At 58.0% G+C, this 110,563-nt stretch carries 114 protein-coding genes, 1 tRNA gene and 1 other RNA gene (1 of these 116 running past the window's edge); 67 read left to right on the forward strand and 49 right to left on the reverse strand.

Going from position 1 to position 110,563, the window contains the following annotated elements; translation table 11 throughout:
- The 4 genes from SA339_10570 to SA339_10585 form a co-directional block, all read right to left on the reverse strand.
- Positions 1-724: the 5' portion of a 2,3-bisphosphoglycerate-independent phosphoglycerate mutase gene (locus tag SA339_10570; protein MDW5563659.1), read on the reverse strand. 509 nt of this gene lie to the left of the window's left edge; 724 of the gene's 1,233 nt are visible here — the first part of the coding sequence; it begins with the start codon at positions 722-724; the stop codon falls past the left edge of the window.
- Positions 725-777: 53 nt separating this feature from the next.
- Positions 778-1,155 carry a DUF6015 family protein gene (locus SA339_10575; GenBank protein ID MDW5563660.1) on the reverse strand — a complete coding sequence of 126 codons (378 nt, stop codon included), beginning with the start codon at positions 1,153-1,155 and terminating at the stop codon, positions 778-780.
- A 123-nt stretch (positions 1,156-1,278) separates the two neighbouring features.
- The gene (locus SA339_10580) at positions 1,279-2,331 is read right to left on the reverse strand and encodes an aminopeptidase (protein MDW5563661.1); all 1,053 of its coding nucleotides are present in this window, start codon (positions 2,329-2,331) and stop codon (positions 1,279-1,281) included.
- Between the two features lie 162 nt (positions 2,332-2,493).
- Entirely contained in the window at positions 2,494-2,697 is a 204-nt protein-coding gene (locus SA339_10585; protein MDW5563662.1) for a CxxC-x17-CxxC domain-containing protein, read from the reverse strand.
- A gap of 192 nt (positions 2,698-2,889) precedes the next feature.
- Between SA339_10585 and SA339_10590 the strand changes: the two genes are divergently transcribed.
- Positions 2,890-3,135, forward strand: coding sequence for a hypothetical protein (locus SA339_10590; protein MDW5563663.1), 246 nt, complete (start codon positions 2,890-2,892; stop codon positions 3,133-3,135).
- Between the two features lie 140 nt (positions 3,136-3,275).
- Here the strand turns inward: SA339_10590 and SA339_10595 are convergent, their stop codons facing one another.
- Complete coding sequence (locus SA339_10595; GenBank protein ID MDW5563664.1) at positions 3,276-3,458, reverse strand: hypothetical protein; 183 nt, start codon at positions 3,456-3,458, stop codon at positions 3,276-3,278.
- A gap of 494 nt (positions 3,459-3,952) precedes the next feature.
- Here SA339_10595 and SA339_10600 point away from each other — a divergent pair, with 494 nt between their 5' ends.
- From SA339_10600 to SA339_10615, 4 genes are all read left to right on the forward strand, one after another.
- Complete coding sequence (locus SA339_10600) at positions 3,953-4,591, forward strand: hypothetical protein (protein ID MDW5563665.1); 639 nt, start codon at positions 3,953-3,955, stop codon at positions 4,589-4,591.
- Positions 4,592-5,011: 420 nt separating this feature from the next.
- The gene (locus tag SA339_10605) at positions 5,012-5,470 is read left to right on the forward strand and encodes a hypothetical protein (protein ID MDW5563666.1); all 459 of its coding nucleotides are present in this window, start codon (positions 5,012-5,014) and stop codon (positions 5,468-5,470) included.
- 50 nt (positions 5,471-5,520) lie between these two features.
- Complete coding sequence (locus SA339_10610) at positions 5,521-6,024, forward strand: hypothetical protein (protein ID MDW5563667.1); 504 nt, start codon at positions 5,521-5,523, stop codon at positions 6,022-6,024.
- Positions 6,025-6,230: 206 nt separating this feature from the next.
- Positions 6,231-6,614 (forward strand): DUF1801 domain-containing protein, encoded by a 384-nt coding sequence (locus SA339_10615; GenBank protein ID MDW5563668.1) that lies wholly within the window; start codon positions 6,231-6,233, stop codon positions 6,612-6,614.
- A 136-nt stretch (positions 6,615-6,750) separates the two neighbouring features.
- On the opposite strand, the gene SA339_10620 is transcribed toward SA339_10615, so the two are convergent.
- From SA339_10620 to SA339_10635, 4 genes are all read right to left on the reverse strand, one after another.
- Positions 6,751-7,125, reverse strand: a complete 375-nt coding sequence (locus SA339_10620) for a hypothetical protein (protein ID MDW5563669.1) — start codon at positions 7,123-7,125, stop codon at positions 6,751-6,753.
- A gap of 190 nt (positions 7,126-7,315) precedes the next feature.
- Complete coding sequence (locus SA339_10625) at positions 7,316-8,173, reverse strand: alpha/beta hydrolase (GenBank protein MDW5563670.1); 858 nt, start codon at positions 8,171-8,173, stop codon at positions 7,316-7,318.
- A gap of 332 nt (positions 8,174-8,505) precedes the next feature.
- Complete coding sequence (locus SA339_10630; protein MDW5563671.1) at positions 8,506-8,871, reverse strand: VOC family protein; 366 nt, start codon at positions 8,869-8,871, stop codon at positions 8,506-8,508.
- 178 nt (positions 8,872-9,049) lie between these two features.
- A complete protein-coding gene (locus SA339_10635; GenBank protein MDW5563672.1) occupies positions 9,050-10,210 on the reverse strand; it encodes an ABC transporter permease in 1,161 nt (386 codons plus the stop codon).
- Positions 10,211-10,288: 78 nt separating this feature from the next.
- Here SA339_10635 and SA339_10640 point away from each other — a divergent pair, with 78 nt between their 5' ends.
- On the forward strand, positions 10,289-11,116 hold the full coding sequence (locus SA339_10640) for a helix-turn-helix domain-containing protein (GenBank protein MDW5563673.1): 828 nt from the start codon (positions 10,289-10,291) through the stop codon (positions 11,114-11,116).
- Between the two features lie 164 nt (positions 11,117-11,280).
- Here SA339_10640 and aqpZ read toward each other — a convergent pair whose 3' ends face one another.
- Positions 11,281-11,988 carry an aquaporin Z gene (gene aqpZ, locus SA339_10645; GenBank protein MDW5563674.1) on the reverse strand — a complete coding sequence of 236 codons (708 nt, stop codon included), beginning with the start codon at positions 11,986-11,988 and terminating at the stop codon, positions 11,281-11,283.
- Positions 11,989-12,436: 448 nt separating this feature from the next.
- On the reverse strand, positions 12,437-13,492 hold the full coding sequence (locus SA339_10650) for a hypothetical protein (GenBank protein MDW5563675.1): 1,056 nt from the start codon (positions 13,490-13,492) through the stop codon (positions 12,437-12,439).
- A gap of 1,112 nt (positions 13,493-14,604) precedes the next feature.
- Here SA339_10650 and SA339_10655 point away from each other — a divergent pair.
- Complete coding sequence (locus tag SA339_10655; GenBank protein MDW5563676.1) at positions 14,605-15,114, forward strand: hypothetical protein; 510 nt, start codon at positions 14,605-14,607, stop codon at positions 15,112-15,114.
- A 29-nt stretch (positions 15,115-15,143) separates the two neighbouring features.
- Here SA339_10655 and SA339_10660 read toward each other — a convergent pair.
- Positions 15,144-15,227, reverse strand: a tRNA-Leu gene (locus SA339_10660).
- 289 nt (positions 15,228-15,516) lie between these two features.
- On the opposite strand from SA339_10660, the gene SA339_10665 reads away from it, so the two are divergent.
- Entirely contained in the window at positions 15,517-16,416 is a 900-nt protein-coding gene (locus SA339_10665; GenBank protein MDW5563677.1) for a methyltransferase domain-containing protein, read from the forward strand.
- Positions 16,417-16,638: 222 nt separating this feature from the next.
- On the opposite strand, the gene SA339_10670 is transcribed toward SA339_10665, so the two are convergent.
- From SA339_10670 to SA339_10680, 3 genes are all read right to left on the reverse strand, one after another.
- Entirely contained in the window at positions 16,639-16,977 is a 339-nt protein-coding gene (locus tag SA339_10670) for a hypothetical protein (protein MDW5563678.1), read from the reverse strand.
- A 482-nt stretch (positions 16,978-17,459) separates the two neighbouring features.
- Positions 17,460-17,864 (reverse strand): hypothetical protein, encoded by a 405-nt coding sequence (locus tag SA339_10675; GenBank protein MDW5563679.1) that lies wholly within the window; start codon positions 17,862-17,864, stop codon positions 17,460-17,462.
- Between the two features lie 171 nt (positions 17,865-18,035).
- A complete protein-coding gene (locus SA339_10680) occupies positions 18,036-18,491 on the reverse strand; it encodes an RNA-binding domain-containing protein (protein MDW5563680.1) in 456 nt (151 codons plus the stop codon).
- A 132-nt stretch (positions 18,492-18,623) separates the two neighbouring features.
- Between SA339_10680 and SA339_10685 the strand changes: the two genes are divergently transcribed.
- From SA339_10685 to iorB, 6 genes are read left to right on the forward strand one after another with little or no spacing between them, the layout of a single operon-like run.
- Complete coding sequence (locus tag SA339_10685) at positions 18,624-19,175, forward strand: 2-oxoacid:acceptor oxidoreductase family protein (protein ID MDW5563681.1); 552 nt, start codon at positions 18,624-18,626, stop codon at positions 19,173-19,175.
- Positions 19,175-19,450: a 4Fe-4S binding protein gene (locus tag SA339_10690; GenBank protein MDW5563682.1), complete on the forward strand. Its 276-nt coding sequence runs from the start codon at positions 19,175-19,177 to the stop codon at positions 19,448-19,450. The genes SA339_10685 and SA339_10690 overlap by 1 nt, the downstream gene beginning before the upstream one ends.
- Positions 19,447-20,628: a pyruvate ferredoxin oxidoreductase gene (porA, locus tag SA339_10695; protein ID MDW5563683.1), complete on the forward strand. Its 1,182-nt coding sequence runs from the start codon at positions 19,447-19,449 to the stop codon at positions 20,626-20,628. Before SA339_10690 ends, porA begins: the two co-directional genes overlap by 4 nt.
- A gap of 1 nt (position 20,629) precedes the next feature.
- On the forward strand, positions 20,630-21,547 hold the full coding sequence (locus SA339_10700; GenBank protein MDW5563684.1) for a 3-methyl-2-oxobutanoate dehydrogenase subunit beta: 918 nt from the start codon (positions 20,630-20,632) through the stop codon (positions 21,545-21,547).
- A 4-nt stretch (positions 21,548-21,551) separates the two neighbouring features.
- Positions 21,552-23,366: an indolepyruvate ferredoxin oxidoreductase subunit alpha gene (gene iorA, locus SA339_10705; protein MDW5563685.1), complete on the forward strand. Its 1,815-nt coding sequence runs from the start codon at positions 21,552-21,554 to the stop codon at positions 23,364-23,366.
- Positions 23,363-23,956 (forward strand): indolepyruvate ferredoxin oxidoreductase subunit beta, encoded by a 594-nt coding sequence (iorB, locus tag SA339_10710; protein MDW5563686.1) that lies wholly within the window; start codon positions 23,363-23,365, stop codon positions 23,954-23,956. The genes iorA and iorB overlap by 4 nt, the downstream gene beginning before the upstream one ends.
- A 60-nt stretch (positions 23,957-24,016) precedes the next feature.
- On the opposite strand, the gene SA339_10715 is transcribed toward iorB, so the two are convergent.
- The 3 genes from SA339_10715 to SA339_10725 all read right to left on the reverse strand — a co-directional run bounded on the left by SA339_10715 (position 24,017) and on the right by SA339_10725 (position 26,498).
- Entirely contained in the window at positions 24,017-25,117 is a 1,101-nt protein-coding gene (locus tag SA339_10715; protein MDW5563687.1) for an ATP-NAD kinase family protein, read from the reverse strand.
- Between the two features lie 90 nt (positions 25,118-25,207).
- Positions 25,208-26,005, reverse strand: coding sequence for a hypothetical protein (locus tag SA339_10720; GenBank protein ID MDW5563688.1), 798 nt, complete (start codon positions 26,003-26,005; stop codon positions 25,208-25,210).
- Positions 26,006-26,117: 112 nt separating this feature from the next.
- Positions 26,118-26,498, reverse strand: a complete 381-nt coding sequence (locus tag SA339_10725; GenBank protein MDW5563689.1) for a ribbon-helix-helix domain-containing protein — start codon at positions 26,496-26,498, stop codon at positions 26,118-26,120.
- 607 nt (positions 26,499-27,105) lie between these two features.
- Here SA339_10725 and leuS point away from each other — a divergent pair.
- Together leuS and SA339_10735 are read left to right on the forward strand one after the other, a co-directional pair.
- Positions 27,106-29,985 carry a leucine--tRNA ligase gene (gene leuS, locus SA339_10730; protein ID MDW5563690.1) on the forward strand — a complete coding sequence of 960 codons (2,880 nt, stop codon included), beginning with the start codon at positions 27,106-27,108 and terminating at the stop codon, positions 29,983-29,985.
- Positions 29,986-30,133: 148 nt separating this feature from the next.
- Positions 30,134-33,442: an MMPL family transporter gene (locus SA339_10735; protein ID MDW5563691.1), complete on the forward strand. Its 3,309-nt coding sequence runs from the start codon at positions 30,134-30,136 to the stop codon at positions 33,440-33,442.
- An 18-nt stretch (positions 33,443-33,460) separates the two neighbouring features.
- Here SA339_10735 and SA339_10740 read toward each other — a convergent pair whose 3' ends face one another.
- A complete protein-coding gene (locus tag SA339_10740; GenBank protein MDW5563692.1) occupies positions 33,461-34,021 on the reverse strand; it encodes a UbiX family flavin prenyltransferase in 561 nt (186 codons plus the stop codon).
- A gap of 268 nt (positions 34,022-34,289) precedes the next feature.
- Here SA339_10740 and SA339_10745 point away from each other — a divergent pair, with 268 nt between their 5' ends.
- From SA339_10745 to SA339_10770, 6 genes are all read left to right on the forward strand, one after another.
- Positions 34,290-34,715, forward strand: coding sequence for a 30S ribosomal protein S19e (locus SA339_10745; protein MDW5563693.1), 426 nt, complete (start codon positions 34,290-34,292; stop codon positions 34,713-34,715).
- Between the two features lie 20 nt (positions 34,716-34,735).
- Positions 34,736-35,077, forward strand: coding sequence for a DNA-binding protein (locus SA339_10750; GenBank protein MDW5563694.1), 342 nt, complete (start codon positions 34,736-34,738; stop codon positions 35,075-35,077).
- A 4-nt stretch (positions 35,078-35,081) separates the two neighbouring features.
- The gene (locus SA339_10755) at positions 35,082-35,237 is read left to right on the forward strand and encodes a 50S ribosomal protein L39e (protein ID MDW5563695.1); all 156 of its coding nucleotides are present in this window, start codon (positions 35,082-35,084) and stop codon (positions 35,235-35,237) included.
- Positions 35,238-35,242: 5 nt separating this feature from the next.
- Entirely contained in the window at positions 35,243-35,515 is a 273-nt protein-coding gene (locus SA339_10760; protein ID MDW5563696.1) for a 50S ribosomal protein L31e, read from the forward strand.
- 16 nt (positions 35,516-35,531) lie between these two features.
- Positions 35,532-36,185: a translation initiation factor IF-6 gene (locus tag SA339_10765; GenBank protein MDW5563697.1), complete on the forward strand. Its 654-nt coding sequence runs from the start codon at positions 35,532-35,534 to the stop codon at positions 36,183-36,185.
- 71 nt (positions 36,186-36,256) lie between these two features.
- Positions 36,257-36,835: a hydrolase gene (locus SA339_10770; protein MDW5563698.1), complete on the forward strand. Its 579-nt coding sequence runs from the start codon at positions 36,257-36,259 to the stop codon at positions 36,833-36,835.
- A gap of 3 nt (positions 36,836-36,838) precedes the next feature.
- Here SA339_10770 and SA339_10775 read toward each other — a convergent pair whose 3' ends face one another.
- Both SA339_10775 and SA339_10780 read right to left on the reverse strand, forming a co-directional pair.
- The gene (locus tag SA339_10775) at positions 36,839-37,474 is read right to left on the reverse strand and encodes an MBL fold metallo-hydrolase (GenBank protein MDW5563699.1); all 636 of its coding nucleotides are present in this window, start codon (positions 37,472-37,474) and stop codon (positions 36,839-36,841) included.
- 4 nt (positions 37,475-37,478) lie between these two features.
- Complete coding sequence (locus tag SA339_10780; protein ID MDW5563700.1) at positions 37,479-38,270, reverse strand: hypothetical protein; 792 nt, start codon at positions 38,268-38,270, stop codon at positions 37,479-37,481.
- A 1,189-nt stretch (positions 38,271-39,459) separates the two neighbouring features.
- On the opposite strand from SA339_10780, the gene SA339_10785 reads away from it, so the two are divergent.
- The 10 genes from SA339_10785 to SA339_10830 all read left to right on the forward strand — a co-directional run bounded on the left by SA339_10785 (position 39,460) and on the right by SA339_10830 (position 50,848).
- Positions 39,460-40,605, forward strand: a complete 1,146-nt coding sequence (locus SA339_10785; GenBank protein ID MDW5563701.1) for a DUF373 family protein — start codon at positions 39,460-39,462, stop codon at positions 40,603-40,605.
- A gap of 7 nt (positions 40,606-40,612) precedes the next feature.
- Positions 40,613-41,302 carry a 6-hydroxymethylpterin diphosphokinase MptE-like protein gene (locus tag SA339_10790; GenBank protein MDW5563702.1) on the forward strand — a complete coding sequence of 230 codons (690 nt, stop codon included), beginning with the start codon at positions 40,613-40,615 and terminating at the stop codon, positions 41,300-41,302.
- Positions 41,303-41,547: 245 nt separating this feature from the next.
- Positions 41,548-43,347, forward strand: coding sequence for an ABC transporter substrate-binding protein (locus tag SA339_10795; protein ID MDW5563703.1), 1,800 nt, complete (start codon positions 41,548-41,550; stop codon positions 43,345-43,347).
- Positions 43,348-43,647: 300 nt separating this feature from the next.
- The gene (locus SA339_10800) at positions 43,648-44,682 is read left to right on the forward strand and encodes an ABC transporter permease (GenBank protein ID MDW5563704.1); all 1,035 of its coding nucleotides are present in this window, start codon (positions 43,648-43,650) and stop codon (positions 44,680-44,682) included.
- Between the two features lie 5 nt (positions 44,683-44,687).
- Positions 44,688-45,680, forward strand: a complete 993-nt coding sequence (locus SA339_10805) for an ABC transporter permease (GenBank protein MDW5563705.1) — start codon at positions 44,688-44,690, stop codon at positions 45,678-45,680.
- 3 nt (positions 45,681-45,683) lie between these two features.
- Positions 45,684-47,234: an ATP-binding cassette domain-containing protein gene (locus tag SA339_10810; GenBank protein ID MDW5563706.1), complete on the forward strand. Its 1,551-nt coding sequence runs from the start codon at positions 45,684-45,686 to the stop codon at positions 47,232-47,234.
- Entirely contained in the window at positions 47,213-48,346 is a 1,134-nt protein-coding gene (locus tag SA339_10815; GenBank protein MDW5563707.1) for an ATP-binding cassette domain-containing protein, read from the forward strand. Before SA339_10810 ends, SA339_10815 begins: the two co-directional genes overlap by 22 nt.
- A gap of 1 nt (position 48,347) precedes the next feature.
- The gene (locus SA339_10820; GenBank protein ID MDW5563708.1) at positions 48,348-48,641 is read left to right on the forward strand and encodes a hypothetical protein; all 294 of its coding nucleotides are present in this window, start codon (positions 48,348-48,350) and stop codon (positions 48,639-48,641) included.
- 164 nt (positions 48,642-48,805) lie between these two features.
- Positions 48,806-49,201 (forward strand): DUF6015 family protein, encoded by a 396-nt coding sequence (locus tag SA339_10825; protein ID MDW5563709.1) that lies wholly within the window; start codon positions 48,806-48,808, stop codon positions 49,199-49,201.
- Positions 49,202-49,258: 57 nt separating this feature from the next.
- The gene (locus SA339_10830) at positions 49,259-50,848 is read left to right on the forward strand and encodes a site-2 protease family protein (protein ID MDW5563710.1); all 1,590 of its coding nucleotides are present in this window, start codon (positions 49,259-49,261) and stop codon (positions 50,846-50,848) included.
- Here SA339_10830 and SA339_10835 read toward each other — a convergent pair whose 3' ends face one another.
- Entirely contained in the window at positions 50,849-51,109 is a 261-nt protein-coding gene (locus tag SA339_10835) for a hypothetical protein (protein ID MDW5563711.1), read from the reverse strand.
- 118 nt (positions 51,110-51,227) lie between these two features.
- The gene (nrdD, locus tag SA339_10840; protein ID MDW5563712.1) at positions 51,228-53,309 is read right to left on the reverse strand and encodes an anaerobic ribonucleoside-triphosphate reductase; all 2,082 of its coding nucleotides are present in this window, start codon (positions 53,307-53,309) and stop codon (positions 51,228-51,230) included.
- A gap of 580 nt (positions 53,310-53,889) precedes the next feature.
- Between nrdD and SA339_10845 the strand changes: the two genes are divergently transcribed.
- Both SA339_10845 and SA339_10850 read left to right on the forward strand, forming a co-directional pair.
- Positions 53,890-54,486, forward strand: coding sequence for a hypothetical protein (locus SA339_10845; GenBank protein ID MDW5563713.1), 597 nt, complete (start codon positions 53,890-53,892; stop codon positions 54,484-54,486).
- A 53-nt stretch (positions 54,487-54,539) separates the two neighbouring features.
- Positions 54,540-55,538 carry a methanogenesis marker 2 protein gene (locus SA339_10850; protein ID MDW5563714.1) on the forward strand — a complete coding sequence of 333 codons (999 nt, stop codon included), beginning with the start codon at positions 54,540-54,542 and terminating at the stop codon, positions 55,536-55,538.
- Here the strand turns inward: SA339_10850 and ffs are convergent.
- The 3 genes from ffs to SA339_10865 all read right to left on the reverse strand — a co-directional run bounded on the left by ffs (position 55,533) and on the right by SA339_10865 (position 57,214).
- Positions 55,533-55,843, reverse strand: an RNA gene (gene ffs, locus SA339_10855) — signal recognition particle sRNA. The genes SA339_10850 and ffs overlap by 6 nt on opposite strands.
- Before the next feature lie 788 nt (positions 55,844-56,631).
- Positions 56,632-56,913 carry a DUF2769 domain-containing protein gene (locus SA339_10860; protein MDW5563715.1) on the reverse strand — a complete coding sequence of 94 codons (282 nt, stop codon included), beginning with the start codon at positions 56,911-56,913 and terminating at the stop codon, positions 56,632-56,634.
- Positions 56,897-57,214 carry a DUF2769 domain-containing protein gene (locus SA339_10865; GenBank protein ID MDW5563716.1) on the reverse strand — a complete coding sequence of 106 codons (318 nt, stop codon included), beginning with the start codon at positions 57,212-57,214 and terminating at the stop codon, positions 56,897-56,899. The genes SA339_10860 and SA339_10865 overlap by 17 nt, the downstream gene beginning before the upstream one ends.
- Positions 57,215-57,314: 100 nt before the next feature.
- Between SA339_10865 and lipA the strand changes: the two genes are divergently transcribed.
- The 4 genes from lipA to SA339_10885 are packed head-to-tail and all read left to right on the forward strand — an operon-like array spanning position 57,315 to position 61,486.
- Positions 57,315-58,193 (forward strand): lipoyl synthase, encoded by an 879-nt coding sequence (gene lipA, locus SA339_10870; GenBank protein MDW5563717.1) that lies wholly within the window; start codon positions 57,315-57,317, stop codon positions 58,191-58,193.
- The gene (gene pdhA / locus SA339_10875; protein ID MDW5563718.1) at positions 58,180-59,265 is read left to right on the forward strand and encodes a pyruvate dehydrogenase (acetyl-transferring) E1 component subunit alpha; all 1,086 of its coding nucleotides are present in this window, start codon (positions 58,180-58,182) and stop codon (positions 59,263-59,265) included. The genes lipA and pdhA overlap by 14 nt, the downstream gene beginning before the upstream one ends.
- Complete coding sequence (locus SA339_10880; GenBank protein MDW5563719.1) at positions 59,265-60,242, forward strand: alpha-ketoacid dehydrogenase subunit beta; 978 nt, start codon at positions 59,265-59,267, stop codon at positions 60,240-60,242. The genes pdhA and SA339_10880 overlap by 1 nt, the downstream gene beginning before the upstream one ends.
- Positions 60,243-60,253: 11 nt before the next feature.
- Positions 60,254-61,486 (forward strand): dihydrolipoamide acetyltransferase family protein, encoded by a 1,233-nt coding sequence (locus SA339_10885; protein ID MDW5563720.1) that lies wholly within the window; start codon positions 60,254-60,256, stop codon positions 61,484-61,486.
- Here the strand turns inward: SA339_10885 and SA339_10890 are convergent.
- The 4 genes from SA339_10890 to SA339_10905 are packed head-to-tail and all read right to left on the reverse strand — an operon-like array spanning position 61,483 to position 63,246.
- Positions 61,483-62,226 carry a biotin/lipoate A/B protein ligase family protein gene (locus tag SA339_10890; GenBank protein MDW5563721.1) on the reverse strand — a complete coding sequence of 248 codons (744 nt, stop codon included), beginning with the start codon at positions 62,224-62,226 and terminating at the stop codon, positions 61,483-61,485. The two genes, SA339_10885 and SA339_10890, sit on opposite strands and share 4 nt — an antisense overlap.
- On the reverse strand, positions 62,223-62,510 hold the full coding sequence (locus tag SA339_10895) for a lipoate protein ligase C-terminal domain-containing protein (protein ID MDW5563722.1): 288 nt from the start codon (positions 62,508-62,510) through the stop codon (positions 62,223-62,225). Before SA339_10895 ends, SA339_10890 begins: the two co-directional genes overlap by 4 nt.
- A complete protein-coding gene (locus SA339_10900) occupies positions 62,511-62,816 on the reverse strand; it encodes a hypothetical protein (protein MDW5563723.1) in 306 nt (101 codons plus the stop codon).
- Between the two features lies 1 nt (position 62,817).
- Positions 62,818-63,246 (reverse strand): ferredoxin-thioredoxin reductase catalytic domain-containing protein, encoded by a 429-nt coding sequence (locus tag SA339_10905; GenBank protein MDW5563724.1) that lies wholly within the window; start codon positions 63,244-63,246, stop codon positions 62,818-62,820.
- Between the two features lie 104 nt (positions 63,247-63,350).
- Here SA339_10905 and SA339_10910 point away from each other — a divergent pair, with 104 nt between their 5' ends.
- Positions 63,351-63,719, forward strand: coding sequence for a hypothetical protein (locus tag SA339_10910; protein ID MDW5563725.1), 369 nt, complete (start codon positions 63,351-63,353; stop codon positions 63,717-63,719).
- Here SA339_10910 and SA339_10915 read toward each other — a convergent pair whose 3' ends face one another.
- Positions 63,720-64,256 (reverse strand): flavin reductase family protein, encoded by a 537-nt coding sequence (locus SA339_10915; protein MDW5563726.1) that lies wholly within the window; start codon positions 64,254-64,256, stop codon positions 63,720-63,722. It lies immediately after the preceding gene.
- Positions 64,257-64,387: 131 nt separating this feature from the next.
- Complete coding sequence (locus tag SA339_10920; protein ID MDW5563727.1) at positions 64,388-64,810, reverse strand: hypothetical protein; 423 nt, start codon at positions 64,808-64,810, stop codon at positions 64,388-64,390.
- A gap of 41 nt (positions 64,811-64,851) precedes the next feature.
- Between SA339_10920 and SA339_10925 the strand changes: the two genes are divergently transcribed.
- Positions 64,852-65,292, forward strand: a complete 441-nt coding sequence (locus SA339_10925) for a hypothetical protein (GenBank protein ID MDW5563728.1) — start codon at positions 64,852-64,854, stop codon at positions 65,290-65,292.
- Between the two features lie 29 nt (positions 65,293-65,321).
- Here the strand turns inward: SA339_10925 and SA339_10930 are convergent, their stop codons facing one another.
- A complete protein-coding gene (locus SA339_10930; GenBank protein ID MDW5563729.1) occupies positions 65,322-65,603 on the reverse strand; it encodes a peptidylprolyl isomerase in 282 nt (93 codons plus the stop codon).
- A gap of 49 nt (positions 65,604-65,652) precedes the next feature.
- Entirely contained in the window at positions 65,653-65,922 is a 270-nt protein-coding gene (locus SA339_10935) for a thioredoxin family protein (protein ID MDW5563730.1), read from the reverse strand.
- Between the two features lie 82 nt (positions 65,923-66,004).
- Between SA339_10935 and SA339_10940 the strand changes: the two genes are divergently transcribed.
- The 5 genes from SA339_10940 (at position 66,005) to SA339_10960 (ending at position 69,988) form a co-directional block, all read left to right on the forward strand.
- Positions 66,005-66,673: a hypothetical protein gene (locus SA339_10940; protein ID MDW5563731.1), complete on the forward strand. Its 669-nt coding sequence runs from the start codon at positions 66,005-66,007 to the stop codon at positions 66,671-66,673.
- A gap of 41 nt (positions 66,674-66,714) precedes the next feature.
- Positions 66,715-67,971 carry a histidinol dehydrogenase gene (gene hisD, locus SA339_10945; GenBank protein ID MDW5563732.1) on the forward strand — a complete coding sequence of 419 codons (1,257 nt, stop codon included), beginning with the start codon at positions 66,715-66,717 and terminating at the stop codon, positions 67,969-67,971.
- 66 nt (positions 67,972-68,037) lie between these two features.
- Positions 68,038-68,571 carry a hypothetical protein gene (locus tag SA339_10950; protein MDW5563733.1) on the forward strand — a complete coding sequence of 178 codons (534 nt, stop codon included), beginning with the start codon at positions 68,038-68,040 and terminating at the stop codon, positions 68,569-68,571.
- Complete coding sequence (locus SA339_10955; protein MDW5563734.1) at positions 68,568-69,041, forward strand: hypothetical protein; 474 nt, start codon at positions 68,568-68,570, stop codon at positions 69,039-69,041. Before SA339_10950 ends, SA339_10955 begins: the two co-directional genes overlap by 4 nt.
- Positions 69,042-69,301: 260 nt before the next feature.
- Positions 69,302-69,988 (forward strand): class I SAM-dependent methyltransferase, encoded by a 687-nt coding sequence (locus SA339_10960; GenBank protein ID MDW5563735.1) that lies wholly within the window; start codon positions 69,302-69,304, stop codon positions 69,986-69,988.
- A gap of 167 nt (positions 69,989-70,155) precedes the next feature.
- Here the strand turns inward: SA339_10960 and SA339_10965 are convergent, their stop codons facing one another.
- Complete coding sequence (locus tag SA339_10965; GenBank protein MDW5563736.1) at positions 70,156-71,958, reverse strand: ABC-F family ATP-binding cassette domain-containing protein; 1,803 nt, start codon at positions 71,956-71,958, stop codon at positions 70,156-70,158.
- 259 nt (positions 71,959-72,217) lie between these two features.
- Between SA339_10965 and SA339_10970 the strand changes: the two genes are divergently transcribed.
- On the forward strand, positions 72,218-72,436 hold the full coding sequence (locus SA339_10970; GenBank protein MDW5563737.1) for a hypothetical protein: 219 nt from the start codon (positions 72,218-72,220) through the stop codon (positions 72,434-72,436).
- Positions 72,437-72,443: 7 nt separating this feature from the next.
- Here the strand turns inward: SA339_10970 and SA339_10975 are convergent, their stop codons facing one another.
- Positions 72,444-72,755, reverse strand: coding sequence for a hypothetical protein (locus SA339_10975; GenBank protein ID MDW5563738.1), 312 nt, complete (start codon positions 72,753-72,755; stop codon positions 72,444-72,446).
- 121 nt (positions 72,756-72,876) lie between these two features.
- Between SA339_10975 and SA339_10980 the strand changes: the two genes are divergently transcribed.
- The 3 genes from SA339_10980 to SA339_10990 all read left to right on the forward strand — a co-directional run bounded on the left by SA339_10980 (position 72,877) and on the right by SA339_10990 (position 73,909).
- Positions 72,877-73,194 carry a hypothetical protein gene (locus SA339_10980; GenBank protein MDW5563739.1) on the forward strand — a complete coding sequence of 106 codons (318 nt, stop codon included), beginning with the start codon at positions 72,877-72,879 and terminating at the stop codon, positions 73,192-73,194.
- 99 nt (positions 73,195-73,293) lie between these two features.
- Positions 73,294-73,707 (forward strand): hotdog fold thioesterase, encoded by a 414-nt coding sequence (locus SA339_10985; GenBank protein MDW5563740.1) that lies wholly within the window; start codon positions 73,294-73,296, stop codon positions 73,705-73,707.
- Between the two features lie 40 nt (positions 73,708-73,747).
- Entirely contained in the window at positions 73,748-73,909 is a 162-nt protein-coding gene (locus SA339_10990; protein ID MDW5563741.1) for a hypothetical protein, read from the forward strand.
- A 24-nt stretch (positions 73,910-73,933) separates the two neighbouring features.
- Here SA339_10990 and SA339_10995 read toward each other — a convergent pair whose 3' ends face one another.
- The gene (locus tag SA339_10995; protein ID MDW5563742.1) at positions 73,934-75,277 is read right to left on the reverse strand and encodes a hypothetical protein; all 1,344 of its coding nucleotides are present in this window, start codon (positions 75,275-75,277) and stop codon (positions 73,934-73,936) included.
- Between the two features lie 220 nt (positions 75,278-75,497).
- On the opposite strand from SA339_10995, the gene SA339_11000 reads away from it, so the two are divergent.
- Positions 75,498-76,814 carry a hypothetical protein gene (locus SA339_11000; GenBank protein MDW5563743.1) on the forward strand — a complete coding sequence of 439 codons (1,317 nt, stop codon included), beginning with the start codon at positions 75,498-75,500 and terminating at the stop codon, positions 76,812-76,814.
- A gap of 20 nt (positions 76,815-76,834) precedes the next feature.
- Here SA339_11000 and SA339_11005 read toward each other — a convergent pair whose 3' ends face one another.
- On the reverse strand, positions 76,835-78,805 hold the full coding sequence (locus SA339_11005; protein MDW5563744.1) for an ATP-binding protein: 1,971 nt from the start codon (positions 78,803-78,805) through the stop codon (positions 76,835-76,837).
- A 210-nt stretch (positions 78,806-79,015) separates the two neighbouring features.
- Between SA339_11005 and SA339_11010 the strand changes: the two genes are divergently transcribed.
- The 4 genes from SA339_11010 (at position 79,016) to SA339_11025 (ending at position 82,057) form a co-directional block, all read left to right on the forward strand.
- The gene (locus SA339_11010) at positions 79,016-80,812 is read left to right on the forward strand and encodes a M3 family oligoendopeptidase (GenBank protein ID MDW5563745.1); all 1,797 of its coding nucleotides are present in this window, start codon (positions 79,016-79,018) and stop codon (positions 80,810-80,812) included.
- Between the two features lie 24 nt (positions 80,813-80,836).
- Positions 80,837-81,004: a DUF1028 domain-containing protein gene (locus tag SA339_11015; GenBank protein MDW5563746.1), complete on the forward strand. Its 168-nt coding sequence runs from the start codon at positions 80,837-80,839 to the stop codon at positions 81,002-81,004.
- Between the two features lie 234 nt (positions 81,005-81,238).
- A complete protein-coding gene (locus SA339_11020) occupies positions 81,239-81,565 on the forward strand; it encodes an NUMOD3 domain-containing DNA-binding protein (protein ID MDW5563747.1) in 327 nt (108 codons plus the stop codon).
- 99 nt (positions 81,566-81,664) lie between these two features.
- Complete coding sequence (locus SA339_11025; GenBank protein MDW5563748.1) at positions 81,665-82,057, forward strand: YbaN family protein; 393 nt, start codon at positions 81,665-81,667, stop codon at positions 82,055-82,057.
- Positions 82,058-82,117: 60 nt separating this feature from the next.
- On the opposite strand, the gene SA339_11030 is transcribed toward SA339_11025, so the two are convergent.
- Entirely contained in the window at positions 82,118-82,483 is a 366-nt protein-coding gene (locus SA339_11030) for a 4Fe-4S binding protein (protein ID MDW5563749.1), read from the reverse strand.
- Positions 82,484-82,841: 358 nt separating this feature from the next.
- On the opposite strand from SA339_11030, the gene SA339_11035 reads away from it, so the two are divergent.
- From SA339_11035 to SA339_11045, 3 genes are all read left to right on the forward strand, one after another.
- Entirely contained in the window at positions 82,842-83,318 is a 477-nt protein-coding gene (locus tag SA339_11035) for a response regulator (protein ID MDW5563750.1), read from the forward strand.
- An 87-nt stretch (positions 83,319-83,405) separates the two neighbouring features.
- A complete protein-coding gene (locus tag SA339_11040; protein MDW5563751.1) occupies positions 83,406-83,855 on the forward strand; it encodes a response regulator in 450 nt (149 codons plus the stop codon).
- Positions 83,856-84,073: 218 nt separating this feature from the next.
- Positions 84,074-84,721 carry a hypothetical protein gene (locus SA339_11045; GenBank protein MDW5563752.1) on the forward strand — a complete coding sequence of 216 codons (648 nt, stop codon included), beginning with the start codon at positions 84,074-84,076 and terminating at the stop codon, positions 84,719-84,721.
- A 173-nt stretch (positions 84,722-84,894) separates the two neighbouring features.
- On the opposite strand, the gene SA339_11050 is transcribed toward SA339_11045, so the two are convergent.
- The 3 genes from SA339_11050 to SA339_11060 form a co-directional block, all read right to left on the reverse strand.
- The gene (locus tag SA339_11050) at positions 84,895-85,284 is read right to left on the reverse strand and encodes a hypothetical protein (protein ID MDW5563753.1); all 390 of its coding nucleotides are present in this window, start codon (positions 85,282-85,284) and stop codon (positions 84,895-84,897) included.
- Between the two features lie 72 nt (positions 85,285-85,356).
- Positions 85,357-86,409 carry a uroporphyrinogen decarboxylase family protein gene (locus SA339_11055; protein MDW5563754.1) on the reverse strand — a complete coding sequence of 351 codons (1,053 nt, stop codon included), beginning with the start codon at positions 86,407-86,409 and terminating at the stop codon, positions 85,357-85,359.
- A gap of 149 nt (positions 86,410-86,558) precedes the next feature.
- Positions 86,559-88,490 (reverse strand): PQQ-binding-like beta-propeller repeat protein, encoded by a 1,932-nt coding sequence (locus SA339_11060; GenBank protein ID MDW5563755.1) that lies wholly within the window; start codon positions 88,488-88,490, stop codon positions 86,559-86,561.
- Positions 88,491-88,848: 358 nt separating this feature from the next.
- On the opposite strand from SA339_11060, the gene SA339_11065 reads away from it, so the two are divergent.
- From SA339_11065 to ccsA, 3 genes are read left to right on the forward strand one after another with little or no spacing between them, the layout of a single operon-like run.
- Positions 88,849-89,739 (forward strand): choice-of-anchor V domain-containing protein, encoded by an 891-nt coding sequence (locus SA339_11065; protein MDW5563756.1) that lies wholly within the window; start codon positions 88,849-88,851, stop codon positions 89,737-89,739.
- Complete coding sequence (locus SA339_11070) at positions 89,730-90,950, forward strand: 4Fe-4S binding protein (GenBank protein ID MDW5563757.1); 1,221 nt, start codon at positions 89,730-89,732, stop codon at positions 90,948-90,950. The genes SA339_11065 and SA339_11070 overlap by 10 nt, the downstream gene beginning before the upstream one ends.
- Positions 90,951-90,980: 30 nt before the next feature.
- Entirely contained in the window at positions 90,981-92,924 is a 1,944-nt protein-coding gene (ccsA, locus tag SA339_11075) for a cytochrome c biogenesis protein CcsA (protein MDW5563758.1), read from the forward strand.
- 75 nt (positions 92,925-92,999) lie between these two features.
- On the opposite strand, the gene SA339_11080 is transcribed toward ccsA, so the two are convergent.
- The 6 genes from SA339_11080 to SA339_11105 all read right to left on the reverse strand — a co-directional run bounded on the left by SA339_11080 (position 93,000) and on the right by SA339_11105 (position 97,746).
- Positions 93,000-93,446 carry a tellurite resistance TerB family protein gene (locus tag SA339_11080; protein MDW5563759.1) on the reverse strand — a complete coding sequence of 149 codons (447 nt, stop codon included), beginning with the start codon at positions 93,444-93,446 and terminating at the stop codon, positions 93,000-93,002.
- A 221-nt stretch (positions 93,447-93,667) separates the two neighbouring features.
- Positions 93,668-94,411 (reverse strand): hypothetical protein, encoded by a 744-nt coding sequence (locus SA339_11085; GenBank protein MDW5563760.1) that lies wholly within the window; start codon positions 94,409-94,411, stop codon positions 93,668-93,670.
- A gap of 639 nt (positions 94,412-95,050) precedes the next feature.
- Positions 95,051-95,770, reverse strand: coding sequence for a type 1 glutamine amidotransferase (locus tag SA339_11090; GenBank protein ID MDW5563761.1), 720 nt, complete (start codon positions 95,768-95,770; stop codon positions 95,051-95,053).
- 125 nt (positions 95,771-95,895) lie between these two features.
- Positions 95,896-96,435: a hypothetical protein gene (locus tag SA339_11095; GenBank protein MDW5563762.1), complete on the reverse strand. Its 540-nt coding sequence runs from the start codon at positions 96,433-96,435 to the stop codon at positions 95,896-95,898.
- A gap of 305 nt (positions 96,436-96,740) precedes the next feature.
- Entirely contained in the window at positions 96,741-97,172 is a 432-nt protein-coding gene (locus SA339_11100; protein MDW5563763.1) for a hypothetical protein, read from the reverse strand.
- Position 97,173: 1 nt separating this feature from the next.
- Positions 97,174-97,746, reverse strand: a complete 573-nt coding sequence (locus SA339_11105) for a hypothetical protein (protein ID MDW5563764.1) — start codon at positions 97,744-97,746, stop codon at positions 97,174-97,176.
- 420 nt (positions 97,747-98,166) lie between these two features.
- On the opposite strand from SA339_11105, the gene SA339_11110 reads away from it, so the two are divergent.
- From SA339_11110 to SA339_11130, 5 genes are all read left to right on the forward strand, one after another.
- Positions 98,167-99,720 (forward strand): ATP-binding protein, encoded by a 1,554-nt coding sequence (locus tag SA339_11110; GenBank protein MDW5563765.1) that lies wholly within the window; start codon positions 98,167-98,169, stop codon positions 99,718-99,720.
- An 81-nt stretch (positions 99,721-99,801) separates the two neighbouring features.
- A complete protein-coding gene (locus SA339_11115) occupies positions 99,802-101,301 on the forward strand; it encodes an MFS transporter (GenBank protein MDW5563766.1) in 1,500 nt (499 codons plus the stop codon).
- A 158-nt stretch (positions 101,302-101,459) separates the two neighbouring features.
- Complete coding sequence (locus SA339_11120; GenBank protein ID MDW5563767.1) at positions 101,460-103,379, forward strand: glycoside hydrolase family 15 protein; 1,920 nt, start codon at positions 101,460-101,462, stop codon at positions 103,377-103,379.
- A 111-nt stretch (positions 103,380-103,490) separates the two neighbouring features.
- Entirely contained in the window at positions 103,491-103,970 is a 480-nt protein-coding gene (locus SA339_11125; protein MDW5563768.1) for a hypothetical protein, read from the forward strand.
- Positions 103,971-104,569: 599 nt separating this feature from the next.
- On the forward strand, positions 104,570-105,676 hold the full coding sequence (locus SA339_11130) for a DUF362 domain-containing protein (GenBank protein MDW5563769.1): 1,107 nt from the start codon (positions 104,570-104,572) through the stop codon (positions 105,674-105,676).
- 605 nt (positions 105,677-106,281) lie between these two features.
- Here SA339_11130 and SA339_11135 read toward each other — a convergent pair.
- Entirely contained in the window at positions 106,282-106,707 is a 426-nt protein-coding gene (locus SA339_11135; GenBank protein MDW5563770.1) for a hypothetical protein, read from the reverse strand.
- A 339-nt stretch (positions 106,708-107,046) separates the two neighbouring features.
- On the opposite strand from SA339_11135, the gene SA339_11140 reads away from it, so the two are divergent.
- On the forward strand, positions 107,047-107,580 hold the full coding sequence (locus tag SA339_11140) for a TATA-box-binding protein (GenBank protein MDW5563771.1): 534 nt from the start codon (positions 107,047-107,049) through the stop codon (positions 107,578-107,580).
- Positions 107,581-108,014: 434 nt separating this feature from the next.
- Positions 108,015-109,928, forward strand: a complete 1,914-nt coding sequence (locus SA339_11145) for a PAS domain-containing protein (GenBank protein ID MDW5563772.1) — start codon at positions 108,015-108,017, stop codon at positions 109,926-109,928.
- The last annotated feature ends 635 nt before the right edge of the window (positions 109,929-110,563 follow it).

Here is a 110,563-nt window from a genome sequence, read left to right on the forward strand (position 1 = left end):
CATACTTCCTCTCGAACGGCTCGATGTGGGGGAAGACGCCGCCCCCTCTGGGCAGCAGGGCGTTGGCCGGGGGGAGTCCTTCCTCCCGCCTCCTCGCGTTCACCGGATGGTCGTCCAGAATCTCGTAAGTCCTGCGGACGAAGGCGTTGACCGCATCCGCCGTCCGTTCCGCTCCGGGAACCAGCGGGCGGGACAGCTGGACCCTGGCGACGGCGTGGGGGTCGGCATCGGTGACCCGTGGGTCCAAATCATCGCCCTGAAACAACAGGACGGCCCGGTGTTCGGTTCCCTCCCTGACCAGGACCTTAATGCCGTCAACCTCCACACCCTCGAGGGCCTTGACCAGCTCGACAGTGTCTGGTTCCCTTACCCGACCGGCCCGTCGGTCCAGGACGTCCATGCTGGCATCGACGGTGGCAAAGTTGCACCGGAACGCGACATCCCCCTCCCTGCCCACGAGCCCGACCCCGGCCGCCTCGAACGGTCCCCGGCCAGTGTACACCTGGCGCGGATCGTAACCCAACAGGGCGAGGTGGGAGGTATCCGAGCCTGGCCTGATGCCCGGCCCGATGACATCCATGCATCCCGAGGTGCCGTTCTGGGCGAACCAGTCCAGGTTGGGCTTGGAGGCCGCCTGGAGCGGCGTGCGGTGACCCAGCTCCTTGACCGCCCGGTCCCCCAGACCGTCCATTACTAAGATAATGATCTTTCCGGCGGTATCCATCCGATCGATCGCGTTATGGACAAAGAATATAAAAAAGGCGTTTGGCCCGCCGTTCAGGCCGTGGACCGGGACCAGATCCCTTCAGGCAGGGAATCGTAGAGCCCCATCTCCATCTCCTCGGCCTCGATCGTGGGAGCGGCGTACTTCTCAATCTTCTCTACGTTCAGTCCCCAGTAGAACACCCGCCAGGTCCGGCCGTTAGGCAGAACAACCTCTTCCCAGTGGGTGGTCAGGAGCTGTACGTCCTGCAGGAAATAGAACATTCTCCGGTCATCCTGATCGAGGGCGTTATCGATGATCTCGTCGCCAAACCCGAAATAGTTCAGCACCCTGATCGAGATATCATCGGCCACATCCTCGGTGACCTCCATCTTGTTCTTTACAGCCTTGGCCAAGGTTTCGTACGTTACGATGTCTCTTATGTTACTCATCCCTTCTCTCCTCATAGGTATCTGTATGCACTACTATATAAAGATGATGAATCATTCATCCAATGTGGCTGTCGATTCCTGTCTGGCTGAAAAATGAGAATAAAAATGATCGGGTGGAGGGTTTCAGATGATTATGTCGCCGTCCTTGAGGATCTGCGTATCGTCGACCCATATCGAAGGAAGCTTGACCAGGCAGTCCTGGTGAATCATCGCCGGGCCGTCGTTATCGTAGTTGAACCCAATGGCGAAGTGGCATGTCTTGCCCACCTTCTCGTCCTCTAGCATATTGTTGACCATCTTGGCCCTGTAGTTGAGCCCGATCCCCAGCTCGCCAATGTTGCGGGCATTGCGTTCCTCCGCGACCATGCCGTTCTCTCTAGCCCGACGCTCCCCACTCCTAATGACCTCCAGCAGGGCCTCTGCGTCCCGCCCCCCGCTGACCTTCTTGATGAACCCGTTCTCAAAGTCCAACCGGACGGGCTCCTCTGGCTGCACGCAGTGGGGTATGAGGTCCAGGGTGCCGTCATAGACGATGGTCCCCTTGGTCGAGCCGACAACCGGAGAAATGTATACTTCCCCGCATGGCACGTTGCCGCCGCTCCCCGGAGTGCGGAAGTCCCCATCATCGGCATAGGCCAACCGGTCCTCGATGGATATGGTGACGTCGGTGCCTGCCGGCGAGGTCACGTGCACCCTCCTACCGCCGTCGATGACCCTCTTGAGCTTGGCGGCGTTGGCCCGCATTTCCTGGTAGTCCACCACCACGCAGCGCTCGAAGGTATCTCTGGTCAAAGAGGGGGACCAGAACGAGCGGATCCTGCGCTCACCCATCATATAGTATTGGATGTGGTCGTACTTCTTGCCGTTATGCCCGATGTAGCCGATCTTCTGACCGAATGGGTCCTTGCCGGTCTTGTAGAACGGAACGGAGATGAAGATGTCAGGGTTCTCCCTGATCGCCGCCAGCACCGTATGCTCGGCGAACTGCAGGATGGTCTTCGGCTCCTGGACGATCATCACTGGCTTGCCGCCGAGGGCCTTGGTCTGATCGAACAGCGCCCGGGATATGTCGAAGGCGTCCCCCTCGAAATTGGTCGCAATCACCACTTCCTCGCCGGGCCGGAGCCCGAGAACGTCGCGCATGGCCACCAGGGCCGCTTCTTCAAGCTTGGACATTAACACCCTCCGCGTCTGCTGTGCAGATTGGCACTAAGCTCGTGCGTATAAGACACTTGCATGGAGAGGTCAAGATATGAATGTAATGGAGCCTGCCACCATAGGGCCGAAAACACTGGATGGAAAAAGAGGGAAGTAGTTTCTGAGTTCAGGTTCTATTGCTTAGAACCTTCTCTCGCTGCGTGCCGGCTTATGCTTCTGGTAGCATTCCCTGCAGTACACCGGCCTTCCCTCAGTCGGCTTGAATGGGACCTGGGTCTCTGCTCCACAGTCGGAGCACTTGGCTGGATGCATCTCACGGGGCTCGTCGCGCCTATAACCGCCTCTTCTGTCGTTCATACTATTACCTGTTGCTACTTTCCACATGTGGTTCAGACATGTGTATGTCTCTCCAATTCATAATCTGGTATAAAATAACACCTATTGCACCCATCGTTAAACGAAATTAACGTCGTTCAACCCAGTAACTCGCTGTTTCTGAGCGACTATGGCTCGGACCTCGTAGCCAGTATCATCTTAGACAAGGTTTATATGCGAAACTGCTCATCCATCCCCCCCATGAACAAGAACGTTCTGTTGGTCCTCGTCATCATTCTCACCCCTATCGTCATAATGGGCGTTCTGGCAGTAGGTGGAGCGGAGAAGTTCGAGGAGAAGAAGCAGGCGGCCGAGCAAGAGGAAAGCGGCACTAATAACACCGAGGCGGCGACCATCCTGCTCCCCGTGGAGGGTGCAATCTCCACCTTCCCGTCATACTCCCTGTCCCCTCTGGCATATCAGGGGTTAGCGGTCAGGGCAACATAAACCCCTTCGTTGTTCTTTCTCCTGGCTCTTGATCATATGGACTCTTCATTTATCGAGAGCGAAAGATGCCGTACTTAGGTTGGAACGATTTTGCTGGGCGGCCTTGAGGTGATCGCGAAATCTCAAGGCGCCTAGCGATCTCAGTCGCTGGGCCGGGAGGCCTTGCCCTCTGAGGTCATGACTATCCTCACCCGTTTGCCTGGCGGAACCTCGATGACGACCTCGTCCCTAATACTCCGCTCAGAGACCTCCTTCTCCTTCCTCACGCTCTTGTTCATCTTGAGCATCTTTTCGCTCGGCTCATCGAGCAACACTATGTTCATCCGCCGGACCTCATCCGATGCCGCCAATATCAGCTCGCCCACTGTATCACCCTTGATCCACTGGAAATCCAGGACGGGTCCTGTTTACGGGACGACGACTGCCGCTGCGGTCGCCGGTCCGTGAGCCCATCTCTTCGTTAACCATCCCTAACGCGCACCTTAGGATATCGTTTTCTATCGCCCCCTAACTTCGGGGACGCTCCTTCAGGGCATCGACAGCCATTAAGCATTTCTTCAGAAAAGGGAGCCGAGCTATGGGATGAGGTCATGGAATGGCTCGATCCTGCGATTATGGCCTGTCAGCATGATCCTTCGTCTTATCATAAAAAACGAATGTCGTATGTGGCTTCTGGAAAAATTGGAATACATCAATTAAGGAATAAAACCTACATAATTCAGTTAGGAATGATTATAAATGTTTGTTTCAAATTATCTTGATTGATACAATGACTGCAAACATACCAACAGGAGCCTCAAAACCGGGCGTACCGAAGATGTTCATCGCCGCGATCGTCGTGATCGTCGTTGCGGTGGCAGCGGCTGGGGCCTTCGTCCTGATGAACGACTCAGGAGCTTCGGACCAGAACAACAATGCCAGCAACTCGAACAGCAACGATAACAACAATGGAACGAAGGATAACACCAGCAGCAACGCTTACTCTTACTCTCCGAAAGATGGAGATTTCATGGAGTTCAAGACGACCACTGTATCTTCGGCCATGTCGTTCGATATGACCATGAGATGGGCCGTCTCCAACGTCACCTCCACAGGTTATGACATCACCCTCAACCACACAAATACCTTATTCGGATACAGCTACAGCAACACGATCCACGCCAATCTGACCGATGATGTGGGCTCAGGAGCGGTGGACGAAAACTACACAAAGGGCACACTAGTTGGGACCGAGACCCTATCCACTTCTTTCGGGACCAAGCAGGTCGAGCACTGGCGTCTACAGGAGACCGATGGCTCGAAGACCACGGTGACCGATTATTACATCGGTAAGGATACCAAGATGACCTATAAGATGGTGGTCACCGAGACTGACTCCAGCGACTCGAATGGCAACGCGACGATCACGACCGTGCTCACGGACACCAACATAGTCTCCCTGACGGCCCGTAATTAAGTCCCATTCCCAAACCTCTTTTCTTTTTTCGATGTAGACTTCCCCAACTTCACATCAGGTAGGGTTAATTCCCCAGCTTATCAAGAGTTATCTGATCAAGCCAATACGGCAGCTCATGGGAGAGATCACATACTCTCTCACTCCGGATCATTGACCCAAATCCGAGAAGCGAAGAAGCCTCACTTCTGAAATTACGAGCAACGAGGAGAGAGAAGCATCCTGCCAAGGCGGCCTCCATTAGCTGTGCTGGATCCCATGGCTATCCCATTTGTTATTTATTTTTATTCTCAAGAAGGAATTGTTAAACAGATTCCTTTATCTTATATTTAAAAATCACAAAAGTAAATCAAATGTAACATTTTACAAATACAGAAAGGTGTTTATATGGGCTTCAAGGCAACTAAGATCGGAGGGGTGAGCGTGCTCACCATCCTCGGTGTGGTATGTTTGGGATCGTTTTTGATCGCTGCGTTCACTTGGTCAAGCCAGGTCACTGCATCGAAGGGGCCACAAGAGGTATCACTGGCTAGCCCGAGCAACAATGAGTGGGATGATGCCAGCTTCTTTCAGGCAAACGTCGCCTATGACATAACAACAACAGCAACGTACAATTTCCACAGTGGGACCCAGATAACTTACTCCTTAAGTGTTATAGCAACAGCTAATCAAGGGACAATTGAGCTATCCGATTTCACGATAATAATCTCTGGAGTAACAGTAACACTTACCGAGACCTCGGCTGGTACATGGTCATCGAGCCAGATAACAATTAGTAGCGACAATCCAAGCGATGAAATCAATGTACGAATTGTCCCAACGAACAATGCGCTCGACCTTGGCCAGGTGCACTTTGCAATATCCGCCCAATCATCGGCCTAGGCAAACCCCTTTAATTTCTTTTCAAATAATATTGAAAACGGGGAAATTATATGGGCTTGAATCAGCAAAAATTCCTCGACCTGTTCATCGTCATTTCGGGGGTCGTAATTCTGCTTCAGTTCATACCGATGATCAATACAATCACATCGATCACGGTCATCGGACTCGATACATTTTCCGGAGAAACAGTCTTTACACTTCAAGCTCTGGTGATCGCATGCAGTGCATTCCTGACGACCGATGCCCTGTTGTCCCTGCTCCCTGTTCAAGAGGGTAGATCTGAAAGGAGCATACTTCGTCCCCTTCCGTTCGTATCCGGTTCCGTGCTCGTAACATTGGGATTGGCATCCATTTGCCTATCGCGCGCGGTGGTCGGTGGGACAGGCAATTCGCTTCTTCTCGCAGGCGTTGAGCTGTTCTCTCTTGGCACGCTCTCCCTGGCGCTGTTCGTTGAAAGAGAAGGAAGGGCGTCATTGATCGACGGCATTCCCAACTACGCATACCTCTTGTTCTTTCTCGCGATGCTGCCCACAGCTGCCCTTATGCGCCTCTGAGCATAACCTCGTACATCCGTGTCTCATACGGAGGCACTTGTCATTCTGCGTGATCAGGACAGAAGTGCTTCGTACGTCAGCTGCTTTTTTCTCTGCCATCACTTTTTATTGATGATTTTGAAATGAATCAGGCGGCCCAATGGGCCGTTCATACCATGATGTCTATTTTAATTCGAACCTCCATCGCAATATGGAGGATAATGCCAATGGCTGAAGCGCGCTCAAGGGCAAAGCCCAAGGATATCGACGAGTACATCGCCGCCTTTCCGCCCGAGATCCAGGAGAGATTAGTCATGATCCGTCAGGCCGTAAAGGCAACGGTTCCTGAGGCTCAGGAAACGATCAGCTATGGGATGCCCGCGTTCCAGCTCAACGGCCCCTTGGCCTACTTCGCCGCGTTCAAGAGCCACATTGGCTTCTATCCAACCCCTTCTGGCGTCAGCGAGTTCAGTGAGGAGCTCTCTCACTACAAGCAGGGCAAGGGGTCGGTACAATTCCCGAATGACGCCCCGATCCCCCTAGACCTGGTGAGAAGGATAGTAAAATTCAAGGCGAAAGAGAACGCCAAAAGGGCGAAGAAGCAAGAATGATCGCTCTCCGAAGAGGAGTGAGTCAGGATAAACTCCCGTCGTGGGCAGAGAGGATCTTAGCTTTCTTCTTCGCAGCGACGTTTCAATGCTTCGTTCATTTCTTCGAACCCCTTGTTGGGATGGCCAACAGCATCCGTCATCGCATCTTGACAAAACGTTCTGTATCTTCCGGCGGAATGTCTCGGATCATACCGAGGTATGCTTCAAGATCGGCTTCCAGCACACGCCGGTCCGTTCCCTGAAGGAGTGTCCAACGCTCACCATTCCACTGGACGATCGTCACTTCATGATCATACCGATCAGCCCCCTGTTCCCATGCCTTGAGATTAAACCTGACGACGCTTGCCCCTAAGCCGTTGGGGAAGCGATAGAGCCACTGCCAGCTGTTCTTACCAAAGGCTGGAGCTTCCTTCCCATAGGTCTTCGATATCTGTTCCTGAGAGATCAGCATTGGATATGGCTGAGAGGAGATCAAGAACTCCTCCAGCACAATCTCGTTTTCCTTAGCCACGCATCCTTATCAGGCATAGAGGTATTTTCGCCTTCCTCTCGATGCAGGGCGAGAAAACATAGAGACCCTTGTTGAACATAGGACGGGCCTCTCGCTCGACACCGACCGAGCATCGGGGAGTCCAGCCAAGGGATCTTGGAGGGGCGATGTAAGAATATGGAATGTGTTTTGTAGGAGTCCAGCAGAAGACTCATCGAACTCTGACCGGCATCTCCTCCTTTACCAATCTTCCCTCAATGAACGCCAACAGATCCTCGTTCACCTGATGCTTGTGCGTTGTGCACATCCCATGAGGGGCTCCGTCATAGATCTTGAGGGTCGCGTCCTTGACCAGCTTGGACGCAAGCATCGCTGAGGCTCTGATGGGCACGATCTGATCGTCGTCACCATGGAGGATTAGGGTAGGCACATCGATCTTCTTGAGGTCATCAGTGAGGTCCGTTTCGGAGAACGCTTTCACACAGTAGTACGCTGCCGGAAAACCGCACATCATGCTTTGCAGCCAGAACGTATCCCTAACACCTTCTGACTCTCTTGCGCCGGGGCGGTTGTAGCCGTAGAACGGCATGCTGAGGTCCTTGAAGAACTGCCCCCGGTCTGCGACGATTCCGGAGCGCATCGTATCGAACGCTTCCTTCGGTGTTCCGTTCGGGTTCGAAGGGGTCTTGAGCATGAGGGGTGTGATGGAACCGATCAGCACGGCCTTGGATACACGGCCCGTGCCGTGACGGCCGATGTATCTCGCCACCTCGCCACCCCCCGTGGAATGGCCAACGAGCACCGCGTCCTCCAAGTTGAGCAGTTCGATGAGTTCGGATAAATCGTCGCCATAGGTGTCCATATCGTTACCTTCCCAAGGTTGGTCTGAGCGCCCATGGCCACGGCGATCATAGGCCACGCACCGATATCCGTTGGAAGCCAGATAGAACATCTGATCTTCGAACGCATCTGAGCTCAATGGCCAACCGTGGCTGAAGACCACAGGCTGTCCGCTCCCCCAGTCCTTGTAATAAATGCTCGTTCCATCTCTTGTCTCAAATCTGGGCATCAAATCCCTCGGAACGGGCTGCTAGAACGCACTATAATTAGTTTGCACGCCGAAGGGGGTTAACTTCTTCATGAATCTTAGGAGGATATTGCACTCCAAGCCGGCTCATCGTGGGGTCTTCAGGCCGGAAAGGCGATCCGGTCTTATCAAGAGGCGGTTCCTTCTTTTCTCTCCTGAATATAAGATGACGATCGCCAGTCCGGTGGCGACAGCGACTGCGGTGATCACCGTGACAAGGATTCCAGCTAATACAGTATATCGCCGCAAATGACAATCTACCCACGCTCGCTCTTGGGCGATCATGCCGGTCTTGAATTCTCCGACGTTCCAAGTTATCTGACGGAGGGATCGCTTTGCAGCATCCCGAACGCGTTTCCCTCTGTGTCCTCCGCGAAGGCAACATATCCTAGCCCCGGTACGGCCCCTTTTGGTATCAGAACCTTACCTCCTGCCTGCTGGACCTTTTGCAGGCACTCATCGATGGAATCCACGGCGACGGTGTTGACGACGGTTTTAAAATGTGTGTTCTCATGTATCGCGCCGTCAATGCCTGGCTCTCCGCTCTCACCTGTTGTCACAAGCCAATAGTCGATGGGGCCGGCCCACTTCTCGATCTTCCAGTCGAATACTCTCTTGTAAAACTCCACGGCCCGTTCCGGCCTCTCTGCAGGAATCTCAAAATGAATGACCCTCGGCATTTACACCACTCTTGAAACCTTAGGTCTGTACTGCCCATATAGATTGTCCAGGCAGAATCCAAGCATCATGAAGTGGAGCAAGAGGCAACAGGTATCGGTCGCATGCTCAAATCGCCGACAAGATGAGAGCCATTGATCGAGACATGAGAAATGAAAATGAAAAGGGTTTGTCGAATGTTCAAGCGCTCTCGTGCGGTTCACGAAGATCTCGTGAGGACCTTTGCCCTATCAGCAGGGAAAGGCCTATACATATGGCCGAGAACACGAAGAGCGCCGATAGCTGCATCCAGCACCCGTCCCACCCGAACCCATTCAGCATGACCAAGCGGGAACCTTCGATGCCATAGGTCAGGGGAAGGAGGTAGGATATGGGCAACAAGTAGTCCGGCAGGGCTGAGATCGGAAGGATGATCCCACCCAGCAGAATTGCTGGATAGAGCAAGAGCGGCAAGACGACCATATTGGCGGCGGATCTACCGTTCAGGAGCTCAGCAAGCAATTGGCCCAGAGAGGCGCTCGCAACTGCTAGTAAGGACAAGATGGTGAACGCCGCCGTCATATCCCCCGCCATCCGTATGCCGAAGAGAGCGAGGACCGTCAAAACTGTCGCGGCCAGGACCATCCCGGTGATCGACCACATCAGCACCATCATTCCCCTACTTTTTAAGGTCGATGCAGGATCACGCTCTTTCTCCACCTTCTTCCCGAACAGGAGGGCCGGCATCAGAGTCAGGATGAAGATGAGCAAACCAGCGATGGCCGGCGCCATGAAGTCACGCATATTGGTGCCTTCACCATAGACAATGTCCGGGACCAACTTGATCGGTTGAGAAATGTGATACGAAGATACAAGGGCGGCTTGGGTCGACCGCTGCACCTCTGCCAGTACAGAGGCGGCGGCTATGGGGTTGGAGTTATCGGAATAGATAGTAAGGTCGGAAGGCGGGACCGTCGTACCGTTACGTGCGGAGGACATCCACGACACGATGTCGGCAGTAAAGCCGTGGCCGAAAACGATGACCGCCTCAACGCTCCCCCCCTTCAGATCATCCAGAGATTGGTTCAATGGATCATTGTCCTCCGGACCCCATGAGTTTTGGATATGGAGAGTTGTGCCTTCTGTCATAATGCTCGTGATCAAAGCGGCTGTCGATGAGTTGCCTTGAGCTTCATCCAAGTTGACGATATCAACACGGATGTCCTGTGTTGGCCCCTTTTCGAAGGCCAATCCGAACAAGGATATCACGATCGTGGTGATGATCACCAGCACGGCAAGCTGCTTGATGTAGAATGTGTCTAGATCAGCCCTCAGGGATTTCCCATCCTTTTTTTGTCGCATGTTATCTCTCCTTTTAATCCACGAACTAGGTCCGGCACCTTTCAGGCGCGTACCTTAAAAAATGGTAGGGCCCGAAAGATGGATTTAGTTGTTGTAACTTTCATAGTTACAATGATGGGACGAGCCGTTGCTGAACTGATCAGGCTTGGCATGGGGGAGTATGAAGCCCGCACATACATCGGTCTGGTGGGCCTGGGGGAAGGCACCGCGAGGCAGATACACGAGGCTAGCGGCGTCCCTCGGCCCCGCATCTATGATATCCTCGAATCGTTGGAACAAAAGGGCTTCGTAGAGGTATGGCAGGGCAAACCTAAGCATTACCGTGCGGTCTCGCCCGATCGGCTGATGCGTATCCTGCGCATGGGCTTGGAGGAATCCATGGATGTGGCGTCCGAAGAGCTGAACGACCTCAGCCTGGAAGCGCGGAACAAGACGTTCCCGGTGTGGCATGTCAAAGGTGAATTGAGCATCACGGACCAGATCCGGACCATGTTCGACGACGTTAAAACGGAGTTAGTCGTCCTATGTACAAAAACCTCTGCATTTCGATCCTTGATCAACGATCTCAAAACTGTCAGTGAGAAGGCCAAGGTCATATGCATGGTCCCCGAGGGCGGCAGCACTTTCAAAAAAGTGTTGCCTGGCGTTTTGATCGTAGAGCCTCATCTGGGTGCAACGGACTTCTCCGAGAACTATACAAGGCTATTCACTAGTAAGCTCCAAACCACCGACGATATCTACCGCGTAGAGATATTCATCGTCATAGATGGGGTGCGGTCTCTTCTTCTTTACGAGGTAAATGGCGAAAAGACAGCTATCGTATTTGAGCTTCCCATTATCACGATTCTCCAAAGAAGCGCCATTATCAGCTTGATCAAGGAGGCTGAAACTATTGGGCGAAGTTGATCGATCCCTCGATAGGTGGCCGGCCCAATTCAACTGCTTCCATCTCTCAGCAAGATCGTCCTGGTGCCTGACCAAGCATGCTGCTGCATCACCACCTCGCTGTCGCGATATCTTTTCATGGTCTGATGCCTACTCGGCGGTTGGCGTTCGTTTCCCGTCGACCTTCAGGTAATTTCCTTTCTTGCAGGCCTGCCTCCCATCAGCCTGTAGATGCCTGCAGCCAATATGGCCCCTACTATCGGCATGATAATGAAAAGCCACAGTTGCTCAATAGCCCATCCTCCGACCAGGAGAGCTGGTCCAAAACTCCTGGCAGGGTTGACCGAGCAATTGGTTATAGGAATCCCGACCATGTTGACCAGAGCGAGTCCAAGGCCGATGGGAACTCCGGCCAGGTCCTTGGGGGCCAGGCGATCGGTCACGGCCAGGATGGTCAGTATGAACACGAAGGATAGGACCAGCTCGGTCACGGCACAGGCCATTAGGTCGTAACCCTCGGGTGAGTGATCGCCGTAGCCGTTTGCGCCAAGACCTTGCGAGAGATCGTAACCTCCCGGTGCTCCCTGGGCGATGACGAGTATGATCGCAGCGGCGACCGTAGCTCCGATCAATTGAGCGATTATGTATCCGGCCATGTCCTTCAGGCCCATCCCTCGGGCGATGGCGATGCCGACCGTCACCGCCGGGTTCACATGGCAACCGGATATGTAGCCTATCGAAAACACCATGATCAGCAGGGCGAGGCCAAAGGCTGCGGCAATCCCTAAGACTCCCAAGGATTGACCGGCCAAAACAGCGGCGCCAACTCCACCAAGCACAAGAACGAAAGTCCCCACACCTTCGGCCAAATACTTCCTAATTCCATCACCCATACCGAAGGTCGAGCCATTAGTATATATTATTTCAGGGTTAGAAAAATTGAAAATTGGTTCTGTTACTTGTTCGAAAGCTGAAAATAATGTTGTTGGTTCGCTCACTGGGTTGAAATTAGGTGCAGGGGTTGTGCTTTGAACGCGCGTGCCACTGAAGAAAAGTTCCCTTGTCGAAATGCACCCGAAGCCGGGCATTACACATCGCAACGTCTTACGGCCAACGCCTGCCCGTTTCATCGTGCATAATGTGCTGGGCGGTCGAACGTCCTAGCCATCTACCCATGTATGATGGCGCATCTTAGGCGACAAATTGCCATTGTTGTTGGCACTTTTACTCCGCAATTAGCATACCTCACTCCTACGGATTGAACACGGCATTATGCAATTAATCTGCCAGGGTGATGGCTTTGGGGTCCGAAAGATCACCTGGCAAGCCCCATGTGAGGGATCAATCGCTGCTTTTATGGTCCAGGCCGAGGACCAGCGTGGGAGATGAGGCACCGGCAGGCACGTAAATGGCGGTGGTGGTCACATCCCCGTTGCGGATGATATACCTCACTGGTTCGGTACTATTATCCCTCCAGGCCTTAAGGTCGTCCCTGATGTTGGTCCCGGCCACCGTATCGTTGGCCATGCCCACCGGTATGAACGAGTTCAGGTGGCCGATGGAGCCTTGATCCAGGTGGACGAAAAGGATGGAGTGGGCTGGGACCCCGACTTCCAGGTCAGAGATGTTCACCTTGTCCGAGGCCAGGGACAGTGACCCGGGCTGGAACTGGACCAGATCGTAGATGGCCGAGGTGTTGGAGGTCAAGGCCCAAAGTTCCGAACTGATGGCCCCGCGGATCAGGTAGTCCATGGTCAGCCACTGGCCGCCGTGGCTGATGCGGGTGTAATCCGCGTAGGCCCGGAAGAACAGCTGGCCGCCCTTGGAGATGTTGACCGTCAAATTGCCTTGGTCCGGGGAGATGTCGATCGAGCCGTGGATCACCGCTAGGGTGCCGGCAATGTCGGAAAGGGTAACGTTCACCGCGGTCCGGTCGGTGCCCCAGACGTCGGGGTGGTTGATAGCCATTACATCAGCTCCCTGGGCCAGGCTGAAAGTAACAGTGGTCTCGTTGGCAGCGACCAAGTGGATTGTCCCCCAGGGGTTGTTGTGCACCATAAGCTGCACCGACGGGGAACTGACCGAGAACATGGACAGGTTGAGAGCTCCGTTCGCCCCAGCCAGACCAGACACCCGCATCGCTTCGAACACGGTAGCCTGGCCCTGATTGTTATAGACCTTGTAGGAGGTGATTGAACCAGTGCTATGGTCATAGTCGAACGCCACGAACTTCCCCGAGACCTCGCTCCCGGACTGGGAGAACGCCCCGAGCATTTCCAGGTCCTCGGCCCTTTGTAGAAGTGAATCCCGGTCGGCCGACCCAGCCGTGGTCACGAACCCGGCACTATCGGCCAAAGAGAACGTTCCGTTTTTGGTCTGGTTGAAATCGTCGACCATGCTCCCCCCCTGTGGCATTTTCTCAGATCGGGGAAGAGAGAGTAATGCGAACGTTCCAACCAACAATATAGCGGCGACCAAAAAGGGCACCAGATACTTTACTTTTTTACTAGCCACGCTGGGATAAGGCGAGCTGCGCCTTAAAAACAGTTACGATAGTTTACCTATCCGGGATATCGGACGTTCTTGGGGGCTTACCGACACGGGCAGTGCTTGCCCCGCTTGTAAGACCAGTTCTCCGGGCCCATACTGGCGGATCATCTGGTGATTGTGTCCCAATATCTTCCGTGGAACCGCTTGAGTGGCGCGAGCGTGTTGCAGTTCTTGTTCTCCTTGCACTCCCAGCAGCCCCGGTAGCCTTTCTTCCGGACGCTCTCATGGATCAGGCATACCTTCGCCCCTGTCCATGGTGCAGGGCCTCTTTCAGTCGATATGTCCTATCTCGCCAGAACGCGGACGGATGTGGGGAAGACCATCAGGGTGCTGTTGGCCTGGGTGCGCAGGTGGGCGTAGCGGTTGAACTCGACCTTGTCAATGGCGCTCTTCAGCTCCCTCACCGCATCGAACAGCCTCTTGCCCAGGTGGATACATTAGCCGCAGTAGCACTTTGTATCAGATACTTGGCATATACTAACAATGTTAATCGTTGAGACAGATTATTCAGAAGCGGTGCAGGGAGTGCGATTTGAACGCACGAACCCCTAAGGATAGGGTCCTAAGTCCTGATAATAAATATATGGATACATCTATGAATATATTTCTTGATCCCGGCCGAAAATACACCAGCATAGGTTTCTGAGAAATTTGCCAGAAAAATAGGGAAGGTGGTGGCTGCTTTCAATATGAAACCAATTTATCCTCTGATTAGATATGGCCTTGTGGCTGACGGGTTGACAAGTACTTGGGAAGATTTCAGGGCAAAGGCATCGGGTTCCTGCGGAGGCTGCCCAAGAAACAAAGACAAAATGCTAGTCCTCTTTTCCCGACGTGGTCCGAACCACCAAGTGAAGTATGTAATCATATCGCAAGAACCAGGATTCTGGCTTCGTTCGCTTTCAACCAATGAGGCAGCGGAGGCAAGATTGGCCAAGGTGGCGAAAGAAGGTGGACCCTTGGACGATCTCAAACGCTCGAACCCACTTTCCAAGGTTGTTCAGATATTTTCCAAGTTCGATCCGGCCGATGGGCAGATATATTGGACCCACGCACTGAAATGCGTCCCCTCCAAGAGCGACCGAGATATCAACAAGGAATGGCGGAAGGCAGCGACTCGGTGTGAAGAGCACTTCCTCGAGGAACTTAAGATGCTTGGAAAAACAGAGTTAAACATCCTGGCCTTCGGCAAATATGCTCTGGAGCTCTGTCTACATGCCTTCGATGGACAGGACATCGACCAGGAGCTAAGCATCAGCGAATTCATGCAATCATCACGGCTGCCTATCACCTACAAGCACAGGTTCAGAGACGGTTCGTCCAAGACTTTGAACTTATTTGTGTTCACCAATCCTTCCAGTGAGGTCGTGAAGGTCATGAAGAGTGGCGGAAAGATGACCGTGGAAGAGATTCAAGACCTCGAGATCAAGCGCATCCAGGATACGCTGCGTAAGCCTCGCTCTGGCTAATTTCTAAATCGGAGAATTTAGAAAATGAGTGCAGGGGGTGCGATTTGAACGCACGGACCACTAAGGATAGGATCCTAAGTCCTACGCCGTTGGCCAAGCTTGGCTACCCCTGCGTGCTGGATGGGATGAGGAACGGGGTAATAAAATCATTGCTGACGATGAACGATATGGGACCAAAGAAGCAAAGGCCGGAGCAGGATACAATGGTAATGGCGCTCGTTTGATTGGTGGATTGCTCATAGGGCCGTAAGAAAATGTGTAAGGCATGCTCGATCTCAACTAGGGCGCAGGGTCCTCGCGTCTGCAATGTATCTCAATGTGTCGGGGCAGAATCAACATTCTCGGAACGAGATTAGATCTGCACATCAACAATATCTGATGAAATAGAAAAGCAAGACGAGGATGGCGGTAACAGCTAGCGACGTATCTGCCGAGGGGGTCCCCTATAATTATTTGAACGGCCTTCCTTTTTCCAACTTGGAGCCTGGTCTCTCAATGACAGAAGAATATGTTCATGGCTATTCACAGAGGGAAGCGCAAAGGCTAAGGGATCAAGCGACGACACTTACCGACCTATTGCATTATGATACGCATTATCCAGAGAAGAGCATGGTCCTGGAGGCAGGATGCGGCATTGGTGCTCAGACGGTCTCCCTTGCCCGGAACAGCCCTGGCGCCAAAATCACATCGATGGACATCTCAGTAAGCTCGATTGAGAGAGCCAAGTGTTGGGTGAAAGGCGAAGGAATTACGAACGTCGAATTTATGGTCGCAGATATCTTCGATTTACCATTTAGCGATGGATCGTTCGACCACATATTCATCTGCTTTGTTCTCGAACATCTTCGCAATCCGATCGATGCCTTGAAGCAACTGAAAAGGGTCCTCCGCGATGGCGGCACGATCACCATCATCGAGGGAGATCACGGATCGGCTTACTTCCACCCGGAGAGCAAGGAGGCATGCAAGGCGATAGACTGCCTGGTACGGTTGCAAGAGATGTCCGGAGGAAATCCCAAGATCGGAAGGCAGCTCTTCCCATTGCTGGCCGAGGCGGGTTTTGATCATATCGAGATATCGCCCAGAATGGTCTATGTGGATGACAGTAAGCCAACATGGGTGGAAGGATTTACAAAGCTGACCTTCACGAGCATGGTCGAGGGCGTTGAGGAGGAGGCGCTATCGAACGGGATGATCGGAAGGGATGAGTGGAAAAAGGGAATCTCGGACCTATATCGGACCGCAAAGCCCGGCGGTACGTTCTGCTACACATTCTTCAAGGGAGTGGCCAGAAAGGGATGATGCATCATCTTTACTCCGTTCATGAAACCGAGGTGGGGTTTGGGATAATAGAACACTCCTCGGCGTCTCTAAAAAAGGACGTAAAAAATGCCGTCTAGCGCAACGAGCTCCCTCGATCTCGACGCCCAGGAAGGCGAACTGGCTGACGCCAGGATAAATTCGCCCCGTTGGGATGGAGGGAAGAGGGGATCGACCTTCACACGTTCCCTCTTATTACATCCTTCAGGCTAGTTGCTCTAGGTTGTCGGCACATCGCCTAGCGCTGCGGGCGCAAGTGCTGAAATATTCATCCCCCGGGATAGTGTCGCACATCGAAGCACAGGCCCTGCATATCTTAACCACCGTGGAAGCAAATTGCCTTAGGTAGGGAGAGCCTCGAAGCATCATCTTCTCGCTCAGATTGCAGCTTCCAGCACAGTCCATGAGCACGCCTAACACATCCATCTGTGCGGTCTCCCCCCCGTTCCTAATCGCGTGGAATACAGTCTCCTCGCAAATATCGCGGCAGTCCCTGCAGGCCACGATCGTCTTCTCCACATAGCTGATTTGCTCTTTGGTCATTGTAGCCATATCTGAAACTCTCCCATTTTCCGATTCGACCATTGCCGATTGAAGTAGACATCACCACCGGGATGTCCCACGCTCCTATTTCTGGTTGGGCTGTGACGGCGTACCGAGACAATTCCAAGCACAGAGTTGCCAGCTCTTTCGCCATTGTTCGTAACTGGCTAGTCTGGGGATTTTTCCGAACCTACGAGTATTTTTTATTTGCTGCCTGATAAGTGATAGAGATCTGCCGTTCGGTGATATTATCGCAGAACAATAGGTAAGCCATTCACTCTTTCGATCCTTATATCTGCAGGGCATCTATGCAATCTTTCTGTTGATCGACCATGACACGTCCGCCGTTCAAGAGTACAAGGTGTGACAGGAGGAGAGCTGAACGGTGTCACGCGATAATGAATCAAGCTCTTCGTGTCACTTAAAGCTACAACAATTGTTAAAAATAGAAAATGATCGCCCTTTGTTGACTGATTTTTTATTTAGACTGTTCCTCCGAACTCCTGCACCAGCCTCTTGGTGAGACCTTTGAAATACTCGCCTGAATCCTCCGACCTGACCACGGCATCGAAGGATTGCTGCACATGTTCCTTCAGGAGGTTGCATATCTCTTGGTTCCTCTTCGTGATGAAGAAGTAGCCGAAGAAGATCTCATCGATGACACCATAGGTCGAGGGATGTTCCTCCAGAATCCTGATGAACTCCTCCCGCCCCATGACCGGCACGAACCGCTTTCCAAGGAGGGCCTGGCTGAGAACGTCCCCCATACAGGCGTACAACGCTCTCAGGTCGTCGTCCGGGATGCGCCCCCTGTCCATGCTCTTCCTGAACAATTCCTCTGCGATCCTATCAATATACCGATGGGCCTTCTCAGCAGGTATGCTCAAGGAAGAAATCGAATGAATCCCCTCTGCTTATGAATGCAAAGCTAGTGATTAAATGCTTTTTGTTTTATCTGGGAATGTAATGCTAAAGAAATCCGAATAGAGTCTCCGACCTTTGTCGTCGTCCCCGGTGCTCTCGTCGTCCCCTGAGGTTCGCACCACCATCGACCTGTTTCAAGTGTTTCCAGCGTCAACTCGGGCGGCGCGCGCCAGCTCGACCTCGAGGACGTGCCGCATCGAGGCCATGGCGTTATCGCGGTTCTGGGGGTAGGACTTCACCTTGCCCCGCACAGCTATGACATCATCACCGTCAGTGAGCACAAATTTCTCCAGGAACGCCTCCTGCTTGTCCAGGCGGAAATAGAAGAATGACTCGTCATCGAGCCTGCGGTCCAGGCTGTCGAGCAGGGACCTCAGCGCCTCCGGGCCGAGGGATCGCAGCAGCGCCTTGATGTGCTTGGAGTCGGTGACCTTGGCCTCCAAAACGAGAATCGGGTTGCCGTGATAGCCAGTGCTCGAACTTCTGGTGACGTCCTCGACCCCCGAGACGAACTTCAGCGCCCTCTCCACCCGCTCGGGGTCTTCGGTCGCGTGGGCAAACGTCCGGAAGGACAGGTTGGCGATGTCCATGCTTGCCCATGCCCTCCAAGGCTATTTCTGGTTTCCGCCTCGGACTTGTATATCATTTAGAACAATTGCGCCGTAAGATTAAAGTGGAATCCTATATACTCGTTCCCTGGCTAGCAGCCGAGGTATATCAACATGTTAGAAGTACGTTTTCACGGGCGGGGCGGCCAGGGAGCCGTCATCGCCTCCGAGATACTGGCCAGGGCGGCGATGAAAGAAGGTAAGTACGCTTCGGCCTTCCCGTTCTTCGGTGTTGAGAGGAGGGGGGCCCCGGTGATGGCGTTCTGTCGCATCGACGACCGCCCCATTCGCATTCATGCCGGCATCTACGGGCCGGACCATGTGGTCGTCCTGGACCACGGGCTGATGAAGATGGTCAACGTCCAGGAGGGACAGAAGGAGGGTGGTTCGCTGGTAGTGAACACCTCGATGACCCTGGATGAGCTCGGCCTACCCGCCGATCGCCGGACCCTGCTCATCGATGCGACCACCATAGCTCTGCGTCGGGGGCTGGGCAGCGCCACTGCGCCCATCGTCAACACTGCCATCCTGGGTGCCTTCGCCCGGGCCTGCGACATAGTGTCCATCGACTCCATCCTGGAGAGCATCAAGGAATCGGTGCCGGCCAAGAGGGACCAGAACGTGGCCGCCGCCCAGGATGCCTATCGTTCACTGGAGGGGATGTGATGTACAAGACCTACAAGGACCTCCCGGCCGAGCCGGTCGCGTCCCAGCACACCGAAGATATCATGACCGGGACCTGGAGGACCATCCGCCCGGTCCTCAATGAGGACAAGTGCATTCGCTGCTACATGTGCTGGAAGTTCTGCCCAGACATGAGCATGATAGTGGAGAAGGAGGGCGACTACCCGCACGTGGACCTTGATCACTGCAAGGGCTGCGGGATCTGCTCCAACGAGTGCCCCCGGGGGGCCATCAGGATGGAGAGGGAGACCCTATGATCGAGATGATGAACGCTAACTACGCGGCGGCCCGGGCGGCCAAGCTGGCTCGGGTCGATGTGACCGCCGTATACCCGATCACCCCGCAGACCTCCATCTCGGAGAAGCTGGCGGAGATGGTGCAGAAGGGAGAGATGGACGCCAAGTTCATGATGATGGAGAGCGAGCACTCCGCGATGTCCGCCCTCATCGGTGCCTCGTACGTCGGGGCCCGTACCTTCACCGCCACTTCCTCCCACGGCTTGGCGCTGATGCACGAGATGCTAATGTGGGCCGTCGGCGCCCGACGACCGATCGTCATGCCCGTAGCTGCACGTACCATCGGCGGCCCGTGGAACATCTGGGGCGAGCATCACGACGTCATCACCGAGCGCGACACCGGCTGGCTGCAGATCTTCTGCGAGAATAACCAGGAGGTGTTGGACACCGTGCTCATGGCCTATCGCGTGGCGGAGGACCCTGAGGTCATGCTGCCGATCATGGTCATCGAGGACGGGTTCATACTCTCCCACACCGTCGATATCGTGGACGTCCCGGAGCAGGAGAAGGTCGACCGCTACCTTCCACCGTTCAAGCCGGAGTACCCCGTGGACGTGAAGAACCCCATGCGACACGGTGGTCTGATGATGCCGGACTGGTGGACGGAGTTCCGGTACCTCATCTACCAGAGCCAGGAGGTCGCTAGGACCAAGCTGCTGGAGGCAGAGAAGGAGTTCGAAGCCATCTTCGGCCGCAGCTACGGCGGGATGATGGAGTACTACAAGTGTGACGATGCCGACGCCGTTCTGGTGGTGGCCGGTTCGGCCGCCGGTACGGCGAAGGAGGTTGCTGACCGCTACCGTGCGGAGGGCAAGAAGGTCGGAGTAGCCAAGCTCCGGGTCTTCCGTCCCTTCCCGGCGGAGGAGGTCCGCCGCCTGGCGGACATGACCACCACGATCGGAGTGTTCGACCGCTCCTACACCTATGGCGACGGGGGTGCCATGTTCAACGAGGTCCGCTCCGCGCTGCAGTCGACGGGTTCGGTCATGAAGGACTACGTCGGCGGTCTCGGCGGACGGGACGTGACGGTCAAGTTCATCGAGTGGATCTTCGACGATCTGCTGAGGATCGCCGAGGCTGGCAAGGCCGACCGTACGGTCGAGTGGGTCGGCCTCAAGGATGGAACGGGGAGGTGGTAAATTGGAGAGCACCGAATCGACGAAGAGATACAAGTTCACCATACCTCAGGAGGAATACATCACTCCCGGGCACAGCGCCTGCCCCGGATGCGGGGAGCCGTTGGCGATGCGTTATCTGCTCAAGGCTCTCGGACCCAACACAGTCATCAACGTGCCTGCGGGGTGCTGCGCCGTCATTCCTGGCGTGTGGCCTCGCTACGCGGTCAAGGTCCCCTTCGTGGACCATGCTTTCGAGTGCACCGCCGCGGTGTCCTCGGGCATCAAGGCCGCGCTGGAGAAGAAGGGAATGGACGACGTGACCGTGGTCGGCTGGGCCGGCGACGGCGGAACGGTGGACATCGGGCTGCAGGCGCTCTCAGGCGCGGTGGACCGGGACACTGATTTCCTTTACGTGATGTATGATAACGAGGCGTACATGAACACCGGCATCCAATGCTCCGGTGCGACCCCCTGCGGGGCGTGGACCACCACGACGCCAGGCGGCAAGCACATCCAGCAGCGCAGGGACAAGAAGAAGATCCTCGATATGATGATCGCCAACGGCATAGTCTACGGCGCGACGGTCTCGGTCGCCTACCCCGACGACTTCATCAGGACCATCCAGAAGGCCAAGGGCATCAAGGGACCCAAGTTCATACATGCTTACTCCCCCTGCCCCTCGGGTTGGCGCATGGACCCCCGCAAGGCGATCGAGGTCTCCCGGCTGGCGGTGCGCACGGGGGCGTTTCCCCTGTACGAATTCCATAACGGGAAGTACTCGTTCACCAAAGAGATTAAGAAGAGGAAGCCGGTTGAAGAATATCTTCGCCTCCAGGGGAGGTTCAAGCACCTGACCCCCGCTGATGTGGCCGAGGTCCAAGCTCTCGTCGACAGGGAGTACGAGGCGCTGGTGGCCAAGGTGGGGGCGAGCGGACGGTGACCGGTTGGACAAGTTATTGGGGAACGGTGGGAGGCTCCTCCTGCTCGGGAACGAGGCTATCGCTAGAGGTCTGATAGAAGCCGGGGTGGGGGTCGCCACCACCTACCCCGGAACACCATCCTCGGAGGTCGGCGGGATTCTGGAGAACATCGCCTCCGAGGCCGGGATGTACTTTGAGTACTCCGTCAACGAGAAGGTCGCCATGGAGGTCGCCGGCGCTGCCGCGGCATCTGGTGTACGCTCCTTTGCCTTCATGAAGCATGTCGGCCTCAACGTCGCCAGCGACGCGTTCATGACCCTGTCCTACACCGGAGTCCGGGCGGGCATGGTGGTCATGTCCGCCGACGATCCCTCCTGTCACTCGTCCCAGAGCGAGCAGGACAACCGCTTCTATGCCAAGCTCGGTCTCTATCCCATGCTGGAGCCCTCCACCCCGGCGGAGGCGAGGGATATGGTGGTCGAGGCCTTCCGCATCTCTGAGCTCATCGGCGCTCCGGTCCTGCTGCGGACCACCACCCGGGTCAACCATGCCCGGGGGGCGGTAGATCTCAGGGAGAAAATGGCGCCGGTGCGCAGAGGACGGTTCGAGAAGGACCCTCAGAAGTTCGTTACTGTTCCGGCCAACGCTCGATTGGGACGTCTGGAGCAGCTCAAGCGGATGGAGGCAGCGCTGAAGCTGTCCGAGGCTTCGGACCTCAACTTCAGTGTGGGGAGCTCCCGTGTCGGGGTCATCACCAGCGGGGTCACCTATACCTATGCCAGAGAGTGGCTGGAGGGCGTCGAGGTCTTTAAGCTCGGGTTCACCAACCCCGTCCCCGAGGACAGGATCGCCAAATTCTTGAGGGGAAAGGAAAGGGTCGTGGTCCTCGAGGAGCTGGAGCCTTACTTGGAGGACGAGGTTCGGCGCATCGCCCAGCAGGCTGGCATCGAGGTCGAGGTTCTGGGCAAGCGCACCGGGCATCTGCCCCGGGCGTACGAGTACTCGCCCGATCTCGTCCTGTCGCTCGGTTCGATCCTCGGGGTGAAGGGGGAGAAGGAAGCCCTCCCGCCAGTGGAGCTGAAGCTGCCTCCCCGGCCGCCGGTGCTGTGCGCCGGATGCCCCCACCGCTCAACCTACTATGCGGTCAAGAAGGCGGTGGGCAAGGACGGCGCGATCTACTCCACGGACATCGGATGCTATACCCTCGGAGTTCAACCGCCGATGCAGTGCGCCGACTTCGTGTTGTGCATGGGTTCCTCGGTGGGAGCGGCCGGCGGGTTCGCTGCGGCCACTGACCAGAAAGTGGTGGCGTTCATCGGTGACTCCACCTTCTTCCACGCTGGCCTGCCCGGTCTGATCAACGCCGTGTACAATCGCCACGACCTCACGCTGGTCATCCTGGACAACCGGACAACGGCCATGACCGGCCATCAGCCCAACCCGGGTGTGGGCCGGGAGTACGGCGGGGTGGAATCGATCGGCCTGCCCATCGAGCCCCTTGTCCGAGCTTGCGGGGTGGAGCACGTCCGCACCGTCGACCCCTACGATGTGACGGCGACGATCGAGGTCATGAAGGAGGCGATCGCGTTCGAGGGCCTCTCGGTGGTCATCTCTGAGCACCCATGCCCTCTGGCGAAGAGAAAGGAGGGGAAGCTGGCCCCGGTCAAGTACGCCATTGATCAGGAGAAGTGTGTGAAGTGTTACACCTGCGTGTCCCGCTTCTCCTGCCCTGCCCTAAGCAAGGAGGACGGGGTGGTCAAGGTGGACCTTTCGCTGTGCATCGGCTGTGGGTGCTGTGCCCAGGTATGCCCGAAGAAGGCGATCGAGGTGGTACAGTGAAGTACAACATTCAACTGGTAGGGGTCGGAGGACAGGGTGTGCTTCTGGCATCCACGGTCCTGGGCAACGCGGCGGTGGCCGAGGGGCTGGAGGTGGCGATGTCCGAGGTCCATGGCATGGCCCAGAGGGGAGGCAGCGTGCTGTGCTCGGTACGCATGGGGCAGGACATCCTAAGTCCGCTCATCCCGATGGGAGCAGCAGACCTCTTGCTGGGCTTCGAACCGGTGGAGACCTGCCGGTCCCTCAGCACCGTCAACCGGGACAGCCACATCGTCACCAGCATCACGCCCGTGGTCCCCATAAGTGTGTCGGCCGGGAAGGATGCCTATCCCAAGGTGGACGACATGCTCGAGGCCATCCGTTCGGTGAACAAGAACCTCATCGCCCTCGACGCAACGGCTCTGGCGATGCAGGCGGGGAGGGCGATCACCGCCAATTCGGTGCTCATCGGCGCCATCTCCGCGGTAAAAGGCTTCCCGCTGTCCAAGGAGCGCATGCTGGGTTCGCTGCTCGAGGTCGTCCCGACCAAGGCCCGGGACATCAACGTGAAGGCGTTCGAACTCGGCTTCGCCAGGGTGCGTTCGGTCTGACCACAGCTCTCTGAACGCTCGGCGGACCTGCACGGCCGATCGGCCGAGGTCCGCCATTTTTTAATTCACCGGAGCGACCTGCTGCAGCCCCCACCCGATGATCACTTTACCGTATCCTCTCAGCTCCTCGTCCAGCTCGGCGTCCCCGGTATCGACCCGTAGGGTCTTGGTCTCCTTCATCTTGATGGGGGTAGCCAGGATGATAACGTTGCGTACTCCCACTTTCTCGATGACACGGTGCGATATCTGCTGGTTACCGCGGCCGAATATGAACCCCTGGGCCCCGATGGGCGAAACCACTATGCGAGCCTCAGGGTACACCTCCAGGGTCTTGAGGATGGTATCCTCATCGACATCCTTGGCCAGGAGACGGCGGTCGGCCACCAGGTCGACTCCCAGCAAGGTCTTGCCTACTTCCAGCCTCCGGCCCACCGCTTCCAATGTCGTCCCTGGACCGAGGATGTAGAGGACACCATCTTTCATCGTGTCCACGAAGTACTTGGCGATGGCCTCCTTGTGCTGGTCCTCGGTCGCCCCCCCGAGAGCGAGCTTATATGGCTGCATCAGGGTCGGCTCCTCGGGTGTCAGCATGTATCCGTACAGGGAGGCGCTCACGCTGCCCAGACGGACCTCGGCTTCATCGATGTCCATAACCTCGGACCGGTGGGCGGGGAGGTTCTCTACCCTAGTGCGGCGCAGCAGGACCCCGGCGTCGTGAGGGGTATTGGCGAACACCCCCGAGTGCATCTTGACTCCGGACGGGATGCCGATGGCCGGCACCCTCTCATCGACGACGTCCATGACGTCCCGGGCGGTGCCGTCGCCGCCGGTGAAGAGCAGCAGGTCCACTCCTGCCTCAAGGATGGCCTCGCAAGCAGACCCAGTATCCTTGTCAGTGGTGATGCCGGAGGGCGAGCACACGACCGTCACACTCGTGGTATGACGGCGGAGGACGTCCTCTCCCATCAGTCCTCCGGCGGTGATGAAATCATAGGCGAAGAGATCGCCGGCGGCGCGCAGCGCCTCATCAGTCCGATCTTGGGCAATGGGACGGGCTCCCCGTCTGATCGCTTCCTCCAGGACCTCAGGGGTGTCCGTCCCCTTGAGCCCAACCGCTCCCCCCATCCCAGCTATCGGGTTGATGACGAGTCCAACGCGCACGTCACATTAAGGTAGTAGCGATGATAAAATAGCTCGGAAAAACAGAGAGGGGCGGGGAGGCCGGGGGGACGTACCTCCACGCTTTATCTCTCATCTGGATAAGATTTCGGGGCTCACCGTTGCCGTGAAGGACATCTCCACGGCCTTAGGCTCGGCGCTGGCTGTGACCAGCTGGGCCACCGGCGTTACAGCCGGGTTGACGATGGTGTACTCAGAACCCTCCTGGATGTAGGCCTCCACTTCCTCGCGGATGGGGGAGATCACGTCCTCGGTGAGCCTCTGAGTCATAGAGTCGATCATACTGTTGATTGACCGCTCCATTATGGCGAAGCTCTCGTTGACCGGTATATCGCCGGCGAGGTCCAGGAGCCGATCGTTCTCCAGGACGATGGTGTTCTCGGCCACGTTGCGGAGCTTCCTGATGCCCTCCTTGGCGGTGGCCAGACGACCCTTCTCATATGAGAAGGGATTGATAGCGATAGCGAATGTGACAGCATTCATGCCCTTGGCGACATCGACCACGATAGGGGCCGCGCCGGTGCCGGTGCCGCCGCCCATACCAGCGATCACTATGACTATGTCGCTTCCCTTGAGGACGCTTTCCAGAGCGGACCTGGCCTGATCTGCGCAGTGCTCTCCCACCTCGGGGAATCCCCTGGCACCCTGCCCGTGGGTGACATCCTTCCCAATGAGGATCTTCTTGTTGGCGTTGACCCTCTCGAGCTTGGTCTCATCGGTGTTGACCGCCACGGTCTCGACCTTCTTGTTGCTCCAGTAGATGCTGTTGACGACGTTGTTACCGGCGCCGCCGCATCCCACGATGGAGATCTTCGGTTCCAGGAGGCCCTTGCTTAGCGTGGCCACTAATTGTTCGCTGTTGGTGTGCATCATCCCCACTCCCTCTCTGCCCTAACTGAAGGTGAGCTGACCAGCCCTGTTATCAGGGCCGTGCATCCCATCCCTCTACAGACCACATCCCTTCTAGATCTGTCGAGCTGCCCTAATCTGGTACCATCTGCACCGTGCCTTTGAGATTTTCCAGTTTTTCCCGTTTTATGTTCTCAATGGCCTCTTCGATGTTGATGTACCGCTTCCTGACGCACTCAACTATCGCTTCCTCGGGGGAATTGTATATCCCTGCCCGAACCGAGGACATGATGGTCTCGTGCGCGAATCGGGGGACCTCGATCGTGATCACGTTGCTCTTGACGTTCTTGGTGATCTCATTGGTCTTGGTCCCCTCGAACTGTTCTATGAACGAACGAATGGCCACCCTGGCAAAGTTGGAACGGTTCGAGTATTCCGGATGCTTCTCGATGAAGGCATCAAGGAGCTCGAGATCCTCGGGTTCCAACCGCAGTGAGATCCTTTCTCCGTCCAAGTCAGCTCACCTTTGTGTTAGAGACAATTGGGAAATGTCCTACTAAGTATATAAAAATATGTCAATTGTCATAATTTGTCATACTCAGTTTTGATAATCACTTGGACCTCGAGCCAGACATTGATTTTGTATTTTATAATAATTTCGTTTAAAACCAGCGAGGACCGCCCGGTATGACGCCGTGATGGATAAATCTGATGGTAGGTGTCAACCGTTCTGATAAAGGTAGCTAATTATATATAGTCGAATATGAGCCAGACAGCCGACCCCCACGATCGGTTTTTTGCCTGCAAATCCTCCTATCGAGAGCTAGCGGATAAATGTGCGCTTGCAACCTCGTAGCCAATAATCGGGTTAGGCGAGGGATACATAGTACAACGTAATAATATACGTTAAGGGAACGTCACGGGGTGGTATGCCGAAGCACCGACCGCGGCATACTCGATGATGACACGTCCGATGGTCGCTGCAACCGGTCCGCGATGGGCTCTCGTTCCCCGAGCTGAGATACGGGGAAAACAATAAGCTGGATGCGAGGGAAGGGTCGGGTCTCCGGAAGCATCCTATTTATAACAATAGAGTATTCCTGGCCACATAAGGTGTAGCGATGTCGAGCTGGACCGCGGAGATTGAAGCCAAGTGGCAGGCGCGTTGGTCAGATGCTAGGCTATTCGAGGCGAACCGTGACTCGAGGCCTAAGTTCATGATAATCTTCGCTTACCCTGGTTTGACCGGCTACCTGCACGTCGGCCACATGCGCGGGTACACCTATGTCGACGCCATCGCCAGGTACAAGCGTATGACCGGGTTCAACGTCCTCTTTCCGGTCGGCACGCATGCCACCGGCAACGGAGCGATATCCCTGGCCAAGAGGATCAAGGAGCAGGACAAGAAGACCGTCGACTACCTCCTGGCCAACGGCTGCCCGGAGGAGATGCTGCCGAAACTGGTGGAGCCTCATCAGGTGGTCGGCTTTTTCAACCAGGTATATGTGAACCAGTATTGGAAGCGCTTCGGCTTTCTCGCCGACTGGCGCCGCTTCACCTCGACCACCAATCCCGACTATGGTAAGTTCATTCAATGGCAGTTCCGCAAACTTAACGAGTCCGGACTGCTGATCCAAAAACCATACTTCGCCCCGGCTTGTGTGGAGTGCGGACCGGTAGCGGTAGACGCGTCGGAGACCGACCTATCCAAGGGAGGGAACGCGGAGACGACCGAGTACACCCTTCTCAAGTTCAGATGCGGAGACATGTTCCTGGTGGCAGCGACCCTGAGGCCAGAGACAGTCTACGGTCAGACCAACTTCTGGGTCAACCCGGAGGTCGAGTACGTCAAAGTTCGGAGGAATGGCGAGACCTGGGTCATCAGCCGCCCATCGTATGACAAGATGCGCTTCCAGAAGGACGACCTGGAGCTCATCGGAACGGTACCGGGTAAGGAGCTCATTGGCCGCATGGCCGTGGCACCGGTCATCCACCGTGAGGTCCCTGTGCTCCCGGCCACGTTCTGCAAGCCCGAGGTAGGCACCGGGCTGGTTACCAGCGTGCCCTCGGATGCACCGGACGACTGGATTTCTCTGCGTCTGCTGCAGGAAGACGATGAGGCCATGGCCAGATACGGTCTGGACCAGGCAATGGTACGGGCCATCAAGCCCATCCCCATCATCGAGACTAAGGGCTATGGTCCGATGCCAGCCGTGGAAATGATCGACAAGATGGGTATTACCCAGGCCGGCGATCCCCGACTGGATGAGGCGAAAAAGGCCATCTACAAGGACGGATTCCACACCGGCCGAATGATCTCCACCTGCGGCGAGTTCGCCGGGATGAAGGTCGAGGAGGCGAAGGAGCTCATCAAGCAGATGATGATCAAGAGCGGAGAAGCCGAGCTGTTCTATGACCTCTCCGAGGAAGTGGTTTGCCGTTGCGGCCGGCCCGTGGTCATCAAGAAGGTCGACGACCAGTGGTTCATCGACTACGCGAACGCCGTGCTCACCGAGGACAGCAAGCGCCATGCCAAGAGCATGCACATACTCCCCCAGGACTATTACGTCAACGTCCAAGGGGTCCTGGACTGGTTCAGGGAGAGAGCCTGCGTGCGCCAGGGTAACTGGCTGGGGACCCGCTTCCCCTTCGATCCCAAATGGATCATCGAGGCTATATCCGACTCCACCCTATACCCGATCTACTACATCGTCGCCCCCTACTACAACTCCGGGCAGCTCAAGATTGAGTCTCTCAACGAGGCGTTCTTCGACTATGTCTTCCTGGGCAAGGGAGATGTCGCCGAAGTCTCCACCTCCACCGGTGTAGCCCCGGAGCTGCTGAACCGGATCCGGGAAGATGTGTTCTACTGGTATCCCCTGGACATCAACCTGGGAGGGAAGGAGCACATGACCGTGCACTTCCCTGCCTTCCTCATGAACCATGTCGCCATTCTTCCAGAGCAACTGTGGCCCCGCGGCATTTTCGTCAACTGGTACGTGACCGGGAAGCTGGGCAAGATCTCGAAGTCCAAGGGCGGGGCCGAACCGATCCCCGACGCGGCGGAGCGCTTCGGGGTGGACGCGATGCGGCTGTACTACGCACACATCGCTGCCCCCTTCGCCGACGTGGCCTGGGATGAGGACGCCATTGTCAACTACTCCTCGAGGATCGAGCGGGTCATGAGAACCCTGGAGGAGATGAAGGCGCTGAATGGATCAGATGTGCAGAAGGTCGACCACTGGCTGCTGTCCCGCCTCTCCAATAGGGCCCAAGTCATCCATTCATCTATGGACGAGTTCGACCTCCGTCGTATGGCCAACGAGGCCTACTTTGAGACCCTGGCGGATATGCGATGGTACCTCCGGCGGGGAGGCAACAATGCTGATACGGTGACCAAGGCGGTCAAGGCATGGGTACGCATGATGGCCCCCATCACTCCGCATGTGGCCGAGGAGATGTGGGCCGGCCTGGGAGAGAAGGGTTTCGTTTCCATTGCTCCGTATCCAGAAGCGGAGGAGCTCCCATCGGACCCCCTGGCCGAGGCAGCCGAGAACTACCTGGAGGAGGTCATGACCGACATCAATGAGATCCTCAAGGTCACCGGGATCGCTCCGAAGCGGATATTCATCTACACCACTCCGCAGTGGAAGCGGGACATCCTCGCTATCGGCCTGGAGCTGGCGAGGTCAAAACAGCTGACCGTCCCCACCCTGACCAAGGCAGTCATGGGTCGCGACGACCTCAAGCGCCGGGGGAAGGAGTCGGCTGATTTCGCCCGGAAGACAGCCGAAGACCTGATGAAGCGCTCCGAAATTGAGATGCGGCAACTGGCTATGGAGATCGATGAGTTCGCTTACCTCAGCGATGCTTCAAGCTTCCTTGCCAGGGAGCTCGGCTGCGAGGTGGCGGTGTATCAGGCGGATGACGCCAAGGCCCCGGACCCCCAGAAGAAGGCTCGGGCGGCCCAGCCCCATCGGCCCGCCATCTACGTCGAGTGAGCGACACCGTCGGCGACGGGCCCCGCGCTCGAGTGGGAGGTGCCCCTCGCTCCCTCGAACCAGATGACACTTTTTTAATAGCCAGTCACTGGTCTAACCGAGGAAGCTCCGGCCGGTCGTGTGGCCGGGCACCAGGGGTCCACAGATTATGTTCGCGGGTCTGGCCGATCTGATCACCAGGCGGTTCAAGCTGATAATCATCGCCTGGATCATAGCTCTGCTCTTTGCCCTCCCCCTGGTCCCGCTGGCGAGTCATGTGGTCCAGTATGAGGAAACGGAGATGGCTCCGGCGACCCTGCCCTCATCCGTCGCCAACGAGTATATCTCCGCCAGCTTCGGGAGCTTCGCCCACCAGCCCACCACTCTCATCGTCCTCACCTCCCCCGATGTCACCGATAACGAGACCAGGCGGGTGGCCTTGGAGATCGAGGACGCCCTCGGGGACGCCTCTCTGTTTGGAGACATCAATAAGGTCGAGGTCACCTCCGTATACTCGCTCTCCGAGAGTTACACTCTCAACGTAGTAAAGGCTCTTAATTACGCATACTACAGCGCCAACTTATCCGCCTACCTATTTTTTGGCATACCCCAGGAGTACCGGGATCTGTGGGCGCGGACCAACGAGTCGGCCACCGCGCTGTACGGCGTGTCCGAAGGGTACGCCCAGGCCTGGGAGCAGGCTGCCGCAGACGATCCCTCCCGAACGGTACAGCAGGTGGACGACGCAACGTATTCGGCGTTCCACGGGCAGCTCGAGACCGAGGCCCAGGGCATGAACGCCTCGGAACGAGCCCTCCTCCTCGGATGGTATCATGCGTTCTCCGCCGGCTGGAACTCCACCGCGTCGCTATCCTCCCAGCCTCAGCAAAGGGCCGTAGCCGCCCACTCCGCTGCCTTCCAGCCGTTCCTAGACAGCCTCGACCTGCCGAGCACAGACAAGGACTTCCTGACGCGGGTCAACGACTCCTTCGCCAACAGGCCGGCCGACTTCGCCAACGTAAGCGAGTTCGCCCGGCAGGTCGTCGACGAGAACATCGAAGCCACCATCGCCGAGGTGTCCTCGGGGCAGATATCCTACGGCAACGTCTCGACCGGGCAGGTCGCCCTGGTCCGTGACTACATGGATGCAGTGTACTCGTGGTGGTCCACCCTCGGTTCGCAGCCGTCGGATGAGACCTTCGATGCTGCCCTTCAGGAACTGTCCCTAAACTTCAGCCAGGCAGTCGCCGACGGCGAGACCCGGGAGGTTCTTCTGGGCTCCCGGGCGGCCGTGGGCAACCTGACCAATTATAATGATCTCGCTCTCCGGTCATCCCTTATCACCGGCTACGTCGCCTCCATGCCCGCGGTGGCTGAACGGTTGGCCCCTCAGAAATGGCTGGTAGCGGCGGCCGGAGAGATGGGCTCATTCGACCTCAACACCGCCGTCGCGCTCAGCCAGGCCATTGTGGCCAACTCATCGTTGGACAGCTATCCCTACAGGTTCCCCTCAGTTATCATTAGCCAGCTGGTGTCGGCGGACAACTCCACCATGGTCCTGGGCCTGACCTACGCTGACGTCGATGGGGACCTCCATCCGGGAAGGGAGTGCGTCGACGCCGTTCGCTCCATCGTCGCCGGGGTCGTTGACGGCACCAACGTCCGATACCATGTGACCGGGACGGACGCATTGAACACCGATATGGAGGAGAGCACATTCGAGGACCTGAGGATCATCGAGCCCATCACCATCGTCCTCGTCCTCGTCCTCATCGGCCTGTTCTTCCGCTCCTTTGTTGCCTCCTCCATTCCTCCCTTGGCGGTAGGCGTGGCGCTGGGGATCAGCTACGCGGCGGTGTACCTCATAGGCGCGTACGTGTTCTCGGTCCATTACGCGGTCCTGACGCTCCTCCTCACGGCGATGATCGGGGCGGGCTGCGACTACTGTATCTTCATCCTATCTCGCTACCGGGAGGAGAGGGGGCGGGGAAGGGACAAGGTCGCCAGCGTTCGCCAGGCCGTCATCTGGGCGGGGGAGAGCATTCTCACTTCGGGAGCAACGGTCATCATCGGTTTCGGGGTGCTGGCCATCGGCGAGTTCTCGCTGTTCAAATCCCTGGGCGTGATCCTGGCATTGGGCATCACTGTCGCCCTGCTGGTCGCGTTGACCTTGTTGCCCTCGATCCTCATGCTGCTGGGAGACAGGACCTTCTGGCCGTCGAGAGTAGGCCGTCCGGCTAAACCGCGTACGCGACCCGGTTACTTCACCCGCAGCGCCAGGTTCTCGATAAAGCATGCCAAGGTACTGCTTGTGGCGGCAATCCTTGTCTCCATCCCCGCCACCTGCCTCACGATGTCCGTGAACACCAGCTACGACTACATCGGTTCGATGGCGGACATGGAGAGCAAGCAGGGCCTGATGATAATCCAGGACGGCTTTGGGGGCGGTAAGATCACTCCTACCCAGATCGCGGTGGAGATGGACTCCCCGGTGATGAAGGACGACGCTTTCGATCCGACCATGCTATCGCCGATCGAGAACCTTTCGGCGACCATCGCCAGCCTTGACAACGTCAAGATGGTCATCGGCCCCACCAGGCCGTACGGAAGCCCCGTCGACATCACAAACTCATCGCTGATGGAGAGCCTAAGCGCCATCACTGGCCGGATGGTCAGCGAGGACCGACGGGCGGTGCTGCTCACCGTCACCTTCCAGGCCGAACCGTTCGACATGCGTTCCATCGACAGCATCCAGGAGCTGAGGGATGTCGCCAGCGAGGTCCAGGGCGCGGACCATGTGGAGAATATGCTGGTGGGAGGGTCGACCGCCTCCATGTTCGACATCGCGGTGATGACTCAGGGCGACTTCGGCCGGATGGCGGTGCTGGCGATTGCATGCATCTACATCGTGCTGATGGCGGTCATGGGTTCGGTCGTCAGCCCCCTGCGCTCTATCCTAACCATATTGCTGAGCATCTCTTGGACCATGGCGGTGGCTCTCGTGCTGTTCCAGGACGTCCTGGGGCAGCCGATTCTGTATCTGGCCCCGATGATCCTGCTGCTGGTGTGTCTGGGCTTGGGGATGGACTATGACATTCTTCTCACGACCAGAGTCAGGGAGGAGGTGGCCAAAGGAAGAAGCAACAACGACGCCATCGTGCACGCGGTGGAGCAGACCGGAGGCATAATCACCGCTTGCGGCATCATCATGGCCGCGGCCTTCGGTTCGATGATGCTCTCCAACGGCTACCTGCTCCGAGAGTTCGGCTTCGTCCTCATGTTCGCCATCCTTCTCGATGCCACAATCGTCCGCATCTACCTGGTACCGGCCATCATGTCCTTGTTGGGTGATTGGAACTGGTGGGCCCCTTCGGTCCTGAGGAAGATGAACGAGCGGCGCAACAAGGGCCGGCTAGCGACGCTGGCCGAGGCAGGAGCAGCCGAACACGCGCTCGACGACGAAAGGGGCGTGTCCTGAGGTCGGTTACCACGCCGTCTAGTGGAGCAGCCTTTCCTCATCCCACCGCTTGAACAGGTCGTGCTCCTGCTCTAGCTGGTCGAGTATCTTGCCCACGACAAAGTCGACCATCATATCGAGGTTTCTCGGCTGATGATAGAAGGCCGGGGAGGCCGGAAGGATGATGGCCCCGGAGCGGGCCAGCCTAAGCTCGTTCTCCAGCATGATAGTGTTGAGCGGGGTCTCCCGGGGCACGAGGACGAGCTTGCGATGCTCCTTCATGGTCACCGAGGCGGACCGGGTCAGCAGGCTGTCGGAGACCCCCGAGGCGAGCTTGGCGATGGTGGACTGGGAGCAGGGACAGACGATCATGGCATCGATGACGTGAGTGCCCGAAGCTGGCGGAGCGAATAGGTCATGGTCGTCGTAGACCTCATCGGCCATCGCGCACAGGTCCTCGTAGCTGATGTTCGTCTCGTGCTCCAGGACCTTCCTTCCCATTTCGGAGACGATGAGCTCCTTCTCCCCCTCGAGCTCCTCGAGCAGCCTGATGCCGTATCGTATCCCCGAGCAGCCGGTGATGGCCACGACGTAACGCATGACCGCGACAACAGCCTGGGGCTATTAATTAGCTACCGGCGACCGGGGAGTTGTTTCTAGCATCACAATAATATAGATGTAACCTTGTGGGAGGCCTGCGGTTCTGCGGCCTGTTCCGCGGCGACCATCCAGCATCGGTTCCCGAGAACGGCGGTTGACGCTCTCCAGCGCTATCGAGGCCAGGAAACGCTTTTATACGACCTCCATATTAATGCCGTAGGCATTATCCACACTTGGATAGAATTGATGTCATTTCGAGGTAGATCAGATGGTCACAGTCTATGATGTCCCACCGGAGAAGCTTATTGCCAAGGCCGCGGCCCAGCTCAAGCAGATCGATACGATAAAGGTCCCGGACTGGGCAGAGTTCGCGAAGACCGGAAGGCATACCGAGAAAGCCCCCGTCCAGGAAGACTGGTGGTTCACTCGGTCCGCTTCCGTTCTCAGGAAGGTATACCTTAAGGGCCCCATCGGAGCCTCCCGACTCGCTGCCGAGTACGGCGGCTTCGCCGACCGGGGTTCCAAGCCCAACAAGGCCGTCAAGGGCAGCAGGGCCATCGCCCGGCGCTGCTTGATCCAGCTAGAGCAGTCTGGCCTCATTGCCAAGCACAAGAGGGATGGCAGGGTCATCACTCCCAAGGGCCAGGCCATGCTCGACAATGCCGCAAAAGCGGTATATGACGAGACCCACTGATAAGGGCAGCGAGTGATCAAATGCAGGATGCTGAACTCGAGGAACTACGCCGCCGCAAGATGGCGCAGATGCAGCAGTCTCAAGACGCCCAGCTCCAGCAGCAGGCCATGGTGGCCGAGCGGCAGAAGCAGATGGAGCAGGCGCGCCTGGAGGTCATGAGAAGGATCCTATCCCCCGACGCCCGGGAAAGGTTGGCCAAGGTCCGAATGGCATACCCGGACGTGGCCGCCGCGGTGGAGGACCAGCTCATACAGTTGCTCCAGATGGGCAGGATCCAGGACCAGATCGATGACAACACTCTGAAGGCCATCCTCAGAAAGGTATCGCCTCAGAAGAGAGACATTAAGATAGAAAGGGTGTAATCCAATGACCAGGAACAAGCCGTTAGCAATGAAGACCCGCCTCATGAGGGCGGAAAAGTCCAACCGCAGGGTACCTGCTTGGGTCATGATAAGGACCAACAGGACCGTTCTCCGCCATCCTAAGAGGAGAAGCTGGAGACAGAGCAAGCTCAAGGAGTGATCTGCATGGACGAGAAGGTAATGAACATCACGCTCAAGAAGACCAAGGCCGCCCCCCGCTCCAAGAAGGCAAAGAGGGCTATCAACGAGATCCGGGAGCATGTCATCCGGCACATGAAGGCCGAAGAGGACAAGATCTGGATCGACCACCGCCTCAACGAGGCCATCTGGGCCAACGGTATCCACCGGCCCCCCATGCACATCACCGTGAAGGCGGTCAAGTTCGAGGACGGCCTGGTAGAGGTCTCCCTCCCGGAAGACTCGACCGTAGAAGAGTAAGCACGGTGCCAGCATGATGAAGCTCTCCAGCTACAATGGGAACCCGTTCATCGGAGTGTACTGCGTGGCCAATGAGAGCCTTTCCCTGGTACCAATGGACGCACCCCCGAGCCTGGTCTCGGACATCGAGGAGGGGATGGGGACCAAGGTATTGATCACCTCCCTGGCCTCCTCCTCCATCCTCGGCACCCTGACGGCGATGAACTCCTATGGGGGCATCACCACCGGCATGGCGGCCCTGGCTGAGGTGCGCCCGATTCGTAAGCACCTGCAGTTCAAGCGGATAAAGGACCGTCTGAACGCCTGCGGGAACAACATCCTGGTCAACGACAACGCTGCCCTGGTCAACCCGGACCTCGGGCGCACGGCGATCAAGCAGATCGAGGATACCCTCCAGGTGGAGGTCGTTCAGGGCATGGTTGCGGGCCACAAAACGGTCGGTTCGGTCTGCGTGGCTACCAACAAGGGCGTTCTGTGTCATCCATCCACCAGTAAGGCCGAGCTGGAAATGCTCCGCTCGCTGTTCAAGGTGCCCACCGGCATCGGGACACTGAACTACGGCGCTCCCCTGGTGGGGGCGAGCATGGTCGCCAATTCCAAGGGCGCGGCGATAGGCTTCCGCTCCACGCCCATCGAGATGGGTAGGGTCGAGGACGTCCTGTTCCCGTGAGCCGTCAATCTGTTCTGCTCTTAGTCCCAAGCGGGCGAAATTAACTTCTATGGGCTCCCGGTTCGATGTTCGTGACTGCCCTCGAACCCGGGTCCGACATAGGGAAGTATAAGCTCAGGAAGGACGACATTCAAATTCTGATCATCGACGTCCAGGAACGCCTGGTGGCGGCGATGCCGGAGCGTGAGAGAGTGGTAGCCAACGTCAGCCATCTTCTTGCCCTGTCCACGCTTTTCTCCGTCCCGGTGGTGGTGACCGAGCAGTATCCCCGTGGCCTGGGACCAACAATCCCCGAGGTGGCCAGCGCAATTTCCCCCATGGATCCGCTGGAGAAGCTCACCTTCAGCTGCCTGGACCACTGCGAGGTGCCTCAGCGGCTTACTGCCTCCGGCCGCCGAACGGTCGTGGTGGTGGGCATGGAGGCCCATGTATGCGTCCTGCAGACCTGCCTGGACCTGCTGACGGCCGGTTACAACGTCCACGTGGTCCGGGATGCAGTTTGCTCGCGGTCCGCGGAAGACAAGGCCAACGCCCTGGACCTCCTGAGGGATGCCGGGGCGGTGGTGACCACCACCGAAACGGTGCTCTTCCAGGTGCTTGGCAAGGCTGGTACAGACGAGTTCAAGGCCATATCCAGAAGGGTGAAGTGAGGTTTACGGGGAGAACACCCAGAACTCAGTCGCCGGAGGCAGGTCCTCCCGGCTGAAGTCCACCTCGTTGCCGACCCTGACCACCGAGTCCTCGGATATGCCGTCCAAGAACGGCTCGATGGTGTGCACCGAGATGGATAGCCCTCCCCAGCGGAAATGCATCGGTACCGCCACCCGAGGGCGGAGCTTGGCTACCAGTTTGCGGGCCTGCTCCCCGTCGATGGTGAAAACTCCTCCCACCGGTATGAAAAGAACGTCGATGGGGCCGATGGCCCTTACCTGTTCCTCGGAGAGGTCATGCCCCAGGTCCCCGCAGTGACAGAACCTGATGCCGTCCATGTCGAAGCGGTAGACGATGTTGCGGCCCCTTCGGTTTCCCCCCTCCGGGTCATGGAAGGTAGGAATGCCGTTGATTTTGACCCCTTTGAGCATCCTCTCCCCGGGGTCTCGGACCACGGCGGGGTCGCCTCGGACGATGCGGACGCAGTTATGGTCGAAGTGGTCGTGGGTCACCAGAACGATGTCCGCTCTGACCAGGGGAGTCTTGATGCCAATGGACTTGCCGTCGTGAGGATCCGTGACCACGGTCACCGTGTCCCTGACCTCAAAACAAGAATGGCCGTGCCAGATGATCCTCATGGGTTCACTCCCTGGAGGGGGTATCTCGGAAACGAACCCCGCAGGAAGGGCACTTGCTGTCGTGATCTGAGACCATCTCGTGGCATACCGGGCAGAGGATCGCTTCGTCCTCGTTCTTCCGCTTCCCTTTGGTTATCATGGGCAGGTACCGGATGACCGCATATACCATTAAAATTGAGGCTAGAGCCGATACCCCCCACGCCAACCCTCCGGTCAGAATGCCGGCGGATATGACGTAGATGTCCAATGCATAGACCCCTAGGCCCATGGTCAAAAGGCCTCCGGGTACGAACTGAGGCATGCTGGTGACCCGGCGCTGGGGCATCGGGGTGACGATGCTCTCCTCTCTTACCACCGCCGAGGCGGTAGGTTCGGTAGCGGACTCTGGCGAAGCGACGTCCTCAGGAAGAGGGACAGAAACGATCTCCTGGATGGCCGGTGGGGCGGTCGATTCGGCCCCCGTTTCCACCATGACCTCAGTGGTTGGCTGGGCCATGACGTCCCCGCCATCCTCGAGCGACAAGTGGGGAGGGACCTCGAGGCCGGCCTCGGGCTTCCTCTCTGTCACCGGCATATCGGACGGCTTCTTCATGGTCAGCTCGATCCTGGAACGCAGGGACGAGTCGATGTTGGAAACTTCGACATCCCGACCTATGCGCTCTAGATCGTTGACCTGGCCCATCCAGTCATCTGATGCGGCCTTGAAGTCCCAGCCGCAGAAATCGCATTGGTAGGCCCCGTGACGATTTCTCAGTCCGCAACGGGGGCATTCCTTTAGACCAGATGATCTGTCCATTGAGCTGCCTTCGCGTTGCATTATCATCCATTATTATAATCGTTTTGCTAGAAAACTCACCTGTTGAGACATTGCCACGTCCCCCGCGGTGGAGGCGGTCCTCGCGAGCGCGGAAGCGGTAACGCTGGCCCGAAAGAATCGAGGAAAAATCGAGGCATGATCGTCGCTATCGCATTCATGCCGAAATGTGATAATAACCGACCATTCAGACCATCCTTCACGCTCTGGTATCCCCCGATCAGGAACGCAGCGTTCATGCCGCGAACATGAGATTGCACAACGGAGCAAGACCGCCAAATGAGGATATTAAAAAATTAAACCTCGAGAAAACTGTATTTTAATAAATAAATATATAATGGGTGCTCGGCTGTCGATAGGAAGGTGTAGGATGTCTTACTACTTGACAATGGAGAAGCAAGACAGGCATCCTGCACCAAGCGGATGTAGTAATTCTATCTTTTTATAAGACGTGTTGTAATAGTATGCTATTATTCTAGATAAACCTGCTTCGGAGATCCTCGCGCACCCCTTCATCTGATCCGTCCGGCGAGAATGACAACGATCGAGATAGGGCCGCATCATCTATTGGCCACCGCCTCCCGTCTACGTAGCGTTCTCTCGGGAGCCTTCTCGTTCGAGACTGGATGCCGACCTAGCTTCCTGCCCTCTGATTTCGCCAGGTGCCTCAAGGAGAAGGTAAGCTTCGGCGTAACATGAGGTGTCGTTTATGCTAACATCTACTGCCGCGAATGCCTCGGACGGTGAAGTCCATTCTCGGACCTCGGCCGCACCTTCCTAAGCGACTGGCCGTCAACGAATCCGATAGAAGCGGTAAAACATTTGCAGGGCGGGTAGGAGCCGCTGTGGATCGCCCCTGCCCGCTTCGTCATGTCCCGGAAAGCTCCGACCTCCTTGCCGTCGCTGTCGATGAACCGGCGGCCCTCACAACAGTCTTCTAAAGAAATGTCGGCCATTGTCTACACTTCCTGTCGAAGTGGATGGGGCCGGCTACAGCAAGGCCCGTCATGGGCAATCCGCTAATTCCGCACTCTGGCTCCGTAATTATTGCCGCTTCCTCGGCCAATTCATAAGTAGTGAGTCTGTCGATGTGAGACCTGCACTCCTCCCGAACATCCAGTAAACTTCGGGGGCGAAATTTAATTAGAATGTAACTGGATAGGCAACTAGGATGAAGACCCTCGTTCTCTGCGTGGACCGGGACGACGACTTTGGAGTCAAGGCAGGCCTCAACAGCCCATTCGTCGGTCGGGAGGAAAACCTCAAGGCAGCGATAAGCCTAGGCTTAAAGGACGCTGAGGATTCCGACACCAATACCCTGTTGGCGGCCATCAGTCTGTACGATGAGATGGTCAAGAAGGGCATGGACGTGGAGATCGCCACCCTGTGCGGAGACATGCATGTGGGCTATGAGAGCGACCTGGTCCTCTCCACCCAGCTGGAGACGGTATTGGGAACCGTCAAACCTGACCGCGTGGTGCTGGTTTCCGATGGGGCCGAAGATGAGTACATCTACCCAGTCATATCGTCACGGGTCAAGGTCGACTCGGTGCGCAAGGTCTTCGTCAAGCAGGCTCCCACGGTCGAGGGCACGTACTATATCCTGATAAAAATGCTCAACGACGAGAAGATCCGGAAGCGTATCGTCGTGCCCATCGGCCTGGCGTTGATCGTCTTCGGAATCTTCGCCCTCCTCGACCCTCTCATCAAGTTGTTCCAGGGCTCGGCCGAGGTATCCTTCACCAACATGGGCCTGGCTATGATCTATGCGGTCGTCGGCTTCTACCTCATCATGTTCGCGTACAAGGCCGGCGATAGGGCGAGGGAGTGGTGGAGGGATACGCGGACGGCTGTCCAAGAAGGAAGCACCATGATACCGTTCGCGGTCCTGTCGGTCATGATCTTCCTGCTCGGGATACTGTATGGCTTGGACGCCGCCTTTGCCGACCCGGAGACCGAGTTCCTGGAGATGATGGTGCTGTTCATCGGCGGCTTCATGTGGATGTGCGTCTTCGCCTACTTCACCTTCCAGGTAGGGCTGTTCATCAACGACTACCTCTCCAAGGGCGTCCTGCAATACTCGTACCTCGTGGCCTCGGTGACCATCTTCGCCCTGGGCTTCATCCTGCAGGGGGCGCTGGATGCGACTCAGGTCTTCTTTGGCTTCCGGGATTATGATCAGGCCGTCATCTTCATGGAGATCATGGCGGGTTTCCTTCTGGCGGTGTTCGGTGCCCTGCTGAACACCTCCCTCAAGGGCATGAACGGCAACAAGAAGGGCGCGGAGAGCGGCGAGAAGGTCGAGAGCGCCGAATAGGTGGGACATGGACTTCCCGGAGTGGGAACCTCATTACCTTCGGATAGTGAGGGAGTTCGGATTTTCCGTCACGGAGGACGAGCAGGCCGCTCACAGGCTGGCGTCACTCGGAGCGAACAAGACGATGTGCGGGCCTGACTGCCTCCGTCGGCGGATCGGCAAGGAGGTGACCGTGGTCGGGCACGGACCTGCGCTGGAGGCGGAGCTGAGGACCGGGCCCCTGCAGGGGACGGTCATCGCCGCGGACGGGGCCACCTCAACCCTCGTCCACTCCATAGGCAAGGTGCCGGATATCATCGTCACCGATCTGGACGGGGACATCGCCGATCAGCTCTCCGCCAGTGCCCAGGGGGCTGTCGCAGTCATCCTGGCCCACGGCGACAACGTCGAGGCGCTGGAGAGGTATGTCCCCTGGTTTACCGGCCCCCTGACGCTGACGACCCAGGCCCGCCCCTTCGACCGCGTCTACAACTTCGGGGGGTTCACCGACGGGGACCGCGCGGTAATGCTCGCTAGGCACTTCGGGGCACGAAAGGTCCATCTTGTGGGCTTTGATATGTTCACTCCAAGGCCGAAGATGGGACGGGACCCCGAGATCAAGAAACGAAAGCTCGAAGAGGCCCGCAAGCTGATCTGGGACCTCAACCCCTCCGACGTCGAGCTTATCCCCAGATCGTCCACCTCTTTATGGGCATAGGGCCATCAAATTTCGGCGCGCGGGACCCGAGCTTCCAGTATTTACGCGTTATTTCTTTTTTTGATAAATCGGGGTCTTTTTTTAATATTTTGCATAATAATATAATTGACGAAAATAATAGATGCTGGCTATTCCAGTCATTTTAAGAAAAGTCCGAATATTTTTATATATCATTGCCGTGTTATCAAGATGTAATGTCTATCCCTTTTTTCATAACGGGGAGACGTGATTAAGGAGGAAATTGAATGGATGGAAGCGCTGGTGCACCTGCTGCAAAGAAACGCGGCATTAGCAAGAAGCTCATCGTCATCGTGCTGGTGGCAGTCTTGGCTATCGCTGCGATAGGTGCCGCACTGGTATTATCGGGAGGGTCGACCAAAGGTAGCGGCTCCACCGTGTTCAGGTACGGTACCATTACTGGCAATTATGACAGCCTGGATCCCGCTGTGGATTATGAAACGTTTGGCGGCGAGATCCTGCAGAACGTCTACGAGACCCTTGTCTGGTACAATGGGAGCTCCTCTTCGGAGCTCATCCCGCTCCTGGCGACCGAGGTCCCGACAGTTGCCAACGGGGGCATCTCCGCCGACGGACTGACCTACATCTTCACCATTAGGGATGGCGTCACGTTCAGCGATGGGACCGTTCTGAAGGCCAGCGATGTCGAGTACTCATTCGACCGCGCGTTCTTGCTGAACGACCCCGCTAGCCCAATACCGATGTACGGTCAGATGCTCATCCCCGACTATGCCAATGAGACCACCTACCCAGCATCGTCCTTTGGCTCCGATGGCAAGATCGTGCCCAGCATCGGTCAGGATGTACTCGATCAGCATATTTGGGCCCACGATAATAAGGTCCAGTTCAATCTGACCCAGCCATACTCAGCATTCCTGTCAGCCCTTGCCTTCAACACCGCCTCGATTGTTTCCGAGAAGTATGTCGAGGATCACGGCGGATTGACCAAGGATGGCTACGACTTCATGTCCTCCAACGCCATGGGCACCGGCCCATACATGGTCGGGGAGATAAAGAAGGACTCCTATACTAAGCTGGTCGCCAACGATAACTACTGGCGGGGAGCCCCCACCCTCAAGACCATTATCATCACCCAGTACTCCGAAATGTCGGCTATGATCATGGCCCTGAAGAATGGGGACCTCGACGCTGCGGCCATCCCGCGCACTCAGATGGCGTCGGTGGAGAACATCGCAAATGTCTCTATCATATCTGGGTATCCGACCTTGACCCTTGATTTCTTTGGTCTGAACGAGAACCTGAATGTTGCCGGTGCAGATCCCAAGAAGACCAATGTTCCGTCCACCTTCTTCCAGGATAGGAACGTCAGGATGGCCTTTGCGTCTGCTTTCAACTACGAGCAGTACATAAACACCACCATGCAGGGAATGGCCATCCAGCCTAATGGAGTCATCCCTAAGGGCATGTTCGGCTACGACGCCTCGGTCCCAACATATAGCTATGATCTGGAGGCAGCCGCTGCTTACCTAAGGAACGCCACCAACGGCGCTAGCAACTGGCTGGACACTGGATTCAACATCGAGCTATACTACAGCGCGGGCAACACTGCCAGAGAGACCGCCTGCTTGCTGCTGAAGGCCGGTCTGGAGTCCCTGAGCGACAAGATCAACGTGACGGTCACTCCTCTTGAATTGTCCACGTTAATAGGGTACCAGTCGAGCCACAAGATGCCAGTGATGTTTCTCGGATGGGCTCCAGACTATGCAGATCCGGATGATTATGTGCATCCGTTCTATCTGTCCAGCGGGCTCTATGCGTCGACGATCGGCTACAAGAACGAGACTATCGACTCGCTGGTCACTCAGGCTGCCACGGAATTGAACGATACCAAGAGGGCGGAGCTGTACCACGACATAAGCATGGCCATGCACGACGAGTGCGCGTATATCTGGACCGTCCAGGCCACCAGCTTCTTCGTTGGATATAATTACATTCAGGGTTACTACTACAACCCGATGTACTCCAACCTTTACTACTACGCTCTGAGCATGGCACCGAGCAAGTGATGGTAGCGAAGATGCAATCCCTTCAAACCTCTTCACTACTTTTTTTTATCTCATACTATGAACATGATCGCAATTCCCGACATTGCGTTAAAAGTGACACTGCTGCCTATGGGGGAAGTGAATCACTGCCACACACCAAGACCGAGCATCTTCTGGACAACCTGCCGTTCGCCGAAAAACCTTAGCCTTTTCTTCTACGGCTTGTGATAATTATTTGTATCCGCTTCCCCCATCCCCAGACATCTTAAGGTATTTACCCCTTTAAATTAAAGGGGTCCATATGACGTTGTACACTTCGGCATGGTGGTACGGATGGGGCTCTCAAGGTACATCATCAGAAGACTATTGTTGATAATCCCTGTCATCATCGGGGTCTCCCTCATCGTCTTCACCCTGACCCGGGTGGCGGGCGATCCCGTTACGGCATATGTCAACGAAAAGATGACCGATTCCCAGATCGAGCTCGTCCGCGAGAAGTACCATCTGAACGATTCGATATGGGAGCAGTATATCGCTTGGCTCCAGGGGGTGCTACAAGGCGACTGGGGATGGTCTAAAACCGCCTCCATGCCGGTCACCGACGCCATTGCTTATTATCTCCCCGCGACGTTCGAACTGGCCGTCATCTCAATGGTGATGAGCATTTTCGTAGGCATTTGGCTGGGGACGAAATCAGCCATCAAGAAGAACAAGCCCTTCGATCACACCACCAGGGTCATCTCCCTGTTCGGCGTCTCCATCCCGGTATTCCTGCTAGGCCTGATGCTTCTTCTTGTCTTCTATTCCGAGCTTCATCTGTTTCCCATCCATGGACGGATCAGTGACTCGTACATCATCGCAGGCACCGAGCCCAGCGGTATGACCGGCTTCTACCTCGTGGATTCCCTTCTCCTTGGCAACCTGCCCATGTTTGCCGACGTTCTTTGGCATCTGATCCTTCCCTCGTTGACCCTGTCCCTGGCCATCATCGCGATAATCCTGAGAGTCCAGAGGAACAGCATGCTGGAGGTGCTCGGGCTCGATTACGTGAAGACCGCTCGGGCCAAAGGCCTCGATGAGAAGACGATCATCAACGTACATGCCCGGAAGAACGCCCTCATACCCACCACCACTATCATCGGGCTGGCTTTCGGCACCTTGTTGGGCGGGGCGATCCTCACCGAATCAGTGTTCGCATGGCCCGGCCTCGGGAAATGGTCGGCCAGCTCGATAGAGGCGATGGACACCGCCTCCATCATGGGATTCTGTCTCCTGGTGGCCTTCACCTACGTCATCGTCAATCTGGTCGTCGACATACTGTACGCATATCTGGACCCCCGAATCAGGCTGGAGTGAAGAAAATGACCACTGTCAACGAGAAGATCGCCAAGGTGGCCGTGGACAACAAGACCAACCCTCGATCGAATTTGGTCGATAATCTAAAGGCCGAGCTGAAGCCCCGAGTCAGGGAGTGGCGGAATTCGTGGAGCCTGATCCGCAGCAACTGGACGGCGATGGCCGGCGTAATAATGGTCGCGTCCATCGTGTTCATCGCTGTCGCCGCTCCGTATCTGGCCCCTCCTCAGAGCACCCGCGATCCCATGGAGATACCCGCTGACCTGAACTTCCCCAAACCCCCATTCCAACCCGGCCAGCCTATCTTCGGCACCGGGAACAACGGCATAGACATTTATTATGGTGTGGTGTGGGGTGCCCGTACCACCATCACTACCTCGCTCTACGTGGTCCTCACCGCCGCTCTGATAGGGCTGGTGCTGGGTGCCGTAGCCGGCTACTACGGAGGAAAGATCGATGAGGCCCTCATGCGGTTCACCGACATCTTCCTGTCCCTGCCCGCCCTGATCATGGCTATGGCTGTCGCCTCCATCCTGACGCGAAACCTGGAGACCATGATGTTCGCCCTGATCATCGTGTGGTGGCCAGCCTATGCCAGGTTGGTGAGAGGGCAGGTGCTCACCGTCAGGGAGAACACCTACGTGGAAGCGGCCAGAGCCATAGGCGCCAAGCGGAGCCGGATCCTCTTCAAACACATCATTCCCAACTCTATCTCTCCGCTCATCGTCAACATCACTCTGGACCTGGGAACGGTAGCACTGACCGCGGCGAGCCTGAGCTACATCGGGTTCGGGGTCCAGCCCGGCTATGCTGAATGGGGGCGAATGATCTCCGACGGCCATAACTGGATGCTTAGCACGGTCTACTATAACGGGGCCCCCTACACTCCATGGTGGGTTGTCTTCTTTCCTGGCATCATGATTATGATATTCACCATTGGATGCAGCCTGATCGGTGACGGCCTCAGGGATATCCTTGATCCCAGGAGCAAGAGGTAGCCCATGGACGCAAGTTCGATAATCGAGATCGAAGATTTGTACACCAACTTCTACACCAAGGGAGGCGTCGTCTACGTCTTGGACGGGATCAACCTGAGGATCAAGAAAGGCGAGACCTTCGGATTGGTGGGGGAGAGCGGTTGCGGTAAGAGCGTCACCGCCAACTCTATCATGTGCCTGGTCCCCAGCCCTCCCAGCAAGGTCGAGGGCGGTCGAATAATGTTCGCTCTGCCACCTGGATACCGCAGCCATTTCGAGCGGATGATGGGCCGGGAGGCTTCCAAGGGGACGAACGATCCCGAGGCCGTCGCCGCCCGGCAGGAGTTCGAAACCGCCCTGGCTGCAGGCGAGTATCCCGTTCCCGGCCTCGGTGACCGGTATGCCAGCTACCGCTCCCTGGAGGAGAAAAAGGGAAGGAACGACCCCGAGACGGTAGCGGCCCTTACCAAGCTCATTCAGTCGATGAACGAGATCAATATCCTGGAGCTCGGGCAGCTGGACCTCCAGCGGATCCGAGGAAAAGTCATATCCATGATATTCCAGGAGCCCACGGCCTCTCTCAACCCAGTGTTCACCGCCGGTGACCAGATCGCCGAGATCATCCTCCTGCACGAGAAGAAGGACCTGACCGCCGCGGTGCTGAAGAACCTGGATCGGAAAAAGAAGCTGATCAAGAACGATGAGGGGGCGCAGAAGCTCCCTGGTCACGACGGAGAGATCACCTGTTCGGCGTGCGGGGCCAAGGTTCAGAAGGAGATGGACCACTGCCCCAGCTGCGACCTCTCCTTCCCCATCCGTCATGTGCCCATCATCACTTCGCTCAAGCTGAGGATCGAACAGGATCTGTACGCCAGAATGAACGATAATCCTGAGGATGGTCTGCTGTGGCTGCTGTCGAAGATCCCCATCCTGAAGAGGTACAAGCGGCCGATGGAGAACGAGGCCTTCAACAGGGCTATCGGGATGCTGCGCATGGTCCGCGTGCCCGATCCGGTGAATGTGGCCAACTCCTACCCTTACGAGCTGTCGGGAGGGATGCAGCAGAGGGTCATGATCGCCATGGCCTTGGCGTGCAAGCCCCAGCTACTCATCGCCGACGAGCCGACCACCGCGCTGGACGTTACCATTCAGGCGCAGATCTTGAAGCTGATGCGGGAGCTGCAGAAGGACACTGGAACAACTATCCTCATGATCACCCACAACCTCGGCATCATCGCTGAGATTTGCGACCGGGTGGGGGTGATGTACGCTGGCAGCATCGTCGAGCTTACCTCCAACCAGGAAATATTCAAGGAGCCGCTCCATCCCTATACTCAAGGCCTTCTGTCAGCCATCCCGCGCATCGATCAGGAACTTCCCAGACTAGAGATCATCGAGGGCAGTGTGCCAAACTTGTCCAAGCCTCCTACCGGTTGCCGGTTCCATCCCCGGTGCCCCTACGCCATGGCGATCTGCAGCAGGGAGAAGCCGGCGATGATGGATATCAAACCAGGACACTCGGTGGCATGCCACTTGTACACGGAGGTGAAACAATGGCCGACAGTGAGATCCTGATCGAGGTCCGGGGACTGAAGAAGCACTTCCCCATCCGTGGCGGTCTTTTGTCCAGGAGCGAGGGGGCGGTCAAGGCCGTGGACGATGTGTCCCTCTACATCCGCAAGGGAGAGACCCTCGGGCTGGTGGGGGAGAGCGGCTGTGGCAAGACCACCACCGGACGGTGCATCCTGCATCTCACCAAACCCACCGGAGGAAATGTCTATTGGAAGATGCCTGACGACGCCCGTAAACGGCTGGACCGGCTGGAGGCGCAGGAGACTGAACTGGAAGCGCGGCTGGAAAGGGACAGGGACAAGTTCAAGGACCACGCGGTGAAGAAGGAACTGGAAGAGGTCACGACGGAACTGGAAAGCATTCGGAAGGAGTACTCGCTGGAAGGCCGCTCCCCCGAGGAGCTGAGGCTGATGAGGAAGAACATGCAGATCGTGTTCCAGGATCCCTACTCCTCGCTCAACCCCCGCATGCTCATCAAGGACATCGTCGGAGAACCCCTGCTCATCCACGGCGTAGCCAAAGGAGAGGAGATTAGGGAGAGGGCCATGGGCTTGATGGAGGTGGTCGGCCTCAATCCCGAGCACCTGTACCGGTTCCCCCACGAGTTCTCTGGTGGCCAGAGGCAACGCATCGGGGTGGCGAGGGCTCTGGCCCTTAATCCCGAGTTCGTGGTCCTCGATGAGCCGACCTCCGCTCTAGACATGTCGGTGCAGGCGCAGATCCTCAACATGCTCAACGACCTGCAGGACGCCTACGGCTTAACCTATCTGTTCATCTCCCACGACCTGAGCACTATCCATTACATGTGCGACCGCGTCAGCGTGATGTATCTGGGCAAGATCGTGGAATCGGCGAGCAAGGAGGACCTATTCAATAGGCCGCTCCACCCTTACACCCAGGCGCTCCTATCCGCCATCCCGGTGCCCGATCCGGACCTCAAGAAAGAGCGTGTGCCCCTGGCCGGGGAGATTCCGTCGCCGGCCAACCCTCCGACCGGCTGCCGATTTCATACTCGGTGCAAGCTCCGGCAGGCCAGGTGCGAGGTCGAGTCCCCGCCCCTCATCGACATCGGCAATGAGCATTTCGTGGCCTGCCACTTCGGGGACAAGAAGTGACATGGCGTACAAGCGGAGGATCGTGGTAGATAGGCCGGTAACCCCGGAGGCGAGCGAGCCGGAAGGTATGAGCTGGCGCGACTGGCTCCTTCGACGGTACGCTCGCCACTGGTACTTGGTCGGGGCGGCGTTCCTGGATATGGTCATTTTCCTGGAACTGGTGCGCGAGGGCATCGATGCCATGGTCGGGGGAGCGATCACCATTTTCGCCGCCGTCATTCAGATCGCGGTATACCTCAGCGTCTGGGGCCGGAACGGGCCCCTCGGCGACGGTACAGAGGAGGACGATAGATGACCGGTCCCGCTTCGACCACCCGAACCGATCGTGCATGCTCCTACTTTACTAAGATACGAATGAGCAGTGGGGGGCACATCCATATATCAAAATATCTTTATTATTATTGTTCTTGAATGATAATCCGGAAAGTTATTTAAGGGGTAGCCTCCAATGATAAACGCATGTCGGTGGTCAGTATGGAGGAGCTTGTCTTAGCGTTAAAAAACACGCTGGGCAAGAAGGGGATGCAGGAAAGCGATATCAAGAGATTGGCTGAGTACACGATGAGCTTTTTCGGTTACACCGATTCGGTCATCGACAACCGCCTAACGTCCGAGGACCGTGATGTCTTTTACATGCTGGAGGAGGAGGGCTTCGTCACCACCACGGAGGAGGAGGTTCACCTCAAGAAGGGAAAGATGTGGCGCATCCACTATTGGATCCTGAAGAAGGACCAGATCTCCCGTTTGGCATCGTTGCCGGAGGAGTCCAAGCCGGAAACCGATGAGCTCGCCATGATCTACGAAAACATAGACAAGGACGTATGGGCCCGGGAGCCGCCCAGCCAGTCGCATTAGGGATGGACCACCAACGCTTTTAATAGTGCGATGGCATTAAAGCGATAGAGGAAGTGGATGGACGGCCTTCTCATCGCTCTTTTAATCATCGCAGCATACCTAGTTGTCGCGGTCCTATTGAATAAAAAAGGCATACTTGCCAAGTTCAACATGACCATGTGGGGTCCGTTCATCATGTGGCGGACCAGCCGTGGGCGGGACCTGATCGACAAGCTAGCAAAGCCGTCGCGGTTCTGGAAGGCCTACGCCGCCCTGGGGAAAGGCATAATCATCGTGGTCATGGTAGCCATCATGGCTCTCCTGGTCTGGGAAGCCTTCCTGGTCTCCAACATCCCTGCTGAGCAGGCCCCCTCCCTGGACATGCTCATCGGGCTGCCAGGCATCAACCCCATCATCCCCATCGGGTACGGCATCCTCGGCCTCGTGGTAGCAGTGGTCATCCACGAGTTCGCTCATGGCATCCTGACCGTGGTTGGAAAGATGAAGGTCAAGGCGCTAGGGATCGTGTTCCTCGTCTTGCCCATGGGCGCATTCGTGGAGCCAGACGAGGAAGCTTTGGAGAAGGTGGAAAAGAAGAAGCGGACCTCGGTGTACGTGGTCGGCCCGGCCACCAACGTCATAGCCGCCCTCGTATGTGCATTCTTGTTCTCCACCGTCATGGTGTCCTCGGCCGAGCCGGTGAGGGACAACCCGGTCATCGTCTCCGTCCTCGAGAACAGCCCGGCGCACATCGCTGGCCTTGAGTACGGCGACCAGATCGTGAGCGTGAATGGCGTGCAGGTGCCCAATGGCGGCTACGCCAACCTCTCCGCACCGGACCCCAATACCACGGTGACAGTGTCATATTATCACGGCAGCGAACTGCGTCAGGCGCAGGTCGTGTCCGGCGTGGTCATCACGCTCACCGCTGAAGGTCTTCCGGCGGCCGATGCCGGCCTCAAGCAGGGTATGATCCTCACGTCCCTCAACGGAACGGCCATCACCAACGAAGCAGGTTTCAAGAACGTCCTTACTGCCATTCCTCCCGGGAGCACGGTGCCGATGACCGCTCTGGTGTACAATTCCACGCTTTCGCAGTACGTCGACGCCGGGGTTACCAGCCTCACCACGATAAGCAAGAAGGATTATTATGAGAGAAACTACGGGCAGACCGCCGACAACATCTCATACATGGGGGTCAGCACCGCTTATCTCGGAGCGAGCACCAGCGACCCCCAGGTGATCCTCGACCTGCTGGCCCATCCCTTCGCTGGCGACCAGACCGGCGACCAGTACGTCTACGATCTGCTGCACTACATCGCCCTGCCGTTCTACGGGCTGCAGCCCCTCTCATCCCCCCTGTCGGAGATCTTCCACCCCACCGGACTGTTCGGGTGGATGCCGACCGACATGTTCTGGATCGTCGCCAACAGCCTTTACTGGATCTTCTGGATCAACCTCATGGTGGGCATAACCAACGCTATGCCCGCCATTCCATTGGACGGCGGCTTCCTATACCGCGACTGGATCGACACCCTGGTGGCCAAGCTCAAGAAGGGCTTGGAGCAGAAGGAGAGGGATCGCTACGTCAACTCCATCGTAATGACCACTAGCCTGTTCGTGCTGTTCCTCATCGTGTGGCAACTGATCGGCCCGAGGGTCCTGTGATCACTCGCTGACCACTAGGACCTCGGCGTTGCACTGGGGGCACAGCTCGTAGTCCAAGGCCTTGAAGTTGGAGGAGACCTCATAGACCGAACCGCACCGCTTGCACCTCTTGAATGCGACCAGGATGGGCGAGAAGTGCTCGCACTTCTCCACGATCTCATCATCGCAGTGGTAGGTGCAGAGGTCGGCCGAGCAATTGTCGCACAGGCTGCGTCGGCTCAGATTTACCCAAAGATGTTCTCCGACCTTCACTCTTCCCAAGACATCACCTTCTGGGATAACGATTGCAAATCAGCAGCCCCTGCTATATAATGACGTGATGAAACCATCGGCGGAATGAAATGAAGAAAAGGGTTAAAAAAGGGAAGGAGGGGTAGGCTCAACCGATGTTGTTCCGGTACCGGTCCTTCAGTTCACCCATCTTGCCCTTGTTCCAGCCCCTGGTCTTGGAGAAGAAGCCGGTGACCCGGGTGATGCCCTCGGTGTCGGGAGACCCGCAGAACTGGCAGGTCTCGTGAAGGCCCCTGGTGGTGCGGCCGCAGGACAGACAGGAGGTGAACTCCGGGCTGAAGGCGATCTGCGCGTTAGAGGTGTTCTGGAAGGTCTTGATCACGAACGCCGCAATGCTCTCCGCCGGGGGCTTCGATTCCCCAAGCCATACATGGGTGAGCGACCCGGCATCGATGAGCGGATGGAACCGGCCCTCCTGCTTGACCCTCTCGATCGCTGATATGGGCGCCCCGACGTTGAGGTAGGTAGAGTTGGTGTAGTACACCTCGCCGTTGGACTTGTTGCCCTTTATGACAGTGGCCGATTGCAGCGGGTAGTACTTCATGTCCAGTTTGGCGAACCGATATGCCGTCGACTCGGCCGGGGTCTGCTCGAGGGGCATCTTCAGCCCGTACTCATTGCCGATGCGCTCGGCCTCGGTCTTCATGTGGCTGATGACCTTCAGCCCGAACTTCAGGGCCTCTTTGGACTCGTGCATCTGCTGCCCGGTGTGGTACTGAACCAGCTCATTGAGGCCGACCATGCCCACAAGGAAGGAGGACTTCTTGATCCGGTAGTAGCTCTCTCCGTCCATGTTCATGGTGAGCAGCGAGAGCGGACCATTCTTGCCCATGTTGAACAGCTGGGTGATGAACTCCCTCTTCTGGATATGGGCCTGGGCCACCATCTCGATGCGCTTGGTGAGCAGCTCGAACAGCCTGGCATCATTCTGGTGGGCGTCGTAGGCGACCCTGGGGAGGTTGATGGTCACGTTCTGCATCGCGCTGTACCTCATCTTCCATGGCGTCTTGGCGTCGTCGAGGTCGCTCTGCTCCAGCTTGAAGGTTAAGCGGCAGCACTCCGAGATCTTGGCGGTTCCGCCGCGGTCGAACACGAAGTAGGTGTTGCCCTTCTCCGATGCGACTTGGCAGATTTTGTGGAGAAACTCCTCATGACCCTCAGTCTGGAAGAACTTCTCGGTCATGTGCACGTTGGGCTTGGGGAAGAAGAACGGCCTCCCCATGGCGTCGCCCTCCATGTACACATCGAACAGAGCATTGACGAACCTCTGGGCCTCCTTGGAGTAATCCTCGTAGTTCTTGCCGGTGAACTTGCCCTCCGGTCCGATCGCCGGCACACCGACGAAGTGGTCGGGGACCTCCCAGTAGAGGTTAAGGTCGGAGAAGATGCTCTGACCGCCGCGGGCAACGGCCTGCTGGGCGAACTCGTAGATGAGGATTTGGGCGAGCTGCTTCATGCGTTTGTCGTCGACATCCACAAGGTAGGGAGCTAGGAACAGGTTGAACGCGTCCCAGCCGATCGCGCCGGAGAAGTGGCCCTGTAGGGCCGCGGAGAACTTGATGATCTGTTCGATGAGGACCTCGGGGTGCCTAGCCGGCTTGGCGATCGACAGGGCGTTGGGGAGGTTGAGACCGAACTTCTTGACGTACTCAATGCTCTGTCCCGAGCAGTACGGTCGGTCCACCATGCCTAGGTCGTGAAGGTGAATGTCGCCCCGCATGTGGGCGTCCGCTAGATCTTGTGAGAAAACTTCGAGGAGGGCAAACTCTTTCTTGATGTTCTCGGCGAGCGTGAGGTTCGTCGCTTCCGGCCCGTGAGGGACATTGGCGTTCTCCTTGTTCGGCGTCATAATGATCTGCCTAGCATCGTATAGGGGAACACCGAGACGGGTGTGCTGCTTCCTTATCTTGGAGAGCCCGTACTCGACAAGCTTCGCGTTCGTCAATTCTCTGATAAGGGGAGCGGTGATCATATCGATCTCGAGCTCGGATATCATCTTCTCGACCTCGCGGGAGATGATTGCTGCGGCATCCTCGCTGATGGTCGTTTCCCTTATCAGAGCATCATAGATCTTTGAGCGATCCCACTTCTTCAGTTCCTCATCGGAGGTCCTGACGAACAGGGTCAGTTCGGTCGACTCTTTGTCACCGTAGATATCTGTCGATTTCACTATTGGATCAGATGCTTTCATTATATCACACTTGCCCATCCTAACAGTTTCGAAATAAGAGCAAAGGGTCCTATCTAGCCTATGGTTTAAAGTAATTTTTGAACGCGAATTGAAGAGGGAATTGATAACAAAGAAAACCAAAAATGTCCATCGGTCCGAAATATTGTTACCATATTTGTTATCAGGTATTCAAGCCAGATGCATCATTTTACCATCGTTAGGGCATGTTAAATGCCGTTAATTGGAGGGGAGTTATTACTGTTCCTGATTATAGGAAAGCGAACTCAGCGAGTCGCTATAGATTCATTAGATTCGATATAATGTCAAGTATTTAATTGCGGGACGTCAATGATCACAAACATGCATCCGGCACTTACCCGGCCGGTCTCGAGCGAATATATCAGGAAATAGCAGGGGCTCGGCGCCGGATAATTGCCAATTTTTCTGCTTTTAATTGCTCGAGGGGCCGACTTGAGATGGTAGAAACGAATCGGCTGTTTAAGATTTCCAGTTACTAATAAATGATACTCAAAGGACTAACTTATTTATTTATCATGTTTGTTACCACATTGGTTACCAAATGTTCAACCCAGACAAGGCTTTGAAGGATAACATATTCGACATTTTAAACAATGACGGTAAATCCATCAGTGCATTGTCGCGGGATCTGGAGGGGCGCGGCATCAGCATTCACCGCCTTATCCTCACCGGCTACCTCCGGGCATTGACCGATTATAATTATCTCAAAGAGAAGGAGGTGCCCCCGGCCAAGGTATACGTGCCGGTCAAAGGCAAGGAGAAGGACATCTATGAGGTGGTGGGGGAGTTCTCTCGCCGGCTGGAGAATGGTCCGGACGCCGACCTATTGATACTCTACAGCCTGAACCGCCTGTTCCGCCGTCCGGTGTTCTTCGAGGAGCTGAGGAAGGCAGGGCTGAGGGACATGCCATCTGCCAAGCAGGTGGGGATCGAAGAGCGGCAGGAAGCGAAGAAGTTCATTCAGAAGGCTCGTCTGAAGGTCAGCGACATGAATCTGATATACTATCATGACGACCCGGCTTTGGCCTCCAAGTACGAGGAACTGCTATCCATGATCCTCTGCGACCTGCTGTCCTTTTCGAGCCTGGTCAGGGATACCAAGCAGACCAAGCTGGACTTCTCCCAGCCGGTTCCCTGAGCGACCTCGGAAGGCCCAGAGAATTTATTTAACCAATAGCTCATTGCGAGGCTATGGACCTTCAAGGACTGGCAGATGGTATCCGGAATTATCCGGGAGTCACCAGGAAGCGGACCATCTCCGAGGTCATCAGTTTCTTTCCGCATATACCGAACAAGAACGTTCTAGCTGCCTTCGGCGAGGATGCCGCGGTGATCAAGTTCAACGACGACGTCCTCCTGCTGGCAGCCGATGGCATCATGGAGTCTCTGATGAAGGCCGCCCCGTTCTACGCCGGGTATTTTGCCGTGTTGGTCAACCTCAATGACATTTCGGCCATGGGAGGAGTCCCCCTAGCCCTTGTGGACATAGTCTCGATGAAGGACGAGAAGGTCTGCAGCCAGGTCATGAAGGGAGTCGAGGGGGCCATGGCGAAGTTCGGCGTACCGGTGGTCGGTGGCCATACCCACCCTGACTGCGCGTACAACGCGATAGACGTGGCGGTGCTGGGGACCGCCCGCCAGGATGCGGTCATCTACTCGCACACCGCCCAGGAGGGCGAGGACATAATCTTCGCCATGGATCTTGATGGTTTCTTCCCTCCATCCCTGCCATTCGCCTGGGATACTACCACTCGGAAGGACGCAGATATCTGTCGGCGCCAGATGCTCATCATGAACGAGATCGGCAAGCGTCACCTGGTCCGATCGGGCAAGGATATCAGCAATCCAGGGTGCATCGGGACTCTGGGCATGCTCTTGGAAACGAGCGGCAAGGGCGGGATCGTCAACATCGAGGACATCCCCCGGCCCGACGGAGTCGATCTCGCTCAGTGGATCAAGGCATATCAGGGTTGCGGCTTCGCCGTGACCTGCGAGCCCCGCCACTCTGAGGAGGTCCGAGAGCTGTTCGATACCGTAGGAGTGACCGCAGCGGTGGTCGGGAAGGTCGACAACTCAAGGCATCTGACGATCAAGGAAGGCCAAGAGAGCGCGGTCCTCTTCGATTTCGCGTCGGACGTGATAACGGGATGCGATCCCAGCAAGGTGCCGGTGAGTGCGGAGAAGCGCTAGGCCACAGAGGTTGTCGCTCGGATCGGCCCGAGTGATCCTACCAGCTTCTCAGCCCCGCTCCCCTTTGAGCGTTAGTAGTCCACGGTAAGGCTGCTCCCGTCAGGGCCTGACCCGTTCCCCGTGACCAGGGATGGGCGTGCAACCCTCCGATCGCACCTCCCATCCGCCTCCAACCCCATAGGACGAGGCCTCATAGTCGTTGGCAGGGCCCGCGCCTTTCCGGTTACGACGCCCCCTGCTGTCACCCCCGCTATCGACGGTTACGGTGTATAAGGGCGTGCCGAACGTCCCGGTCGAGCCTAGCCCTCCTCCTAAGAGGCTGTACCTATATATCATTTCCGTCATGCTGGGTAACTGGAATTACGACTGGACGTGCCATCGCTGCCTTCTCTGGCGTGCGATCGCAGACCGCTCCCGAGCCAGCTCCGAGGGAAGGACGCTCGGGTCCATACCCATACGCTCATTTTCTCCATTCCTATTATTATTCACACCGGCCGAATGTACGAATCATGATCCGGGCAGAAAGCCGAGCGAGCCAAAGCTGGTTATCATTACTGATTTTTATTCTTGATAACAGTAAGTCAGATAAAATTGCCAATAAATGAAAAATTTATTGTTGCCAGTAGTCAATCTGATAACAGATATGATAACAAATAGCAATGGCATTTTTATATAATGTACATATATGTACGTATATGTTACCCGGTCACTCCCCAAACCTAGTTTTAAAAATTAATATAAATATCAAAATAGATTCCGCTAGATGATAACAAGCGGGCTCGGAGGCGCGGGCCGGGAACGGTCCGGGCCCCTCCGAGATCGCATGTGAGGTGGAGAAAATGAAGGTCTGAGAAAATGGAGCGTGTAATCTCACCAAATAAGCCGCATCCCCGGGTTCCTCAGGGCAGTTCTCGATACCCCTCCCTGAGGTCCCGGGGATAACAACGGCCCTTGTCGTCTGATATCGTTCTTCCTTCTCAGCATGGAAATGAGTGTTCTCGGCCGCGCCTCCGCTGCGACGCGACAGGTTCCTCTCGGATCTTGAGCGCGATATGTCGATGCGGCCATCAGTCGAGAGGGCCGATGCTCGGGATCAGAACCTCTTGGGCGAGGTCCGCTCCCCACCTCGGGTGCAATAGTGTAGCCCTCGGAACCCGAACTCGGTGTGTACCGGGCACTTTGGACATATGCACTTGAGCTCCCGGCTCACGCAGTCCGGCGAGCGGCCGTAGAAGCAGAACATCCTCTCATCCCGGTCCTTGGCACACTCAGTGTAGGTTGGACACTTAGGGCAGGGGCATTTCGACCTCATGGCGGCGATCTCGGCCTTCCGCTTCTCCGGGGACATCCTGTTTAGCTCATCTATGTTGCGCATCCGGTTCACCCTGTTCCTTACGCATCTCCACCTCAGAACCGTTGATGCAGTAATATATGTTCACCAGCTCCGCTCGGGCGGCCAACGGGCAGTCCGGACAGTTGCAGCCCATCTCCTCAGTGATGCACTCACCACTGCGGCCCAGGAAGCAGTACAGCAGTTCCCCCGCGTCACCGGCGCACTTCGTGTAAGTGGGGCAGTCGGGGCAGACGCACTGCGCCCTGAACTCGTTGAGCTCCGCCTCCCTGTCCCCTCCCGTCCTTGATTCCAGCTCCTTAACAATGCGATCGAATGCGCTCATGAGCTCACCGGAATCCATTCCTACTACCGACTATTAAGGGGTGACGGGGGAGGGCCCCGTCCGCTGCTTATTTCCGCATGAAGGAACATTATTGTCACTTATGGCGGTCGGAGGCAAGCCAGACTGGTTGAGGGTCAGGGCGCCTGGCGGGGAGACCTTCACCAAGGTGAGGGAGCTGGCTCGGAGGAGCGGCCTCCACACTGTGTGCGACTCCTCTCACTGCCCAAACATCTCCGATTGCTGGTCCCGGGGCCATGCCACCTTCATGATCCTCGGGAGAAGATGCACCCGGGACTGCGCCTTCTGCGCGGTGGAGCACGGTGCCCCGGAACCGGTGGACCTCGGGGAGCCTGAGCATATCGCGGCCGCAGTCAGGGACCTTAAGCTCGAGCACGTCGTGGTGACCTCGGTGACCAGGGATGACCTGCCTGATCAGGGAGCGGGGCAGTTCCGCGCGGTGGTCGAAGCCATAAGGGAGCTCAGCCCGGGCACGAGAGTTGAACTCCTGATCCCCGACATGGGCAGCTCGAGGAGTTCGATCGGAACGGTGTGCGCGTCCGTCCCGGACGTCCTGGGGCATAACATCGAGACGGTGGAGCGTTTACAGGGCGTGAGGGATCGTAAATCCTCTTACTGTCGTTCGCTCTCGGCCCTTAGCCTCATGGCTGAGCTCGCACCCGGGGCGGTGATCAAGAGCTCGCTGATGCTCGGCCTCGGGGAGACCAGGGAGGAGGTGATGGCGACGCTGAGGGACCTGAGGAAAGCCGGGGTCTCCGCCATTACCATGGGGCAGTACCTCAGGCCCGGAAACGGAAGATTGGAGGTTTCCGAGTATATCTTCCCCGGGACGTTCGCCGAGCTGGGCGAGGCGGCAAGGGCGATGGGCTTCCGTCACGTGGCCTCGGGACCGTTGGTGCGAAGCTCATATAACGCCCACGAGATGCTAACGAACAGGACGGAGAACCATGCTGACCGATGACTATGACCCCCTCCGGGGGCGGATGCTGCAGGTGCTGGACCAGGACGGGCAGATCGTGGAGCCGTCGCTTGAGCCCAAGCTCGACGCGGATATGCTCGAAAGAGCGTACCGGACCATGGTCCTGTCCCGGGTGGCGGACGAGAAGGCGGTCATCCTCCAGCGGCAGGGGAGACTGGGCGCGTACCCGCCCAACCGGGGGCAGGAGGCCGCCTCCCTGGGGCCGGCCATGGCCCTCGACCGGGACGACTGGCTGGTGTGGGCCTTTCGGGAGCTGGCCGGCCTACTGTGGAAAGGCCTCCCCCTCCTAAGCTTCTACCTCTACTGGATGGGCAACGAGGAGGGTAGCCACTATCCGCAGGGACTGAACATCACCCCTGCCGCGGTGCCGGTGGCCTCCCAGCTGTCCATTGCCGTGGGGATCGCCTATGCCTCGATGTGCCGCAGGGAAGGGAGGGTGGCCCTTGGATTCTGCGGGGACGGGGCGACCTCGGAGGGAGACTTCCACGAGGCTCTCAACAGCGCAGGCGTCCTGAGGACGCCCAACGTGTTCGTGATACAGAACAACCAGTGGGCCATATCGGTCCCCCGGAGCAGGCAGACAGCGGCCCCGACCCTGGCCCAGAAGGCCTGTGCCTATGGATTCAAGGGCATCCAGGTCGACGGCAACGACCTCCTCGCCATGTACATCGCCACCCGGGAGGCGGTGGAGAGGGCCAGGCGGGGGGAGGGCCCCACCCTCATCGAGGCATACACCTACCGGCTGGGCAACCACACCACTTCCGACGACGCCAGGAAGTATCGTCAGGAGCAGGAGCTGAGAGAGTGGGAGCTCCGCGATCCCCTCGTCCGCCTGAAGACTTATATGACGGCCAAGGACCTGCTGGACGAATCGAAGGAACAGGAGATATGGAAGGCGGCCCGCGACGCCACGGACAAGGGGGTGAAGGAAGCCGAGAGCTTCCCGAAGCCTGCCCTGGAGGACATCTTCCGGTACACCTATGAAGAGATGCCCGCCGAGCTGAAGGCGGAGCTGGAACGGTTGCGTTCAGAGCTCCAGGACGGTGAGCGGTGATGGCATTGATGAACATGGTCTCGGCTCTCAACTCGGCCCTCGACAATGAGATGGAGGCTGATCAGTCGGTGGTCGTCCTCGGCGAGGACGTGGGCAGGGACGGCGGCGTGTTCCGGGTCACCGAGGGGCTGTTCGACCGCTTTGGGGACCAGAGGGTCATCGACACCCCCCTGGCCGAGGGCGCCATCGCCGGGATGGCCATAGGCATGGCCCTCAACGGGTTGAGGCCGGTGGCGGAGGTCCAGTTCATGGGCTTCTCCTACCTGACGCTGAACCAGATGATCTCCCACGCCTCCCGCCTGCGCAACCGCTCGCGGGGGCGGTTCACCGTCCCCATGGTCCTTCGGATGCCGTACGGAGCTGGGGTCAAGGCGTTGGAGCACCACTCCGAGAGCACCGAGTCGCTGTACGTGCAGATCCCCGGCCTCAAGGTCGTTGTCCCCTCCACCCCACGGGAGGCCAAAGGCCTGCTCATAGCGTCGATTCGCGATCCCGACCCGGTGGTGTTCCTGGAACCTACCCGCTCCTACCGCCTGATGAAGGAGGAGGTCGAGGAAAACGCTTTCTCCATTCCCCTGAGCGCCGCCCGCGTGGTGCAACCGGGGAAGGACGTCACGATCGTGGGATGGGGGGCCATGATGCCCCTCGTTCAGAAGGCCGCGGAAGCCGCGGGAAGCGAGGGGGTGAGCTGTGAGGTCATCGATCTGCGGACCTTGAGCCCCATGGACAGCGGGACGGTGGTGGAGTCGGTGAAGCGAACGGGACGGTGCGTCGTCGTGCAGGAGGCGCCCCGCACCTGCGGAGTGGCGGCGGAGCTCGTCGCCCGGATCAACGAGGAAGCTCTGTTGTCGCTGGAAGCTCCGGTGGAGCGGGTGACCGCCCCGGACGTTATCGTCCCCCTTCCTCAGGGAGAGAAGTACTACTACCTGAACGCGAACCGCGTGTATCGGGCGGTAAAGAAGGTTGCGGAGTTCTAGGGTGATGTGACATGGCGAAGGATTTCATGTTCCCGGACCTCGGAGAAGGGGTCACCGAGGGCGAGATAAAGAAGTGGTTGGTGAAGGTCGGGGACGAGGTCCGCAAGGACCAGCCCATTGCCGAGGTGGAGACGGACAAGGCGGTGGTGGAGATGCCATCACCGTACTCCGGAAAGGTCCTCAAGCTCAGTGCGGCGGAAGGAGGTATCGTCAAGGTCGGCGAAGTGCTAGCGACAATCGGCGGAGAGGGAGAGACAGTGTCCGCGGCCGAGCCTCCTTCTTCCACCTCGGTCGTCGGCGAGCTGCCGGAGACGGACGAGGAGGTGGTGACCGCCCGCCCCTCACCTTCCGCACCTCCCTCGGCCGGGGTCCAGGCCACCCCCGCCGTCCGGAAGCTGGCCAGGGACCTCAAGGTCGATCTGGCGTCGATCAAGGGCACAGGGCCCCAGGGCCGGGTGACCGAGGAGGACGTCAAACGGGCCTCCGCCCCATCGGTGGAGGCACCGGAGCCAGCGATGAAGGCGAAGTTCGACCTCTACGGGTGGGTGGACCGGAGGCCCCTGCGAGGCATCCGCCGCTCGACCGCCAGGCACATGATGGAGGCTCAGGCCAACGCCGCCCTGGTCACCACCATGGAGGTTGTCGACGTCACCGACCTGGTGACCTTGAGGGAGAGGATCAACAAGCAGGCCCAAGAGGCCAAGGGGATCAAGCTCACCTACCTCCCGTTCATCGTCAAGGCGGTGATCGCCAGCCTGAAGAGGCATCCCTACATGAATTCCTCCATGGACGAGGAGGCCGAGGAGATCGTCATCAAGAAGTACTACAACCTGGGCATCGCCGTGGCCACCGAGGACGGCCTCATGGTCCCGGTAGTCAAGGCCGCCGATCAGAAGGACCTCTTCACCCTGGCCAAGGAGATCAAGGACCTGGCGCAGGCCGCTGCCGACCGCAAGGTCGATCTGGCGGACCTCAAGGGCGGGACCTTCTCCATCACCAACTACGGGGTCTTCGGGAGCACCTACGCCACCCCCATCCCGAACTACCCGGAGGCGGCGATCCTAGGCGTGGGCCGGATCCAGGACGCCCCCCTGGTGGTGGGCGGGGCGGTGGTGCCGAGGAAGGTCATGCACCTGGCGCTGACCTTCGACCACCGCATCATGGACGGGGCCCAGGCGGCATCCTTCCTCACCGACCTCCGCCAGATGCTGGAGGGGCCCGAGGCCCTGCTGCTCGACCTTTAGCGGGAAAAGGTCCAGCTCCGATCCCCGTACCTCGAGTCGGCCAGCTCCGAGGCCCGGGCATCTTCAGACGTGCTCAACGTCGCCTCCGTCCACTCCTTTCCCGCCAGGAACGAACGGTGCAGGCTGCTCAGCAGCGCTTCCTGGCTCGCCCCGGACAGCGAGCGGACGGAGGTCACCCGGTTCCTGGCCTCAGTGATCGCCTTGTCCGAGAGCTTCATCCGGTCGACCCGCAGCACCGAGAACATCCTTTCGAGGTCCAGGTCGTGTAGCACCGTGCCGTGCTGCAGGAAGACCCCCTGCCGACGGGTCTGCGCGCACCCCGAGATCTTCCTGCCACTTGCGATCACGTCGTTGATGGGGGCGAACTCCGCGTCGATGCCCAGGTCCCCCAGGGCGCTGATGACCCAGCCGCAGACCTCCCGGTACGAGGCGGTGATGTCCGACCCCATGAGGGCCTCGGGGGCGATTACGCTGTAAGTGATCTCCCCCCTGTGGTCGTGGTACACCGCCCCTCCGCCGGTGCGCCGGCGGACCACGTCCACGCCCAGCCGGGCACACTCATCCAGGTCTACCTCGTCCCGCGCTCGCTGGAACCGCCCGATGCTGACCGCCGATGGCCGCCACCCATAGAACCTTACGGTCGGGAGGGCTCCGTGACCCACCGCCTCGGCGACCGCTTCGTCGATGGCCATGTTCATGGGGGCTTGATGCTGCTCGAACGGCAGCAGGCGCCACCTCATCTCAGGGCCTCCAGGACCACCGCGGCGAGGGACCGCGCGTCGAAGCCCAAGGCGGTAATGTGCCCGTCCCCCATCGCCTCTGAGATGGCCGCGATCAGCTCCTCCTCGTCAGCGGCTACGGGAAGGCCGATCAGTACCTTCTCCAGGGAAACAATGGACTCCTCAGGATAGAGAAAGAAATCCCCCGAGACCTCGGCATCGGTGATGTGGAGGCCATCATGCTTAAGGCGGACCGCGAGGAGCTTGCCCCCGGGGACCTTGCGCCGGGCGGTTGCCTCCAACACTCACTCCTTGCCCAGCTTGATTATCTGCTCCTTGGTGGTATGCATCCCGCAGAGGGCCTTCTTGGTCCGCTCGTTGTACAGTGCCGGGACGCCCAGAGAGCCACCGCATGCCTTCTTTAGCACATCTCCATAGGAGCGCATAAGCTTGGCGTTCTCCTCCGAGTGCCAGACCTCGAGCTCGGTGATCCCTTGGCCGCCATCCTTGGACAGCTCGGCGTTGGCCTCGTTCACGATGGGATGGAGCTTCGCGCAGTGGGGGCACTCGCGACCCCAGAAGAATATCAGCCTGTTATCCTGTTCCGTCATTTCATTCCCTCTTAACGAACAATCCGCACCAGCATTCACCCGTCTCCTTGTAGACCGGCTGAATGAAGAAGTTGCAGGGGCATATCAGATTGAGATCCTCCTCGAGGTCCCCGGTGGTGATCCGGCAGGGGCAATACTTCAGGCCGTGGTTCTTCTGGTTCTCCAGCTCACCCTTGGCCAGCGTTTTGACGAACTCCCGGTCGGGATTGAGCTTGAACGGTTTTCCTTCGGCGAACTTTTCCCACACATCCAGTAGCTGGTCCACCTGATCGAGCCTGTCGCCCCGGTCGATGATGACCTTCTTCGACTCCGGGTAGTCGATCAGCGTGAAGGCGTTCTTGGCCCCGCAGGTGGGGCAGATAGCTGGTCCCTTGATGCCATAGTGGATGTCATTGCATACGTTGCAACGCCAGAGCTTCTTCACCGCCATTTTTCTCCTCCATTGACAATGTTGGCAATCGAATATAAACCATTGGGAGCGGTTCCGACAGGCAAGGCTTATTAGGGCTCCAGCTCGAATGGTCTGATGATCACATGACCATCATTCGATGCCCAATATGCGATCAGTTCCTGGAAGGGGACGGGGAGGGTCCGCTCACCGTCGCCCTCCGCGAACACCTATCCTCCGCTCATCAGCTACATGAGCAGCACGACGTGCTGTCGTCCACATCACCGCTCCCGCACCAACCCCAGGAGTGGGAGGAGATGAAGCGCGAGGAGGTGTTGGTGGATCCCAAGGAAGGCGAGGTCGGGGAGGACGTCCCCGAATCCGTGCTGTGCCCGTTCTGCGGAGACCGGTTCCTCGGTCATGACGGGGAGGACCTGACCCAGCACCTCATCGCCCATCTTAGGGACGTCCACGGTATACACACGCGTGGCCGGTTCATGACCCTGGTCCGTTGATCAGAGTCTCTTGATGACCGGCCCCGGTGTCCTGAACTCGCCGTCCCAGTAGATGAGTACATCTGAGCGGTCGTAGTCCTTGGTGATGTCGGTGTGGACCACCTTGCCCATGTACCAGATGTGGTCCCAATCCCCCCGGTCGACCTGCTCTAGCTTCTTGACTTCGATGTTCAGCGGGCACTCCGCTATGCTCGGCGATCTTATCCTTTTTCCTGGCTGGGGAGTAAGGCCGACCTCCGCGAACTTGTTAAGTCTACTCCCGGACTGGTAGCCGCATTTCACGACCTGTTCTAGGATGTCCTTGCCCGGCACGTTGAGGGAGAAATCCTCGGTCTCCTCCAGCAGCTTGTAGCTGAACCGCGAGGTCTTGATCCCTATGCCCACGATGGTCGGGTCCACCGAGAACACGTTGAACATGCCGATGGTGGTGATGTTCTGCTCTTTCTCTCCTACTGCCAGGAGCATGACCGGGGCGGGGGGTAGCTGCATGACCGCTTCGATCGCTCCCATGTCCAGCTTGAGGTTCTCCTCCGTCATGGTAGCACCATACTTTAAGCGTAGGACGGGATTATAATAAGCGCTCCTAATAGGTGCGGTCAAGGATCCCAACGGGCCGACGGTCGAAACGTCTGGGCCGTGCTTGCCTCTGCCTGAGACCCCCGCCTCGCTCACGCAACGCTGATATCGAGGTCGTCCGGAGGCAGGGACATGAGCGCCCGCCAGGTCTGGCGGTCGATCCGACGGATCCTTCCGCCATTCTCATAATAGTGGATCTGGTAGTAGAACAACCACCAGTTGTTGAGCTCCAGCATCCGCAGCCGCAAAGCCGCGGCCTTATGTCTGGGAACGACCACCACCAGCCGGGCTTTGGACATTAAAATCTGGGCATATTCCACCATCAAATGGGGATCGGTGAGAGATTCCTCGCTCTCCACGAACTCCTTGCTCACCACATACCGTCCCTGGCAAGCGGTGATGATCCCTCGGCCGCATCGCACCTCGAACGATACCGTGGCGTCCGGATAGTGCTCCGTGACCTCGCGTTCGGTCTCTGACGCCCGCGCCCGGGTGACCACCTCGATGATGTTCATCCGCGACCCTGGGAGAGGAACGTGGAGATGGGTATTTAGCGTTGAGCATGTCCGTTCGGTGGAACGGCCGCGGATATCCGCGGAACAAGGATTATCTACTCGGCCCCATTCCTCTGGCGGTGGCCCGGCGGAGGAAGAAGCGGACGAACATCAAGCCCATCCTTTCCGCCTTCGTATGGGGAGTGTTGACCGGCTTGGGCATCGATCCCGGGCAGATGCTGGTCGAGACCACCGTAGATGCCCTGGGCCCCTATTTCCAGATCGCCGCCGTGCTGTTCCTGTTCGTCGTGCTGTACTTCTCCTATAATTGGATCGTGGAAGGCTTGTCGCGTTCTCGCAAGGCCTTCCGCACAGCCGGAGTGGTGGGCATCGCCGCTATCATCCTGGCGTTCCTGGCCGGCTTCTTCGTGTTCTCTTGGGATAAGGCTGCGATCATGCTTGCGGTGTCCGCGCTGGCATGGCTGTGGGCGACCTGGAAATAAAAACAGACGGCCCGGAGGCCGGAAAGGGCTCACTGAGAGTCGATGATCTTGATGAGGTGGTAGCCGAACTCCGTCTTCACCGGCCCGACCACTTCTCCCTTCTTGCCGTTGAAGGCTGCATCCTCGAACTTCTTTACCATCTGTCCCCGGCCGAAGGTGCCGAGGTCCCCTCCCTTGGCCTTGGACGGACACTGGGAATACTGCTTGGCGATGGCCTCGAAGCTTTCTCCCGACTTGATGCGGGCGAGGAGCTCGTAAGCCTTGTTCTGATCCTTGACCAGTATATGCGCGGCGTGAACTTTGGTAACCATGGGGTCAGGGCACGCCATCACCGGAATAAATAGCTTCTTCTGAAAAACCTCACTTCGGACCAGGGGTCCCCTCCAAACGGCGCTCCTCCATGATCATCTCCTTGATCTCCTCGATCAGGGGCACCCGGCCCTGCACCTTGAGATGTCCATTGATCCATAGCGCCGGCTGGGACATAATCCCCCGCTCCATGGCCACCTGGGGATTGAGGATCTTATCGACCTCCTCGTTCATCCCCAGCTCCTCCAGGGCCGCATAGGTGGCCGATTCCATGAGGCGGCACTTGCCGCACCGCATTGAGTAAAAGACCTCGATCTTCATGGTACCGTCTCGGATAGGTCATCCTCAGGATATAAAGAATCGAGGGAAAAAATCGTTATGCTCCTCGTCCATTCGCTCCCGGATGCTAGAGAAGGTGCGCGTGCTGACCAGGCACATCCGGCCGATCAGCGCGCTGCAGGAGCTCATCTACGGCCTGGTCATGTCACTGGCCACAATCAGCGTGGTGTCCCTCACCGTGGGACTGGACGAGTCGAGCCGCTCTACCTTGGTGCTCGCGGCCCTGGGGGTGAACTTTACCTGGGGGCTGGCGGACATGCTCATCCTCATCGTGCTGGAGAACTTCGACCGGTCCCGGAGGCGAAAGGTGGCCGCCTACGTCTTCAACGAGCCGGACGAGGACTGGGCGCTGGACATGATCCGGGAGGACCTGGAGGGCACCCTGATCGGACGCCTGGACCCCGCGGACCGAGAGCGCATATACGTCGACGTTCTGGAGAGCGGGATGCGGGCGATCGAGCCTCAGCCCCGCTTCAGCCCTGCCATCATCAAAGGTGGCGTCCTGGCGTTCATCATCACCGTGACCGCCGCGATTCCCGTCGTCCTCGTTCTCGTGCTCATAGCTCCGATCCATCTCGCCTTCCTCATGGCCTCGGCCACCGCGGCGGTGCTGCTCTTCCTCACTGGCTTCGTCTGGGCCCCCTTCGCCGGCATTGGGCGATGGCAGGCTGGGCTCGCGCTCATGGGCATCGGCCTCCTGATATCTCTGTCCACCCTGTTCATCGGTGGCTAGTCGCATCAACCTTATTACCGAGGGCCACGTTCGTCCCTCCGATGTTGAAGCAGCTGGATGTCGGTCAGTGGAGCGATAAGCGGCGGGGGAGCATCGGAGAGGTGCGCCGCCCGGTGGAGGACATCATCGCCCAGGTCCGCGAGCGGGGGGATGATGCCCTCCTGGACCTGACCGAGAGGTTCGACAAGGTCCGACCCGACCATATCCGGGTCGCCAGGGAGGACATCGAGGAAGCGTACCGCCAGGTGGACGACAAGGTCGTGGATGCCCTGAGGAGGTCGAAGGCCAACGTCGAGGCGTTCCACCGCCTCCAGCGCCCGGCCGATATGTGGACCCGGGAGGTTGCCCCCGGACTGGTCCTGGGGGTCAAGAACACTTCACTGGACCGCATCGGCATCTACGTGCCGGGGGGCCGAGCGTCCTATCCGTCCACGGTGATCATGTGCGCCGTGCCCGCGAAGGTAGCGGGGGTTCCGCACATCATCATGTGCACCCCGCCCCCGGTCAACCCCTTGACCTTAGTGGCCGCAGACATCGCCGGAGTGGACGCCGTGTATACAGTAGGCGGCGCTCAGGCAATCGCGGCCATGGCCTTCGGGACGCGGTCCATCGACCCCGTCCAGAAGATAGTGGGCCCCGGTAATGTGTATGTCACCATGGCCAAGATGCTCCTGAGAGACCGGGTGGAGATCGATTCCCCCGCCGGCCCCTCGGAGATCGCCGTCCTCGCCGACAGCTCGGCAGAGCCGGAGTTCATCGCCGCTGACATGCTCGCCCAGGCCGAGCACGACCCCAACGCCGCGTGCGTGCTCGTGACCACGGATGAGAACCTGGTGTCCAAGGTCGGCAGGGAGATCGAGCGCAGCGTGCCCCGCTCCGAACGGAAGGAGATCATCGAACGGTCGCTGCAGAACTGCGGATATGTGCTGGCGAGGGACATCGCCTCGGCGGTGGAGATAGTCAACTTCATCGCCCCCGAGCACCTGTCGATCCAGGTCTCCGACCCCCAGGCTGCGCTCAAGGATATCCGCAACGCCGGCTCTATCTTCGTCGGCCGGTATGCGGCGGTGGCCCTGGGCGATTACGCTTCGGGAACGAACCATGTGCTGCCAACCGCCGGCTACGCCCATGTGCACTCCGGCCTCGACGTCATGCACTTTATGAAGCGCAGCTCGGTCCAGATCGTGGACCAGGAGGGCCTGGAGGTCCTTGGGGACACGGTAGAGACACTGTCAAGGGCTGAGGGCCTACACGCCCACGCCCGCTCGGTCGCGGTGCGCCGGAAGCGGCAGGATTGATCGGCAATGCCAACTCCGGGCATGGAGGAAAAGATTAGAGTAACCGCCCGGCCATCACAGCGTGACATGTTCGAACCCATTCAGGTCCCGGCGTCGCTGACGTGGAGGCAGGCCGGATCGGTCCGCCGCAGCTACGAGCTGGTGAGCGAAGCACGGATCCTCGCCTCCATGCAGTTCCCCCGGCTGTTCAGCGATCTGGCGGAAGTGCGCATCGGAGATGCGGAATACTCGCTGGACCGCACCGGCATCCTGCACCCCAAGGTCATCCTGCGCCGAGGGCCGTTCCAGGAAGAGCTGGGGCAGGTGATGATGGGGTGGAGGGCGGCATGGACGATGGAGATCCTCGACGGGCGGCGCTACACAGTGGAGCGTAGGTCCATTTGGGGTGGCCTCTGGGCGCTCATCGGCTCGAGCAACGAGGTCCTGGCCGAGGTCCGAGTTCGACCGGCCATCCTTCGCCAGGAGGCCGAGGTGACCGTGCATGAGCGCGGATCCCGGGACCGCGATCTGCCGCTGTTCCTCACTGTCGCCTGGTATCTGGTGATCCTCAACCAGCAGGATAGTGCGGCTGCTTCTTCGGCCGGGGTGGCGTCGACATGAGCATCTCTGCCGGTAGCGCGGAATGGATCAGGCCCAAGGCTTGGAAGTTGGACTGGGAGCTGCGCCGCGAGAGTGAGGTCGTCGCCAGGATGTCCTCGCCCTCCTTCTTCGGCACCACCGTCCGGGCGACCATGGGGAGCGAAAACTTCGTATTGCGCAAGGGAGGCCTTCAAAGGCCCGGAGCGGCGATCTCGGCCATCGGGGCGAGCGCCGATCTCGCCCGCTTGGAGTATGACGCCCTGGACCGCGGGACCGTGGTCCTCGCCGACGGAACGACCTACCTGTGGACCCGCGTCGAGCCGGCGGGGACCTGGGCCATGCTTCGTCCGGACGGGGCGGTGTTGTTCACCGTGTTCCGCGACCTCCGGAACAAGTACCCCACCGGCAAGGTCGAAGTCAAGACTGAGGACCGGAACGGTGGAATGCTTCTCCTGCTGGTCTGGTTCATGATCAACACCACCGATTGCTGAACGATATTCAAATTCTTCCAGGCGCGCGTGGATATCGTCGTGGCGGAGATCGCACCGATCATCGAGTTGCTGCCGATCTTCGAAGCCATGATCTGTTTCCCCCTCTTCAGGTCACTATCTCTCGTCCCGATGATCTACCTTTGTAAGTAGTCCGGGGGCTGACTGAAGACGCACCGTCCGCCCAGGGGCCGAGGTCATTTCCGCCATACTGCCGATTCGTCCGCCAGCAGATTGATTGCCATGCTCGTCATCATCACCATGTGGCCGATAAGGACGAGGTCGAAGGTGCTTCTTCCCGGGGTAGCGGCGATCAGGAGACCTGCTGGGACCGCGAGTACTCTTGCCCTCATCCCATGTGGAAAGGCCCTCCGAAGGACGACCTCGGCCTGGAGCTCGCTGGGGTCGTGCTGGAGCTGGGCTGCGGAAACGGGAAGACGGCAGCCGTCCTCGTGCGCACTGCCAGCTCTGTGGTGGCGTTGGACTTCTCTCGCGTCGGCCTTAGATCTTGCCGCCTGGCCGTGCCTTCCCCCGGCCTCGAGCTTGTGAGAGGGGACCTGCGCTCCCTCCCCTTCGCCGATCGTACCTTCGATCATGTGGTGGCGTCTCACGTTCTGGGCCATCTGCTGCAAGACGAGCGCCGGAGGGCCATGGACGAGATTATCCGGGTGCTCGTACCAGGGGGCACTCTGGTGCTCAGAGCCTTCTCGGTGAAAGACATGCGATGCGGCCAGGGCCAAGAGATCGAGGCTGGCACCTTCCGGCGCGGTACCGGCATCAGGAACCACTTCTTCAGCGGGGAGGAGCTGCGTGTCCTGACCGTGGGCCTCGAGGAAGTGACGCTAGAGGAGTCGGTGTCCAGCAAGCGCTATGGAGGGCGGGAGATGACTAGGGCGGAGTGGTCCGGCATCTTCCGGGTTATTCGTGATGGCCCTCAGTCCAAGCCGTAGGCGTTCCTGGCACCACGGTGTGACGGGAGAGACGGTGAGCGGCCGGATACGGAACAGTCCCGCTTAGCCCGCTATTGGGGATGATCGGCCACCCTGGCCCGCATGGTCGGGCCGGCAGTAGATTGCACGAATCCACCTTTGAAAATAGATGCCCTCTGTCCTCACCGTCATCGCTTGATGATCTTCCGCTCCTTGCCCGGCATCTTTCGCAGCTTGCCGTTGTCCAGGGCCCATTGGTAATTTTCCTTCTCGGACGGGGCGATGAGCACCTTGTCCCCCGCGGCGTACTTCGTCCGCGATGCCCAGTCGGTGAAGCCAGAGACGACCTTGTAGACCTCCGCCTCCTCGACCACGTCCCGTCCCGGGCGGGCGCCCTTGAACTGGGAGTAGCTGCCCCGGAACATGGTGAGGGTGCCGCCCCTCAGCTCCGCCACCTCATTGCAGGTGGAGTCCAGAAGGTAACGGTCATGGGTGACGATGATGAACGTTCCGGGATAGTCGGCGAGGGCCATCTCCACGGCGTGTTTAGCCATGAGGTCCAGGTAGTTGGTGGGCTCGTCCAGCACAAGGAAGTTGAGGTCCATGGACAGTAGGAGGGCCAGGGCAACCCTGGCCCGCTCCCCGCCGGAGAGGGTCGAGATCGGCCGCTCGGCATCCTTCTGAGTGAGCATGAATCGGTACAGGAACGCCCTCGCCCTTGCCCGGGCATCGCCCTCCAGAGACTTGTTGATCTGCTCCAGCGAGGAGAGCTTGGGGTCCATGAGGTCGTGGCCCTGGGCGAAGTAGCCGATGCGCGCCCCGGGAGCCACCCACAGGTCGCCGCGCGAGGGCAGCTCTCCCAGGATGGCCTTGATGAGCGTAGTCTTGCCGGCGCCGTTAGGTCCGAAGAGGCCGATCTTATCTCCGTTATCGATGTCTATGTCAAGGTCCTCGAAGATCACCTTCTTGCCCCGGGAGACCTTGAGCTTACGGGCGATGACTACGTTCTTTCCGGACTTCTGCGCCGCAGCGATGTCGAGGGTGAGGTCCCGCTTCTTGTCCGGCGCTTCTTTGACTTCCATTCGCTCCAGCATCTTCAGCCTGGTCTTGTGGGTGGACGAGAACCATAGGGCCCGGTGCTGCTCGTCGGCGACCTTGGCCTGACGGTCCCTCTCCCGGACGTTCTTCTCGAACTCCTTGCGCTGCCTTTCCAGTTCCATCGCCTTCTTGTCCACGAACTGCGAGTAGTTGCCGGCATAGTGCCTGAGCTTAGCGTTCTCCAGCTCGTAGACCTGGGTGACCGTGCGGTCGAGGAAGTAACGGTCATGGGAAACGATGAGCACCGCGCCCTTGAAATCGAGGAGATGATCCTCCAGCCACTCCACCGCGTCGATGTCCAGGTGGTTGGTCGGTTCGTCCAGTATCAGCAGGTCGGCCTTCTCCGCTTGCGCCAGGACCTTGGCCAGCATGACCTTGGTCCTCTCCCCACCGCTCAGTTCGGCGACCTTCCCGGACGCTTTGTCCTCGATGCCGAAGGTCCGGAGGTGCTCGAGCGCCCGTTCCGCGTCGCTCATGGCGTGCGTGCTGGTCTGCTCCTGCAGCCTGGCATATTCCATGGAGATGTCGTTCCAGTCCATCCCCGAGGGCAACTCCCCGGAGCTCATGATCGCCTCCAGCTCCGCCATGCGTTTCCCCTCCTCGGTCACAGGTGCCGATGTCAGAGTCTCGTTGACCGTGGTGGTCTCGTCGAACGTCGGGAATTGCGAGAGGTAGACGATCTTGTTGGTCTTGATCGAGATCTCGCCCGTGTCCGGTCGGACCTCCCCGGTGATCATCTTCAGCAGGGTGGTCTTCCCCGCCCCGTTCGGTCCCACGAGGGCGATGCGGTCGTTGTCGTTGATCTGCATGGAGGCGTTCTTGATGAGGTCCTTGGGACCGAAGGCCTTGGAAACGCCTTCCAGACGGACGAGCATGAGACTCGATACGGGCACCTATCAATAAGCTTTACCCATCATGGACGTACCTGAGAATATTCTGCACCAGAAGGGCGGCCCATTGTGGCGGCTTTCCGGTCGGTCGATAGTGAAGGGAGTGGGGCGACGGGTCTCGACCCTCGATCGGCAGGTTCAGCGTTTAGGCGCACGTTCCGAGGCAAAAGGGACCTTCCGGCGAGCACAAATCCTCCGATTCCGTCCGTGGGATGACCGAAAGTCACATATCCGCCCGCTCTCTGTCCATCGACGATAGACCATGAGGATCAAGCGCTGCGAGATATTCGACCACATCAAGAGCTACGAGGGGAAGACCGATATGTCCGGGTTCCTCGCTTTCATCGACTCCCCCATCCGCGAACTCCGTGTAATCAAGATCCCCAACGATCGCATCAGACTCAAGTACATCGATCAGCACAACAACATCCAGCGCGTCGATGTGGGCGCCGATGAACAGGAAGAGATAGAGTTCCCCTGAGCCGACCTCAGACCTTGTTCACCATCTTCACGATGGACGGATGGCAGCTGTCGCAGTAGGCCCTCATCCGCATCATGTGTTGTCGGAACATGATATCCGACCGCCATTGCTTTATGGCCTCCTCGCTCTTGAACGGCCAGAAGCAATAGAACAATCGGGAGTCCTCGGTATCTTGCACCAGCACGCCCTCCGAGGCAGCGGTCCGGGCCTCGGCGGTCCATTGAGCGAAGTCGTTCCAGGCTGACTTGAACTCCTCCTCTCTCCCTGGCTTGATGATCCACGACCCGATCGAGTAATGCCTCCACTCGCTGTTCTCCATCTTCTCACCCCCGTATTAACGATTGTTCTCCACGTTGATAATCATTACATCGCTTCGATTCCCAAAGGAATGAAGGCTCTCAGCGAAAGTGATATGCCTATCGGTGCCAAGTCCTTGATACATGCAAGACGAACTCCACCCCCCACGCGAATGCATCGTCGACCTCGCTCTGCTGCTGGAAGCGGCCCTGGGGTCCGATGACGAATGGTGCACTGGTGACCAGGTCATGGACGTCCACCACCTGAAGCGTCGCCTCCGAGAGCGGGGGGAGCAGCTGGACCGAACCTTGAGCAAGATCAGTCTCCAGGGTGCCGCGCTAACCCTCACCTCCCTGCAGCGGAAGGAGCTCCGCAGGGACCTGGTCGATCTGATCGGGGTGTGCATGAACATGCTGCAGGCGACCGATATGCTGGACCCGAGCGTACCTCTGGAGCGGTGACCGGCCTCCGGTTGCGGACGAACAGGTCGGCAGGGCACATCTCGCTCGGCAGTCGACACTCACCTTAATCAAACCCTTGGCCATTCCCCACCGATCAAGATGAAGAAGGACCTGCCCGCGGACCTGGAGGCGAGGCTGGGGTCGATGGTGGTCGCCCCATACGCCCTGCACCTCGGGATGGAGACCGTGTCCATCGGTGAGAACGAAGCAGTGGTGCGCATGCCAGTGGACGGACTGACCAATGCACTGGGGACCGTACATGGGGGAGCGATCTTTTCACTCGCGGACCAGGCTTTCGCCCTCGCCGCCAACTCCCGTGGGGAACCGCAGGTGGCTCTCAACGCCAGCATCACTTATCTCAGGCCGGGCCGAGGGGACCTGGTGGCTACCGCCCGCAAGGTGGAGGAGAATAAAAGCACCTCGGTCTACGAGGTCCAGGTCGTCCAGGGGGAGGAGGTCATCGCCATCTTTCAGGGCATTGGCTACAAGCTCCGACGATCGGAGAAAAAGTAGATTACCGTCGGCCGCTGAAGCATCTCTCATGCGGACGTGCATGAAGTGTCTCGCTGAGAACGACGAGCACCAAGCGATATGCCGGAAGTGCGGGAGCGATGAGCTGGTGACCACCAAGGAGAGCCTGGTGCCCTGCAAGCACTGCGGCGAGGATAACAAGGCCGGGGATAAGGAGTGCTACTCCTGCCATCATCCCCTGTGAGCTCCTGACCGAGGGCGGGAGAGATCACTTGCGCTCCGGCAGGTCCAGCTCGAACCGGCGAACCGGCCGGAACAGGTTATCGTTCTCCTTCGATATGATCGAACCGCTCTGCACCAGGCGAGTTATGGAGTCCCTGATCTCGTCGGCGGTAAGCTTCTTCCGGCGGAGGGCCTTCTTCAAGCCGGCGAACGACACGTAGTCCAACCCGACCTCGTTGACTCCCCGGTAGATTTCCCTCAGGACCTGCATGTCGTGCGGCCCCTGGCGGAGGTACCGGTGCTCCGGCGATCCGTCGATGGAAATGCGCGAGGAGCCCCCCGGCCTCACATAGTTTAACCGCAGATCGGCGAAGAAGCGGTAGAGGTCCATGAACCACCGCCGACTGCGCGACAGCATATCCTCGTCCAAGCGATCCTGCCGATACAGTCGGCAGAGAGCCATGGCGATCTTGGCCATGGCGTCCTGATCGAAGTCGATATTGTAGCCGGCGAAGGTGGGGTCCGATTCCTCGAGGATCGAGCCTAGCATCTTCTCGATCCTGGCTATCATGGCCTCGGTGACCACTGGTCGCAGCCATAGGCCGTATAGCTGGAACTCGATGACGTCGGGGTCTGGGACTGCGGTGACAGGGCGGTAGGTCGAGTTGTACACGATAGTCGGTACATGCTGGGGCAGCGGGTGATGGGAAGGGTCCACCATCTTGAGGTAGTTGTAGGAGACTTCCTCTACCTGGCCACCTACCACTTTCTTACGTAGGGCTGACAGGTCCCCGAGCGACGAGAGGAAGTCCATCTCGTAGCGGGGATTGGGCCGGCTGAACTCCGCCGGTAGGTTGAGGTCCACCGACCGCTTCAGACGATCCAGGACCTTGGGGGCGCCGGAGAGATCAAAAGACTGCGAGCCGATGCCCCCAGGCCCGATGGCGGTGCGGGGACAGGACAGCAGCTGGAGGGCAATCGATTTATCCAGATGGTCCTCCTCGCCGGCCCGCCAGTTGACGATTACTCGTGACAGGAACTCGTCGGTGTCCAGGTAGGGACGGGGAAGAGGGACCCGCAGCTTGGTCACCGCCACCACCTCCAACAGTTTCACGTAGTCCTCGGCGATGGCTGATCCCCGGGGGAGGGAGCGGACCAGATATTCCTGGTTCCCGACCGTCAGCTCGACCAGCTCCTCCTCGTCGACGACCACGTCCTCGGGCAGAAGGTACTCCCTGGTGGGATCGGGAGGCAGGAAGGGGCTCTTGCGCAGCTGGACCCTGCGGCGTCCGACGTACCTCGCCCATCCAGCGTGCTCCGATGCCAGGACCTCCCTCTCGAAGCCGGCCCAGGGGCCGTAGATCCTGTTCCTCAGGGAGATCTGCGCCATGGCTCCTGATATGGCCAGGAGCGATAAAAAGGGATTGCCGGGACCGCCGCACGACGTTCCCACGGACCCCAGGCCGGGGAGCCCTCCTCGCCGCGCCAGTTACCTCCTTCCTTCCAAGTTCTAAGCGTATAACCCTTATATCCAAATGCATCCGACGTCGTCGCCAAGCCACCGGAAGACGGTGGCCATCTAACGCCTTCAGAGACGAGGGATGATGTAAATGAGACGACGGAACGCCATATTGGCCGCGGTGATCGCGATCGCGATCGTAGCGGCCGCGGCCGGAGGCATCATGTTGATGAACCCCGGTTCGAACACCGCGAACGTGGGTAACGAGGGATCGAACAACGGAATGCCGAACTCCACTGGCACCGTGAGAGGCGTGGAGGTCATCTCGGCATCGGTCAATCGCTCCAATGCCTCCCCGTTGACTGAATTGCGGGCGGAGCTCAATGCCACCCCACTCAGCTCCGGGACCCCTGACTTCCTGATGAAGGTCGCCGTGACCAACAACGGGACGCAGAACCTTACCCTGAACGGTACCGGTTTCGTCGCCATGCTATCGGACAACACCACGGCGACAGCGCTCAATAACATGAGCATGACGGTGGAGCCAAATCAGACGGTCTTCCCGATCCTCGGATTCCAGACCAACGGCTCATCGGTGCAGTCTGTCAGCTATAGCAGCGGCTCGCTTTCGTTCAACGTGGAAATGACTCCGCAGAGGAACATCAGCCTGCCGGCAATGGTGACGACCGAGGCACCGAGCATCAATCCGACCACCATGAAGAACCTCACCATAACTGACCTCGCCACGTGGCAGATAGGTCAGGGAGGGGATTCCCCGATCAATCTGATGTTCGGCAATGGCAGCATGGTGCTCGCACTGATGACCGTCACCAACAACAACACCACAAGTATGAGCCTCCAGGCTTCCGACTTCTGGCTGGACGTCGGTAACGGGACCTGGGTCCAGGGCGATATGGGGCTCAACAACAACCTACCGTCCCGGATCGCCAACAACACCACCGTGCCGTTCCTGATCGGGTTCAGGATCGCGGAGAACATGACCGTCAACGGTTCGGTCTACTTCTGGCCCGGCCAGGGTAGCCTGGTAAGTCAGATACCGCTGACCATGACGAGCATGTCCAACGCCACCCCCGCTCTGGCCCTCAAATCCATATGGGACCCCAACGGCACGATGGGGGGCAACTGGACCGACCGCTTATCCGGCGCCGGGATCAAGAACCTGACCTCGGACAACGGGACAATCGGTTCGTCCCTCATGAACGCCACCCAGAACCTGACGATCGAGCTTGCGCTCCTCGATAACGCATCAGCTTCGAACATCAGCAACATGATGGTGTGGACGGAGAAGAACGGCTCGATGAGCGTGACCCCCACCATGGGTGCCGACAACAATACCATCAACGTCACCGTGGCCCTGAGGAGCGGCGATGACCTGACCCTGATGTCATACACCATGGGCAACGAAACGAGGTATATCTGGATGCGGTCCCTGGGTCTCCAGGCGTAAACCCCTTCCCTTCCTTTTTTTTATTCGTCCTTGCTCCGCGGCAGTAGAACGACGAACCGCGCCCCTTTGGCGGGGTCGCCAGGCACACGGTCCTCCGCCCATATCCTGCCCCCGACCTCGGCGACAATGTTGGAGACCAGAAACAACCCCATCCCATGCCCCGGGGCCCGGGTGATGCCTCTCTCTCCCCGAACGAAGAGCCTCTCCTTGAGCTGATCGGGGATGCCCGGGCCGTTGTCGGAGATATCGACCCGTACATAGTCTATGCCTTGGAAATAATGAGGTCGCACGGTAACGGCGATGCTCACCCGCCCCTTGGAATGCTTTACTGCGTTCTCCAGCAGGTTGGTGAAGAGGTCCGGCAATAGACCGGTGCCGGTGACCATGGCATCGTGCATCCCCGAGTATATGATCTCCGCGCCATCCCCCCTGGGCAGAACGTGGGCGATGACCTCCGGCAACATGACGTCGAGGTCGATCTTGGTCTTTGGCGAAGAGCCGAGGTTGTGGACCCTGCGCACCGTGTCGATCAACCGGGCTGAGTCGTCAAGCGAGGTTAAGGCCCTCATTAACCACTGGGTGGTCTTCTCGCCCCCCATTCCCGAGGGCTCGATGAGCTGCAAGTATCCCGAGGCCGAGGCAAGGGAGTTGGCGACATCGTGAGTGAGCAGATCGATATAGAACTCCGACCTCTCCATCGCGGTCACCAACCTCTGTTCCAACCGGATGCGATCGGTTATGTCCTGCTGAACCCCCACTGCTCCCAGGAGGGTCCCGCTCTCGTCCCTGATGGGCGCAGCGGAGGCGAGAATTGTGCCATAACTGCCGTCCAGGCGTTCGATGTTGATGGTCTCCCCCAGGTCGACCTCGCCGTACTTGAGGGCCTTGACCACTGGACACTCCTTGACCGCCTCCCCGCTGTCTGCGTACCAGGCGTGGATGGCGCACAGATCATCCATCGATGTCGAGGGTTTAGGCGTTCCTCCCCAGATCTTCGCCCGGAGGGCGTTGGACTCCATCTGCCGGCCGTTGCGGTCGGTGATGAGAATCCCCACCGGCAAGGTGTCGATGATGGTTCGCAGGCGGGACCTCTCTTCGTTCGCCGACCGCTCCGAACGCTTCACCGACTCATAGGCTCGAGCGTTGGACATGCCCGAGGCGATGCGTTCCGCCGCCACGGTCAGCAGTGCGACCTCTCGTTCGCTCTCGGCATGGGGGGCTGCCCACTCCACCTCCAGCACGCCTCCCGCCTCCCCTTCGATGGTCAGAGGGACCTTAAGCACGTAGAATTCCCCCCCATCCTCTTCAGGAATGCGGGCGAAGGCTGGGCGGCCCTCGACCAGGACTTGACGGCTCAGTTTCTTGTCCTCGCTGCTCTCCTCCCTCCTTGAAAGGCCGCCGGCCGACTGAGCCTTGATCGAGAGGTCGCCGTCCTCGGCCATCAGGAGAGCGGTGCGATCAGCCCCCATGACCGACCGGAGGGTCCCAAGCACCGCCTCCAGGATAGCGTCTAGGTCAAGGGTGGCCACCGCCGCACTGGCCACCTCCTCCAGAGCGTAGAGGTTGTTCTCGATGCGCTTCCGTTCCATGGCGAAGAGGATTGTGCGTATGAGGCTATAGGGGCGGATCTCGTCCTTGACCAGATAGTCCTGTACCCCCGACTGCACGGCCGTGCGGGCGAAGGCCTCGTCCATATTGCCTGTGACGATCACCACCGGGGTTCGGGGCACGACCTCCTGCACCGAGGTCACCGTCTCGAACCCGAAGCTGTCGGGGAGGTTCAGGTCCAGGAGGACAATATCGAACTTCTCCGAGTTCAGGCGTTCGAGCGCGGGGACGAGTCTGCTCTCCACATGCACCGTGAAGGGAGGGTCCTCGGACGGCTCCAGGGCTGTTTCTATCAGTACGGCATCTCCCCGGTTGTCCTCTATCAGCAGTATCTTGACCGCCCCCTCGACTAGAGGGGTCTTGGTCAGGCGGGTCGTGATCATCGATAACGTTTTATATCTAGATTAAGGACGATTTATATGATTGCCCAGCATCGCTAGGAACGCTCGCATCAGGAGAAGCCATAAGCCCTTCTCGGCCAGGCACTGCCGACCCCGTTCCTCCGTCTGCGTGGCGGCCCCGCCCCCGATCATGCCGGTGGGAAAGGAGGAAGCCTTTTTCCCAGACCGTATCCATGTAGGAGGGACGATACAATGGCTGATCAAACCACGTGGGACCTTTCACAGCTTGTTTCCGATACCGATGCCGATTCCATCATCGCTGCCTTGGATCTCTTGGTGGCCGACGCCGTGAGGTTCCGGGAGCGCTATCAAGGAAGGATCGCCGGCCTCGACGCCCCGGGCATTCTCACCTTCCTGGACCAGAGGGACGAGCTCTATGTGCGCCACGAGGGGCCGGTAATGTTCGCCCAGCTGCTGTACGCCGCCGATTCCACCGATGCAGTGGCCAAGCGGCTGAACGACGCGGTGCGGAAGGCCGGCACTCGGGCGGGGCAGGAGATGGCCTTCTCTGAAATCGAGTTCGGGAGCCTGCTCAAAGCTCGCCCCGAGCTGGTGAACGACCCCCTGCTGAAGGAGTACCAGCACTATCTCGAGAAGGTGCGGGCGAGGGTGCCTCATCTGCTGTCGGAGGACCAGGAGCGCTTGATAATGGCCAAGGATCAGAACGGGGTCGATGCGTGGTCCCAGCTCCAGCAGGACTGGCTCTCTACCAGGATGTTCAAGCTGACCGTTGACGGCCGGGAGAAGGACCTTGCCTACGGGGAGATCATCAGCTACTACTCCGATCCGGACCGTGAGAAGAGGCGTAGCGCCAACAGCATCGTGTACACCGAACTGGGCGGGGACGACATCCTGTGGTCTTCGGCCCTGCGGTCCATCTGCGCCGACCACCTCCACATGTGTGAGTGGCGCAAGTATGCTAATCCCGTAGATCCCAGCCTACAGGACAACGATGTCGACGCCGCAGCCATCGACGCTTTGATGAAGGTCATGCGCAGTAACGCCGAAGTGTACCGCCGGTACCTTCGGCTCAAGGCCAAGCTGCTCCACCTGGACCGGCTGGGTAACTGGGACCTTCAAGCTCCCCTACCCATCGCTCCCGATACCAGATATGAGTGGGCAAGGTCCCGGGAGACGGTGACCAAGGCCTATCGCTCCTTCGACCCCCAGTTCGCCGAATGGGTAACCGACATGTATGATCGCAGCCATCTCGACGCCGAACCTCGCAAGGGCAAGGCCAGCGGAGCGTTCTGCAGCTACTGGTACGCAGGCAAGAGCGCCTACGTGCTGCAAAGCTTCAACGGACGTCGGAGCGATGTTTACACCCAGGCTCATGAGCTCGGCCACGCCATACATGCTTACCTGGCCTCGAGGGCCCAGAGGCTCAGCAACTTCAGCGCGGGTTCCTGCATCGCCGAGACCGGCTCGATCTTCGGCGAGCTGCTGCTCACTGACCAGTTGCTCAAGGACGCCGCATCCGAGGAGGAGCGACTGGCGGTCCTGGATACGGTGTGGGAGGAGTTCGGAATGGCCGCCTTCCAGGTGAGCGCGAGGTACCACTTCGAGCAGAGCCTGTACGATGCGATAAAGGCCGGCAGGTTCCTGGATGGCGATACGGTAGCTGCCCTATGGACCAGGGCCCGTGACGACGTGTACGGCGATGCGGTGGAGTGGCTGCCGGAGATGAAGTGGGAGTGGACGATGAAGATGCATTATTACATTCCCAACTATCGGTTCTACAACTACCCATATGTGTTCGCCCAGCTGTTCGTCTACGCCCTGTACAAACTGTATCAGGAGCAGGGGGATAAGTTCGTTCCCAAGATGAAAGCCCTGTTGGCGGCCGGTTCCAGCCGTTCCCCGGCCCAGCTGGCCAGGGATCAGGGCTTCGATATTGCCACCGAGGAGTTCTGGCAGAAAGGTATCGACCAGGCCGTGGTATTCCTTGAGCGCATGGAAGCCATCGCCGACAGGAGGGGCAGGACATAGGCCCCACCTGGCGATGAGCCGACCATGGTCCGCTCCCACCCCGGTAGGCTGGCTCACATTTACTCGATCGTCGCCTGTGACCCGCTGACCGGAGAGATGGGAGTGGCGGTGCAGTCCCACTGGCCCTCGGACGGCAGCGCGGTCACGCCGGGGAGGCGAGAGTGGGGATGGCCGCCATCCTGTCTTTTATAACCCAGCCTTCGGGCCCGGAGATTTCGGTGAGGGGGACGAAGGCCCACTAACGACCCTGCCGGGAGCGACACGCGATCGGGAAAGGACGGCGGCGGAGTCCGCACACAATCCTCCGATTGTTAACCATAGCATCCTAACCCCGGTCTGGACGCAGATGTTGCGGTCAAGCCATATATATGATGGGCGGGGACGTCGACCTCGGCGGTCCACATGCCGCCAGGAAAAGGATGCTATATGGTCACCAAGGAAACCAGGAAGAAGCTCTCCGAGGCAGGAAAGAAAGGGGCCGAGGAGAGGTGGTCCTCGGGGCGGGAACTGAGCGACCAGACCAGGGCGAAGCTCTCCGAGGCCGGACGGCGAGGAGCCGAGGCCCAGCCTAGGGAAGCCAAGGTATTGGGTGGGGAGAGAGGAGCAGCTGCGAGGTGGGGCTCGGGGAGAGAAATATCCCCGGAGACCAGGGAGAAGCTGTCCCTCGCCGGAAAGAAGGGAGCGGCGGCAGAGCCCCGTGAGGCCAAGGTCAAGGGGGGAAAGCATTCCGCCCAGGAACGCTGGGGCACCTAGAACGAAAGGCTGGGGTGGTTGAGTGAGCTTCGTTCCGTCGGACCGCTCCCGGGCATCGGACGAAGCGTTTATCATCAGTCGCCTAGAATGGTCGGAAGTATGCCATCGAGGACGATGGAAATAAAGAACAAGGCATGGACCGCGGCCGGGGTGCTGTGTGTGGGGCTGGGCGGGGTCGGCGCGCTCCTGCCCGTGATGCCAACTGCCCCTTTCCTGCTGCTCGCGGCCGGCTGCTTCGCTCGGGGATCACCCCGGGCTTACCGGTGGCTGATGGAGAGCCCTCTGTTCGGCCGCCATCTCAGGGCCTATCTCGAAGGCCGGGGGCTGACCAGGAGGATGAAGGCAGCATCGATTTCGGCAGTGATCCTCGGCCTTGCCTTCTCCGAGGCCATGAGCGGCTTCAAACCACTGATGACCGTCCTCGTTATCGTCGTTGGGGCGGCAGTCATCGCCCATCTGGTCCTTCTTCCGACCGCTGATCGGGAGGCATGATCTTCGGATGTTCGGAACCAGCGCCAAATCGGAGCGCATCGCTTCCCCGTCGGTGGGCTGTCACTTCTTCTCCTGATCAAGGAATCGGGTGAACTCTTTGTCCAGCGTCCTCAGGGTCTCTCGCATGATGGCAGGGGTCTGGACCTCCAGGGTGAAGGCGTTCCTGGGGCAGAGATGAGTACACCGCGTGCACCCCCTGCACTTGCTGTCGTCCACGACCGCCTTCTTGTCCTCATCCATGGAGATGGCTCCGAACCGGCAGAACCCCTTTCGGACGCAGGCCCCGCACCCAACGCATCTCTCCCGCCGGACCAGGGCACGAAGGCTAGGGACCCTGGCGTGCCTGGCCGCCACATCTCGGGTCCGCCGAAGCGCCCTGAGGCCCAGGGCGGAGACCGGGTTCTCGTATCTGGGATCGTATGGCATGTCCACGCTCTCTGAACACGGGCCTTCATGGCCTATTCATGGTCACATCAGGAGCTAGTACTTAGATGATTTCCCTCTTCCGAAGGTTGCAACCTAGGTCTGAGAGCATCGAATGGTCCCCACCACGAGGCAAAGGTCGCTTCCATGGGGTCTGAGTATACAAAAAAATTGGAAAATCTATATTTACACCGCGGTCAGCTCATATCAAATCGGTTAGCTTGCGCCTTGAGCCTGAACGGCCTTCATGGTAATGGGAAAATGCATTATAGGAGTTGATAAAAGCTGATAAGGGCGCGGATCATGGGCTGCAGGAGGCCGCTCGGCCGGGCAGGGATCTCGGATCAAGGATGGAATGGGTGTGACTGAGGGAGGTAGGGAGATAACGGAGATGTGCAGCTGCGACGCCGCAGTGACGCCGCTTAGGATCCTTCTAGCCGAGGATAACCCAGGTGATGTGCAGCTGCTGTCGGTGCTCCTGGAGATGTCTGGGCTATCGATATCCCTCAAACATGTGACCGATGGGGAGAAGGCCCTCACCTACCTCAAGTGCCTGGACGATCCAGCCCTGCCCGACGTGATACTCCTAGACCTGAGGATGCCGAGGATGGACGGGTTCGATTTTCTAAGGGAGAGGATGAGGGACGAGCGCCTAGCCTCGGTTCTGACAGTGGTGCTGACCAGCTCCAACGCCCCCCGGGACCGGAGGATGGCTATGGAACTGGGAGCAGACATGTTCATGCTCAAACCCGACCGGATGGATGAGGCCGAGGAGCTAATACCTTATCTCGAACGTTTCGTCCGCGAGCGAACCGAACGGCAAGCAGGTGAGGGATGATATCCGCGGCGGCAGGATGGTCTAGGGGATGAAGGCGATGAGGTACAGATCCAGCAGGGACCGCTACGGCTCGGGCGCCCAAGGGCGGTGGTACCACTGACACCGCTCAATGTCCTGCTGGTAGAGGATAACGCTGCTGACGCCAGCATCATCGAGGAGATGGTAAGGGATACGGGAGTCGAATGCTCCGTCCTCTGGCTCAAGGATGGGGAGGTGGTGCTCAGGCACCTCAGGGAGGGCCACGGTGTCGACGTCATCATCCTCGACCTGAACATGCCGAGGATGGACGGGCATGCCCTCCTCGGTCACTTGAAGGAGCTGAATCTTCTTCATCGGATTGCGATCGTGGTCATGACCGGTTCATCCTCCCCTCTGGACAAGGAAAGGGTACGGAAGGCCGGTGTGACCTGCTATCTGATCAAGCCCATGGGTATGAGGGAGATGGAGGAGACCACCGCGACCCTCCGGTCCATCCTCCAGGGGTTCCGCCCCTGCTATGCTCGGGCGGAGCACTCCGCTCCCCCTCAGCATACCTGAGACATCATTTACACCGGGACAGGATGGGGGGGTTCTCCGTAAACAATGAAGCGCAGAGGTGACCGACGGCAGGATAAGTGTCTTTCCAATGCGGAACGGCTGCGGTCGAAGAACGTTATCACTCGACCACCTGGCTAATAATATTATCTGAAGAGATGAAGTGACATTTCGATAAACTGGACGAAGCTATTTGTACGAGTCCTTGGGACCCATCCGCGGTGAGTGATATGGTCGATATCAAGTGCCCAATTTGCGGCGAGAGGCTGATGAGCAGAAACCAGGATGAGCTTACTCAGATGCTCCGGGGGCATCTCGCGGACACGCATCAGATATCCAGAATCAGCGAGGAAAGCAGAGGGAGACCTTCCCAGCCAGAATCGATGAGGGATGTGCAGGTTTGGAGCATGCGAGACCCCTCCGCGCTCACACCGGAGGAAACGAGACAACGCGAAGAGGTCGTTCGTCTGGGTCGTTCCGCTCCGGGCACCCAGAGCATGACTGAGAGGCAGGTCGAGACCTGGAACAGAGGAGAGCCGACCGGCGAGACCCCCCGCAGCGCGACAACGATTCAAGAGACCGAACAATGGAGATATCCTCGAGAGGAGACCAGAGAAGAACGGGAGGTAGGGACCTGGAGGTCAGATAGTCGCTACCAGTCTTCCGAGGAGGGAATGACGGGCAGGTCCGGGATGGCCGGCGTTCGTCATGGCGGTGGCATGATGCACCGCATGATGAACCGGGGTGAGATGAGGATGGCCATGGACTGTCCACTCTGCGGCAGGCCGGTCTATGGGAGCAATGACGACGACCTCTCCGACGAGATGAGGTTCCATTTCAAGGACTATCATCAGATCAGAAGAAGGTGAGCAGGGAGAGGCCCCGATCGCTCGGAACGAGAAGCGATGCCGGGCGACCCCGGGGACCTCCAGGGCGGTTAGGCCAACGAGAGCTATGGGCCGCTACAAATCAGCCGTCATTGTGAAAAAGGACGATCGGTCGGGCCAACCCCGTCATACCGATCGAAGAATTTTCGCCCTTATCAGACCTTGACCATCTGCTGGATGTTGAAGTCGCTGTAGAGGTATGTGGAAAAGCCCTCGCCCCCGCGGTCGATCACCGAACGGCGAAACTCCATGAATACCTTGTCCGGGACGATCACCATCACCGGGTATCCTTCATCCGCGGCGATGTTGTAGTCCCTTACCGCACCTGGCCTTCTCCAGCTGTCCTCGGTCTCGAAGAACTCCAATCCGACGACCTGCTCGTCCTCGTTCAGGATGTGTAGGATACCCCATTCATTGCGATCATCGGTGTATACTGTGTACTGAACCGAGAGGTCGGGGTTCCGCGAGGTCACGCTCTCTGCCCGGGTTGCCAATGCGCTCCTTACGTCGATCATCTTGATTCCCGGAACGACGTCCGCGCTCATGGTATAATTAGCTATCCCGCCAGTCCTTCCGACGAAGGGAGGCCAGGCATGCCCCCGCGTGCCGTGCGTCCCTTACTTCCGCTTGTTCCAGAAATCCGTCCCGGCATCTCCCAGGGCAATCACATTGGCATCCGGGGTGTCCCTCGGGGTGTCGCAGCCCGGCGCGAGGATGAACCCTCCGTCCAGCCCCGCCTTTTCGATGCACATCATGCTATCCCGGGTGACATCGGCGGGGCTGCCGTTGAGCATCGTCTGTATCGGGTGCACGTTGCCGTGGATGGCGATCTTGTCCCCGATGAGCTTCTTGGCCACCCCAATGTCCACCTTGGCGTCCACACTGAAACAGTCGACCCCCAGCTCGGGGAGGACGGTCATGGTCTCCACAGTGTCACCGCATATGTGAAGGAAGAACGGCAGGTCATAGGCGCGCTTCATATCGCGGACCATGGCGGCGTAAGGATCAAAGACATATTCCTTGAACATGTCTTTGGAGATCATGTCCTCAGAGGCAGTTGGGTCGGCCATCCAGAAGACCGTGGCTCCGGCCTCGGCAAACCTCTGCTGAATCCTTCCGGTCCAGGCTGCCGCCTTCTTGACCAGCTTATGGATGAGCCCAGGATCCTGGTAAGTGTCCATGAGAAGGGCTTCCACCCCCCGGAGGTATCCTGCAGCAGAGAACGGCCCCCAGGAGAACCCGCAAATGACATAGTCCTCCTCCATCGTCCTGTTGACCATCGCGATCTTGTCCACAAACGCCGCTGTGAACTTGGGGCACTGGCGGGGCTCGAAGGGATCGTAGAGCGCAAGTCTGTCGACGTCCTCGGGGGTCTTGCAGAGATCATCCACCACCCGCCCGTAGTTGTCATCCGGCTGCTTCACGCTCACGCCCAGGTCCAGGAACATGGCCTGATTGTCCAGGGCCGGCTTGACGAAATCGGAATGGGTCAGCTCGGAGAAGCGGAGGGCGACCCTGGCCGAGAGAGTGGCATCCCAACGTAGATCGGCTATCCTATAACCGGCGCTCCGAGTGGCCGTACTGTTGGAAAAGTTGTTGACCGGTGTGGTCTCGGATCTCTCAAGCGCTAGTGCAAGCTCTACCTTCTCACGGTGTCCAGCGTCACGCATCATATATCACCAGTTCAGCCCTCCGATGAGACGTCCAGGTAATAATCTATCGGCCGTTATAATGCCCCGACCCTTGGAATCCAAATGATCGCATCACTTTCGCGAATTCTCGCGGCCCTTGGCCTGGTAGGCCGCCGCATCGTGAGCGTCTACCTCCGCCTCCTATTGATGAATATAATTGCTCCACAGATTAGCGCTGCTGCCACCAGCCCGACCCCCACTGCGGCCGGGATGCCATCTCCAGAGCCGAGGCCACGGTCAACCTGGGCGCTTGGATCGTCCAGATCGATGACTTTGGTCAGGTTGCTGGAGGCACCCCCGCTATCGGTGACCGTGAGGACGATGGTGTGGTTGCCGCGGACGGAGAAGGTGTGGTCGACGGTGACCCCGTCTCCCGTCTGCCCATCCCCGAAGTTCCATTGATAGCTTAGGGTGCCGTTCCCGCCGTAGGAGGCGCTGGCATCGAAGTGTGCGGTCGTACCGTCGACGGTGTAGGTGAACACCCCCACGGGAGGAATGTCCCACCCCTCACCCTCCAGGAGGCAGGCGACAACCGCCCCGCCGCTGGTTCCCATATACAGCATGCTGTCGGAGATGGAGGGGGACGCCCTAACATTGTCTCCAGTTTCGAGCCCCAAGCTCCAGGCAACGGTCCCCGCCGCGCTGATGGCAATAACCCTGCTGGTGGACTCGTTGGTTACGAGGTAGGCCATCCCGTTCACGGTCACCGGGGAGCCGTCGGGAGCCCCTGTTCCGTAGGAAGTGGTCCACTGGAGGGAACCATCGATCGTGATGAGGGAGAGCCCCTCGCTGGACGCCGCCACCACGCCCTGGTCGAGGACCGCGGCCGAACCAGGAGTGTAGGCGGTGGCAGTCTTCCAAACAAGAGAGCCACTGCTGGAAATCGCAGCCACCCCACCCCCTATGGGATCGGAACCCGAGTACTCGGAGTAGGTGACGATCACCTCATCGGCCAGGACCACCGGGGAGCCCAGCCTGCCCCCCACTGCGGTGGACCACCTAGTTCCGCTGCCATCGGCGGAAACGGCGTACAGGTTGCCGTCCTCTCCGCCCACGTACACTATCCCTTCGAAGAGCGCGGGGTTCGAGCTGACCGCCGCCCCCAGGCTGACGCCCCATGCTTTGGTCCCGGCTTGATTGATCGCGGCGATCGTCCCATCGTCGCTGACCACGATGACGAGATTATTGTGGACCACCGGGGATGTGGAGATGCCTCCGGCGGCCACCGTGTAGTTCCACAGTTCCCTTCCGGTCGCGGGGTCGAAGGCAAAGAGCCTTCCGTCGGCCGAGGCCACGAACACGGTGTCGTTCCATAGCAGAGGGGAGGCAAGCTGATGCCCCCTGCCCACTGAGGCGCTCCACTGTACCTCGCCGGCCGCGTTCAGGCAGAACAGCCTGGAGTCGGAGGTGTATGAATCCCCGCTCTTGTCGCCGCTGGTCAGGGCAAACAGCCTCCCCGCGGCGGAAACGATGGAGGCGTCGATGGCCCCGTTCTTGAGATCCGCCTGCCACTTCATCTGCGCGCTCGTCGGCTGGTAACCGGGGGCGCTGCCGGTATTGCTGAAATCGCCCCGGCCGGTGATCCAGGGGTCCCGGTACTCCGGGGTGGCCACGGGAGGCCCGAGATACGGGTTGTGGACGTAGATCATGGCGATGGCGGTGGTGGAGGCAGCATCGATGCCATCTAGAAGATAGTCGGAGAAGGTCCACGCTCCGCTGGAATCGTCCCAGACCCACAAACGCCAGAAGTCATAGGGCTGCTGGGGATCGGAGAAGTTATAGGTGCCAGAGTAGCCGTCGATGCTGGTGATGACGTTGCCATAGGGCGCTTCGTAGTTGTGGGTCTCGCTGATTCCCAGAGTCCGGGTGGCATTCTGGAAGACATCGTAGCCAGTCATCCCCACGGTCACCGGAACATCGACCCATTCCGTCCGGCCGTTCCCGAAGTCGATGAGGATGGAGCACGTGTCCGTAGTGCTGGCCCCCGTTACGCCACTCCCTACGGCGACAGACAATATGGCCAAGCATAGGATGGCCGGTACGGCCGCCTTAATGATCATGGCCCGAGGTGATCCTATTGCAGGACTCCCGCCCATATGGCGGTCGACTAGGTTTCATCCTATATCATAATATCTCATGATTCCTTCTATGAGCAGGCGATAGATGTATAGAATCATCAACCGCACTCCGCATAAAATAGGGCCAGTGTTTTAAACCCTGGAATAAGGCCCCTGTCTTACTATCCCCTCGCTTTCGACGTCCCCGGCCAGACCCCTCGGCCAAAGCCACGACGGGCACGCTTGTTAACGTTCTAGCGGCCCTAGCCTAGAATCGATTCCGATAATATCGCAAAAAAGGTTAATAGTCCTTCTCATCTCCCAAATCCGACTTGCTTTGAGCAGACGACCGCTCTATTTGATGCTGGCCGCCGCAGCTTTCGTGATGATGTTGCTCATTGCCCCTGTATCCGGATGGTCCGGAGGAGGAGGCAACAGCAACTACCAGGCGGGTGATTGTAGTTGTCATGGCACGATAAGCTCAGCGACCGTGAACATGGCCGCGTCATCCGCCGTTCTATCGCCCGGGGGAGAGGTCACGGTGACGGTGACCGTTACCGGCGGGGAGACTGTCAACAAGCCCCTCGGCGCTATGATCCTATCCAAATTGAGCGGCAGCAGGACGATGCCCACCGACAACGGGTGGACTATCGTGTCCGATACCTTCGGGACGGCGGTCAACTATAACGAGGTATCTTCCTACAGCGGCAGCGCCACCTTCACCTGGACCTTGAAGGCCCCCACCACTCCCGGCTCCTATGCCTTATATGCAAGGATGGAGAACAGCGTGAACGGTGTCGGGTACTACAAGGATAACAGTGCTGGTCTGGCTTTCACAGTGAGGTCCGTCTCCGATGGGTCGACCTTCGTGGCCATCGAGACTCCGACCAATGGCTCTACCCTGACCGGCAACGTCACCGTGGACACCCTTGTGGACGGGAACAACATCACCTCCACCCAGCTGTTGATCGACGGCAAGCTGGTCAATGCCACCGACGGTACCCCGCTGAGCTATGTGATCGATACTTACGATCTGACCGACGGAAGTCACAAGATCGAGGTCATTGCCACCTCGAGCGATGGAAAGGCCGTCACCAGGGAGGTCAACATAACTGTTGACAACCATGGAGCGCTCATGCTGTCGGTCAAGCAGTCCGAGTGGATCCCCACTGACATGATATTCCTGGCCATCGTTGGCTGCATGCTCGTGGTAGGGGTCGCCGGGCTCGGGAGCAAAAAGAAATGGCTTTAAAGCTGGCGCTGCCGAAAGCATCGGCAGAGCAATCGAAAAGATCTCGACCCAGGGCGAGCTCGGAGGCCTTTACGGGCCTATCCCTACACCTCCCCAAGGTCGTCAGGAACAACATCGAACGTTACCTCGGCCTGCTGCTGGGCTTCTTTCTCTTCGTAGGCCCGTTCGCGGTGTTCACCTGGTTCGCCTTCTACCTCACCGGTACGGAAGGCAATGCGACCCTCCATTCCATATGCTACCGCCTGCCCCTCGATTGGCTCACCGGCGGTACGGCAGCGACAGTGGGCTCGCTGGCGGCGGTCTTCATCATCGGCGTCCTGATCGTCGCGCTGCTATTCGGACCCCTGTTCTGCGGCCGGTTGTGCCCGGTGGGGGCGGTCAGTGAGCTCTTAAGCCGAGCGGTACCGCTGCCCGACCGCTACCGCATGCGCATTAAGGACACGAGGGTCACGGTCAGCCTGCGCTACGGGTTCCTCGTCGGATTCATCCTCATGGGCTGGTTCGTCGGCGGTCAGTCGGTGCAGTGCTCCTACGGAGTCAACCTGGGACGGTACTGCTCCTCTTCCATACTGGAGTACATGTCCCAGGGACTTTTCTCCGGCGCCGCTCCGGTGAATTACTGGAACACCGGTCTCGTGCTCACTCTTATCACCTGGCTGGTGCTCGGGGGGATCATGATGGTCGGAGGACGGGGATGGTGTCTGTTCTTCTGTCCCCTGGGGGCATTGTCCGGCCTCTCCCATGCCCTGGGGTCGAGGCTGGGCCTCTACCACGTCCGCTTTGATGAGAATAAATGCCGGCATTGTCGACGGTGCGAGGTCCAGTGCCCGATGTGGGCCATCGGTCTGGACCGTAGAGTGGAGACCTCGCTGTGCATGAACTGCGGAGAGTGTGTGCACAACTGCTCCTTCAAGGCCTACCGCGCTGGGTTCGGCCGCAGCGAGAAAGGGGCCACCCTAGCCTTCCGGGACGCAGCCTTAAAGGTCAAATCCTCGGGGGCATTCGTCCTGGCATCGTCCACCGCCCCGGTGGCAGCCATCATGACCGGTCCCTGCGCCACGGTAGGCTGTGCTGGATGCCCCTTGGGCGGCGCTTGCGCCGTGGCCATGCCCCTGCTCTTCGGGAGCATGCTGGTATCCCAGCGCTCGAGCGGGATCAGGAAGCATCTCGCCGCGCTCCGTTCGCGCTTCCGACGCTGGCGGAAGGGCTAAAGATGGAGGGCGGGCATTGAGTGGGGCGTTATGAGCGTCGGAGACATGTTGCTCATCCTCGCGGCCCTGTCCGCGCTGGTGGCCATCATCGGCGGGGGGATGGGGCTCCTTAGCAAGGGTCCGCGGTACGCGAGGCTCTCGCGTTATTCCTGCCTGATCGCATTCGCGCTGGTCACCGCGGTGTTCGCGTTTCTCGCCCTTCTCTTCCTGACCTCCGATCTTAGCTACTACTATGTATGGTCCCATTCGTCGACCGACCTTGATCCCGGGTACAAGCTCGTCGGAGTGTGGGCTGGCGGGGAGGGCGGGTTGGTGCTGTGGACCTGGTTCATGGCGCTCTTCCTGACAGTGGAGGTACTCATGGAACGGCGGAGGACGCTGAACTCCCGGTTCTCGGCCGCCCTCCGAGTGGCCGCCTCCTGCATCGTGCTCCTCTTCACCCTCATCCTCCTGGCCGCCGACCTCTTTCAACGTACGACGGAGGCCGACCTGCTTCTTCACCCCGCGGGGCTGGGCATGAACCTGTCCCTGCAAACCGCGGAGATGGCGGTGCATCCTCCGCTGGTGTTCGCCGCCTACGCCGCCTGCCTTATCCTCTTCTCCGCTTCCCTGGCCAGACTGGTGGTGGATGACGACCGGTGGACCGAGGTCGCGCTGCCTTGGTCCCGTATCGCCGGTACATTGCTTTTCGCGGGGATCACAGTTGGCGCGGTGTGGGCATACTACGAGCTGGGATGGGGCGGTTTCTGGGTGTGGGATCCGGTGGAGACCGCCTCCCTCCTGCCGCTCATCGCCGTGATCGCTTTCCTGCACTCCCGCCGGTCACCCGGAGCGGCCCATGGCCCTCTGATGCCCTTCCTGGGCATGTTATCCTTCGTTCTCGTCCTCCTTGCTTCGTTCATCACCCGCACGGGCGGGCTGTGGGGTTCCTCGGTTCACACCTACGGCAGCACGGTGACCGGTTCCCTCGGGACCCGATTCGTAACCGTGCTCACCGGTGACATGAGCGTGATGGGCCTCTTCACTGTGATATTGGTCCTATTCATCCTCTCCTTCTTCCTGTCCTATCGCCTGATGAGGACGGTTGGGAAAGGGGGCCGGGTGAAGAACGACGTGCTGCTCACCGTCGCCCTTCTCCTCATGTTCATCGTCCTGCTCCTCCTTCTCCTGGTGAAGAACACCGGGCTGGACCAAGGGCAGAACTTCGTCGAGTTCACCGAGAAGGTCACCATGTTGTCCTTCGCGATGATGACCCTCCTGCTGTTCAGCCTCCTCGTCGGGAAGCTCGGTCGAAAAGGGGCCATGGCGGCGGGTGCGGTGATCGTCGTCCTTTCCGCCGTCCTGGCGGTGCTCTCGTCATTGACCGGCTCCCTGCCATGGCTGGTGGGTCTGATCCTCCCCCCGGCGGGGGCTGTCATGGCCCTCTCCGCCTATCACCTAGCGTTGATCGATCAGCGGGACCTCCACCGTTGGATCGGCCACGCCGCAGGACATGTCGTGCATCTCGGGGTGGCTATAATCTTCGTTTGTTTCATCATGTCATCGACCATGCAGACGTCCCTGCCCGAAGGGCCTGCAACGGTCAATGTCGGCGGGGACATGATCATCGGGGACCACGTCGTGCACCTGGAAAGCCTGACCCGCAGGCCATGGACAACGTCGACGGGGGATCCGGGGGAGGAGCGCATCGCCACCCTCCTGGTGTACACCGGCAGCGACCGGGCCACGGTCACGGTGTCGAACTTCTATCAGAACGACAGTGCCGGCTCCATCCTGGTCCGCTCGGGGACGGCCATCGTCAACGGTCTGGCCGAGGATGTCTACATCAACTATGAGTGGAAGGACAACGGCACTGCCGGGGTGCAGGCCAGGGTGATCCCGTTGGTCAGCGAGGTGTGGCTGGGCTTCAGCATCGCCACCCTCGGCATGATTGCCACCCTGGCCGGTCGTGATGAGGACGATCCGATCTATTAAAATCGTAGAGGTACGCGGAAAAAAAAGGAAGAGGCAGCGGCGACCGGAAGGGGTCCCGCTGTGATGCGGTTGCGTTCAGCCTTTGTTCTTGATCAGCATCACTTCGATGATGTTGACCGCCTTGTCCTCGGGGATCTCCAGCCCCAGCTGGATCTTGGTCAGGATGTCCTTTTCCTTTCCGGCGATTTCCCCGTCAGCCAGGGTCAGGTCGGTGGCCACGGCGAATGCGGTCTCCCTCATATCCGAGGCAAGACCCTCCTTGGCCATTCCCAGCAGGGCATCCAGCCCCTGCTTCCTGATGATCCCGACAAGCTTGTTGAGCATTGTCCCCATCTGGTTGGAGGTGTAGCCGGCGAACATCTTCATGCGGACCAGACTTACTATCATCCCGTTGACCTCTTCCTCGGTGATGACACCATCGGCCGCTATGGCCGCCAGCGATATCGAGGCGAAGGATTCTTCCTTGGTCAGCTTTACGTTCTCCGCGTCCTTCACTCCCTTGACTTTGTCGAACAATCCCATCTTGGTACCTCCTCGAACACTTTGATACTCGATTGTGGTATGCCCATCAGCCCATGGGAAGATAGGCGGACGCGGTCATCCTCCCGACCCACCTATAAGGATTACGATACAATTTGTAACATTCTATATTAATGAATGATCGAGATGGGCATGGCCAGCATGAAGGCCGAGCAAACGACCTTGAGCTATCCACAATGAGGGGTAGAACATCTCAGAGGTCATCACGATGGTCGAATATTCACCACCGGGTCCGGATCAGGGCGCAGGGGGTTGATGCGCACGGCCAGGGAGTACAGGTACGGATAGGTCTGCCTCAGATGCTTCATGTGCTCGAGCCACTCTCCGACCAGCAGCTGGAACACCCGGAGACAGTCGTTGTTTAGGTGTTCGATGTCAGACCGGGGCAGACCATACAGGTTCTTACGATGTTTCAGCTCCTCGTCGAGGTGGAGGATCGCCATCATCAGATCGGTGAACCGCTCGTGCTCGAACAGATTGGGGCTTTCCATCATGCGCACCAAGAAGTCCCGGTGATTCACCAGATCGTTCTTCACTCCCTCAAGATCTTCAGGGGAGGCCCTGATGGCCGTATTCGCGGACCTCACCTTGTCAATGGCTCGATCGAAATCCCCCGCTGACCACTGGGTGGTGGCAGCAAAGCAGCTCTCGCACTTCACTTCGGTGTTCAGACTCAGGAACTTTTCAAGAAGATCGAGGCCGCACTCGGTGAAGAACAAGCCGATAAGATTGTTAAGCTTGCCGAGGCGAGAGGCCCGCTCCCTGCGTTCCAGTATGTCCTGCAGGATGATAGTCACGAGGAGCACGTCGATGAACACGAAGCCAAGCGAATTGAGGATCCAGTTCTCGATGTCCTGCTGATTCCTGAACAGAAGATAGTCAATGGTATAACATGCGAGGGATAGGACGGGAAGGATGATCAGCAGTTTCAGGTGGCTGGTCCTCATCGCCCCGGGCAGGGATAGGACGGAAATATATGTTTCCGAGGTCGCGTCAGTCAATGCTCGCAGGGCAAGCTTGATTCATTCAAGAAAAACACAAATGGCCGATGGGAAGCATTATCGACCTATAGGCGGTATGCAAAACGATTTTTCCGGGCGACGGATGTAGCCGAATGGAATATCACAGAATGAATATGCGCTCCATGACGCGCAGTTCGGTCGATTGACCTCACCAGGATCCCCTGGGCGGCACTCGTTAGGCAGTCGAACGTAGCTCACATACTCCCCGTCGTTCATTTTCTACAAGCCACCACCAATCCATTGGTAAACGGCCTGCGTCAACCGGTCCGAGGCTTTATGTACTTCATGCATCAGGTTGATGGTGAAATCATGCTCGAGAACAAAGAGGTCCTAAGTCAATTCATTCCCTGCCCCCATTGTGGCCTTCCTCAACGCATCACCTTCGTCAACAACGCCATCTCCGTCGAGCAACGGTGCATAGGATGTGATCGGTATGCCTGGTTCAGGCTACCTAGCTTCTACACCAGGGTGATAGAATGGAGAAGGCGCAGAAAGAGTGGCGGTCGCTGATAGGTAATCATTTTACGGCTCCCTGAGTCAGAGCAGCAGCTGATGTATGGCCCACTAATGATGCCACTTCCTCTCTCGACCCCTCGCAGCCAAGCGTGTGAGGAACTCTGACATCCACAGATTGTTCTGCTCAAAGTGTTCTGGATGAGCCATCATCTCCTGGGACGAGGTATCGCAAGCATCCGAGCCCATGTCATCAGCACACTCTTCGACCATAGCTCGGACCATCTCCGGGGTGTTCTCCAGGTGAAATTGGAAACCGAAGACCCGCTCACGGTACGCGAAGGCCTGGTGCTCGCACACCTCGCTCCTCGCCAACATTATGGCTTCGGAAGGGAGCACGCTGAAAGTATCGCCGTGCCATTGGAACACGATGCACTCCGGGGGAAAGAAGGTGAACAGCGGGTCCGATCTCGCCTCAGCGCTCCACCGAATGGGGCACCACCCGAACTCGGGCCGATCGTTCCTCGTGACCTTCCCGCCTATTGCATCGGCGATGAGCTGGCCCCCGAGGCAGAATCCCAAAATGACCTTCCCCGCACCGATGGCTTCGCGTATGAAAGCCTTCTCCCGGACCAGCCAAGGGTACAGGTCTTCCTCATACACGTTCATCGACCCGCCCATTATCACCAGCCAGTCAAAACTGTCCGTTCCGGGCAGCCCCTCGTCGGCGTAAAGCAGGGTGCGGGTGATGGTGTGACCCTGCTCCCTCGCCCAGCTAAGGATGCTGCCTGGTGTCTCCAGGGGAACATGCTGCAGATAGTGAAGTCTCATCTATGTCCTCACCCCTCCGGCCGGACCTGGGTTGATGGACCGGCCCTCAGGCGAGGACACGAATGCGCTACGCATATGAAGAGTTGCTTAGCGCATCCGCACGTGCATGAAATGAGCGGAGAAAATCAGAACTGAACGAACTGATTCCCCAAGCTATCGGGCACCGTGAAGCTCATGATCATGATCTGACCATTCTCGACGATCAGCTTAACCATCAACTCCTCGCCCACAGCCTCGTTGTCCATGGGAAGAGTAACTCCAAGGAGCTCCCCCTTGTTAAGGACCATGTCGCCGTTGCCGTTGAAAATGTAGATGGAAAATCGCTCGGTATCGTTCAGAGAATAGATGGATTGCCCTGTCTCATTGGACACCAATACTGTTATGTTCTCAATGTTTATCGGCTGGCTCCCAGGCGATAGGCGCATGATGTAACGTACCGAAGTAAGGCTATCGTTCACATAATGGCCGGTGGCGTCCACCACATCCAGGCCGTTGCACAAGTTTGCCAAAGTGTCGTTCACCACATCGCTGGCTTGAGTGGAAGTTGTATCGTAAGTTGAGATCAACACCATGCTTCCCATTCCGGCAGTTAGAATAGAGGCGACCATCATGGCCATCGTCCCTGTGGCCATGGTCCCCATCTTGTTGGTGCTTAGCTTTTCCATATTATTAATATTGATAATAACGATATATAGTTCTTTTCTATGAAAAGAACATATTAATTCTAATAATATTTTGATTTTCGTTGAAATATGCTCCTGTTCAGAAGTATTATATTTCATTATAAAATTATAACCTACGAATTATAGATGCAATTGGACAATCGGAAATGATAAGTCTTTACGTTAATCGAAGCGTAATTCTGAGAGGAAAGAGCCGCAGGCAAGGGCTTCGTCAGAGATGTGCGATGTCTCGAACCTGGGAGCGCAGGCGGCGCCGATGATCAATGATGTAGGAGACAAGGAACGATTCACTCATCGATCTCCAGCTCGTTATTCTCCCTCATGTGCCCTTTCAGGTTCTGAGACAACTCCCCCTCGTCCTTGCCTCTAACCTCGAACCCGCATAATGGACATTGGACGAAAGGCATCTTCGCGGCCCTCTGCACCGCTATGGTGTGGGGCGGCCCGGTCACCCCGTAGAGGTCACCCCCTCGTTCGGTGATCCTCGCCCCATACGCCTCCGAGCCCCCACGTGTCTCCGACTCATCACCGTTCGTGCCCTCGATCTCGGACAGGGAGGAGAGATGGCCTTCCTGGCCTCCCCGCAATTGATCGGGGTCCGGCACAACAAGGCCATGGTCGCGATGAAAGTGCACGGTTAGGGCACCGGAGAGTATGTCCCCGTCAGCGGCCACCAGCCGTCGGTCGCACCATGGGCATAGGACCGAGACCATGGTCATCTCACCCCCTCCTCGCTTTCTGAATCAAACGGGTGATTGGCGGCTCATCATCATGGACGGAAACGAGGTGGTCATGGAAGTAGGTAGTCACTTCATCTTCGGACGGACCGCTGATCTCCTGGCGGCATAAGGGACATTCGAACATATGGATGCCCCTAGTCTCTTCACTAGTGCCTGTCCCTTCGGGCGTGACGATGCCAGCCTCGAACTGCCCCATCCCCGTCGTGGCCCCGGCATCCGAGACCTCGAACGATCTCTCTTTATAATCCACCTTGCCTCCCGGAGCCAGCCCCATACTCATGGTCGGGGACCCAGGAGGTTCTCCGTCGCCCTCCTGCAGGGCGTCCGCCCCTCCCCTGAGCTCCTCCCTGCGGCCGATGTCCGATCCATTCCCGGGCCTCTCCAGGCCAGGGCTGCATTCGCGGCCTTCATCATCGATGTTCATCCTCACGTCCATATCGAGCTTATGGATGTCGGCGAAGTGCGACCTTATCGCCCCTGAGAGGTCATCGGAATCCGAACCTTCCACCCGCTCGTTGCAAGCTGGACACCTTACGGCCATCATCTTGTTCACCGGGCCACTGTCCCCAAGTCCTCTATTATTACGTTGCACGAGATCATGACGGATAACGCGGCGCCTCCCGCTGTGAGGTGACGAGAGCAAACATGATGGGAGCAGTAATCGCATCCTTCTTCGATCGGGCGGATTGATCCCCGGACCTTATCACACCTAGGGCCGAAGGCGCGAAAGGATTGGGCTGGATCAACCGTGGCATGGGGCGAGATACCCCTTCGTTTCCACTGTAATCTTTTATAATAAATAAAATGCTGGATGTGATGTTGAGTATAAATATCCAATTTGATAACATCCATCCTTCGACACGGTACCTAGCAGCCGCCTGCCGTGTTGAAATGAAGGCAGGAAGATAGATCCCTGAGAAGGTTTGAGTACGATGACCGCCCCATCTATCCACTTGTCGACACGAGCGTATGGTTGGTCGGCATCATGGGTCTGCTAGAGGAGAAGAAAGCCAGAAGGTACGTTCAACTGTCCAACGAACGAGGAAACACGGAAGCCTGGTACCGTTCCCTGTACGAGAACTTGGATGAGGGTTTCATCGTCCTAGAGGTCATCAGGGACGAGCGCGGAGAACCCGTCGACGCGGTGATCCTCGATGCCAACCCCAGCTGGGAAAAGACCGTCGGTCATGATCTCCAGGTAGAGGGAGGCAAGTGGACGCGGAGCCTGATGGATAGGATCGACCCGATGCTGCTCACGACTTTGGGCCGGGTCGAGGCTACCGGGCTCAAGGAGGTCCATGAAGGCCGGGTTCAAGATTCCGAGATGATCCTGGAGACTCAGGTGTTCAGGCTCGGCCCGGGAAGGGTAGGGGTACTTGTCAGAGAGGTAACCGAGAGAAAGTGGGCCGAGGAGGTACTGACGGAGATTGAGGCGAGCCGCAGGACCTCCGAAGCATTGGGGGCCGAGCGGCAGAGGCTCTACGATGTTCTCGAAGGATTGCCGGTGATGGTGAGCCTGATCACCCGCGATCATCGCATCCTCTTCGCCAACCGGGCGTTCCGCGAGAGGTTCGGAGATTATCATGGCCGACCCTGCTACGAATGCCGCTATGGGCAGAGTAGACCATGCACCTTTTGCGAATCCTTCAGAGTGTTCGAGACCGGAAAGCCCCATTACTGGGAGGTCCAGGCTCCGGACGGCAGCATCATCGAAGCATATGATTTCCCCTTCACCGACGTCGACGGGTGGCCCATGGTCCTGGAGATGGACCTGGATGTTACTGAGAAGAGGCAGGCGGAGGACATGTTGAAGAAGGCCGCCGATGAGCTGCGCCGCTCCAACGCCGAGCTGCAGCAGTTCGCTTACGTCGCCTCGCACGATCTACGCGAGCCGTTGCGTATGGTGATCTCCCACCTCGAACTGTTGGAAAAGAAGTATGACGGCAGGGTGATGGACGAGAAAGCCAAGGAGTATCTGCACTATGCCATAGAGGGGGCCGACCGCATGCGGCGGATGATTGCCGATCTTCTCCTGTACTCCAGGATTGATATCCAGGAAAGAACAGAGGAACAGGTCGACATGGATGGAGTCCTCGCCGCGGTGCTTGGGGATCTGAAGAATTACATCGAGGAGAGCGGGGCAACGGTCACCAGCGATCCCCTGCCTCCCGTCGAGGCGGACAGGATGCAGATGCTGCAGCTGCTGGAGAATCTTGTCGTCAATGCGATCAAGTTCCGAGGGCAGGAGGCGCCAAGGGTCCACCTGTCCGCCAATCAACGCGACAGTGAATGGGTGTTCTCGGTGCGTGACAACGGCATAGGGATCGATCCGCATATGCAGGATGAGGTGTTCCACATGTTCCACCGATTGCATAATGACAATGAATATGAGGGCACCGGCATCGGTCTGGCGATCTCGAAGAAGATCGTCGAACGACATGGCGGCAGAATATGGTTCGAGAGCGAACCAGGCAAGGGAACGACCTTCCTTTTTAGTCTGCCCGTCGTCCAGAGAGGACCTGGTTGAACATTTATTATGAATTATCTCGTCAGATAATGATATGTACCCTCTGCTCGCACGTCTGCAACTACTCTAGGGGAGTAGCCTGTGAGCGGTTCCGATAAGAAGAAAGGGGCGATGTTGGGAGCGATCCTCCTCCCTTTGGTCCTCGCTCAGTTCGTATGCAGTTATGCCGGATCGAACATGAATGTGGCCGTCACTAGCATAGCGAACGACCTTGGCACCGATGTTCATGGAGTCCAGATCGCTATCACCCTATTCACGCTCACAATGGCGGCGTTGATGATCCCAGGCAGCAAGCTCACCGACATCTGGGGCCGCAAGTTCTGCTTCCGAATCGGTTTGATCGTTTACGGTCTGGGAGCGCTCGTGGCGGCGCTGACGCCGGGCATGGGCCTTATGTATGTCGGCTATTCGTTCATGGAGGGCATAGGTTCCGCCCTCCTGATCCCGCCGGTGTATATCCTGGCCACGGTGTCCTATCGGAGCACGGAGTCTAGAGCCCGGGCGTTCGGTGCGATCAGCGCCGCAGGGGGCATTGGTGCGGCAGCTGGCCCGTTGGTCGGCGGCTTCATCACGACCGTCATCAGCTGGCGGGCTTCATTCATCCTGCAAGCCCTTATCGTTCTCCTCATCATCATCCTCGCCCGCAGGATCGTCGACCCCGGCATACAGGGGGTAAAGCCCAAGCTTGACGTCCTAGGGGCAGTACTTTCAGCGGCAGGGTTGTTCTTCCTGGTCGTGGGTATCCTCGCGTCGGGGACCTATGGGTGGTTCACATCGAACCAAGACTTCTCCATCGGCAACATCGTCATAATTCCAGAGGGAGGGATATCGCCGGTCTGGCTCATCGTGGCCATCGGAGGCGTGATACTGGCTCTCTTTTTCCTGCATATATGGTCCAGGGAGAAGAAGGGCAAATCGCCGCTTCTGGCCACTCACATCTTTCGCAACCGAACCTCCAACCTGGGGCTTATAACGCAGTTCATCCAGTGGATGATCCTCCAGGGGGCTTTCTTTGTCATCTCGGTCTTCTTCCAGACGGTTCGCGGGTTCTCCGCGGTATCGGCGGGCTTGATCGTCACCCCGGCGACGATCGGTATCCTGCTGACGGGAACGAGGGCAAGGAAGATGTCTACGAGGTTTTCGCAAAGGGCCCTCATTCGTATCGGCTTTATCATGACCACGGTAGGCATGGGGCTCGTGATATGGCTTCCCAGCGCTCTGACCGGTGCAGCCGACGCCGACCTGTGGACCTTTGTCCCGGGCCTGTTCCTGATGGGCCTGGGCATAGGGATCATGCTGACCTCTTCGGTCAACGTCGTCCAGTCCGCGTTCCCGGAGAAGGACCAGGGGGAGATCTCCGGCCTATCTCGGAGCGTTTCGAACCTTGGCTCATCTTTCGGCACCGCGGTGGTCGGTTCGATCCTGGTTACGACGATATTGTCCCAGACCCAGACCTTCGGGCTGGCGCTAATATCGATCATACTCGTCTCATTGGTCGGCCTGGCCGCGGCGTTCCTACTTCCCCGTGAAAAGGCTGCCAGTTCGAAGGAGGATCAAGGAGGGAGCAAGGATGCAACCTGATCCGGGGACCATCTCGGGCGCGTTGACCGCTGTAGAGATGGAGTGGGGACGGAGCTCAATAAAGCTCTCTGTGGCGAGGGGCACCCGCGAAAATCGCAATCAGGTGACATGTCGTAGCTGTAGAAGGAATGAAGAATTTGTTCGAGGAGGCGACAAGAATGGTAGCACAGTTGAAGGGTGGATATTGTCCGATAGAGGACTACGGACTGATAGGAAATCGGCATGCGGCAGCGCTCGTGAACAGCTCGGGTTCGATCGACTGGTTATGCTGGCCCCGATTCGACTCGCCCTCCATCTTCGCCGGGATCCTGGATCCTGAGAAGGGAGGCAACTGGGTCATCAAGCCGACAGGGGCATGCAAGAGCGATCACCGGTATCTGAAGGACACCAACGTCCTGGAGACGATCTTTGAGTGCTCCGAGGGAAAGGTAGCTCTGCTTGACTTCATGGACATGACCTGGGCCGAACAGGACATGGAGGGCGGTCCGCCGGGCAAGCTGGTCCGTATCGTGAGGGGTCTCAACGGAACGGTGGAGATGAGGAGCACCTGTCAGCCGAGACCAAACTACGCACGCGATCATCCCACCATCGAACTCAATGGCAGCGAGGCAAACATCGGCCCGTTCGTCATCACCGGTCCCCAGGGGTGGCTCAAGGAAGGGGAGAAGGATGCCCTATCTCAAACTTTCATCGTGCGTCCAGGGGAGCAGTTCTTCTTTACCCTTTCTACTGATGAGGACAAGAGCCCTCTAGCCTCGATCTCGGCAGCCCTCCAATCGACCATGAGCTACTGGCGGAATTGGGCGAGCAAGTGCACGTACCAGGGCCCTTATCGGGACATGGTCGTCCGCTCGGCGCTGGTGATGCAGCTGATGACCTACCCTCCGTCCGGGGCCATCGTCGCCGCGCCGACGACCTCTTTGCCCGAGGAGATCGGCGGTGAGCGAAATTGGGACTATCGTTTTACATGGTTGAGGGACGGTTCGTACACACTGCTCAGCCTGGTTCTGGCCGGCTATCCCGATTTCGTTGAAAGCTATGCCAAATGGGTATATAGGACGGTGGACCCGGGAAATGTTCAGATCCTCTACCCCATCGTTCCCGAAGGACAGACCAAGGAGGAGGTGCTGGAGCACCTGCGGGGGTATAGGGACTCGAAGCCCGTGCGAATCGGCAACGAGGCCGCCAATCAGGTCCAGCTTGATGTTTTCGGCGAAATGCTCGGTTCGGCCTACTACGCATGGCGGGCCGGACTGTTCACTCCGCCCGAGGGCGGGAGAAGGATACGTAACATCTTGGACTGGATAGTCGAGAACTGGCAGCAGCCGGATAGCGGGATATGGGAGGTACGAGGCGGTCGGCGGAACTTTGTCTACGGAAAGGTCATGCTGTGGTTGGCCCTCGATCGCGGCATCCAGATGTTCGAGGAATTGAAGCTGGAAGGTGACATCGAGCGCTGGCGGCAGGAGAGGGACGCGATCCGCGAGGCGGTCATGACCAAGGGATGGAGCGATAGGACGAAGGCTTTCAAGCAGTCGTTCGAGGACGATCATCTGGACGCGGCCAACCTCATGCTGTCCATAGTGGGTTTCATCGATGGAAGGGATCCCCGCATGCTCTCGACCATCGACGCTACCATGGAGCAGCTGGTCGTCAACGGCATGTGCTACCGGTACATCGACGCTCCGGAAGGTCTTTCAGGAAAGGAATCTACCTTTATCCTCTGCACCTTCTGGCTCGTCAGTGCTCTGGTCCTCGCGGGACGGGTGGGGGAGGCCCGCCGAATATATGAGAACATGCTGTCCAAGGCCAGCCCCCTTGGTTTGCTCGCAGAGGAATATGACCCCGATACTAAGGAGCAGATCGGCAACTTCCCCCAGGCATTTTCCCACCTTGGAGTGATCAACGCTGCCATCTTCCTTGCCCATTTCGGAGGTATAGGCAAGATAGAGCTAGGTGATTGGGTCGAGTCCAATCTTCAGAAGGTCCGGGAGGACCTAGACCACGGGACCGAAGGGCAGGGCGGTGAAGGCGTCGAGAGTATGAAGGAGGTCGTGAGAACAACAGCCTCCCGATAAGATGGCCCCATTCGAGGGGCCCTCCCAACCTTTTCCCATTTTCAAAGATCCGCTCTACTGGTCGCTGCAAAGAAAGTAAATACCAGCCTCACGCAATATTTCTGCCAGTAGGTGACAACCTTGCAGGTCAGCGCAACACAGGACATGAGCACCGAGACCATTTTGAGGGAGGTCGTTCCGACGGCTCAGCTGATTATGGGCGGGGCGATGATGGCCGATGGAGTACATTTCTCAGCGAGCATGAGAGAAGCGGGTGCGGCAGCAAAATATATCACGACATCAAAGAACACCTATCATGAAAATCTGATCGTCCAGGGAACCATCGACGCCCTGAGCCATCGGAAGGATGGGCACAAGGAGAAGGTTGACATCGAAACACTGAACATCGATGCGGTCATGAAGAAAGTGGACGAGATCGTCCCCATGCTAGACAGTGCGGGAGTGCATGGGACGCAGACGAAGACCTTTCTGTATGGCCTCGCTGAAGCCGTGGTCAATGCTTCTGGATCAGGATTCCTGGGTACCGGAGCTAAGATCACTGAGGGCGAGATGAAGTTTCTCTCCGATCTCAAAGCTCACCTGCAGGTCTAATATCGACGGATCCTCGGGCAAATCGAGATGACCAGGGTTCGGATCCCGAGCAAGTCTCAAGGCGAGGGCGATCGGACGCCGATCCATGATGTGAGGATTGGTATAGGACTCCTCCTCGTCGCACCTGAATCTGATGCGGTCCCCAAGGTGCCCCTCGCCCCACTGGCACAGCAGATCGAGGACCGGGATGATCAACCTTTCCCTAGCAGTCAGGGTGTATCGACCTTCGGGGGGACCTGAAGACAGACCTTCCTGACAACAAGGCCGTCCGCCTCCAGCTGCCGAAGCTCTTTCGTGAGATTCTTAGAGTCATATGCGGCTTGCTCGAACCTGTAGCTCGCTGAAGCGCAAAGTGTCTTCTCTCAGCTCGTAGAGTATCAATGGCCTCAATTTTCCGACGACGACGTTAATGGTCGCCTCGATACCTTGGTTGTACTTTGGCTCCTCGGGTATGCAACATCGATATCATCGTTGTCTTGATGTGCCACTCATGTTTGCACTGAATATTAATATCGTACCGGCCATCAGTATATCATTGGCATCGCCGCCGACGCTGGCATGGGATCGATGTTTGGTTTAAGGGGATCGAAGGACTGATCATGACGAGCAAGGTCTATTTCTCTAACTTGAGGACGAGGGGGGAGAAGGGGAACAAGGTCAATAAGGTCGGGTCCTTGTTCGAACAAGCGCAGTTCGGGCCGCTCATCAGGAAGGGGGATCTGACCGCCATCAAGCTCCATTTCGGGGAGAGGGGCAACGATGGCTTCATAAATCCAGTCCTGGTCCGTCCGGTGGTGGATCGGGTAAAGGCGATTGGAGCCAACCCTTTTCTCACCGATACCAACACCCTGTACTCGGGGAGCCGGCATAATGCGGTCGACCACCTGATCACTGCCCTGGAGCACGGGTTCGATTATACAGTGGCGGGTGCACCCCTCATCATCTCCGACGGGCTCAGGAGCGACAATATCATGGAGGTGAGGATCGGGAAGAAGCACTTCTCCTCGGTGAAACTGGCCCGGGATATCGTGACCGCGGACAGCATGATCGTCATGACTCACTTCAAGGCCCACGAGATGTCCGGCTTCGGCGGGGCCATCAAGAATATGGCCATGGGGGGCGCCCCGGCCATGGGCAAGAAGGAGCAGCATGCCTGCCGGATGGTCGTCAACCACGATTCGTGCATCGGCTGCGGTTCATGCCGGGAGGTCTGTCCCCAGGGAGCAGTCTCCGTCTCGGAGGAGAAGGCGAGCATCGAGGCCAATGACTGCATCGGCTGCGGGGAGTGCCTCACAGTGTGCCCAGAAAAGGCAATCGAGCTCGACTGGACCGCGGAGATCCCACCGTTCATGGAGAGGATGACCGAGTACGCCTACGGCGTGGCCAGGTCTCATGAGGGCCGCATAGGCTACATGAACTTCCTAACAAACATCACTCCGGACTGTGACTGCTGCCCCTGGAGCGATGCACCCATAGTGCCGGACATCGGCTTCCTTGCGTCAACGGACCCCGTGGCGATCGACCAGGCCAGCTTCGACCTGGTGAACGCCCAGGTCGGTATCTCGGGGTCACTCCTCGAGATGAACCTGGAAGCGGGAAAGGACAAGTTCAACGGCCTCCGGTCCATCACCGAGCCGACCATCCAGCTGAGCTACGGTGAGGAGATCGGACTGGGTAGCCGTGATTACGAGCTAGTGACCCTATGAGGCAATGTCGGATCGTAGCTCGACCGCCCTACGAGACCCCGGCAATGGCCGTCGCCTGGTAACCAAGTTCAACGCTCTGGCTGGCTGCATACTCCATCGTCGGTCGTGCACCGGGGAAGTTGATGAGTCACCGGTCCCGTGCTGCCCTCATCCTTATCCAGGATGACAATCTCAACGAAATTTTTATTATAATACAACGATGCGCATGCGCAGAGATCCGGGATGGGGGGTCGTCGATATGAGTAATGCAAAGATAGTTCGTCTGTTTGCTTCCTATACGTTAGGATTGGCGCTCATGTGTTTTATCGGTTTGTTCTATGGTGCGGCGAGGATGATAGGGGCTATCGGCAACCTCTTGTGACCAGCGGTCTAAGCTGCCACAGTCTGGCACCTCGCCTTGATAATCGTGAGGCAGCAGAAGGGTTCCAATATTCGCTGGCATGCGCCTCCGTTCGAACCAGACATGACGGTGGTGGACCGATCGGTAGTGGACCACGCTCCCACGTGCCACGGAAAGCTAGCTGCATGATTGCAATTGCTATGGGGTCTCGGGGAGCAATGGCCTGCTTGGCCTTATCCCGAGGAAGCGGAGGGAAATCCTTTGCTCACGCCTCCGCCTGCTCCATCCACCACCAGAAGTAAACGAGCACGTACAACTCGATGAGCGCGGAGAATGTAGCTATGAAGAAGCCTAGTCCGTAATGGACATGGGAAAGATCGAAATGCCCATATTCCGGGACAAGGGACGGCAGGTCGAGGATATTGGGGGCCAGCGTGATCAGGCCCGTCAACTGGGCGAATACTCCGAACGATGTGGAAAAGCAGATCACAGTGCCGACCATGAAAAGGACGGCTCCGAAGATGGCTGCCGCGTTCACCGAATGAAGGAGCAGGTCAACGAGATTCGAGGATAAGACAGACGTTCCACTGTCTCCGATCTCCGCTTCGCTCCACGGTAGAAGAAGAGATGCAAGGCCGAGCATGGACCCGACGATACCGATAGCAATCTTGCTCCTCTCCCCATATTTCATATGTGTATGTATATATTTTCTATCATAATATATATCGCTTCTCATCTCCCACCTGATGTAATTGATAGCCGGAGCCGTGGGCTAATTCCCGTTCATGGCCTCACATCCACGGTCGAGCATCGACTCCGATAGCAATGCCGATCCTTTTTTTTCGATGTCTATCGGCCGCTGCATCAGAACAGCTATTGATGAGGTAACGATCTAGGCCGGCATCCGAGGATGTGCAAAGGCCGTCCAAAACCACCGACGTGGGGATCTGACCACCCCACCGACGGGGGGTTTTACTATATATGGCCGAAGGGATTAGGCATCGGAGGCGATAATATATCCACCTACAAAATCGAGAACGTGGTGGCCTCCGCCACTTTGGGCAATGAGCTTGATCTGCAAGCGCTTGCTATGACCTTGGAAAAGGCGGAGTATGAGCCAGAAAAATTTCCGGGCCTTATCTACCGGATCAATGACCCCAAGGCAGCGCTCCTATTGTTCAAGAGCGGTAAGGTCGTCTGCACTGGGGCGAAAAACTCAGACCAGGTCCATGAGGCCATTGGTAAACTGATCAAACAGCTGGAGAAAACAGGCGTCACCGTTGCCGACGAACCGGAGATCATCGTCCAGAACATCGTGGCCTCCGCCAACCTGGGAGAAGAACTCAACCTGAACGCTATCGCCATCTCCTTCGGGTTGGAGCAGGTGGAGTACGAGCCGGAGCAGTTTCCTGGACTAGTATATCGCATGAACGATCCCAAGATCGTGATCCTGCTTTTCGGCTCAGGGAGATTGGTCTGCACCGGCGGGAAGACGCCGAAGGATATCGAGGTCGCTGTCGACAAGATCACAGCTGAACTGCGGTCCAATGGCCTGTTGAGATGAAGCAGGGACGATCAGATCGCCCGATCGATTGTCCATGCATTCAACTTAGAATCATACTGAGGAATGGAAGAGTGATAGGTAGCCCCCATGGTGGAAGGAGACTCTGTAACCACCATGGTATTGTTTATTCTGCGGGGCTGCTATCGTCCAGTAAATAATATAGCAATTATATATATTATATCATTATAATATCATTTTCTCGTAGTAGCATGACATCCAGTTCATTGTCCTGCAAAATATGGATCACTGTCAATTAGGGCGGGATGAACTTGGGATTTCTCGGTACGTTAGAAGAGATCGACCATGTCGTCCATCGGCGTTACCGCCTTATTTGCAACCTACATCATTCCCGCTCATCGGGGAGGAGGCTTCAAGTAGCATTATCTGATTCAATAATCGCTATTTCCCTCGAAAGCGGCATAGTTGGCTATCAAATGACAACTCCAGGTATGAACGATGAGCGAGCAGTCCTCAAAGTGATCAAACAACTGCCGGGAGCGATACTCCTCCTCTCGGCCGACGGGTTTAGGGTCAAGTACATGAGTGATGCCTATGGATCATACCATCCTGCGGCGTTCAATGAAAGGGGGCTGGTCGGCAGGAGGTTCGCCGACTTCGTCGGAGGGGGCGAGAATAACCCTGCCATTCCCATTCTCAAACGTATCTCGGAGAGCGGCAAAGGTGAAGAGGTCAGAGATTATCCGCTCAGGAACCGCGAAGGTGATGAGTTCTGGGTCGATTGGTGCGGATCACCCATCGACAATGGAACCGATAGGGCGGATGTGCTGGTGCAGATCAGGGATATCACCGATCGTCGCCGGATGGAAGAGGCGCTTCGTCAGAAGAGCGCTCTGTTCGAGGCTCAGACGGCCGTTTCTCCAGACGGCATCCTAGTCATCGATGAGAACAACAAACGAGTTCTCGTCAACCGCCGGATTGTTGAACTGTACAAGGTCCCCCAGCATATAATGGACGATGAGGATGACAGCCTGCTGTTAAACCATGTTGTCAATTTGACCAAAAATCCTGAAGAGTTCCTCGAAAAGGTCACCTACCTCAATGATCATATCGATGAAACCAGCCATGATGCGATAGAGTTCAAGAACGGGATGGTCCTGGACCGATATTCCGCGCCCGTTTTCGGTAAGGACGGAAAATACTACGGCCGAACCTGGATGTTCCACGACATAACCTCGTTGAGAAGGGCTGAAGAGGCCCTCAAAGTGGCCAACGAGGAGCTGGAACGGAAGGTGGAGGAGCGCACCATGATGCTGGCGGTGAGTGAAGCTCTCTTGAAAGCGGTCCTGGGGACAACTGAGGACCTCATCTTCCTCAAGGATCGACAGAGCAGATGGCTCCTTGCCAACCCGGCGACGCTCCGGTCTGTCGGAAGAACAGAGGAAGAGGTGCTCGGCAAGGACGATCTCGAAATTTACGGCGATCATGAGATCGGTCGCGATCTGATCGCCTCGGACCGGAGAGTGATGGAGACAGGAGTAAGCGAGGTTCTTGAAGAGAAGGTCATGACGCGTGAAGGCGAGAGGGTATTCCTTACCACCAAGTCGCCCTACCGGGCCTCCGATGGGAGTGTGATCGGGATAGTGGGGGTAGCGAGAGACATCACCGAACGGAAGCGATCGGAGGAAGACCTCATTAAACTCGCCGATGAGCTGAAGCGATCCAACGAGGAGCTGCAACAGTTCGCCTATGTCGCGTCGCACGACCTACAGGAACCGTTGAGGATGGTGACTAACTATCTTGGGCTTCTTGACAAGAAGTTCGGCGGAGCGCTTCCGTTGCAGGCCAGGGAGTATATGAGCACCGCTGTCGAGGGTGCGGAGCGAATGCGGCAGCTCGTGAACGACCTCTTGCTCTTCTCGCGTGTCGACTCCCAGACCAAGATGTTCACCTGCGTCGACATGTACAAGGTCGCTGAAACGGTCAAGGATGAGCTTGACCTTTCCATCTCCGAATCGGAAGCACAGGTCATCATCGAGCCGCTCCCCTCATTATACGCAGAAGAGACTCAGATGATCCAACTGCTCACAAATCTTGTATCGAACGCTATTAAGTTCCGAGGAGCGGAGAAGCCGCGGATAGAGATCTCAGCCATCTCGTTTCAGCATGAGTTCATCTTCTGTGTGAAGGACAACGGGATAGGCATTGATCCCCAATACGCAGACAGGTTGTTCAAGATGTTCTCCCGCCTGCACACCAAGGAAGAGTATCCTGGGACGGGCATCGGCCTGGCGATCTGCAAGAAGATCGTGGAACGACACGGCGGTCGCATCTGGTTCGAGAGCGAACCGGGCAAGGGGACGACGTTCTTTTTCGCCATCCCGATATAATGTCGGGTCAGTTCAGGCAAAGCAGTATATAGCATTCAATTATGGTATCGATGCTGGTCTAGGGCTCCAATTCCTTTTCCAGACGAGAGCCAACAAAGCCTTTCATACCTCCATTCTAAGCCCAGACCGGCACCTACCATTCACGAGTGGCTCCAATGGACGCTCAATCTCATCGATGCTGATACCATATCTCTAACCGAATGAAAGGACTCGAGCCCGCGCATCCTCGGCTTCTAATAATGGTAGCACTAGAGCATCGCTATGAGCTGATGTAGGTCCTGGACCTGGTTTAGAAGCTACCGATTGGTGCAAGATCGGTCTCTCGGCGCTTGTAGAATCTTTACTCTTGTAATCTGTCGTGATTCTGAACTCTTTGCAGTATATATACTTCGAATAAATATATTTCAAAATAATCAAAAATGGTGATACTCTGAGCGATGTCAGTCGAAATGCGGGAGTCGTAAGCCCCAGTCAGGAAATGGATTGGAATGCCCTTGCTCACAAGGTAAAGCAGCTCGAGGATAAGATATACCTCTATGAGCAGATCCTCGATTCTCTGCCTTGGCCGCTGTCGGTCACCGACATCAACATGAACTGGACCTTCATCAACAAGCCGGTCGAAGAGATGCTGAAGG

This window comes from Methanomassiliicoccus sp. (assembly GCA_033485155.1).
Classification (GTDB): Archaea; Thermoplasmatota; Thermoplasmata; order Methanomassiliicoccales; family Methanomassiliicoccaceae; genus UBA6.

Excerpts from the sequence above, each read along its gene's own strand:
- SA339_10575 (MDW5563660.1), bottom strand. The coding sequence starts at position 1,155 with ATGAGTAACATAAGAGACATCGTAACGTACGAAACCTTGGCCAAGGCT.
- SA339_10580 (MDW5563661.1), bottom strand. The coding sequence starts at position 2,331 with ATGTCCAAGCTTGAAGAAGCGGCCCTGGTGGCCATGCGCGACGTTCTC.
- SA339_10585 (MDW5563662.1), bottom strand. The coding sequence starts at position 2,697 with ATGTGGAAAGTAGCAACAGGTAATAGTATGAACGACAGAAGAGGCGGT.
- SA339_10590 (MDW5563663.1), top strand. The coding sequence starts at position 2,890 with ATGAACAAGAACGTTCTGTTGGTCCTCGTCATCATTCTCACCCCTATC.
- SA339_10595 (MDW5563664.1), bottom strand. The coding sequence starts at position 3,458 with ATGAACATAGTGTTGCTCGATGAGCCGAGCGAAAAGATGCTCAAGATG.
- SA339_10600 (MDW5563665.1), top strand. The coding sequence starts at position 3,953 with ATGTTCATCGCCGCGATCGTCGTGATCGTCGTTGCGGTGGCAGCGGCT.
- SA339_10610 (MDW5563667.1), top strand. The coding sequence starts at position 5,521 with ATGGGCTTGAATCAGCAAAAATTCCTCGACCTGTTCATCGTCATTTCG.
- SA339_10615 (MDW5563668.1), top strand. The coding sequence starts at position 6,231 with ATGGCTGAAGCGCGCTCAAGGGCAAAGCCCAAGGATATCGACGAGTAC.
- SA339_10625 (MDW5563670.1), bottom strand. The coding sequence starts at position 8,173 with ATGCCCAGATTTGAGACAAGAGATGGAACGAGCATTTATTACAAGGAC.
- SA339_10630 (MDW5563671.1), bottom strand. The coding sequence starts at position 8,871 with ATGCCGAGGGTCATTCATTTTGAGATTCCTGCAGAGAGGCCGGAACGG.
- SA339_10635 (MDW5563672.1), bottom strand. The coding sequence starts at position 10,210 with ATGCGACAAAAAAAGGATGGGAAATCCCTGAGGGCTGATCTAGACACA.
- SA339_10640 (MDW5563673.1), top strand. The coding sequence starts at position 10,289 with ATGGATTTAGTTGTTGTAACTTTCATAGTTACAATGATGGGACGAGCC.
- aqpZ (MDW5563674.1), bottom strand. The coding sequence starts at position 11,988 with ATGGGTGATGGAATTAGGAAGTATTTGGCCGAAGGTGTGGGGACTTTC.
- SA339_10650 (MDW5563675.1), bottom strand. The coding sequence starts at position 13,492 with ATGGTCGACGATTTCAACCAGACCAAAAACGGAACGTTCTCTTTGGCC.
- SA339_10665 (MDW5563677.1), top strand. The coding sequence starts at position 15,517 with ATGGCGGTAACAGCTAGCGACGTATCTGCCGAGGGGGTCCCCTATAAT.
- SA339_10670 (MDW5563678.1), bottom strand. The coding sequence starts at position 16,977 with ATGACCAAAGAGCAAATCAGCTATGTGGAGAAGACGATCGTGGCCTGC.
- SA339_10680 (MDW5563680.1), bottom strand. The coding sequence starts at position 18,491 with ATGGACATCGCCAACCTGTCCTTCCGGACGTTTGCCCACGCGACCGAA.
- SA339_10685 (MDW5563681.1), top strand. The coding sequence starts at position 18,624 with ATGTTAGAAGTACGTTTTCACGGGCGGGGCGGCCAGGGAGCCGTCATC.
- SA339_10690 (MDW5563682.1), top strand. The coding sequence starts at position 19,175 with ATGTACAAGACCTACAAGGACCTCCCGGCCGAGCCGGTCGCGTCCCAG.
- porA (MDW5563683.1), top strand. The coding sequence starts at position 19,447 with ATGATCGAGATGATGAACGCTAACTACGCGGCGGCCCGGGCGGCCAAG.
- SA339_10720 (MDW5563688.1), bottom strand. The coding sequence starts at position 26,005 with ATGCACACCAACAGCGAACAATTAGTGGCCACGCTAAGCAAGGGCCTC.
- leuS (MDW5563690.1), top strand. The coding sequence starts at position 27,106 with ATGTCGAGCTGGACCGCGGAGATTGAAGCCAAGTGGCAGGCGCGTTGG.
- SA339_10735 (MDW5563691.1), top strand. The coding sequence starts at position 30,134 with ATGTTCGCGGGTCTGGCCGATCTGATCACCAGGCGGTTCAAGCTGATA.
- SA339_10740 (MDW5563692.1), bottom strand. The coding sequence starts at position 34,021 with ATGCGTTACGTCGTGGCCATCACCGGCTGCTCGGGGATACGATACGGC.
- SA339_10745 (MDW5563693.1), top strand. The coding sequence starts at position 34,290 with ATGGTCACAGTCTATGATGTCCCACCGGAGAAGCTTATTGCCAAGGCC.
- SA339_10750 (MDW5563694.1), top strand. The coding sequence starts at position 34,736 with ATGCAGGATGCTGAACTCGAGGAACTACGCCGCCGCAAGATGGCGCAG.
- SA339_10755 (MDW5563695.1), top strand. The coding sequence starts at position 35,082 with ATGACCAGGAACAAGCCGTTAGCAATGAAGACCCGCCTCATGAGGGCG.
- SA339_10760 (MDW5563696.1), top strand. The coding sequence starts at position 35,243 with ATGGACGAGAAGGTAATGAACATCACGCTCAAGAAGACCAAGGCCGCC.
- SA339_10765 (MDW5563697.1), top strand. The coding sequence starts at position 35,532 with ATGAAGCTCTCCAGCTACAATGGGAACCCGTTCATCGGAGTGTACTGC.
- SA339_10775 (MDW5563699.1), bottom strand. The coding sequence starts at position 37,474 with ATGAGGATCATCTGGCACGGCCATTCTTGTTTTGAGGTCAGGGACACG.
- SA339_10780 (MDW5563700.1), bottom strand. The coding sequence starts at position 38,270 with ATGGACAGATCATCTGGTCTAAAGGAATGCCCCCGTTGCGGACTGAGA.
- SA339_10785 (MDW5563701.1), top strand. The coding sequence starts at position 39,460 with ATGAAGACCCTCGTTCTCTGCGTGGACCGGGACGACGACTTTGGAGTC.
- SA339_10790 (MDW5563702.1), top strand. The coding sequence starts at position 40,613 with ATGGACTTCCCGGAGTGGGAACCTCATTACCTTCGGATAGTGAGGGAG.
- SA339_10795 (MDW5563703.1), top strand. The coding sequence starts at position 41,548 with ATGGATGGAAGCGCTGGTGCACCTGCTGCAAAGAAACGCGGCATTAGC.
- SA339_10800 (MDW5563704.1), top strand. The coding sequence starts at position 43,648 with ATGGTGGTACGGATGGGGCTCTCAAGGTACATCATCAGAAGACTATTG.
- SA339_10805 (MDW5563705.1), top strand. The coding sequence starts at position 44,688 with ATGACCACTGTCAACGAGAAGATCGCCAAGGTGGCCGTGGACAACAAG.
- SA339_10810 (MDW5563706.1), top strand. The coding sequence starts at position 45,684 with ATGGACGCAAGTTCGATAATCGAGATCGAAGATTTGTACACCAACTTC.
- SA339_10815 (MDW5563707.1), top strand. The coding sequence starts at position 47,213 with ATGGCCGACAGTGAGATCCTGATCGAGGTCCGGGGACTGAAGAAGCAC.
- SA339_10820 (MDW5563708.1), top strand. The coding sequence starts at position 48,348 with ATGGCGTACAAGCGGAGGATCGTGGTAGATAGGCCGGTAACCCCGGAG.
- SA339_10825 (MDW5563709.1), top strand. The coding sequence starts at position 48,806 with ATGTCGGTGGTCAGTATGGAGGAGCTTGTCTTAGCGTTAAAAAACACG.
- SA339_10830 (MDW5563710.1), top strand. The coding sequence starts at position 49,259 with ATGGACGGCCTTCTCATCGCTCTTTTAATCATCGCAGCATACCTAGTT.
- SA339_10845 (MDW5563713.1), top strand. The coding sequence starts at position 53,890 with ATGTTCAACCCAGACAAGGCTTTGAAGGATAACATATTCGACATTTTA.
- SA339_10850 (MDW5563714.1), top strand. The coding sequence starts at position 54,540 with ATGGACCTTCAAGGACTGGCAGATGGTATCCGGAATTATCCGGGAGTC.
- SA339_10860 (MDW5563715.1), bottom strand. The coding sequence starts at position 56,913 with ATGCGCAACATAGATGAGCTAAACAGGATGTCCCCGGAGAAGCGGAAG.
- SA339_10865 (MDW5563716.1), bottom strand. The coding sequence starts at position 57,214 with ATGAGCGCATTCGATCGCATTGTTAAGGAGCTGGAATCAAGGACGGGA.
- lipA (MDW5563717.1), top strand. The coding sequence starts at position 57,315 with ATGGCGGTCGGAGGCAAGCCAGACTGGTTGAGGGTCAGGGCGCCTGGC.
- pdhA (MDW5563718.1), top strand. The coding sequence starts at position 58,180 with ATGCTGACCGATGACTATGACCCCCTCCGGGGGCGGATGCTGCAGGTG.
- SA339_10880 (MDW5563719.1), top strand. The coding sequence starts at position 59,265 with ATGGCATTGATGAACATGGTCTCGGCTCTCAACTCGGCCCTCGACAAT.
- SA339_10885 (MDW5563720.1), top strand. The coding sequence starts at position 60,254 with ATGGCGAAGGATTTCATGTTCCCGGACCTCGGAGAAGGGGTCACCGAG.
- SA339_10890 (MDW5563721.1), bottom strand. The coding sequence starts at position 62,226 with ATGAGGTGGCGCCTGCTGCCGTTCGAGCAGCATCAAGCCCCCATGAAC.
- SA339_10900 (MDW5563723.1), bottom strand. The coding sequence starts at position 62,816 with ATGACGGAACAGGATAACAGGCTGATATTCTTCTGGGGTCGCGAGTGC.
- SA339_10905 (MDW5563724.1), bottom strand. The coding sequence starts at position 63,246 with ATGGCGGTGAAGAAGCTCTGGCGTTGCAACGTATGCAATGACATCCAC.
- SA339_10910 (MDW5563725.1), top strand. The coding sequence starts at position 63,351 with ATGACCATCATTCGATGCCCAATATGCGATCAGTTCCTGGAAGGGGAC.
- SA339_10915 (MDW5563726.1), bottom strand. The coding sequence starts at position 64,256 with ATGACGGAGGAGAACCTCAAGCTGGACATGGGAGCGATCGAAGCGGTC.
- SA339_10920 (MDW5563727.1), bottom strand. The coding sequence starts at position 64,810 with ATGAACATCATCGAGGTGGTCACCCGGGCGCGGGCGTCAGAGACCGAA.
- SA339_10930 (MDW5563729.1), bottom strand. The coding sequence starts at position 65,603 with ATGGTTACCAAAGTTCACGCCGCGCATATACTGGTCAAGGATCAGAAC.
- SA339_10935 (MDW5563730.1), bottom strand. The coding sequence starts at position 65,922 with ATGAAGATCGAGGTCTTTTACTCAATGCGGTGCGGCAAGTGCCGCCTC.
- SA339_10940 (MDW5563731.1), top strand. The coding sequence starts at position 66,005 with ATGCTAGAGAAGGTGCGCGTGCTGACCAGGCACATCCGGCCGATCAGC.
- hisD (MDW5563732.1), top strand. The coding sequence starts at position 66,715 with ATGTTGAAGCAGCTGGATGTCGGTCAGTGGAGCGATAAGCGGCGGGGG.
- SA339_10950 (MDW5563733.1), top strand. The coding sequence starts at position 68,038 with ATGTTCGAACCCATTCAGGTCCCGGCGTCGCTGACGTGGAGGCAGGCC.
- SA339_10955 (MDW5563734.1), top strand. The coding sequence starts at position 68,568 with ATGAGCATCTCTGCCGGTAGCGCGGAATGGATCAGGCCCAAGGCTTGG.
- SA339_10970 (MDW5563737.1), top strand. The coding sequence starts at position 72,218 with ATGAGGATCAAGCGCTGCGAGATATTCGACCACATCAAGAGCTACGAG.
- SA339_10975 (MDW5563738.1), bottom strand. The coding sequence starts at position 72,755 with ATGGAGAACAGCGAGTGGAGGCATTACTCGATCGGGTCGTGGATCATC.
- SA339_10980 (MDW5563739.1), top strand. The coding sequence starts at position 72,877 with ATGCAAGACGAACTCCACCCCCCACGCGAATGCATCGTCGACCTCGCT.
- SA339_10985 (MDW5563740.1), top strand. The coding sequence starts at position 73,294 with ATGAAGAAGGACCTGCCCGCGGACCTGGAGGCGAGGCTGGGGTCGATG.
- SA339_10990 (MDW5563741.1), top strand. The coding sequence starts at position 73,748 with ATGAAGTGTCTCGCTGAGAACGACGAGCACCAAGCGATATGCCGGAAG.
- SA339_10995 (MDW5563742.1), bottom strand. The coding sequence starts at position 75,277 with ATGGCGCAGATCTCCCTGAGGAACAGGATCTACGGCCCCTGGGCCGGC.
- SA339_11000 (MDW5563743.1), top strand. The coding sequence starts at position 75,498 with ATGAGACGACGGAACGCCATATTGGCCGCGGTGATCGCGATCGCGATC.
- SA339_11005 (MDW5563744.1), bottom strand. The coding sequence starts at position 78,805 with ATGATCACGACCCGCCTGACCAAGACCCCTCTAGTCGAGGGGGCGGTC.
- SA339_11010 (MDW5563745.1), top strand. The coding sequence starts at position 79,016 with ATGGCTGATCAAACCACGTGGGACCTTTCACAGCTTGTTTCCGATACC.
- SA339_11015 (MDW5563746.1), top strand. The coding sequence starts at position 80,837 with ATGGTCCGCTCCCACCCCGGTAGGCTGGCTCACATTTACTCGATCGTC.
- SA339_11020 (MDW5563747.1), top strand. The coding sequence starts at position 81,239 with ATGGTCACCAAGGAAACCAGGAAGAAGCTCTCCGAGGCAGGAAAGAAA.
- SA339_11025 (MDW5563748.1), top strand. The coding sequence starts at position 81,665 with ATGCCATCGAGGACGATGGAAATAAAGAACAAGGCATGGACCGCGGCC.
- SA339_11030 (MDW5563749.1), bottom strand. The coding sequence starts at position 82,483 with ATGCCATACGATCCCAGATACGAGAACCCGGTCTCCGCCCTGGGCCTC.
- SA339_11050 (MDW5563753.1), bottom strand. The coding sequence starts at position 85,284 with ATGAGCGCGGACGTCGTTCCGGGAATCAAGATGATCGACGTAAGGAGC.
- SA339_11055 (MDW5563754.1), bottom strand. The coding sequence starts at position 86,409 with ATGCGTGACGCTGGACACCGTGAGAAGGTAGAGCTTGCACTAGCGCTT.
- SA339_11060 (MDW5563755.1), bottom strand. The coding sequence starts at position 88,490 with ATGATCATTAAGGCGGCCGTACCGGCCATCCTATGCTTGGCCATATTG.
- SA339_11065 (MDW5563756.1), top strand. The coding sequence starts at position 88,849 with ATGCTGGCCGCCGCAGCTTTCGTGATGATGTTGCTCATTGCCCCTGTA.
- SA339_11070 (MDW5563757.1), top strand. The coding sequence starts at position 89,730 with ATGGCTTTAAAGCTGGCGCTGCCGAAAGCATCGGCAGAGCAATCGAAA.
- ccsA (MDW5563758.1), top strand. The coding sequence starts at position 90,981 with ATGAGCGTCGGAGACATGTTGCTCATCCTCGCGGCCCTGTCCGCGCTG.
- SA339_11080 (MDW5563759.1), bottom strand. The coding sequence starts at position 93,446 with ATGGGATTGTTCGACAAAGTCAAGGGAGTGAAGGACGCGGAGAACGTA.
- SA339_11085 (MDW5563760.1), bottom strand. The coding sequence starts at position 94,411 with ATGAGGACCAGCCACCTGAAACTGCTGATCATCCTTCCCGTCCTATCC.
- SA339_11090 (MDW5563761.1), bottom strand. The coding sequence starts at position 95,770 with ATGAGACTTCACTATCTGCAGCATGTTCCCCTGGAGACACCAGGCAGC.
- SA339_11095 (MDW5563762.1), bottom strand. The coding sequence starts at position 96,435 with ATGGAAAAGCTAAGCACCAACAAGATGGGGACCATGGCCACAGGGACG.
- SA339_11100 (MDW5563763.1), bottom strand. The coding sequence starts at position 97,172 with ATGACCATGGTCTCGGTCCTATGCCCATGGTGCGACCGACGGCTGGTG.
- SA339_11120 (MDW5563767.1), top strand. The coding sequence starts at position 101,460 with ATGGTAGCACAGTTGAAGGGTGGATATTGTCCGATAGAGGACTACGGA.
- SA339_11130 (MDW5563769.1), top strand. The coding sequence starts at position 104,570 with ATGACGAGCAAGGTCTATTTCTCTAACTTGAGGACGAGGGGGGAGAAG.
- SA339_11135 (MDW5563770.1), bottom strand. The coding sequence starts at position 106,707 with ATGAAATATGGGGAGAGGAGCAAGATTGCTATCGGTATCGTCGGGTCC.
- SA339_11145 (MDW5563772.1), top strand. The coding sequence starts at position 108,015 with ATGACAACTCCAGGTATGAACGATGAGCGAGCAGTCCTCAAAGTGATC.